The 112,566-nt window shown below is 64.0% G+C and carries 107 protein-coding genes (1 of these 107 only partly in view); 51 read left to right on the forward strand and 56 right to left on the reverse strand.

The genetic code is table 11. From position 1 onward, the window contains the following. The first annotated feature begins 165 nt into the window (after window positions 1–165). The 4 genes from LB525_RS14270 to LB525_RS14285 all read left to right on the forward strand — a co-directional run bounded on the left by LB525_RS14270 (window position 166) and on the right by LB525_RS14285 (window position 5,311). Complete coding sequence (locus LB525_RS14270; RefSeq protein ID WP_224545087.1) at window positions 166–1,386, forward strand: glycosyltransferase family 2 protein; 1,221 nt, start codon at window positions 166–168, stop codon at window positions 1,384–1,386. 49 nt (window positions 1,387–1,435) lie between these two features. Beyond that, window positions 1,436–2,515, forward strand: coding sequence for a glycosyltransferase (locus tag LB525_RS14275; RefSeq protein ID WP_140845618.1), 1,080 nt, complete (start codon window positions 1,436–1,438; stop codon window positions 2,513–2,515). Between the two features lie 142 nt (window positions 2,516–2,657). Further along, complete coding sequence (locus tag LB525_RS14280) at window positions 2,658–3,848, forward strand: glycosyltransferase (RefSeq protein ID WP_224545088.1); 1,191 nt, start codon at window positions 2,658–2,660, stop codon at window positions 3,846–3,848. Next, window positions 3,845–5,311: a lipopolysaccharide biosynthesis protein gene (locus LB525_RS14285; RefSeq protein ID WP_140845620.1), complete on the forward strand. Its 1,467-nt coding sequence runs from the start codon at window positions 3,845–3,847 to the stop codon at window positions 5,309–5,311. Before LB525_RS14280 ends, LB525_RS14285 begins: the two co-directional genes overlap by 4 nt. Here LB525_RS14285 and LB525_RS14290 read toward each other — a convergent pair. Next, window positions 5,213–6,583: a polysaccharide pyruvyl transferase family protein gene (locus LB525_RS14290; protein WP_224545089.1), complete on the reverse strand. Its 1,371-nt coding sequence runs from the start codon at window positions 6,581–6,583 to the stop codon at window positions 5,213–5,215. The two genes, LB525_RS14285 and LB525_RS14290, sit on opposite strands and share 99 nt — an antisense overlap. Before the next feature lie 278 nt (window positions 6,584–6,861). On the opposite strand from LB525_RS14290, the gene LB525_RS14295 reads away from it, so the two are divergent. From LB525_RS14295 to LB525_RS14320, 6 genes are all read left to right on the forward strand, one after another. Beyond that, window positions 6,862–8,034, forward strand: coding sequence for a glycosyl transferase family 1 (locus LB525_RS14295; protein ID WP_224545090.1), 1,173 nt, complete (start codon window positions 6,862–6,864; stop codon window positions 8,032–8,034). Window positions 8,035–8,060: 26 nt separating this feature from the next. After that, on the forward strand, window positions 8,061–9,050 hold the full coding sequence (locus LB525_RS14300; protein ID WP_224545237.1) for a glycosyltransferase family 2 protein: 990 nt from the start codon (window positions 8,061–8,063) through the stop codon (window positions 9,048–9,050). Further along, entirely contained in the window at window positions 9,050–9,988 is a 939-nt protein-coding gene (locus LB525_RS14305; RefSeq protein ID WP_224545091.1) for a glycosyltransferase, read from the forward strand. The genes LB525_RS14300 and LB525_RS14305 overlap by 1 nt, the downstream gene beginning before the upstream one ends. Next, window positions 9,978–10,964: a glycosyltransferase family 2 protein gene (locus tag LB525_RS14310; RefSeq protein WP_224545092.1), complete on the forward strand. Its 987-nt coding sequence runs from the start codon at window positions 9,978–9,980 to the stop codon at window positions 10,962–10,964. Before LB525_RS14305 ends, LB525_RS14310 begins: the two co-directional genes overlap by 11 nt. 28 nt (window positions 10,965–10,992) lie before the next feature. Continuing rightward, on the forward strand, window positions 10,993–11,889 hold the full coding sequence (galU, locus tag LB525_RS14315; RefSeq protein ID WP_095766145.1) for a UTP--glucose-1-phosphate uridylyltransferase GalU: 897 nt from the start codon (window positions 10,993–10,995) through the stop codon (window positions 11,887–11,889). Window positions 11,890–12,056: 167 nt separating this feature from the next. Further along, window positions 12,057–14,438, forward strand: a complete 2,382-nt coding sequence (locus LB525_RS14320) for a polysaccharide biosynthesis tyrosine autokinase (RefSeq protein ID WP_224545093.1) — start codon at window positions 12,057–12,059, stop codon at window positions 14,436–14,438. A 62-nt stretch (window positions 14,439–14,500) separates the two neighbouring features. On the opposite strand, the gene LB525_RS14325 is transcribed toward LB525_RS14320, so the two are convergent. The 3 genes from LB525_RS14325 to LB525_RS14335 form a co-directional block, all read right to left on the reverse strand. Continuing rightward, window positions 14,501–15,214: a metallophosphoesterase gene (locus tag LB525_RS14325; RefSeq protein ID WP_224545094.1), complete on the reverse strand. Its 714-nt coding sequence runs from the start codon at window positions 15,212–15,214 to the stop codon at window positions 14,501–14,503. A gap of 150 nt (window positions 15,215–15,364) precedes the next feature. After that, complete coding sequence (locus LB525_RS14330) at window positions 15,365–15,658, reverse strand: hypothetical protein (RefSeq protein WP_224545095.1); 294 nt, start codon at window positions 15,656–15,658, stop codon at window positions 15,365–15,367. A gap of 122 nt (window positions 15,659–15,780) precedes the next feature. Continuing rightward, window positions 15,781–17,688, reverse strand: coding sequence for a propionyl-CoA synthetase (locus tag LB525_RS14335; RefSeq protein ID WP_224545096.1), 1,908 nt, complete (start codon window positions 17,686–17,688; stop codon window positions 15,781–15,783). Window positions 17,689–18,146: 458 nt separating this feature from the next. On the opposite strand from LB525_RS14335, the gene LB525_RS14340 reads away from it, so the two are divergent. Genes LB525_RS14340 through LB525_RS14350 form a run of 3 tightly spaced genes read left to right on the forward strand, consistent with a single transcriptional unit; the run spans window position 18,147 to window position 19,842 of the window. After that, window positions 18,147–18,434, forward strand: a complete 288-nt coding sequence (locus LB525_RS14340) for a PqqD family protein (protein ID WP_095766141.1) — start codon at window positions 18,147–18,149, stop codon at window positions 18,432–18,434. Then, window positions 18,434–18,865: a lasso peptide biosynthesis B2 protein gene (locus tag LB525_RS14345; protein WP_224527064.1), complete on the forward strand. Its 432-nt coding sequence runs from the start codon at window positions 18,434–18,436 to the stop codon at window positions 18,863–18,865. Before LB525_RS14340 ends, LB525_RS14345 begins: the two co-directional genes overlap by 1 nt. Continuing rightward, window positions 18,862–19,842: a serine kinase gene (locus LB525_RS14350; protein WP_224545097.1), complete on the forward strand. Its 981-nt coding sequence runs from the start codon at window positions 18,862–18,864 to the stop codon at window positions 19,840–19,842. The genes LB525_RS14345 and LB525_RS14350 overlap by 4 nt, the downstream gene beginning before the upstream one ends. A 7-nt stretch (window positions 19,843–19,849) precedes the next feature. Here LB525_RS14350 and LB525_RS14355 read toward each other — a convergent pair whose 3' ends face one another. From LB525_RS14355 to LB525_RS14430, 16 genes are all read right to left on the reverse strand, one after another. Continuing rightward, complete coding sequence (locus tag LB525_RS14355; protein ID WP_224545098.1) at window positions 19,850–20,833, reverse strand: formyltransferase family protein; 984 nt, start codon at window positions 20,831–20,833, stop codon at window positions 19,850–19,852. A gap of 7 nt (window positions 20,834–20,840) precedes the next feature. Continuing rightward, a complete protein-coding gene (locus LB525_RS14360; RefSeq protein ID WP_224545099.1) occupies window positions 20,841–21,866 on the reverse strand; it encodes a nucleotidyltransferase family protein in 1,026 nt (341 codons plus the stop codon). Window positions 21,867–22,132: 266 nt separating this feature from the next. Further along, the gene (gene dhaK / locus LB525_RS14365; protein ID WP_224545100.1) at window positions 22,133–23,119 is read right to left on the reverse strand and encodes a dihydroxyacetone kinase subunit DhaK; all 987 of its coding nucleotides are present in this window, start codon (window positions 23,117–23,119) and stop codon (window positions 22,133–22,135) included. Window positions 23,120–23,197: 78 nt separating this feature from the next. Continuing rightward, on the reverse strand, window positions 23,198–23,629 hold the full coding sequence (locus LB525_RS14370; RefSeq protein WP_224545101.1) for a hypothetical protein: 432 nt from the start codon (window positions 23,627–23,629) through the stop codon (window positions 23,198–23,200). A 7-nt stretch (window positions 23,630–23,636) separates the two neighbouring features. Continuing rightward, complete coding sequence (gene ptsP / locus LB525_RS14375) at window positions 23,637–25,211, reverse strand: phosphoenolpyruvate--protein phosphotransferase (RefSeq protein ID WP_224545102.1); 1,575 nt, start codon at window positions 25,209–25,211, stop codon at window positions 23,637–23,639. 41 nt (window positions 25,212–25,252) lie between these two features. Further along, window positions 25,253–25,555 (reverse strand): HPr family phosphocarrier protein, encoded by a 303-nt coding sequence (locus LB525_RS14380; RefSeq protein WP_095766133.1) that lies wholly within the window; start codon window positions 25,553–25,555, stop codon window positions 25,253–25,255. 19 nt (window positions 25,556–25,574) lie between these two features. Further along, window positions 25,575–25,964: a dihydroxyacetone kinase phosphoryl donor subunit DhaM gene (gene dhaM / locus LB525_RS14385; protein WP_040988688.1), complete on the reverse strand. Its 390-nt coding sequence runs from the start codon at window positions 25,962–25,964 to the stop codon at window positions 25,575–25,577. Next, on the reverse strand, window positions 25,964–26,563 hold the full coding sequence (gene dhaL / locus LB525_RS14390; protein WP_224545103.1) for a dihydroxyacetone kinase subunit DhaL: 600 nt from the start codon (window positions 26,561–26,563) through the stop codon (window positions 25,964–25,966). The genes dhaM and dhaL overlap by 1 nt, the downstream gene beginning before the upstream one ends. A gap of 10 nt (window positions 26,564–26,573) precedes the next feature. Next, entirely contained in the window at window positions 26,574–28,214 is a 1,641-nt protein-coding gene (locus LB525_RS14395; protein ID WP_224545104.1) for a dihydroxyacetone kinase subunit DhaK, read from the reverse strand. Window positions 28,215–28,276: 62 nt separating this feature from the next. After that, on the reverse strand, window positions 28,277–29,290 hold the full coding sequence (locus LB525_RS14400) for an ABC transporter ATP-binding protein (protein WP_224545105.1): 1,014 nt from the start codon (window positions 29,288–29,290) through the stop codon (window positions 28,277–28,279). Beyond that, the gene (locus LB525_RS14405) at window positions 29,283–30,389 is read right to left on the reverse strand and encodes an ABC transporter ATP-binding protein (RefSeq protein ID WP_224545106.1); all 1,107 of its coding nucleotides are present in this window, start codon (window positions 30,387–30,389) and stop codon (window positions 29,283–29,285) included. Before LB525_RS14405 ends, LB525_RS14400 begins: the two co-directional genes overlap by 8 nt. Before the next feature lie 2 nt (window positions 30,390–30,391). Beyond that, window positions 30,392–30,595, reverse strand: a complete 204-nt coding sequence (locus LB525_RS14410) for a hypothetical protein (protein ID WP_224545107.1) — start codon at window positions 30,593–30,595, stop codon at window positions 30,392–30,394. Window positions 30,596–30,809: 214 nt separating this feature from the next. Then, window positions 30,810–31,760: a carbohydrate ABC transporter permease gene (locus LB525_RS14415; protein WP_224545108.1), complete on the reverse strand. Its 951-nt coding sequence runs from the start codon at window positions 31,758–31,760 to the stop codon at window positions 30,810–30,812. Further along, window positions 31,757–32,704 (reverse strand): carbohydrate ABC transporter permease, encoded by a 948-nt coding sequence (locus tag LB525_RS14420; RefSeq protein WP_140846721.1) that lies wholly within the window; start codon window positions 32,702–32,704, stop codon window positions 31,757–31,759. The genes LB525_RS14415 and LB525_RS14420 overlap by 4 nt, the downstream gene beginning before the upstream one ends. Window positions 32,705–32,810: 106 nt before the next feature. Beyond that, window positions 32,811–34,142 (reverse strand): ABC transporter substrate-binding protein, encoded by a 1,332-nt coding sequence (locus LB525_RS14425; protein WP_095766128.1) that lies wholly within the window; start codon window positions 34,140–34,142, stop codon window positions 32,811–32,813. A gap of 269 nt (window positions 34,143–34,411) precedes the next feature. After that, a complete protein-coding gene (locus tag LB525_RS14430; RefSeq protein ID WP_224545109.1) occupies window positions 34,412–35,077 on the reverse strand; it encodes a PIG-L deacetylase family protein in 666 nt (221 codons plus the stop codon). 23 nt (window positions 35,078–35,100) lie between these two features. On the opposite strand from LB525_RS14430, the gene LB525_RS14435 reads away from it, so the two are divergent. The 5 genes from LB525_RS14435 (at window position 35,101) to nhaA (ending at window position 42,311) form a co-directional block, all read left to right on the forward strand. Then, the gene (locus LB525_RS14435) at window positions 35,101–35,991 is read left to right on the forward strand and encodes a DMT family transporter (RefSeq protein WP_095766126.1); all 891 of its coding nucleotides are present in this window, start codon (window positions 35,101–35,103) and stop codon (window positions 35,989–35,991) included. 55 nt (window positions 35,992–36,046) lie between these two features. Then, window positions 36,047–38,509: an ATP-dependent helicase HrpB gene (hrpB, locus tag LB525_RS14440; RefSeq protein ID WP_224545110.1), complete on the forward strand. Its 2,463-nt coding sequence runs from the start codon at window positions 36,047–36,049 to the stop codon at window positions 38,507–38,509. A 101-nt stretch (window positions 38,510–38,610) separates the two neighbouring features. Continuing rightward, a complete protein-coding gene (locus LB525_RS14445) occupies window positions 38,611–39,936 on the forward strand; it encodes an ActS/PrrB/RegB family redox-sensitive histidine kinase (RefSeq protein WP_176476965.1) in 1,326 nt (441 codons plus the stop codon). A gap of 293 nt (window positions 39,937–40,229) precedes the next feature. After that, window positions 40,230–40,793 (forward strand): ActR/PrrA/RegA family redox response regulator transcription factor, encoded by a 564-nt coding sequence (locus LB525_RS14450; protein ID WP_040993706.1) that lies wholly within the window; start codon window positions 40,230–40,232, stop codon window positions 40,791–40,793. A gap of 327 nt (window positions 40,794–41,120) precedes the next feature. Further along, complete coding sequence (gene nhaA / locus LB525_RS14455; protein ID WP_224545111.1) at window positions 41,121–42,311, forward strand: Na+/H+ antiporter NhaA; 1,191 nt, start codon at window positions 41,121–41,123, stop codon at window positions 42,309–42,311. Here the strand turns inward: nhaA and LB525_RS14460 are convergent. The 8 genes from LB525_RS14460 to LB525_RS14495 form a co-directional block, all read right to left on the reverse strand. Next, entirely contained in the window at window positions 42,308–43,351 is a 1,044-nt protein-coding gene (locus LB525_RS14460; protein WP_224545112.1) for an RNA polymerase subunit sigma-70, read from the reverse strand. The two genes, nhaA and LB525_RS14460, sit on opposite strands and share 4 nt — an antisense overlap. 43 nt (window positions 43,352–43,394) lie before the next feature. After that, the gene (locus LB525_RS14465) at window positions 43,395–44,141 is read right to left on the reverse strand and encodes an SDR family NAD(P)-dependent oxidoreductase (protein ID WP_224545113.1); all 747 of its coding nucleotides are present in this window, start codon (window positions 44,139–44,141) and stop codon (window positions 43,395–43,397) included. A gap of 180 nt (window positions 44,142–44,321) precedes the next feature. Then, window positions 44,322–44,822, reverse strand: coding sequence for an MmcB family DNA repair protein (locus LB525_RS14470; protein ID WP_224545114.1), 501 nt, complete (start codon window positions 44,820–44,822; stop codon window positions 44,322–44,324). A gap of 117 nt (window positions 44,823–44,939) precedes the next feature. Continuing rightward, a complete protein-coding gene (locus LB525_RS14475) occupies window positions 44,940–45,293 on the reverse strand; it encodes a hypothetical protein (protein ID WP_140846467.1) in 354 nt (117 codons plus the stop codon). Then, entirely contained in the window at window positions 45,290–45,460 is a 171-nt protein-coding gene (locus LB525_RS14480) for a hypothetical protein (protein WP_181174950.1), read from the reverse strand. The genes LB525_RS14475 and LB525_RS14480 overlap by 4 nt, the downstream gene beginning before the upstream one ends. Continuing rightward, window positions 45,457–45,978: a type II toxin-antitoxin system VapC family toxin gene (locus LB525_RS14485; protein WP_140846469.1), complete on the reverse strand. Its 522-nt coding sequence runs from the start codon at window positions 45,976–45,978 to the stop codon at window positions 45,457–45,459. Before LB525_RS14485 ends, LB525_RS14480 begins: the two co-directional genes overlap by 4 nt. After that, window positions 45,965–46,771 (reverse strand): hypothetical protein, encoded by an 807-nt coding sequence (locus tag LB525_RS14490; protein WP_140846474.1) that lies wholly within the window; start codon window positions 46,769–46,771, stop codon window positions 45,965–45,967. Before LB525_RS14490 ends, LB525_RS14485 begins: the two co-directional genes overlap by 14 nt. Before the next feature lie 32 nt (window positions 46,772–46,803). Then, on the reverse strand, window positions 46,804–47,724 hold the full coding sequence (locus tag LB525_RS14495) for an IS1595 family transposase (RefSeq protein ID WP_224545115.1): 921 nt from the start codon (window positions 47,722–47,724) through the stop codon (window positions 46,804–46,806). Between the two features lie 152 nt (window positions 47,725–47,876). On the opposite strand from LB525_RS14495, the gene LB525_RS14500 reads away from it, so the two are divergent. Continuing rightward, on the forward strand, window positions 47,877–48,356 hold the full coding sequence (locus LB525_RS14500) for a hypothetical protein (protein WP_140846485.1): 480 nt from the start codon (window positions 47,877–47,879) through the stop codon (window positions 48,354–48,356). Window positions 48,357–48,472: 116 nt separating this feature from the next. After that, window positions 48,473–48,700: a hypothetical protein gene (locus LB525_RS14505; protein ID WP_140846491.1), complete on the forward strand. Its 228-nt coding sequence runs from the start codon at window positions 48,473–48,475 to the stop codon at window positions 48,698–48,700. A 45-nt stretch (window positions 48,701–48,745) separates the two neighbouring features. Here the strand turns inward: LB525_RS14505 and LB525_RS14510 are convergent, their stop codons facing one another. Beyond that, window positions 48,746–48,997, reverse strand: a complete 252-nt coding sequence (locus tag LB525_RS14510) for a hypothetical protein (RefSeq protein ID WP_140846498.1) — start codon at window positions 48,995–48,997, stop codon at window positions 48,746–48,748. Between the two features lie 125 nt (window positions 48,998–49,122). Here LB525_RS14510 and LB525_RS14515 point away from each other — a divergent pair, with 125 nt between their 5' ends. Then, the gene (locus tag LB525_RS14515) at window positions 49,123–49,593 is read left to right on the forward strand and encodes a nucleoside deaminase (RefSeq protein ID WP_224545116.1); all 471 of its coding nucleotides are present in this window, start codon (window positions 49,123–49,125) and stop codon (window positions 49,591–49,593) included. Window positions 49,594–49,606: 13 nt separating this feature from the next. Here the strand turns inward: LB525_RS14515 and cueR are convergent, their stop codons facing one another. After that, a complete protein-coding gene (cueR, locus tag LB525_RS14520; RefSeq protein ID WP_140846512.1) occupies window positions 49,607–49,996 on the reverse strand; it encodes a Cu(I)-responsive transcriptional regulator in 390 nt (129 codons plus the stop codon). A 227-nt stretch (window positions 49,997–50,223) separates the two neighbouring features. Here cueR and LB525_RS14525 point away from each other — a divergent pair, with 227 nt between their 5' ends. Continuing rightward, the gene (locus LB525_RS14525) at window positions 50,224–50,841 is read left to right on the forward strand and encodes a L,D-transpeptidase (protein ID WP_140802045.1); all 618 of its coding nucleotides are present in this window, start codon (window positions 50,224–50,226) and stop codon (window positions 50,839–50,841) included. 158 nt (window positions 50,842–50,999) lie between these two features. On the opposite strand, the gene LB525_RS14530 is transcribed toward LB525_RS14525, so the two are convergent. From LB525_RS14530 to trpS, 3 genes are all read right to left on the reverse strand, one after another. Further along, a complete protein-coding gene (locus LB525_RS14530; RefSeq protein WP_095766114.1) occupies window positions 51,000–51,569 on the reverse strand; it encodes a NifU family protein in 570 nt (189 codons plus the stop codon). A 201-nt stretch (window positions 51,570–51,770) separates the two neighbouring features. Further along, complete coding sequence (locus tag LB525_RS14535) at window positions 51,771–52,262, reverse strand: universal stress protein (RefSeq protein WP_095766113.1); 492 nt, start codon at window positions 52,260–52,262, stop codon at window positions 51,771–51,773. A 99-nt stretch (window positions 52,263–52,361) separates the two neighbouring features. Then, the gene (gene trpS / locus LB525_RS14540) at window positions 52,362–53,429 is read right to left on the reverse strand and encodes a tryptophan--tRNA ligase (protein WP_224545117.1); all 1,068 of its coding nucleotides are present in this window, start codon (window positions 53,427–53,429) and stop codon (window positions 52,362–52,364) included. Window positions 53,430–53,663: 234 nt separating this feature from the next. Here trpS and LB525_RS14545 point away from each other — a divergent pair, with 234 nt between their 5' ends. Both LB525_RS14545 and LB525_RS14550 read left to right on the forward strand, forming a co-directional pair. Next, window positions 53,664–53,909 (forward strand): type II toxin-antitoxin system VapB family antitoxin, encoded by a 246-nt coding sequence (locus LB525_RS14545; RefSeq protein ID WP_224545118.1) that lies wholly within the window; start codon window positions 53,664–53,666, stop codon window positions 53,907–53,909. After that, entirely contained in the window at window positions 53,909–54,313 is a 405-nt protein-coding gene (locus LB525_RS14550) for a type II toxin-antitoxin system VapC family toxin (RefSeq protein WP_095766110.1), read from the forward strand. Before LB525_RS14545 ends, LB525_RS14550 begins: the two co-directional genes overlap by 1 nt. Here LB525_RS14550 and murJ read toward each other — a convergent pair. Both murJ and LB525_RS14560 read right to left on the reverse strand, forming a co-directional pair. Beyond that, window positions 54,288–55,895 (reverse strand): murein biosynthesis integral membrane protein MurJ, encoded by a 1,608-nt coding sequence (gene murJ / locus LB525_RS14555; RefSeq protein ID WP_224545119.1) that lies wholly within the window; start codon window positions 55,893–55,895, stop codon window positions 54,288–54,290. The genes LB525_RS14550 and murJ overlap by 26 nt on opposite strands. Window positions 55,896–55,934: 39 nt before the next feature. Beyond that, window positions 55,935–58,736, reverse strand: coding sequence for a [protein-PII] uridylyltransferase (locus tag LB525_RS14560; protein ID WP_224527011.1), 2,802 nt, complete (start codon window positions 58,734–58,736; stop codon window positions 55,935–55,937). Between the two features lie 185 nt (window positions 58,737–58,921). Between LB525_RS14560 and LB525_RS14565 the strand changes: the two genes are divergently transcribed. From LB525_RS14565 to LB525_RS14575, 3 genes are all read left to right on the forward strand, one after another. After that, on the forward strand, window positions 58,922–61,426 hold the full coding sequence (locus tag LB525_RS14565) for a heavy metal translocating P-type ATPase (protein WP_224545120.1): 2,505 nt from the start codon (window positions 58,922–58,924) through the stop codon (window positions 61,424–61,426). Window positions 61,427–61,467: 41 nt separating this feature from the next. Continuing rightward, the gene (locus LB525_RS14570) at window positions 61,468–61,857 is read left to right on the forward strand and encodes a DUF305 domain-containing protein (protein ID WP_224545121.1); all 390 of its coding nucleotides are present in this window, start codon (window positions 61,468–61,470) and stop codon (window positions 61,855–61,857) included. Window positions 61,858–61,946: 89 nt separating this feature from the next. Continuing rightward, on the forward strand, window positions 61,947–62,792 hold the full coding sequence (locus LB525_RS14575) for an aldo/keto reductase (RefSeq protein WP_224545122.1): 846 nt from the start codon (window positions 61,947–61,949) through the stop codon (window positions 62,790–62,792). A 225-nt stretch (window positions 62,793–63,017) separates the two neighbouring features. Here LB525_RS14575 and LB525_RS14580 read toward each other — a convergent pair whose 3' ends face one another. Continuing rightward, entirely contained in the window at window positions 63,018–63,944 is a 927-nt protein-coding gene (locus tag LB525_RS14580) for an IS110 family transposase (RefSeq protein ID WP_224545238.1), read from the reverse strand. Between the two features lie 384 nt (window positions 63,945–64,328). Between LB525_RS14580 and LB525_RS14585 the strand changes: the two genes are divergently transcribed. Beyond that, a complete protein-coding gene (locus LB525_RS14585; protein WP_224545123.1) occupies window positions 64,329–65,138 on the forward strand; it encodes an MBL fold metallo-hydrolase in 810 nt (269 codons plus the stop codon). Window positions 65,139–65,146: 8 nt separating this feature from the next. Here LB525_RS14585 and LB525_RS14590 read toward each other — a convergent pair whose 3' ends face one another. The 3 genes from LB525_RS14590 to mutS form a co-directional block, all read right to left on the reverse strand. Then, complete coding sequence (locus tag LB525_RS14590) at window positions 65,147–65,716, reverse strand: TetR/AcrR family transcriptional regulator (RefSeq protein WP_224545124.1); 570 nt, start codon at window positions 65,714–65,716, stop codon at window positions 65,147–65,149. A 64-nt stretch (window positions 65,717–65,780) separates the two neighbouring features. Then, window positions 65,781–66,245, reverse strand: a complete 465-nt coding sequence (locus LB525_RS14595; protein WP_224545125.1) for a DUF1348 family protein — start codon at window positions 66,243–66,245, stop codon at window positions 65,781–65,783. Window positions 66,246–66,322: 77 nt separating this feature from the next. Then, on the reverse strand, window positions 66,323–69,055 hold the full coding sequence (gene mutS / locus LB525_RS14600) for a DNA mismatch repair protein MutS (protein WP_224545126.1): 2,733 nt from the start codon (window positions 69,053–69,055) through the stop codon (window positions 66,323–66,325). 166 nt (window positions 69,056–69,221) lie between these two features. On the opposite strand from mutS, the gene LB525_RS14605 reads away from it, so the two are divergent. Beyond that, on the forward strand, window positions 69,222–70,409 hold the full coding sequence (locus LB525_RS14605; RefSeq protein ID WP_224545127.1) for a glycosyltransferase: 1,188 nt from the start codon (window positions 69,222–69,224) through the stop codon (window positions 70,407–70,409). Between the two features lie 135 nt (window positions 70,410–70,544). Next, window positions 70,545–72,824 (forward strand): NADP-dependent malic enzyme, encoded by a 2,280-nt coding sequence (locus LB525_RS14610; protein ID WP_224545128.1) that lies wholly within the window; start codon window positions 70,545–70,547, stop codon window positions 72,822–72,824. Between the two features lie 92 nt (window positions 72,825–72,916). Here the strand turns inward: LB525_RS14610 and LB525_RS14615 are convergent, their stop codons facing one another. The 3 genes from LB525_RS14615 to LB525_RS14625 all read right to left on the reverse strand — a co-directional run bounded on the left by LB525_RS14615 (window position 72,917) and on the right by LB525_RS14625 (window position 76,430). Then, complete coding sequence (locus LB525_RS14615; RefSeq protein ID WP_224545129.1) at window positions 72,917–74,089, reverse strand: porin; 1,173 nt, start codon at window positions 74,087–74,089, stop codon at window positions 72,917–72,919. A 378-nt stretch (window positions 74,090–74,467) separates the two neighbouring features. Further along, window positions 74,468–75,175: an antitoxin Xre/MbcA/ParS toxin-binding domain-containing protein gene (locus tag LB525_RS14620; protein WP_224545130.1), complete on the reverse strand. Its 708-nt coding sequence runs from the start codon at window positions 75,173–75,175 to the stop codon at window positions 74,468–74,470. A 262-nt stretch (window positions 75,176–75,437) separates the two neighbouring features. After that, on the reverse strand, window positions 75,438–76,430 hold the full coding sequence (locus LB525_RS14625) for an adenosine kinase (protein WP_224545131.1): 993 nt from the start codon (window positions 76,428–76,430) through the stop codon (window positions 75,438–75,440). Window positions 76,431–76,747: 317 nt separating this feature from the next. Between LB525_RS14625 and LB525_RS14630 the strand changes: the two genes are divergently transcribed. Further along, a complete protein-coding gene (locus LB525_RS14630) occupies window positions 76,748–77,632 on the forward strand; it encodes a DMT family transporter (RefSeq protein WP_224545132.1) in 885 nt (294 codons plus the stop codon). 64 nt (window positions 77,633–77,696) lie between these two features. Continuing rightward, window positions 77,697–78,392, forward strand: a complete 696-nt coding sequence (locus LB525_RS14635) for a sulfate transporter family protein (RefSeq protein ID WP_224545133.1) — start codon at window positions 77,697–77,699, stop codon at window positions 78,390–78,392. Here the strand turns inward: LB525_RS14635 and LB525_RS14640 are convergent. The 5 genes from LB525_RS14640 to LB525_RS14660 form a co-directional block, all read right to left on the reverse strand. Further along, on the reverse strand, window positions 78,389–79,195 hold the full coding sequence (locus LB525_RS14640) for an isocitrate lyase/phosphoenolpyruvate mutase family protein (RefSeq protein WP_224545134.1): 807 nt from the start codon (window positions 79,193–79,195) through the stop codon (window positions 78,389–78,391). The genes LB525_RS14635 and LB525_RS14640 overlap by 4 nt on opposite strands. A gap of 79 nt (window positions 79,196–79,274) precedes the next feature. Then, entirely contained in the window at window positions 79,275–80,063 is a 789-nt protein-coding gene (locus tag LB525_RS14645; protein WP_224545135.1) for a hypothetical protein, read from the reverse strand. A 130-nt stretch (window positions 80,064–80,193) separates the two neighbouring features. After that, window positions 80,194–80,853 (reverse strand): HAD family hydrolase, encoded by a 660-nt coding sequence (locus tag LB525_RS14650; protein ID WP_224545136.1) that lies wholly within the window; start codon window positions 80,851–80,853, stop codon window positions 80,194–80,196. Beyond that, a complete protein-coding gene (gene dut, locus LB525_RS14655; protein WP_224545137.1) occupies window positions 80,854–81,339 on the reverse strand; it encodes a dUTP diphosphatase in 486 nt (161 codons plus the stop codon). It abuts the gene before it with no gap. 330 nt (window positions 81,340–81,669) lie between these two features. Further along, window positions 81,670–82,140 carry an Lrp/AsnC family transcriptional regulator gene (locus LB525_RS14660; RefSeq protein WP_095766090.1) on the reverse strand — a complete coding sequence of 157 codons (471 nt, stop codon included), beginning with the start codon at window positions 82,138–82,140 and terminating at the stop codon, window positions 81,670–81,672. A gap of 115 nt (window positions 82,141–82,255) precedes the next feature. On the opposite strand from LB525_RS14660, the gene LB525_RS14665 reads away from it, so the two are divergent. The 4 genes from LB525_RS14665 to LB525_RS14680 all read left to right on the forward strand — a co-directional run bounded on the left by LB525_RS14665 (window position 82,256) and on the right by LB525_RS14680 (window position 85,776). Further along, complete coding sequence (locus LB525_RS14665; RefSeq protein ID WP_040994452.1) at window positions 82,256–82,510, forward strand: DUF6356 family protein; 255 nt, start codon at window positions 82,256–82,258, stop codon at window positions 82,508–82,510. Between the two features lie 16 nt (window positions 82,511–82,526). After that, window positions 82,527–83,327, forward strand: a complete 801-nt coding sequence (locus tag LB525_RS14670; RefSeq protein ID WP_224545138.1) for a class II glutamine amidotransferase — start codon at window positions 82,527–82,529, stop codon at window positions 83,325–83,327. Between the two features lie 148 nt (window positions 83,328–83,475). Next, window positions 83,476–84,276, forward strand: coding sequence for a class II glutamine amidotransferase (locus tag LB525_RS14675; RefSeq protein ID WP_224545139.1), 801 nt, complete (start codon window positions 83,476–83,478; stop codon window positions 84,274–84,276). Between the two features lie 126 nt (window positions 84,277–84,402). Continuing rightward, window positions 84,403–85,776, forward strand: a complete 1,374-nt coding sequence (locus LB525_RS14680; RefSeq protein ID WP_224545140.1) for an amidase — start codon at window positions 84,403–84,405, stop codon at window positions 85,774–85,776. Here LB525_RS14680 and LB525_RS14685 read toward each other — a convergent pair. Both LB525_RS14685 and LB525_RS14690 read right to left on the reverse strand, forming a co-directional pair. Beyond that, entirely contained in the window at window positions 85,770–86,843 is a 1,074-nt protein-coding gene (locus LB525_RS14685) for an NAD(P)/FAD-dependent oxidoreductase (RefSeq protein ID WP_224545141.1), read from the reverse strand. The two genes, LB525_RS14680 and LB525_RS14685, sit on opposite strands and share 7 nt — an antisense overlap. A 62-nt stretch (window positions 86,844–86,905) precedes the next feature. Further along, the gene (locus tag LB525_RS14690; RefSeq protein WP_224526954.1) at window positions 86,906–88,720 is read right to left on the reverse strand and encodes a winged helix-turn-helix domain-containing protein; all 1,815 of its coding nucleotides are present in this window, start codon (window positions 88,718–88,720) and stop codon (window positions 86,906–86,908) included. Between the two features lie 203 nt (window positions 88,721–88,923). On the opposite strand from LB525_RS14690, the gene LB525_RS14695 reads away from it, so the two are divergent. The 4 genes from LB525_RS14695 (at window position 88,924) to LB525_RS14710 (ending at window position 91,775) form a co-directional block, all read left to right on the forward strand. Then, entirely contained in the window at window positions 88,924–89,205 is a 282-nt protein-coding gene (locus tag LB525_RS14695; protein ID WP_140843940.1) for a DUF4242 domain-containing protein, read from the forward strand. Window positions 89,206–89,220: 15 nt separating this feature from the next. Then, the gene (locus LB525_RS14700; RefSeq protein ID WP_140843938.1) at window positions 89,221–89,736 is read left to right on the forward strand and encodes a hypothetical protein; all 516 of its coding nucleotides are present in this window, start codon (window positions 89,221–89,223) and stop codon (window positions 89,734–89,736) included. A 71-nt stretch (window positions 89,737–89,807) separates the two neighbouring features. Then, window positions 89,808–90,059 (forward strand): DUF1127 domain-containing protein, encoded by a 252-nt coding sequence (locus tag LB525_RS14705; protein ID WP_224526952.1) that lies wholly within the window; start codon window positions 89,808–89,810, stop codon window positions 90,057–90,059. Between the two features lie 123 nt (window positions 90,060–90,182). Further along, the gene (locus LB525_RS14710; protein WP_224545142.1) at window positions 90,183–91,775 is read left to right on the forward strand and encodes a peptide chain release factor 3; all 1,593 of its coding nucleotides are present in this window, start codon (window positions 90,183–90,185) and stop codon (window positions 91,773–91,775) included. Between the two features lie 167 nt (window positions 91,776–91,942). Here LB525_RS14710 and LB525_RS14715 read toward each other — a convergent pair whose 3' ends face one another. After that, the gene (locus LB525_RS14715; protein ID WP_224545143.1) at window positions 91,943–92,410 is read right to left on the reverse strand and encodes a VOC family protein; all 468 of its coding nucleotides are present in this window, start codon (window positions 92,408–92,410) and stop codon (window positions 91,943–91,945) included. A 271-nt stretch (window positions 92,411–92,681) separates the two neighbouring features. On the opposite strand from LB525_RS14715, the gene ilvD reads away from it, so the two are divergent. Continuing rightward, on the forward strand, window positions 92,682–94,526 hold the full coding sequence (gene ilvD, locus LB525_RS14720) for a dihydroxy-acid dehydratase (RefSeq protein ID WP_224526950.1): 1,845 nt from the start codon (window positions 92,682–92,684) through the stop codon (window positions 94,524–94,526). Window positions 94,527–94,718: 192 nt separating this feature from the next. On the opposite strand, the gene LB525_RS14725 is transcribed toward ilvD, so the two are convergent. Beyond that, a complete protein-coding gene (locus LB525_RS14725) occupies window positions 94,719–96,473 on the reverse strand; it encodes an ABC transporter ATP-binding protein (protein WP_224545144.1) in 1,755 nt (584 codons plus the stop codon). Between the two features lie 176 nt (window positions 96,474–96,649). On the opposite strand from LB525_RS14725, the gene LB525_RS14730 reads away from it, so the two are divergent. Both LB525_RS14730 and LB525_RS14735 read left to right on the forward strand, forming a co-directional pair. Further along, window positions 96,650–97,930 carry an amidohydrolase family protein gene (locus LB525_RS14730; protein WP_224526946.1) on the forward strand — a complete coding sequence of 427 codons (1,281 nt, stop codon included), beginning with the start codon at window positions 96,650–96,652 and terminating at the stop codon, window positions 97,928–97,930. An 81-nt stretch (window positions 97,931–98,011) separates the two neighbouring features. Next, entirely contained in the window at window positions 98,012–98,932 is a 921-nt protein-coding gene (locus LB525_RS14735; protein WP_224526943.1) for a DMT family transporter, read from the forward strand. Between the two features lie 84 nt (window positions 98,933–99,016). On the opposite strand, the gene LB525_RS14740 is transcribed toward LB525_RS14735, so the two are convergent. After that, window positions 99,017–99,919, reverse strand: a complete 903-nt coding sequence (locus LB525_RS14740; RefSeq protein WP_224526940.1) for a phosphotransferase family protein — start codon at window positions 99,917–99,919, stop codon at window positions 99,017–99,019. 96 nt (window positions 99,920–100,015) lie between these two features. On the opposite strand from LB525_RS14740, the gene LB525_RS14745 reads away from it, so the two are divergent. Then, window positions 100,016–100,648, forward strand: coding sequence for a class I SAM-dependent DNA methyltransferase (locus tag LB525_RS14745; RefSeq protein ID WP_224526937.1), 633 nt, complete (start codon window positions 100,016–100,018; stop codon window positions 100,646–100,648). A 12-nt stretch (window positions 100,649–100,660) separates the two neighbouring features. Here LB525_RS14745 and LB525_RS14750 read toward each other — a convergent pair whose 3' ends face one another. Continuing rightward, window positions 100,661–103,114: an FAD-dependent oxidoreductase gene (locus tag LB525_RS14750; RefSeq protein ID WP_224545145.1), complete on the reverse strand. Its 2,454-nt coding sequence runs from the start codon at window positions 103,112–103,114 to the stop codon at window positions 100,661–100,663. Beyond that, entirely contained in the window at window positions 103,111–103,995 is an 885-nt protein-coding gene (locus LB525_RS14755; RefSeq protein ID WP_224545146.1) for a phosphotransferase, read from the reverse strand. Before LB525_RS14755 ends, LB525_RS14750 begins: the two co-directional genes overlap by 4 nt. 387 nt (window positions 103,996–104,382) lie before the next feature. Here LB525_RS14755 and LB525_RS14760 point away from each other — a divergent pair, with 387 nt between their 5' ends. Beyond that, window positions 104,383–105,147, forward strand: a complete 765-nt coding sequence (locus LB525_RS14760) for a DeoR/GlpR family DNA-binding transcription regulator (RefSeq protein ID WP_224526931.1) — start codon at window positions 104,383–104,385, stop codon at window positions 105,145–105,147. Window positions 105,148–105,167: 20 nt separating this feature from the next. On the opposite strand, the gene LB525_RS14765 is transcribed toward LB525_RS14760, so the two are convergent. Continuing rightward, the gene (locus LB525_RS14765) at window positions 105,168–106,064 is read right to left on the reverse strand and encodes an NAD(P)/FAD-dependent oxidoreductase (RefSeq protein WP_224545147.1); all 897 of its coding nucleotides are present in this window, start codon (window positions 106,062–106,064) and stop codon (window positions 105,168–105,170) included. Next, a complete protein-coding gene (locus tag LB525_RS14770; protein WP_224526927.1) occupies window positions 106,054–106,503 on the reverse strand; it encodes an RrF2 family transcriptional regulator in 450 nt (149 codons plus the stop codon). Before LB525_RS14770 ends, LB525_RS14765 begins: the two co-directional genes overlap by 11 nt. A 90-nt stretch (window positions 106,504–106,593) precedes the next feature. On the opposite strand from LB525_RS14770, the gene LB525_RS14775 reads away from it, so the two are divergent. The 6 genes from LB525_RS14775 to LB525_RS14800 all read left to right on the forward strand — a co-directional run. Continuing rightward, window positions 106,594–107,505, forward strand: a complete 912-nt coding sequence (locus LB525_RS14775; protein ID WP_224545148.1) for a LysR substrate-binding domain-containing protein — start codon at window positions 106,594–106,596, stop codon at window positions 107,503–107,505. A gap of 272 nt (window positions 107,506–107,777) precedes the next feature. Next, complete coding sequence (locus LB525_RS14780; protein ID WP_224545149.1) at window positions 107,778–108,932, forward strand: ABC transporter substrate-binding protein; 1,155 nt, start codon at window positions 107,778–107,780, stop codon at window positions 108,930–108,932. Between the two features lie 178 nt (window positions 108,933–109,110). After that, on the forward strand, window positions 109,111–110,109 hold the full coding sequence (locus tag LB525_RS14785) for an ABC transporter ATP-binding protein (protein ID WP_224545150.1): 999 nt from the start codon (window positions 109,111–109,113) through the stop codon (window positions 110,107–110,109). Between the two features lie 223 nt (window positions 110,110–110,332). Continuing rightward, window positions 110,333–111,298 carry an ABC transporter permease gene (locus tag LB525_RS14790; protein ID WP_411967983.1) on the forward strand — a complete coding sequence of 322 codons (966 nt, stop codon included), beginning with the start codon at window positions 110,333–110,335 and terminating at the stop codon, window positions 111,296–111,298. Beyond that, window positions 111,288–112,103 (forward strand): ABC transporter permease, encoded by an 816-nt coding sequence (locus LB525_RS14795; RefSeq protein ID WP_224545151.1) that lies wholly within the window; start codon window positions 111,288–111,290, stop codon window positions 112,101–112,103. Before LB525_RS14790 ends, LB525_RS14795 begins: the two co-directional genes overlap by 11 nt. A gap of 111 nt (window positions 112,104–112,214) precedes the next feature. Beyond that, window positions 112,215–112,566 carry the beginning of a gamma-aminobutyraldehyde dehydrogenase gene (locus tag LB525_RS14800; RefSeq protein ID WP_224545152.1) on the forward strand. It continues 1,076 nt past the right edge of the window, so 352 of the gene's 1,428 nt are visible here — the first part of the coding sequence; it begins with the start codon at window positions 112,215–112,217; its stop codon lies beyond the right edge, outside the window.

Raw genomic sequence — 112,566 nt, forward strand, 5'->3', positions numbered from 1 at the left:
GCCGCAATCTCTACGATCCCAAGGTGATCGCGCGCTACGGCATCGAATACTTCTCGATCGGCAGGATGGCGGCATGACAGCTGATTGCCTCAAGGACAATGGCCGTCGCCATGGCTGTGGATTCATGCCGGCGAACGGAGCATCGGCAATAGTATGAGGTCATCAATGGCTGCGCAGCGCAAACCGACGGTCACCGTCATCGTCCCCACCTTCAACCGGCAAAAATTCCTGCCCGAATCCATCGGCAGCCTGCTGCGGCAGACCGTGGTGCCGGATCAGATCCTGATCGTGGACGACGGCTCGACGGACGATACCGGCGCGGTGGCGGCCTCTTTCCCGGCGCCGGTGGAATACCACCGCAAAGAGAATGGCGGGAAATCGACGGCGCTGAATTTTGCCCTGAAGCGCTGCACAGGAGATTTCGTCTGGATATTCGATGACGACGATGTCGCGCACCCGACGGCGCTTGAGCGGTTTCTCGCCGCCTTCGAGCGCGAGCCGGCCGCCGATTTCGCATTCGGCGAATATGCGCGTTTCCAGCGTTCGGCCCAGATCGAGGAGCAGGATTACGAGATCGTCGCCTTCGGCCATGTCAGCCAGGACAATTTCTTCCCGTCGCATCTCGAATATTGTCACGTCCACCAGCCGGGTCTCCTGGTGCGCCGCAAATGCTACGACGAGGTGGGTGGCTTCAACGAGACCCTGGTCCGGTCGCAGGACTACGAGATGATGTTGAGGCTTGCGCGCCGGTTTAAGGGCGTCAGGGTCGACGGCTTGATGTTCTTCCAGCGCCAGCACGACATGGTCCGCGGCAGCACCAAGGTGGTCATTTCCTACACCGACCGGATCAAGGCCTGGGGCGCGTACGACCGGGCGATCATGGAAGAGGTCTACAAGTCGGTCGATCTGCATGAGTATCTCGATCGCTCGGAGCAAGCCTTGCCGAGGACGGCCGATCTCGAGATGCAGGCGCTGCTGCAGCGATCGAGCATCATGGCCAGGAAGGGTTTGTGGCATCACGCGGCCGAGGACATCCGCCGCTACGCCCTGCTTGCCGAACGAGCCGGAAAGACGTCGCTCAGCGACAAGGAACGCGCCATCGTGCGGCGTACGTTCGAAGCCTACGATACAGGTTTGGCATCCGCCCCGGCCGACGAATTCGTCTCGGCGGTGAAGGCCTGGAGGTCGGGACCGCTGAAGGCCGACATCGTCAGGGAATACATGCATTCCTTCCCGCATTATCTGGCGCGGGACCTGAAGGCGGGAAAGGTGATCCCGGCTTCGAAATTGTTGCGGGAGTATTCGGCGCTGTCGCTTTCCGCTTCGCTCGGCCGGCTGTGTCGGGCGATGACGTCGAAGCTTTCCTTGGCGCGCGGCGCAAGCTGATGAGCCGTGGCTTTCGGATACTCGCCCGGGCCGAATTAGGAGCAGAACGATGAAAGTGCTTTTTGCAAGCGGCAACGGGTACATTCCCGAGTTCACCGGCGGCGTGCAATCCAACACGCATCACCTGGTCGAACAGCTGATCGAGCACGGCCATCAGGCGTCGGTCCTCGCCTCGCTGTTCGGCGACGGCATGTTCGGCCTCAAGGCGCGTGCCAAGATGAAGCTGCTGCGGCAGCCCGCGGTTGTCGACAATTTCCCCGGCTACCCGGTGATGCGCGCCTGGTTCCCCTGGGAGGCGGCCGGCTTCGCCGTCGAGAAGACCACACCGGACGTCGCGGTCGTGCAGTGCCACAAATCCGTCCTGCTCGGAAAGGCGCTTCTTGCCGAAGGCGTGCCGCTGGTCGTCTATCTGCATAATGTCGAATTTCACGAGCTCGCCGGCGATCCGCGCGAACTCAATTCGGCTTTGTACATCGCCAATTCGGAATTCACGGCGCGCACCTACAAGGAAAAATTCGGCATCGAGTCCACCGTTCTTCCGCCGACCATCAACGACGCGCTCTACTGCACGCATACGACCGGCGAATTCGTCACCATGATCAATCCCTATGAGGAGAAGGGGTTCGATCTGGCGGTGAGGATTGCGGCCGCCTGCCCGGAGATTCCCTTCCTGTTCGTGGAGAGCTGGAAACTGGAGGACGAGCATCGTGCCCGCATCGAAAAGACCATCGCGCCGCTCTCGAACGTCACGCTGGAAAACCGCACCGACGACATGAAGACGGTCTATGGCCGCACCAGGATCCTGCTTGCCCCGAGCAAATGGGAGGAAGCCTGGGGCCGCGTCGCGTCCGAGGCGCATTGCAGCGGCATCCCTGTCGTGGGCTCGAGGCGCGGCGGCCTGCCCGAAGCCATCGGTCCCGGCGGCGTGGTGCTCGACTACGACGCCCCGCTTACCGACTGGGCGTCGGCGGTGACGCGCCTGTGGAATGATCGCCAGGAATACGAGCGGCTTTCGGCCTCGGCTCTGGCCTTCTCCAAGCGCCCGGAGCTCGATCCCGCGCGGCAATTGGTGGTGTTTCTCGATCTGCTCGAAAGAGCGGCTCGGCAGGGCGTCCGCCACGCTGCGTAGCTTGCAAGCAAGGAGGGGGAACCGTTTGCTGCACTGCACCAAAAATGTTGCGATGCGGCAGAACCTGCAATAGGTTGCGCCGACAGGAGTCAAAGTTCATGCCGCATGCGTCAGGCCCTGCCGGCGACGTTTCCAGCCTGATTTGGGCGAGAACATCCTGCCGATGAGGATTTGCTTCGTAGTCGATAAATTTCCCACTTTGTCTGAGACATTCGTGCTCGATCAGATTGCCGGATGCCTTGAAAGGGGAATGAAAGTCAGCGTCGTCTGCAACGAGATGGCTTTTGGCAAGGATAGCAATGTGGACGATGCACGTTGGCAGACATTGCCCGGCCCTGTCGTTTCCTGGTGGGGTGGCCTGAATCGCTACCGCTCACTGCTCCGGAAATGGTCCGGCAGATTTTGGGACAAGCTTTCGACCTTTATCGACCTGGCCAACGCACAAAAGCTGCGAAACGTCGATGTGATCGTGGCGCATTTTGGCCATAACGGCCTGCGCGTCGCCCGCGTCTTGAAGCGGCGCAGGATTTCCGCGCCTTTGGTGACCATATTCCATGGCACCGATGTCGGCAGGCCGTTGCATGACGGCACCCTGGACCAGTACAGGCCCGTTTTCGAACAAGGGGCTCTCCAGCTCCCTGTGAACGCATTCTTCCGTCAGGCCCTGATCGATGCCGGTGCCGCGCCGGCACAAGTCGCGGTTCACCACATGGGCATTCGCCCAAGCGAGATCGAATATCGCTGGCGTTCCTGGCAGGGACGTACGCTGTCTTTCATCTCGGTCTGCCGGCTGACCGAGAAAAAGGGGACCGAATATGCGCTTCGCGCCCTCGCTAGCCTGCCGCACCGCGATTGGACCTATTCGGTGATCGGCGGCGGGGAATTGCTGGAGGAATTGAAGCTTACAGCCGTCGACCTCGGCATTGCCGACAGGGTGACCTTCCTCGGACCGCGTCCGCACGGCGAGGTGAAGCAGCGCCTGCGCGACGCCCATGTCTTCCTGCTGCCAAGCGTCGCCGGGCGAGACGGCGATCTGGAAGGAATACCGGTTGCGCTCATGGAGGCGATGGCCGGCGGCTTGATCGCTGTCAGCACCTACCATTCGGGGATTCCGGAGCTGATCGAGGATCGCAAGACAGGCTTCCTCGTGCCCGAACGGGACGTCGCCGCGCTTGCCGGCAAACTCACCTGGATCGCCGAGAACCCGGGCCTGTGCGAGCCGATAGCGCTTGCCGCTCGAAGGAAGGTCGAGGCGGATTTCAATGCCGATAGCTTGAATGAACGCTTTGCGCAGATCGTCGCGGGGCTAGGGGAGACCGGATCCGTCACATGAATGCCAATCCGCCGCCCCCGCAATTTGGTCGCGTTGCCCTGCGCGGCGGGCTGGTCACGGCCGGCGCGCAAGGCTTCAAGATAGCGATCCAGTTCCTTTCGGTCGTCATCCTTGCCCGGCTGCTCGTCCCCGAGGATTTCGGTCTGGTGGCTTCCGTGGGGCCGATCGTGGCCTTCGTCGGCCTGCTTCAGGATCTGGGCCTCCAGCAGGCGGTCATCCAGCGCAAGGAGATCGATCAACGGCAACTCAACCAAGTCTTCTGGCTGAGCGCGGTTGTCGGCCTGTGCGCCGGGGCGGTCGTGGCTTGCCTGGCCCCCGCCATTGCCGCTTTCTACGGCGATCAGCGAATGTGGGGGATAACACTTGCTTCCGCCGTGCCGCTGCTTTTTGGCAGTCTTGCCGCGGTGCCGCTTGCCCTGATGAACCGCCATCTGCAATTCGGCCAGCTTGCGTTCAACGACGCAATCACCGCGGCCGTAGGGCTGCTCGCCACCGCAACCGCGGCGTATTTAGGGCTTGGCTATTGGTCTCTGGTTTTGGGTCCAGCTGTGTCAGCTGTCGTAGCGCTGGTTGCCGGCTGGTTGGTGACGCGCTGGACGCCGTCTTGGCCGAATCTGAAGGTCGACGCCGACATATTCAGGTTCGGGGCGAACCTTACGGGCTTCAACCTTGTCAATTTTCTGTCTCGCAACCTCGACAACATCCTCATCGGAAAATATTCCGGCGCGGTCGAGCTGGGCTACTATGATCGCGCCTACAAGCTTCTGCTGTTTCCGCTGCAGAACATCAACCAGCCGCTGACGCGTATCATGGTGCCGCTGCTCAGCCGCATCCATGAGGACAAGCAACGATTTCGAGACATCTATGTCCGGACAAACTGGCTGCTGGCCGTCATCACCATGCCCGGCATTGCGACTTTGACACTGACTTCGGAGCAGGTGGTCAGGCTTCTCTTCGGCGAGCGTTGGATGGCCGTGGCGCCGATTTTCGCCTGGCTGGGCATCGCCGGCCTGATGCAGTCCGTATCGAGCACCACGGGGTGGATATTCATCTGCCAGGGCAAGACGAAGACGATGTTTCATTGGGGCATCTATTCGTCTTTGACGACCGTCGCCTCCTTCATCGTCGGCCTGCATTGGGGTGCCATCGGCGTCGCGGCGGCCTATGCCATCAGCGGCTACGTGCTGCGTATCCCGGTGCTTGCCGCCCTCATCCATCGTGTCGGCCCGGTGACCGCCGGCGATTTTCTGGGTATACAGGGGCTCTTCATCGTCTCGTCCCTGCTCGCCTGGCTCTCATATCTGTCGCTGCCGGCGTTGCTGACCAATCAGTCGGACCTGCTCACGATCCTTGTGGCGGTCGTCCTAAACTACGGGTTCGCCTTGGCCCTCATGCTTGCTGTTCCGCAGTCGCGCAAGGCGTTGTTCGCCACTCTTGCCAACGTCGCCAGCAACATTGGGTGAGCGGTTGCCTATCAAGGAGGACAACGGCCTGGTTGCCGACATTGCCGACGCATGCTCTTCCAGCACGGCCTCGAGGCTCGCCCGGCGATAGTGGTCAAGACTGGCGTTGAATCTGCCGAGTTTTTCGGCTGCTTCCGACGGCGTTACGGTATCAATGTCGAGCAGAAGGTCGTCGACACCGATGCGCTTGGCGACTTCCTTGGTTTTGAATTCATAGGCGATCGGCAGCACCGGTGTGCCGACGCAAAGCGACATGATCATCATATGCATGCGCGTGGCGACGACGAAGTCGCAATCCTTCACCAGCGCCATCAATTGGTCGGGCGTATGAAATGCGGCGTCGACATTGACGTGTTCGGCGATTTCCGGATCGAGTTCGGCCACGATCGCCCGCGCAGTCCTGGCGTCGTCATGGGCATATTCCGGCACACCCTGGCAGGTTGAGATGAAGGTCACCTGCTTGCCGTGGTCCCTGACAAGAATTGTGGCGATCTCCCGGATCGAATCGAGATAGCGGCGCATGCCATCCTCACCGTCGCTGACGAAGCTCCAGTGGCGGACGGAAATAGCGACACGGCCCGTCGGCGCCGGTGCGCTGCCGAGATGTTTCTTGATCCTGTCGGTATCAGCCAGGGCAAAGACGGCATCGGCGACCACATGGCATTTGCCGGGGTCTTTCACCAGATCCAGTATGTGATTTCTGGATCGCTCGTCACGCAGCAGGATGAGCGGAGCCCGATCGAAGATCGGACCTAGCTCCTGGCGATTGTAGCTTTTCTTGAACGGGCCGAGCGATTGCGTGAAGAAGATCGGGTCCTTGCCCAAGATCGCATCGATGCGGAATTGATTGAGCCGCTTTTCAAGATCGTAGTTCTCGACGAGATAGGTTCCGCCTGTCGTGACCACCAGGTCGGCGCTCGCATAGGCCTCAAGGCCGTGGCGGTCGCTTCTGCTGAAGAACACGCTGCTGGCGCCGTTTTGGGCAAAGCGGCGCAAGGCGCGCAAGACTCCCCGATTGTAGATCGACTTGAGCCGGCCCTTTATCCCGCCGCCATGCTGATCCCTGAACAGGGATTCCGACAGCAGCTTGTGGAATTCGAGATCCGGGTAATCTTTCTTCGGGTAAAGCCTGGCCGCGACGTCGGGCTGACTGTCGAAAACCAGGAACTGCACATCGCCGCCGACGATCGATCTGAGAATATGGCGGATAGCCAAAAGGATCGCGGCATCGCCAGTGTTCAGACACACTGTGTTTTCGATCACGACTTTCATGGGGAACCTCGTTTCGCGTCCGTGGCCAGGCCACAGCGGTTAAACGGCATGTTTGCCGGAGTGCTGCCACGCGATCCGCGTCGCGATCTGGCGTGCTGCTCCGCGCTGATAGCCAACGCGAAATCCGGATCGACGCCAAGCAGGCTGAGAGTAGCTTATGATTTTTGCAGTGCAACAAAAAATGTGCGGGCGCTTGCTACGCCGCACCAAAATTGTTGCGATGCAGCAAAAGCTGTACTAGCATCCCCGATGGGTGGGCCCAACAGCGGTCGAGTTACATGCTGCATGTCTTGTACCTTGTGCATGACGTATCCGACCCGGCGGTGCGCCGGAGAATACAGATGCTCAAGGCAGGCGGCGCCAGGGTTACACTGGCGGGCTTCCGCCGCACCACCAGCCCGGTCGCCGAGATCGAAGGCATCGAGCCTGTCGACCTTGGCGCGACGCGCGACGGCCGATTCGCGCAGCGCATCGGCGCTGTCGCCAAGGCAGCCATATCGATCGGCGCGAAGCTGGGCGCCGTGCCCAAGCCTGATCTCATCATCGCGCGCAACCTCGAAATGCTGGCGCTGGCCCGCCGCGCCAACGGCGCGCTCGGGGCGAGCGTGCCGATCGTCTATGAATGCCTCGATATCCACCGCCTGGTGCTGCGCGACGACTTCGTCGGCAGGACGCTGCGTGGCGCCGAACGCCATCTCGCGCGCGACGTGAAGCTTCTGGTGACGAGCTCGCCGGCCTTCATCGCCAATTACTTCGAGCCTTTCGGGCAGATCGTCGCACCTGTCGAGCTGATAGAGAACAAATATTTCGAGGCAGCATCCGTCGTCGCCGCGCATTCTGTCGAGGACGACAGCCCGTTGCCGCCGCCCTGGCGTATCGGCTGGTTCGGCGCGCTGCGCTGCCGCCGCTCGCTGGAGCTGCTGGCCGATTTCACCCGCCGGCAGGCGGGCCGTTTCGAAGTCGTGCTCAGGGGCCGTCCGGCGCTGTCCGAATTTCCGGACTTTCACGGTTTCGTCGAGGCCGAGCCGTGGCTTTCCTTCCGCGGCCCCTACCGCAATCCGGAGGACATGGCAGCCATCTACGGTGAGGTGCATTTCTCCTGGGCGATCGATTTTTTCGAGGCCGGCCAGAATTCCGAATGGCTGCTTCCCAACCGCCTCTATGAAGGCTGCCGCTTCGGCGCCGTGCCGATCTCCATGGCGGACACCGAAACCGGCAGGTTCCTGAAGCAGCGGGATATCGGCGTGCTCCTGCCGGAAGCGACGCCCGAAAGCCTCGAGGCGATGCTGAGCCGGATGGATCAAGATGAATATCGCGGCCTGAGGTCGCGCGTGTCGGCGCGCAATCCGAAGACCTGGAGCTACGACCGCAGCGACTGCGCGGCCTTCGTCGACAAGCTGCGCGGCCTCGCCGCCATGCCTTCGGCTTTTGCGACACAGGCGGCCGCGTGATGGCGCAACAGGGCGAACAAAAACCGATGGCGCAGTCCGCCTCATCGATCCTGATCGTCATTCCCTGCCTCAACGAGGCCGCCCATATCGGCGGCCTGCTCGACCAATTGCGGCCCGCGGCGGCCCGGCTCGGCGGCCGCATCGTCGTCGCCGACGGCGGCAGCACCGACGGCACGCAAGCCATCGTCGAAAAAATCGTGGCGAAGGATCCCCGGGTTATCCTGCTCGCCAATCCGAAGCGCCTCCAGAGCGCCGCCATCAATCTCGCGGTGGCCGCCCTTGGCGAAGGCGTCGACTACCTCATCCGCATCGACGCGCATGGCGGCTATCCGGACGACTACTGCGACCGGCTGGTGGAGGAAGCCCTCGCCACCGGCGCTGATTCGGTCGTCGTTTCGATGCTGACCGCCGGCACCGGGGCCGTGCAGAAGGCGGTCGCGGCGGCGCAGAATTCCAAGCTCGGCACCGGCGGCTCGAAGCACCGGCACATGTCCGAAGGCGAATGGGTCGACCACGGCCACCACGCGCTGATGCGCATCGCCGCCTTCAGGCATGTCGGCGGTTACGACGAGAGCTTCAGCCACAATGAGGACGCCGAGCTCGACTACCGGCTCCGCCAGGCGGGCTACCGCATCTGGATGAGCGGCAGGACACAGATGGTCTACTATCCGCGCTCGACGTTGAAGAGTCTCTATTTCCAGTATCTCGGCTATGGTCGCGGTCGCGCCAGGAACGTGCTGAAGCACCGCATGGTGCCGAAGGTTCGGCAGATGATTCCGCTGCTGGTTGCGCCCGTGGTGCTGCTCGCCCTGTTTTCCTTCGTCCACTGGCTGGCGGCGCTGCCGTTCCTCTTATGGGCGGCGGTGTGCCTCGGTTACGGCCTGGTGACGGCGATACGCCAGCGCAACGCAGGCATAGCGCTCGCCGGCGTCTCGGCGATGGTCATGCATTTCGGCTGGTCGGCCGGTTTCTGGCAGCAGCTTCTGGCGTCTCGATTGCAGCGCAAGGTGGCGTGATGACCGGGCGCTCGATCGACATCTGCATCTGCACTTTCCGTCGGCCGGAGCTGGCCGACACGCTGCGCTCCGTCGCCGCGCTGGAGAAGCCGGCGGGAGCCGAGATTGGCATCGTCGTTGCCGACAATGACGATGAGCCCGGCGCGCAGAAGCTGGTGAAAGCATTGGCCGAGGAATTGAAGCTGCCGGTCCGCTATCGTCACGCGCCGGCGCGCAACATCTCGATTGCCCGCAACGCCTGTCTCGACGCCAGCGTGTCGGACTTCGTTGCCTTCATCGATGACGACGAGACGGCGTCGCCCCGCTGGCTGGTCGAATTGATGGCGGCGGCCGATGCCACGGGCGCTGCGGCGGTCCTCGGTCCGGTGCGGGCGCATTACCGCCCCGACGCGCCGGACTGGATGCAGAAGGGCGACTTCCATTCCACCTTGCCGGTCTGGGTGCGCGGCGAGATCCGTACCGGCTACACCTGCAACGTCTTGCTCAAAATGGCCGACGCGAGCCTTCGCGGCCGGCGCTTCAGCCTGGCGCGCGGCCAGACCGGCGGCGAGGACACCGAGTTCTTCGATGCTATGGTCAAGGCCGGCGGCCGCATCGCCTTTGCTCCGCAAGCCTTCGTCGACGAGGTCGTGCCGCGTGCCAGGGCCGCGTTCGACTGGCTGCGCCGCCGCCGCTTCCGCTTCGGCCAGACGCATGGCCACCTGATAGGACACGGCGCCGGCGGGTTGCGTCGCGCCGGTCAGGTCGGGCTCGCTTCGGCCAAGGCTGCCTACTGCTTCGGTATGGCTATTTTGACCGCCATCAGCCCGGTGCAGCGGAACCGCAGCGTGCTGCGCGGCATTATGCACGTTGGTGTCGTCAGCGGTTTGGTCGGCGTCCGTGAAATCCGCCAATACGGCCTCACGTCGCCAGAACAAGGGAACAAGCGTGCAGCCTGACGTCAGCTTCGTCATCGCCGCCTACAACGCCGAGGCGACTCTCGACCGCGCCATCGCCGGCGCGATCGCGCAACTCGGCGTGACCGTCGAGGTCATCGTCGTCGACGACCAGTCGAGCGACGGCACGCTGGATGTGGCGCGTGCTTATCCGCAAGATGTCGTCAAGGTGGTGGCGCTGCCCGCCAATCGCGGTCCGGGCGGCGCCCGCAATGCCGGCCTCGACCTGGCGCGCGGCCGCTGGGTGGCGGTGCTCGATTCCGACGACGCGGTCCTTCCCGGCCGCCTGGCCACGATGATCTCCCGCGCCGAAGCGGCGGGCGCCCAGATTGCGGTCGACAATGTGCAGATCGTGCGCGAGGACGGCACGCCCGATGACACCATGTTCCCGGCCGGCTATCTCGAAGGCTTGCGCGAAATCTCGTTGGCCGACTACATCGCCGGCAATCTGGTCTTCGAATCGCGCTTCAATTTCGGCTATCTCAAGCCGATCTTCCAGCGCCGGTTCCTCGACGACAACAAGCTGCGCTACGACGAGAAGCTGCGCATCGGCGAGGACTACATTCTGCTCGCAAGCGCGCTGGCCAGCGGCGGCCGTTGCGTGGTCGAGCCGACCGTCGGTTATGCCTACCACATCCGCACCGGCTCGATCTCGCGCGTGCTCGAACTGCATCACGTCGAGGCGATGACGCGCGCCGATGCCAGGTTCGCGGCGGCATATCCCATGGACAGCGACGCAAAGGCGGCTTTCGCCAAGCGTGGCCGCAGCCTGCGCAAGGCGGCGTCGTTCCTGTCCCTGGTTCAGCACATCAAGGCACGCGCCCCGCTCAAGGCGATCGGCGCGGCGCTCAGGGATCCGGCCGCCATCGGGCATATGTCGATGCCGATCGGGGTTCGGCTCAGAAGGCTTGCGGCGCAAGTTCGCCGTGGGGGTGGGGAGATGAAGCATGCGGGCGATTTGATAGCCGGCGACAGGTAGAAATCTTTTCTCTCAGAAGGAAGAGCAGATGCAGAAAGTCAGGAAGGCAGTCATCCCGGTGGCGGGGCTCGGAACGCGGTTCCTGCCGGCGACCAAGTCGATGCCGAAGGAGATGCTGCCCGTCGTCGACAAGCCTGTCGTGCAATATGCCGTCGACGAGGCGTTCGAGGCCGGCATCGAGCACATCGTCTTCGTCACCGGCCGCAACAAGGCGGTCATCGAGGACTATTTCGACCTGCATCCTGAACTGATCGGCACGCTGGAGCAGACCGGCAAGAAAGCGCAGCTCGAAGCGCTGGAAAGCCTGCTGCCGGAGGCCGGCGCCACCTCCTTCATCCGTCAGCAGTCGCCGCAGGGCCTCGGCCACGCCGTATGGTGCGCGCGCGAGGTGATCGGCAATGAGCCTTTCGCGCTGCTGCTTCCCGACATGGTGTCCTTCGGCGCGCGCGGCTGCCTCGCCGAGACGGTCGATCTCTATCAGCGGACCGGCGGCAATGTGATCGCCGTCGAGCGCTGCGACCCGGCCGAAACCAGCAAATACGGCATTGTCGGCCGCGGCGCCGACGTGGCATCCGGCTTCGAAGTGACGGCGATGGTCGAAAAACCCGCGCCGGCCAATGCGCCGTCGAATTTCTACATCAATGGTCGCTACGTTCTGCAGCCGGAGATCTTTGCCCTGCTCGGCAATCAGCAGCGCGGCGCCGGCAATGAAATCCAGCTCACCGACGCCATGGTGCGGCTGGCCCAAAGCCAGTCTTTCTACGCCCGGCCTTTCGACGGCCGCATGTTCGACTGCGGCTCCAAGGAGGGCTTCATCGAGGCCACCATCGCCTTCGCCCTGGCACGCGACGACATGAAGGGCCCTGTCTTCGAGATGCTGCAGCAATTTGTCCGGTCGCATGAGCGCCGGGAAGTGGCCGCATAATGCCCATCTTTCGGGTGCATATGCGGTTTCGCGATGGCGCGACAGCCACACCAGCGCCCGGGCCTTCCGGCCCGGCGCATCCTGGCAGCAACGTTGCGCGGTCTTTTCTGGTCACGACGCCGATCTACCAAGGCCGATAGCGCCTGCAACCTGGAATTGGACCGAAAATGAACTATGCCACCTTCCCCCTCGACAAGAGGATGCCGTTGCCCAGCACCGATCCGGAAAAGGGTGAAGACTTCATCGATATCGAGCGTCTGCTTGGCATGGCCGCCCGACAGGCCAAGGTGGTGGCGGTCTGCGCCATTATCGGTCTGTGCCTGGGCGTCATCTATCTGCAGACTACGCCCAAGCAGTATACGGCGGTCGCCAGCGTTTTGATTGATGAAGGGCTGAACAAGGTCGTCGACGACATCTCGGCTGCGAGCGCCACGGTACAAACGGACGCGACGATTCTCAGCCAGATAGAGGTTCTCAACTCCGCACGGCTGGCGTCTGTGGTGGTCGACAAGCTGAAGCTCGATCAAAACCCGGACTTCATGAGCCCGCCGCAGTCGGCTTTGGCCAAGGGTGTGGGGTTCCTGCGCAGTGTTGTCGGCTATTTCCGCGGCAGCTCGGCAAACGAGCTTCCCGGTATCGAGAATGTCGACGCCGCGACGCGCGAAGCCATGATCAAGACCGCGACCCACGATTACGCGGTTCTCATGCTGCAGACCGGGTTGATGGCGGATCGCGTCGGCCGTGCCAACGTCATCAGCATCGGTTATCAGTCGACAGATCCGGCACTCGCCACGGCCATCACCAAGGCCTACGCCGACGCCTATCTGGCCGACCAGCTCAACGCCAGCTTCGACGCCACCGAGCGCGCGGCCTTGTGGCTGCAGGGCCGGCTCACGGAGTTGCGTGAGAGCTCTCAGCGGGCAGCCCTGGCCGTCGAGAAGTTCAGGGCCGAACATGGATTGTCTGCCAACAGTGACGGCCAGCTCCTGAGCGACAAGCAACTCGCCGATCTCAACGCACAGCTCATCGTCGCCCAGGCCGATACCGCCAGAGCCAGCGCCCGCTATCAGCAATACAAGGCGATCGTCGAGAGCGGTTCCGAAAGCGCCTTCAACGATTCGGCCATCGGCGCCGACCAGCCGAGCAGCTCGGTCATCATCGCGCTCAAGACCCGCTATCTGGCCATTGCCAAGCGTCTGCAGGACATCGAGACGAATTTCGGCAAGGATCACCCGCAAGCGGTCGCGCTGGCCAAGGAAAAGGCCGATGTCTCGGCGCAGATCTTCGACCAGTTGAAACAGCTCACCGAAAGCTACCGCAACGATTTCGAGGTGGCGCAGGCGCGCGAAACTGCTTTGCGCGACAAGATTTCCACCGCTGCCGGCAAGAGCTCGATCGACAACCAGTCACAGGTGAAGCTCAAGGAGCTCGATCAGCAGGCACAGGCGCTCACCACGCTCTATCAGACCTTCCTCAGCCGCTATGAGGAAGCTTCGCAGCAGCAATCCTTCCCGGTCGGCAAGGTCCGCATCATTTCCGACGCGACGATGCCGCTCGCGGCCTCCAGCCCGCGCACCTTGCGCGTGCTGGCGCTCTCGCTGGTGCTCGGCCTGATGCTTGGCGCCGGCTTCGGCGGCCTCAACGAGTTCAACGAGCGTTTCTTCAGGACGGGCGAGGACGTTCGCGACCGCGTCGGCCTGAAATTCCTCGGTTATCTGCCGACGATCGGCGGCGGCAAAGCCAAGGATACCAAAGCCGACGACCTGCCGGCCGACGGCAAGGTGGCCAGCCTCTCCGCGGCTGAGAGGCGGGCGCGCATGCGCGTCAGCATCGACGCCCCGGCCTCGATGTTCGCCGAGACGCTGCGTAACGCCAAGATCGCCTTCGACGTGGTGATGGAAGACCGCAGCAGCCGGGTCATCGGCGTCATTTCGGTGCTGCCTGGGGAAGGCAAGTCAACGGTGGCCGCGAACCTCGCCGGCCTGCTCGCGGCCAACGGTGCCAAGACCTTGCTCATCGACGGCGACCTGCGCAATCCGGGCCTGAGCCGCAGCCTCGGCATGGAGGCCGAGCAGGGCCTGATGGAAGCGGTGGTCAACGGCCAGAGCTGGCAGTCCGTCGGCAAGGTCGATCGCCAGACCAAGCTGGCGATCATTCCCGCCGTGCTGCGCGGCCAATTCTCGCACACCAGCGAGCTTCTGGGCTCGGCCGGCATGCGGCGCTTCATCGAAAACGCCAAGGAGACGTTCGAATACATCATCGTCGATCTGCCGCCGCTCGGACCCGTCGTCGACGCCAAGGCCTTCGCACCGCTGGTTGACGGCTTTGTGCTGGTCACCGAATGGGGCCGCACGCCCCGCAACATGGTGCGCTCGATGCTGGAATCCGAGCCTTATATCGCCAATAAGGTGATCGGCGCAGTGCTCAACAAGGTCGATCTGAAGAAGCTGGCGAAATACGGCTCGCTCGGCGGCTCGGAAAGGTTCTTCGACCGCTATTCGAGCTACTATCTGGAAAAATCGGAGCAGCGTCCCAAGCAGGCCGCCTGAGGCGTGGTTCCGTTCGGAAAGACAGAGATCGGGGGCGGTTCAGCCTAGGAGCGTGAACCGTCCTAATCCCTCGAAGACAGCAGCCGGCCGTATTTGCCGACGATCCTGAGCGCCGTCAGTCGTCCCGTTTGAAAGGCGCCGGTGTCGATGTCGAGCCGGCGTCCGTCGAGTGACGGAACATCCACGATCGTGTGTCCGTGCACCACCCAGCGGTCGAGACGGTGCGCCGCCTGGAAGAACTCCTCGCGGATGTTGAGCAGATCGCCCTCGTCCTGCGCCTCGAGCGCGACGCCGGGACGGATGCCGGCATGCACGAAGACGAAATGCTCGGAGCAGACCATCGCCGGCAGCGTGCGCAGGAAGTCGACATGGCTGGCTGGAATGGCCTCGCGTATGCGCGCATCCGCCTGCTCGCTCGAACCGTAGAGGCTCATCAGCCGGTCAGGGTCAACGCCGTAGGAGAACAGGGTTTCGCGGCCGCCATAGCCGAGCCAGGTTTCGCGCGAGAGATGACCGTCCAGATAGAGGAGCAGCGCGACTTCATGATTTCCCACGAGGCAGATGCGCTGGAAGCCCTTCGGCGGCGGCGCCATCAGATGGTCGATCACGCGCCGCGAATGCGGCCCGCGGTCGATATAGTCGCCCAGCATGATGATGATCTTGCGACCGCTGAAGCGCTGCGCATCGATCTGGATCTTTTGCTCCAGCGCGCGCAGTTCGTCGTGGCAGCCATGCACGTCGCCGATTGCGTAGACGACCATGTCGCGCATGTCCATGACGAGGCGCTCGCGTGGCGCGGGTCGAGGGCGTCTCGATCGTTGGAAAAGATTCACGGATTGAGGCTCGGCTACTTGCACTGATCTGCGCCTCGATATCATGCCGAATGCAAACAATTCCACACCGGCGCGCGATCGGCAGTCGCGTCGTCAGGCGGCCTTCAACCGATAGCGGAACAGCGAGTGGTCCAAGAGCAGCCGGATGCGCGGCTCGGCCTCGGTCGCGATCAGCCAGCTTACCGCGATCATGGCCGCGCCGACGACATCATGGATGAGATAGAGGTCATCAGCCCGATCCGCCGCCAGCCGGGCCAGGAAAGGTCGAGGCGCAGCGACAATGCCATCAGCGCGACAGCCGCCAGATAGTGACAGAAACATCACCATGACGGCAGCCGGGAATCGCAGTATGTCGACACCGCCGAATGTCGTCTTGTGCTGGGCCATGCCGTGCCTCCGGTATGGCCCCCCTACGCAAACTTTAAAGTTTATTGCTGCGCTGCACAATAAGCGATTGCAGTGCGGTACAAATTGGTAAATTGATCCTTAACGCGATCGTCTGCCGGCGACTACACCCCGATGCCGCGTCCTTTCAGCGCCGCCGTGATCTCGTCCAGGATCGCCGGATCGTCGATCGTCGCCGGCATGGTCCATTCCTCCTTGTCGGCGATTTTCTGCATCGTGCCGCGCAGGATCTTGCCGGAGCGGGTCTTGGGCAGCCGCTTGATCGTCACCACGGTCTTGAAGGCCGCAACCGGGCCGATCCGCTCGCGCACCAGCCCGACAACCTCACTTTCGATCGTGCCGCTATCGCGCGACACGCCGGCATTGAGCACGACGAAGCCGAGCGGCACCTGGCCCTTCATGGCATCGGCAATGCCGATGACCGCGCATTCGGCGACATCGGGATGGGCCGCCAGCACCTCTTCCATGGCGCCGGTCGAGAGCCGGTGGCCGGCGACGTTGATGATGTCGTCGGTGCGGGCCATCACATAGAGGTAGCCGTCCTCATCCATCATGCCGGCATCGGCCGTCTTGTAGTAGCCGGGGAACTCTTCGAGGTAAGCCTGGCGGAAACGGGCGTCGGCGTTCCACAGCGTCGGCAGGCAGCCGGCGGGCAGCGGCAGCTTGACCACGACATTGCCGAGCGTGCCGCGCGCCACCTCGTGGCCGGCATCGTCGAGGATGCGAATGTCGTAGCCCGGCATCGGCACGCCGGGCGAGCCGTATTTCACCGGCAAAAGCCCGAGCCCCGCCGGATTGATCGTCATCGGCGAACCGGTCTCGGTCTGCCACCAATGGTCGATGACGGGACGGTCGAGCTTCTGCTCCGCCCATTTGATCGTTTCCGGGTCGGCGCGCTCGCCGGCAAGGAACAGCGTGCGGAACTTCGACAGGTCGTATTTCGGCACGAACTCGCCCTTGGGATCCTGCCCCTTGATGGCGCGGAACGCGGTCGGCGCGGTGAACAGCGCCACCACGCCATGCTCAGAGATCACCCGCCAGTAGGTGCCGGCGTCCGGCGTGCCGATCGGCTTGCCTTCGAACAGCACGCTGGTGCAGCCATGCAGAAGCGGTCCGTAGACGATATAGGAATGGCCGACCACCCAGCCGACATCGGAAGCCGCCCAGAACACCTCGCCCGGCTTGACGCCGAACTCGTTGTCCATGGTCCATTTCAGCGCGACCATGTGGCCGCCATTGTCGCGCACGATGCCCTTCGGCTGGCCGGTCGTGCCGGAGGTGTAGATGATGTAGAGCGGGTCGGTGGCCAATACCGGCACACAGTCGACATTGGCGCCGGCCGCCCGTTCGCGCGCCACCGCGTCCGCATAATCGAAGTCGTAATTGTCCTTCATCTCGCAGCGCAGCTGCTCGCGCTGCAGGATGAGGCAGGCGTCGGGCTTGTGCTTCGACATCTCAATCGCCTTGTCGAGCAGCGGCTTGTAGGCGACGACGCGGCCTGGCTCCAGGCCGCAGGAGGCGGTGATGATCAGCTTCGGCTTGGCGTCGTCGATGCGGGTGGCGAGCTCGTGCGAGGCGAAGCCGCCGAACACCACCGAGTGCACGGCGCCGATGCGGGAGCAGGCGAGCATGGCGACGGCCGCCTCCGCCACCATCGGCATATAGATGATGACGCGGTCGCCCTTGCCGATGCCGCGATGCCTCAGCACCGACGCCAACGCGACCACCTCGCGCTTTAGCTCCGCATAGGTGAATTTCCGCACCGTGCCGGTGATCGCGCTGTCATGGATCAGCGCCAACTGGTCGGCGCGGCCACCGGCGACATGGCGGTCGATGGCGTTGAAGCAGGTGTTGCAGGTGGCGCCGGTGAACCAGCGTCCATAAACGCCGGCTTCCGGATCAAAGACCTTTTCGGCCGGCCTATACCAGTCGATCCCCTTCGCCGCCTCGGCCCAGAACCCTATGGGGTCGCGTTTCCAGCTCTCATAGACTTCGCGGTAGCGTGAGGCCATCCGCCTTCCTCCCAAGAAACGTTCTGCCGCCCTGCCATAGACTAAGCCGCGCGTGGCGGCCATGTCTTCCTGCATTTTGGTCGACATCGCCGGCAAACGTCTCTGTTCGGCGCCTTCGGTGGAGGCGTCGCCGTCACGGTCCGAGATATCAGCCGGCTTAAAGCGGCAGCGCCGCCAGCATCAGCCCGACGCCGCCGGCGATCAGGATGGCCGCCGCAAGCGCCTTCCGATGGCGCTCGAACGCCGTCGGAGCCCGTTCCCAATTGTAACGCATACAGATCACTCCCCAAAGCCCGGCGGACTCATAGCTTACTCAGGGGAAGCAAGGCAAGACTTCGCTAATATTGCCTGGTAGCGGGCAGACACCTGCAGGGTCGATCGTCCCCCTTCGCCATGCATGGCGATGGACAGCCTTGCGGCGCCGCGCTAATTGCTCTTTCAGCGAAGGGAGCGGGCGGATGGCTGAAATCGGCTCTGAAACGGTGCTGCGCATGGCGGACGATGCGTCCGTGCAGCATGTCGGCGATGGCGCGGTCGTGCTTTTGGCGCGCAGCGGCCAGCTTTACACCTGCAACGACACGACCGAGGCTTTTCTCGACAAGGTGAACGGCGCGCGCAAGCTCGACCAGATCGTCGATCTGCTGTCGGAGGAATTCGAGGTCGACAAGGCAACGCTCGATCAGGATATGGCCGAATTGGCCGCCGAGCTGGTGGCTGAAGGCATTCTCGCCGACCCGGACGCGTGATGGCCGACGGACCGGTCCTGCGCGCCCTGTTCCGCGTCCATTTGTGGCTCAGCGCCCGGCTGATGCCGGTGCTGGTTGGCCGGCGCGATTTCGAAAGCGTGTTGAAACTGGCGCCGCTGCAGTCGCCCGCACCCTATCGCGACTTGCCCTGGACCTACATCGTCCATCGCGTCAAGCGGACGGTGCGACGCCCCTGGCTGATGCGCGACCGCAGATGCCTTCGCGAAGGTCTGCTCGGCTTCCGCTTTCTGCGCATGGCTGGTCTTAATCCAGAGCTGCATTTCGGCGTCGACGCCAGGTCGATGCACGAGCCTCGCCTGTCGGCGCATTGCTGGGTCTGCCTCGACGGCAAGCCAGTGGTGAGCGACAGCCAGCCCGGCATGGTGGAGATCTACCGCCACCCGGCCAGCATGAAGGCGCCAGCCGCTTGAGCGAGCAGACCTTCCGCTATGATCTCAACGGCCAGGTCATAGGCATCACCGCCGCGCGTGCCGACCTGTGGCCGAGCTTCGACCTGATGCTCGGCGCCCTGCGTGTGAACGAGCCTGTCCAGCTCGGTTTTCGCGTCGACATCGTCGAAACGCTTGAGTTGCACGAGAACCCCGAAGGAAAGCTGGCTTTCGACGGCGACGTGCCGCTGGACGGCCATTGCCGCATGATCGACGCCGGAAGCGTCTTCCATCTCGTCTTTCCGGGCCAGCAGACGCTATCGATCCACGACGGCGAGGGCCGAGCCAAAATCCGTCTTCATCCCGACAGCAAGATCAAGTGGACTTTGCTGATGATGGTGCTGGATGCAGCACTCGATGCGGACGGCCAGCATATGCTGCACACTGCGGGTCTCACCTTGCCTGGAAAGGACGGCCTGGTCCTCATCCACGCGCCGAGCGGCACGGGCAAGTCCACCACATCGCTCGCGCTTGCCTCGCGGGGCTTCGGCCTCTGCTCGGACGACGTGATGATCCTCAACGCAAGCTCGCAGGGCATCACGGCCTGGGGCATGCCGCGCAAGGTGAAGGTCCACCGCAACACGGCGGCGATGCTGCCCTTCGTCGCACCCTGCCTGGGCGAGAAGTGGGACGCCGAGGGCGAGCAATCCGTTTCGCTGGACCGCCTCGGCGACATCATCCGTGTCGAGGATGTGCGCGCCAGGCCCGTCACAGCGCTCCTGCACCTTGCACGCTCGGCAGACGCCGAGACCCGGCTGCTGCCGATGGCCAGGACAGACGCCATGGTGGCTTTGGCAACCGACAATGTAAGGACCGGCATGACCGGCCTGCTGTCGCTGCAGAAAAGGCGCATGGCGACGATCGCGATGCTGGTGAAGGCGGTGCCGACCTTCACGCTGGAAGTCGGGGCAAGTCCGGCCGAGGCGGCAGCGCTGATCCGCGCTGCGCTGCCAAGTTGACGCGTGCTCAGTCCTTCGCGCCGAAACGCCGGATGTCGAAGGATGGCTGCTCTCGACCGCGGTGGCGGGGTTTTGACTGCCAACGCAAGAACAGCCGGGACAGTTTGTTGTAGACCAGATGCACGACGCGCGCGTCGGCGCAGTCGAATTCCACAAGTCCCCGTCGGCATTTCGCGGCTTCGCCGCTGGGTGGTCCCAGGCGGCGGATCGGCTGAGCGAGCCGGACCGGTCTGCCATTGATCAGGACACTGACCGGAACACTCGACCCGACGATCCGGCATAGCCGCGCGACATGCTCGCTTGAAAATTGTTTGCCGACGATAAACGGGCCGCGCTCGATGCGCGCCCAGACATAGGCCCCATCCGGCTGGGGCATTCCGGCAAGCCTGCCCCTGCAAAACTCAGGCGCAACATCCGTCGCGAGCACAGCCATTGCGTTGGCCAGGGCTTGGTTCACCGTTGCGGCCGAACGCCAATCCTCTGCTGCAAAGCTAACCTGCGCCAGGATATCGCCCGCATCGAAGCCGGATGTCATCTTGTGCAAGGTCACGCCGCCATGGGCTTCATGCATCTGGTCGATAATTAGCCGGTGCATTGGATGCGGGCCGCGATAGTGCGGCAGAAGCGCGGGATGCAGGTTGAGGCCGCCCTTCGGAAACAGCTCCAGCACGGTTTGCGGGATCAGTTTGCTGTATCCGAAACAGATCAAAAGATCGGCGCGGGCCGCGCTGAGCCGCGGCCCAAGCGCATCCCAGTCATGGGGCGGGCTGAATTCGATCAATGGGGGCATGGCGTGGCCGAGATGAGACCTCAACGCAAACCGTCGCCGCAGGCGGCGGCGCAGGGCACTGAAGCTGAAGCGCTTGCCGGCAAGTCGGCCCGGCACGACCACGGCAGCAACGCGATGGCCGTTATCTGCCCAGCGCGCAAGCATGGGCGCAGTGACGGACGAAATCTCGGTGATGAATACGGCCGAGAGCGGGTTCTCCATGCCGAGCTCAGACTGGATACGGTCGCGGCCGCGCCAGCCTCTGCACCCAGCGGAAGGCATCGCGGCTGAGGCGCGAGCGCAGCTTTTCGCGCGAATTGACCCGAAGCAGCATGTTGCCGGTGATCAGCCATTTGGCCAATCGTATCGAGAGGTCCGGCTTGATGCGGTCGGCAAGCTCGATCGCGCGCGGCGCGTCGAACAGGCGTCCGGTGACGTTGAGGACTGTGGCCAGCTCGAGCTCGATGCCGGTCATGCGGGCGGCATCGAGCAGCCGCGCTTCCTCTTGAGACGATTTCAGCGCCCGCACCGCCTGCAGCACGTCGACGCAGAGCTGCAGGCGGTGGAACTTGTGGCCGCCGGCGGCATGCACGATGGCGATGGTGAGCAGCGCGGCCGGCGTGTCGGTTTCGCCGCCGTCGATCGCCTGCAACTCGCGGAAGCCAAACGACAGGCGTCTGCGCATGCCGGTGTCGTGCACCAGATTGCCATGCAATTCGATCAGCAGGCTGGAGTTCTCTTTCTCCAGCCATTTGAATTCCTGCAGCTCGTGCGATTTGGCCTCGTCGCTGCCGAGCTCGAAGCCGCATTCGCCGATGGTCTTGTTGGCCGCCTCGATGCTGGCGGGGTCGACGAGAATGTCAATGTCGGTGAAGGGACGATCTGCAACCTGACTATAGAGCTTGCGCGCGAACACCGGCCCCTTGACGATCCGGGCCGGCACGCCCTTTGCCGCCAGCGCTTTCATGATGCGTTCGCCATGGTACTGCAGCAGCATCGATTGGCCGGTCGCCATCGTCGCCTCGTCGCGCAACTCCGACAGTCTCCGCTGCAGGGTTGCGTCCTGCGGCAGTCGGGCGTCACCGATCTCCCTGAGTTTGCGCAGCATGATCGGCAGCACGCCGTGGAACTCAGCGTTGGCGAGCAGCGCCAGCAGGGTTGCTGCCGCAAGGCCATCGCCAATGGCGGCCGATGCCTCTGGGTCGGCGAAGGTCAGCAGCAGTTTTTCATCGGCAGGCGCAAGAGAAGGCAGCATTAACCCGGACGGCGTTCGAATGATAGCAACAAGCCCATGCTTACAGAAAAGCACACTGGAAACCAGTGCGCGGCGGCAAAGCCGGCTTGTGAGTTTGACTTTCCGCGCGGATCGTCCATTCTGTGGATTGATCCGGAGGGTGTTGGAAATGACGAAGAAGAAATATGAGGCGCCTTTGCTGCGCAAGGCTGGAAAACTCTCCAGCGTGGTGGCCGTGGCGTCAAAGACGCTTTGAGGCGTCGGGCTTCGGTTTTGGCTGAAGCCGGCTACATCCCCCAGCGCAGCGCTGCTGTGTGTACCGGCGCGTCCCAAAGTGCTGACGTTTCGTCGTCCAGCATGGTCAGCGTGATCGAGCATCCCGCCATGTCGAGCGACGTCACATAGGACCCGACCAGCGAGCGGACCACCGTCACGCCCTGCCTTTCGAACATTCTGCGGGCACTGTTGTACATCAGATAAAGTTCCATCGACGGCGTGCCGCCGAAGCCGTTGACGAACAGCAGTGCCGGCCCTTTGGCGCGATCGCCGAAGTCGCCGGCAATCGCTGCGCAAACCTCCTCGGCGATGGCGTCGGCACTCTTCAGCGTGTCGCGCCGCCGGCCGGGCTCGCCATGAATGCCGACACCGAATTCCATCTCGCCGTCGCCTATCGCGAAGGTCGGCTTGCCGGCGGCGGGCACCGTGCCGCTGGTCAGCGCCACGCCCATCGAGCGCGTCGCGGCGTTGACGCGGTCGCCCAGCGCCTTGAGGTCGGGCAGCGGCATGCCTTGCTCGGCGGCGGCGCCGACGATCTTTTCCACCACCAGCGTGCCGGCGACGCCGCGCCGTCCGGTCGTGTAGGACGAGTTCTCGACCGCGACGTCGTCATTGGTCACCACCTGCAGCACGCGGTCCGCCATCTCGGCCGCCATGTCGAAATTCATCACATCGCCTTCGTAGTTCTTGACGATGAACAGGCAGCCGGCGCCGGTGTCGACGTCCTGGACGGCCGCGAGCATCTGGTCGGGCGTGGGCGAGGTGAAGACCTGGCCGGGGCAGGCGGCGTCCAGCATGCCGTGGCCGACAAAGCCGCCATGCAGCGGCTCGTGGCCGGATCCGCCACCCGAGATCAGCGCCACCTTGCCTGGCTTCAACGCCCTGCGGCGGATGAATTTGTGGTCGTCGCCAAGCACGAGTATGTCGGCATGAGCGGCCGCGAAACCGTCGAGGCTTTCGGTCAGGACCGTGTCCACCGAGTTGATGAATTTCTTCATGGCAGTCCTCCCGACGTCTTAGTTTACGCAATTCCGAACGGAAAAACCGCTGGACACTTTTCCTGGAATTGCTCTTGCTCAGCCGCTGCCCTTGCCGGCGATGCTGGTTATTTTCTGGATAAATTCGTTGATCGCCCGGTCGAGCGCGGCGTTCTGCCTGTCGTCGCCGAAATCCGGCACGATGAGCGAGACATGGCGTGTCTTGCGCGGCCCGGAGGCCGCGGGCGCCTTGCCGGGATGCGCCTGGTGATAGGCGGCCATGAACTGGTCGCGCTCGGCCTGGCTGAAATGGCAGACCGAAAAGATCGACGGCAGATGCTTTGACGGGATCGGGATCGAATACGCCGGACTGGAAATCTGGGTGACGAAGCTGCGGTGCTTGCCGAGCGCGTCGGCAAGACGCTGGCGCATGCCCGACGGACGCTGGTCGATCACCTGCGACAGGATCGTCTTGTAGGCGCGGATCGCCTCCTCCGAGCCTGTTTCCAATATCTTCTCGGTCCTGGCCATGCCGCGTCTACACTAGAACGTCCGCGATGGCCGCCTTGGCCATGGCGAGTTGCGCCGGCGCGACCGACAGGTCGCGCAGGCCCGCCGCGAGCAGGGCCGGGATGGCTGCCGGATCGCCGCCGGCATCGCCGCATAGGCTGACCGGAATATCTCTCTCCCGTCCGAAGGCCGTGATCGCAGCGATCAGCCGCAGCACCGCCGGGTTGCGGACGGCGTTGAGATGCGCGACCGCCGCATTGTCCCGCGCCGCCGCCATCACATATTGCGTCAGGTCGTTGGAGCCGATCGAGAAGAAGGCGACATCGGCGAAATCCTCCGGCGTCAGCGCGACGGACGGCACCTCGACCATGATGCCGAGTGGCGGAAGCCGGTGCGCGACGCCCTGCGCGGCAAGCGCGGCTTGTTCTTCCGCGAACAGCGCGGCGGCGTGGCTGTACTCCTCGGGCGTGGCGATCATCGGAAACATCACCTTCAGATTGCCGTGGATGGCGGCGCGCAGCAATGCCCGTATCTGCACGCGAAAAATGTCGCGCCGCTTGAGCGAAAGCCTTATGCCGCGCAGGCCGAGAAACGGGTTGGTTTCCTCGACGGTGAAACCCGGCACCGGCTTGTCGCCGCCGGCATCGACGGTGCGGATGGTCACCGGCTTGTCGCCTGCCCATTCCAGCACCTTGCGATACGCACGATATTGCGTCTCCTCATCCGGCAACGTCTTGCCGAACAGGAACTCCGTGCGCATCAGGCCGACGCCGTCGCAGCTTTCGATTTCGATGCCGTCGACATCGGAAGGGTAGGCGATGTTGACCTGGACGCGCACGGAGGTGCCGGCCTTGGTCACCGCCGGCTCCGTCAGGAACGTCCGCGCAGCGCCCTGGCGGTCGGCGAAGGTGGAGGCGGACCGCCGGAAGGTTTCGATCTCGGCCGGCGAAGGCGAAAAGATGATTCCGCCGCGTTCGGCATCGAGCAGCGCGACACCGGTGGGCGTTTCAGCCTCGTCGCCGAGACCGACGACCATCGGCACGCCGCGCGAGCGCGCCAGCATAGCGACATGGCTGGCGGTGCTGCCGCGCTTGAGCGCGATGCCGCCACCTATGCTCCAATCGGTTTCGAGGAAGCGCGTCGGCGCGATGTCGTCGCCATAAAGGATCGCGCCCGGGGGCGTCGCGGCCTCGCTGTCCTCGCTCAACGCCCGCAGCACCTGGTCGCGGATGTCGCGCAAATCCGCGGCGCGGGCGCGGAAATAGTCCTGGTCCGACGCTTCGTAGCCGGCGATCTCGCTGTCCAGCGCCGCGCGCCAGGCGGCGTCCGCCGGCTGTCCGGAGCCGATCGCCGCCAAGGCCGGTCCGCTCAGCGCGTCGTCCTCCAGCATGGCGATGTGGAATTCGAGAATGCCGGCGGCGTCGCCATTGGCAGTTTCGATCAACGCCGCCAGCCGGCCGACGGCCTTGCCGATTGCGCTCACCAATGCGGCTTGTTCTTCCTCGGCACTCGCCTTGGCCTTGTAGCTGGCCGGAGGCTGGTCGAGGTCGAACAGCGGGCCTTCGGCGTAGCCGGGTGAGGCGGGGATACCCTCAACCCGCATGGCTCGCATTCCTTGCGGGCCTGGCGACATTCAGATCGGTCTCAAGCGGACCGGGCATGATCCGCGTCCTCGTCGAAGTCACGCTGCACCAGGTCGACCAGTGCTTTCACCGCCTGGGTCGCGCCATCGCCCTTGGCGCGGATATGCAGCATGGTCCCTTTCGGCGCCTTGGCCGCCATCACCTTGACGATGCTCTTGGCGTCGAACCAAGGACCGTTTGCCGCCACCGCCACTTCCACCTCGGCCGCGAACGACTTGGCAAGCTTGGTGAACTTCACCGAAGGGCGCGCGTGCAGTCCCACCGCGTGGGTTATCAGGACCGTTGCTTCGGCGGATGCGGACATTCAGTCGGTTCCCGTTCGTTCACGACGGCGACAATTCATGCGCCGTCGCCACCACTTCCTTGAGCGAGGCGCCGCCGGAGGATTCGGTTGCCGCCATCACCGCGCCCTCGACGATCGGCGCGTTGCAGACGACTATTCTGTGGGAGCGCGGCTCGCCGATCATTTCGACCGCCATCTCCGAGTTGGTCTCGGCGCCGCCGAGATCGACCAGGATGGCGACGCCCGCGTCCGACCAGGCCTTGTCGATCGCGCCCATGATCGCCTCGACGCTGGTGCCGAGGCCGCCATGGCCGTTTCCGCCGCACCATGCAAGCGGCACTTCGTCGCCCACCATCTGGCGCACCATATCGGCCGTGCCCTCGGCGACCAGGGGCGAATGCGACACGATGACGATACCGACATTGCTCATCAAATGCCCTCGACAGTTTCGGCGACTGCGCGCACCAGAAGCGCGGTCGAGCGCGCTCCCGCGTCCATATGCCCGATCGAGCGTTCTCCCAGGAAGGAGGCGCGCCCGCGCAAGGCCTTCATCGGCACCGTGGCTTCAGCCGCCTGATCGGCGGCGTCGGCGATTTCGCTTGCCGTCTTGCCTTGAGTCAGTGCCTCATACACCGGCTGCAGCACATCGAGCATGGTTTTTTGGCCAACTTGAGATTTACCCCGCGCGGCAACCGCCTCGATCGCCTTGCCGAGTGCCGCGGCCAAGCCGCTTCGATCGGGTGCTGCCGGCAATTCCTTGCCGAGCGCCATGAACAGCGTGCCGAACAAGGGCCCGGAGGCGCCGCCCACAGTCATCACCAGCTTGGTGCCGACCGCCTTCAGTGCCTCGGGCAATGGCTTAGCCGCGAAGCCGTCCGCTTCGGCGCGCACGGCCTCGAAACCGCGCTTCATGTTCAGCCCATGATCGCCGTCGCCGATCGCCTGGTCGAGCGCGGTCAATTCCTCGGCATGTGCCGCGATCGTATCGGCGGCCGCCGCGATCAATCGGGAGAAATCGGCTGGCGCCATTTCCTGTCCTTCATGCCGGGGCGAACAGCGCCGCCACGGCGGCGAAAACCTCGGCGACCGCGAAGGCGCCGGGATCCGCCGTGTCAAGTTGCCTGCCGATATAGGCGGAACGCCCGGCCTTCGCCTTCTGCATCGCCGCGGTTGCCTCGGCGCCTTGCCGCGCTGCTTCTGCCGCTGCTTCCAGCCCGCTTGCGTCCAGGGCTTTCAGCGCCGGCTCCAGCGCATCGACCATGGTGCGATCGCCGACCTTGGCGCCACCATAGAAGATCATCCGGTCGAGCCCGGCGAGCAAGGCCTTGGGTAAAGTTGCGCCGAAACGCAAAGTCTGTGCGGCGGCGGTGAAGAAGATCGACAACAGCACGCCGCTGGAGCCGCCCATCGACGCACCCAGCGCATCGCCGATTGCGGCAAATGTCGCGGCCTTGTCGGCGAGCGGCAGCGTGTCGATGCGCTCGAGAATGCTGCGCGCGCCGGTCGCCACGGTTGAGCCGGTGTCGCCGTCGCCTGCCTTCGCGTCGAGCCCGTTGAGCGGCTCTTCGAGCGCGATCAGCTTTTGGCAGGCAGCTCTGATCAGCCGCTCGGCGGCCACATCGCGGCTGGCGGGCTTTGTGGCTGTGCCGATGGCAGGCTTGGCCATCGCGATAACGACCGGCTGACGAACCGGCTTCGCGGGCAGCCAGGCATGCGGGCCGACCGGCGCCAGCAGCGCCGCCTCGCGTCCCGCGTCGAGCTTGAGCAACGACAGCGAGAAGCCGTTCATGTTGAGCGCCGTCATCAGATGCCCGGGGCCGATCGTCAGCGCCACGGCCTCCGCCAGCGGCGAGGACAAGACGGCGTTGGCGATCAAAGACATTTCGAGCGGCGGCACCGAGCCGAGATTGTTGATCAGCAAGGCATAACGGCTGCCTGCATCGAGCCGCGCGGCGAGGCGTTCGGCCATGATGGCGACGAGCGAGCTGGCGCTCTGCAGCGCGATGCGCTCGACGCCCGGCTCGCCATGAATGCCGAGGCCGAGCTCGCCGTCTTCGGCGCCGAAGCGCTCCTCGTGCGCCTGTCCGGGGATCGAGCAGGAGGAAAGCGAGATGCCGAGCGAAACGATATCCTTAGCCGCCGCGCGCGCCGCTGCGGCAACCGATGCCAAGTCATGGCCGGCTTCCGACAGGTGACCGGCGATCTTGTGCACGAACAGCGTGCCGGCAACGCCGCGCGGCTGCGCGATGTCCGGAAGCGCGATGTCGTCGGCGACGATCACCATCTCGACCGCAAGGCCCTCGGCGCGCGCCTTTTCCGCGGCCAGTCCGAAATTAAGCCGGTCGCCGGTGTAGTTCTTGACAATCAGCAGGCAGCCGGCCGGTCCCGTCGTCGCGCGGATCGCCGCCAGCACCGCCTCGACGCTGGGCGAAGCGAAGATCTCGCCGGAGACGGCCGCCGTCAGCATCCCGGCCCCGACGAAGCCGGCATGCGAGGGTTCATGCCCCGCGCCGCCGCCCGAAACGATCGCCACCTTCGTCTTGTCCCACTCGGCACGCAGCACGACCTTGATCTCGGGATAGCCGTCAAGGCGAGCCAGCGCGCCCGATCCCGCCGTGGCGAGGAAGCCGTCCAGCGCCTCGGTGACGATCGTGTCCTTGCGGTTGAAAAAGTGCTTCATGAATTTCGTCCAGTCCGTATCTGCGGTCGTCAATCGGTTTGCAAATTTGTCGTGCGAGCCGGCTACATCAATCTTTGCCCGTCCGAGCCGAAATAGAGCGGCGCCAGGTAGCGGATCGTCACCTTATCCCCTTTGGCTAAAGGCGTGTCCGGATCGGTGAGCGTTACCAGCTTCTTCGGCCCAACCGTCACATGCAGGTGGTTCTGGTCGCCCAAATGCTCGACCCAGTCGACGACCCCGTCGGGATGGCCGTTCATCGCCTTCTCGATCGCGAGATGCTCGGTTCGGGCGCCGATCGTCGTCGTTCCGGTCGGGGCGCCGCCGTCAGGCAGCAGTCCGGCCGGCAGAAGGTTGATAGCCGGCTGGCCGAGGCGCGCCGCGACATGAAGATTTGCCGGCTCAGAATAGATCGCGCGCGGCGTGCCGATCTGCACCAGCATGCCGTCGGCGAGGATGCCGATGCGGTCGGCCATGGTCATCGCCTCGATCTGGTCGTGTGTGACATAGAGCATGGTGGCGCCGAGCTCGGACTGGATGCGCTTCAGCTCGAGCCGGAGATCGGCGCGCAGCTTGGCGTCGAGCGAGGACAGCGGCTCGTCCATCAGGTAGATCGCAGGCTTGCGCACCAGGGCGCGGCCGATGGCGACGCGCTGCATCTCGCCGCCGGACAGTTTCGTCGAGCGGTTGTCGAGCTTGTGGTCGATGCGCACCATGCGTGCGACCTCCTCGACACGGCGGCGCACCGCCTCTTCCGGAAACCGCCGCGCCGGCGAGCGCAGCGGGAAGGCGAGATTGTCGAACACCGAAAGATGCGGATAAAGCGAATATTGCTGGAAGACGAAGGCGGTGTCGCGTTCGGCCGGCGACAGCGCCGTCGCGTCATGGCCGCCGATGTGGATCGTGCCGCTGTCCGGCCGTTCCAGTCCGGCGATCAGCCTCAGCGTCGTCGTCTTGCCGGCGCCGGTCGGCCCGAGCAGCACGACGAATTCGCCGTCCTTGATCGCGAGGTCGAGATCTTCGATCGCGACGGTGTCGCCAAAGCTCTTGGTCACGCCCTGGATGTGAACGTCAGCCATGGCGCGCCTCCGCTGCCTGATCATGCATGGCGGTCCTGACCGCGCGGCCGGAGCCCTTCTCGAATAGCGACAGCCTCGCACCGTTCAGCGCCAGCCCGACCTGTTCGCCGGGGCTGAGATGGATGCCGGCCGGCACGCGCGCCTTGATGATGCCGTCGGCCGTCTCGACGGCGACGATCTGCGTGGTGCCGAGATATTCGGTGCCGTAGATCGCGCCGCGCAGCTTCGAGTCATCGTCGAAGCGGATGTGCTCGGGCCGGATGCCGAGCGCCATGTCGGCGGGTGCCACATCCTCGCGTACCTCCGGCACCGCGACCTTGGCGCCCTGCACGACGATCTCCTTCGCGCCCCTGGCGAGCCCGCCGCCGAATTTCAGGAAATTCATCGGCGGCGAGCCGATGAAATCGGCGACGAACATGGTCGCCGGCCGGTCGTAGATTTCGCGCGGCGTGCCGAACTGCTCGATGACGCCGTGATTCATCACCGCTATCTTGTCGGCCATCGACATCGCTTCCATCTGGTCATGCGTGACATAGACCGTCGTGGCATGGATGCGGTTGTGCAGCTCGCGCAGCTCATGCACCATCAGATCGCGAAACTCGGTATCGAGCGTGCCGAGCGGCTCGTCCATGAGAAAACATTTCGGCCGCCGCACGATGGCGCGGCCGAGCGCGACGCGCTGCCGGTCGCCGCCGGCAAGGCCGGAGACGGACTTCTCGAGCAGATGGTCGATGCGCAGCAGCTTTGCTGTCTCCTCGACGCGGCTTCGAATTTCGGCCGAGGGCATGCCCTGCGCCAGCAGCGGGAAGCCTATATTTTTGCGCACATTCATGTGCGGGTAGAGCGCGAAGAGCTGGAAGACGAAGGCGATGTCGCGCTCGCGCGCCCGGCGCATGGTGACGTCCTCGCCGCCGAGCAGGATCTTGCCGCCGGTCGGCAGTTCAAGCCCGGCGATCATCCGCAGCGTCGTCGTCTTGCCGCAGCCGGACGGGCCGAGCATGACGAAGAACTCGCCGTCCTCGACGACGAAATTGGAATCCTGCACGGCGACGAATGCGCCGAAGGCCTTCCTCAGATTCTGAACACGGATCTCGGCCATCGTTATTCCGGGAATTTCGAGACGATGATGAACATCACCGTGCCGGCAAGCATGGTGACGAAGGAATAGGTATAGAGAGACAGCGCGAAGGGCTGGAACAGCATCAGGAAGCCGATCGCGATGATCGCGGTCGCGATGTTTTCCATCAGGCCGCGCCTTGCCCAGACGGGCCAAGAGGAGCGTTTGGAGGCAACAGAGCGGTTCATGCGTTCCTCCCTTTCTTCTCGTTCAACGGGAGAGATGGTTGCCAAGTGGTTCCCCCACTCCGTCGCTGCTTCGCAGCGCCACCTCTCCCCCCTCCGGAGGGAGAGGAAGGGAGCCTAGCTGAATGAAGTTCGCGCCCTTCCTCTACCCCGTCGATCGGGGGAGAGGTGTCGAGCGAAGCTCGACGGAGTGGGGGTCGACTTATTCCCACACTAGTCATTTGCGCACCGCGCCGAAGGTGATGCCGCGCAGCAACTGCTTGCGCAGCAGGATGGTGAAGACGAGGATCGGTACCAGGAAGATGGTCGTGCCCGCCGCCACTGCCGGCCAGTCCTGGCCGCCTTCGCCGATGATGGTCGGGATGAAGGGCGGCGCGGTCTGCGCGGTGCCGGAAGTGAGCAGCGCTGCGAACGCATATTCGTTCCAGGCAAAGATCAGGCAGAAGATGGCGGTCGCGGCGATGCCGGTCGTCGCCTGCGGCAGCACAGTGCGCCAGAAGGCCTGCAGCCGCGTATAGCCGTCGATCATCGCGGCCTCTTCATATTCGCGCGGGATCTCGTCGATGAAGCCCTTGAGCAGCCACACAGCCAGCGAGACATTGACCGCGGTGTAGAGCAGGATCATGCCGAGCGCGGTGTCGGAGAGGCCGAGCTCGCGATACATAAGGTAGATCGGGATCGCCACCGCGATCGGCGGCATGAAACGCGTCGACAGGATGAAGAACAAAAGGTCGTCGGCCAGAGGCACCTTGAAGCGCGAGAAGCCATAGGCCGAGAGCGTGCCGAGGAACACCGCGCAGAAGGTCGAGCCGAAGGCGATGATCAGCGAATTGACGAAGCGCGGCAGGAAGTTCGACGGCCCGGCGATCACCATGTTGCGCTTGCGCACGGTCTCGTCGCAGAAGCCGGTCGCCGGTCCGAGCGAGTTGATGTAGTCCGGCGTCTGCCTTGTGCGTGTGGTGAAGAGGTTGCAATAGCCCTCGATGCTCGGCTGGAAGACGATCTTCGGCGGATAGGCGATCGAATCCGGCGGCGTCTTGAAGCTGGTGGCGAAGATCCACAGCAGCGGCACGATCGAGATCAGCGCATAGGCTATGATGATCGTGCCGGCGACCAGCTTCGCGTTCGACGAGGGTGCTACGACGGAATGGGCGGTGGTCAGGCTCATCTCTGCTTCACCTTGTTGAGCGCCTTGACGTAGATGTTGGCCAGCCCGAACACGGCGACGAACAGGATGATGGCGAAGGCCGAGGAATAGCCGGTGCGCCAGCTCTCGAAGGCCTGCCGCTTCAGCGTGATCGAGGCGACTTCCGTGGTCGAGCCAGGTCCGCCACCGGTCAGCAGGTTGACCATGTCGAACATCTTGAAATTCTCGATGCCGCGAAACAGCACCGCCAGCATGATGAAGGGCAGCGCCATCGGCAGCGTGATCGACCAGAACTGCCGCCAGTTGGAGGCGCGGTCGACCTCGGCCGCCTCATAGATGTATTCGGGGATGGAGCGCAGGCCGGCGAGGCAGATCAGCATCACGTAAGGCGTCCACATCCAGGTGTCGACGATGATGATCGCCCACGGCGCCAGCTCGACATTGGACAGCATCTGCACATTCGTCGGCGGAATGCCGGTGACGAATGAGACGACGTAGGAAAACAGCCCGATCTGCGGCTCGTAGAGGAAGCGCCAGAAATTGCCGACCACCGCCGGCGACAACATCATCGGCACCAGGATGATGGTGGTCCAGAAGGCGTGGCCGCGGAATTTTCGGTCGATCAGCCAGGCCAGCGTGAAGCCGATCACCGTCTGTAGAAGGATCGTCCAGAACACGAAATGCGCCGTCGTCTGCATTGCGATCCAGATGTCCTGGTCGCCGAGGATGCGTCGGTAATTGGCGAGCCCCAGATTCTTCACCACCTCGTTCGGCCGGTTGGCGCGGAAATTGGTGAAGGAGAGATAGATCGCCCAGAACAGCGGGAAGATGTTGATGGCCAACAGCAAAAGGATCGTCGGCGAGATGAACAGCCAGGCGAGGCCCTTGTCGCTGATGCCCCGGATCTTCTTGGCCAACGGTTCCGGTGTTGCCCGGGCGACGTTGTCCGCAGTCCGATCGAGCATGGTAAGTCCTGCTTCGGTCACGGGTAAGTCTCGACTGTGGAATTTATCTGAACTGCGTCCCGTGCCAAGGGCGGCACGGGACGCGTGGATCAAGCTCGGGAGGAGCTTACATCTTGCCGTCGTCCTGGAAGACCTGCGTCCAGTCCTTGACCAGCCCATTGAGCGCGTCCTTGGGCGAGCCCTGGCCGGCCACGACATAGTCATGGAAGCGCTTCTGCGAGGCCTGCAGCAGCGGCGCGTAGCTGGGTTCCGCCCAGAAGTCCTTCACGATTGCCATCGAGTCGAGGAAGGCCTGCGCATAGGGCTGGCTGGACGGGAACTTCGGGTCCTTGACCACGGAGTTCAGGCAGGAATAGCCGCCGAGCGACCACCACTTGGCCTGCACATCCTTATTGGCGAACCATTTGATGTATTTCAGCGCCGATTCCTGCTTGTCGGAATAGGAGACCACCGAAATGCCCTGGCCGCCGAGCTGCGCGAACTGGTCGCCGTCGGGACCCTTCGGATTGACGAAGTAACCGATCTTGTCGCCGCCGACATTCTCGTCCTTCTGCAGACCGGGCCAGGTGAAGGCGAAGTTCATGTGCATCGCCACCTGGCCGGATTTGAAGGCGTCGACACCTTCGCCCATGTAGCTGTTTGAGGCGCCGGGCGGTGTGCAGCAGTCGTAGAGCGCCTTGTAGAATTCCAGCCCCTTCACCGACTTCTCGGAGTTGACGAAGCCTTCCATCTCGTAGGGCTTCTTCGGGTTCTCATATTGGAAGCCGTAGCTGTAGAGCACGTCCATGGCACCCATGGTGATGCCTTCCGAGCCGCGCTCGGTGTAGATGGAGGCGCCATAGACGGTCTTGCCGTCGATCTGCCGCTTCTGGAAGAATTCGGCGATCTGCTTCAGCTGGTCGAAGGTGGTCGGCGGGGCGAGATCCCAGCCATACTTCTCCTTGAATTCCTTCTGCAACTCGGGCCGCGAGAACCAGTCCTTGCGATAGGTCCAGCCGACGACGTCGCCCATGGCCGGCAGCGCCCAGTAGTTCGGCGTGTTCTTCGGCCATTCGGAATAGCCGACCACGGTCGCCGGCACGAAGTCGTCCATGCTGATCTTCTCCTTGTCGAAGAAGTCATTCAGCTTGACGTAGTGGCCGTTCTCGGCGGCGCCGCCGATCCACTGGCTGTCACCGATGATCAGGTCGCAGAGCTTGCCGTGCGAGTTGAGCTCGTTGAGGAAGCGGTCGGCGTAATTGGTCCATGGCACGAATTCGAATTTCATGCCGATGCCGGTTTCCTTGGTGAAGTCCTTGGACAGTTCCACGAGCGCGTTGGCCGGATCCCATGCCGCCCAGCACAGCGTCAGGTCTTCCGCATGCGCGACGTTCGAGACGGCTGTCGACGCAAAGATCGCCGAGGCCAGTCCCAACGCCAGTTTCAAGGTCGATTTCATGCCTTACCTCCCATTTGCGAAACGCGTCCGGATGACGGTTTCAAGAGCCCTCAACCCTCGCTCCTCCGAGGGCCCAAACACGGCGGGCGAATGCGTCGCCCGATGTTTAGTAATTTGTTTAGTGATGCGCTTTTTACTAAACAACGCAAGCGAATTCGTTGCTGCGCCGCAGCATGGCGAAATGCCTCATTGAAATCATTGGGAAATGATCGCCGGACCTGGGTGCTGCTGACGTCAGCTGGCCGCGTTGGCGGGGCCCGGACCTGTCGTCACACCGGCCGGATCGGCGGCGCCGGCGGCAGGAGCGCGCGTATGTCGGCGAAGGGGAAGGTCGGCTCGAAGCGGAAAGCCTCGGCCAGCGCGCCGGGTGCGCCGTTGCACTGTCCGGCGCGAAACTCGTTCTGGAGGCGCGCCCTGTGCACATAGTGCTCCGGACCTTGCGACTGGTGCGCGAGGATCGCTTTCGCCTTGATGTCCCAATGATGCGAGATCTCGACATAATGCGTCGGCGAAAAGCCGGTGCCGCCGAGCGTATCGGCATGCAGCACCGGCACCGCGAAGGATGCGGCGAGCCGTACGCCGTCGGACAAGGCGCGGTGGTCGCCATGATAATCGGAGGGCGCATGGGTGATGGCGAGGTCGGGCTTCACCTCGCCGATCAGCGCTTTCAGCGCGGCAATCAACGCGGCATCGGCGACGAGCTCCCCGTCGGGAAAGTCGAGGAAGCGCGGCTTGACACCGAGCAGGCCTGCCGCCGTGGTCGCTTCCTTGCGCCGCAAGCGGGCAAGCGCCTTGGGGTCGCCCATGCCGCCCCTGGCGCCGTCCGTGGCTATGGCGAAAGTCAGTTCTGCGTCTTGCGCGGCATAGGCGGCCAGCGTACCGAACATGAATATCTCGATATCGTCGGGATGTGCCCCCAGCGCCAGTATCTTCACGTCTTTCTCCCGGAATTGGAATCGTGCCGAACGGAATCCTGCTCGCCCTTCTCGCTTACGCAAACTATTCGTTCAGCGACGCCGTCATCAAGGGTCTGGGCGGGCAGTTCACCGTCTTCGAGATCGGCTTTTTCATGACCTTGTTTGCCGGCTGTTTCCTCTTCTTCACCCGGCCGAAGGAGGAGCGCTGGCGCGATTTCTGGCGCACCGGGCGGCCCTGGGCCGTGCAGGCGCGCGCTTGGGCCGGCATCGCCTCGGGCGTGCTCAGCGTCTATGCCTTCACCACCATTCCGCTGGCGGAGGTTTACGCGCTGCTCTTCCTGGCCCCGTTGCTCGTCACCGTGCTTTCGACCGTCATCCTGAAGGAGGAGGTCGGCCCCTGGCGGTGGCTTGCCGTGGTCGCTGGCTTCGCCGGTGTCATGCTGGTGGTGAGGCCGGGCTTCCGCGAATTGCATCTTGGCCATCTCGCCGCCTTCGCCAATGCCTTCGTCGCGGCAACCATCGTCATCCTGATGCGCTCGCTTGCCCAGCAGGAAAAGCGCACGACCATGCTGGGCTCGCTGATCGGCTATGGGCTGCTCTTCAACGGGGTCGGTGCAGTCGCGACGTCATTTACGCTCCCCAATCTGTGGCAATTGGGCTGGCTGGTGCTGGGCGGCCTGTTCACCGCCGGCGGCCAATTGCTGCATCTCCTGGCGGCCAAATACGCCCCGGCCAATCGCATTGCCCCGACGCATTATTCGCAGATCGTCTGGGCGGTCATTCTCGGGGCGATGTTCTTCCGGGAATATCCCGATGCGATGACGCTGGTCGGCCTTGCAGTCGTCGGCGCCTCAGGCCTCCTCACCATGGTGCGCGAGGAAGTGCGGCTTGGCACCGTGCGCTGGAACCCGTTTACGCGTGCCCGGCTTTGACCTGCATGGCTCCGACACATTGCACGGTGACCGCGACCGCTGATATGCGGGCAAAATGACGACGAACCCCTTGCCGGAGCTTCCGGTCACAGCCGTGCTGCCGGCGCTCGGCGAAGCGCTCTCGCGGCGTAGCAGCGCCGTGCTGGTGGCGCCGCCGGGCGCCGGCAAAACGACGCTGGTACCGCTGGCGCTGCTCGACGCGCCTTGGCTCGGTGAGGGCCGGATCGTGCTGCTCGAGCCGCGGCGGCTCGCCGCCCGCGCCGCTGCCCGCCGCATGGCCGAATTGCTGGGCGAGGAGCCCGGCGGCACGGTGGGCTACGCCATGCGCATGGAGAACCGCACCTCGGCGCGGACAAGGATCCTGGTCGTCACCGAAGGCGTGCTCTCGCGCATGATCCTCGATGATCCGGAGCTGCCCGGCGTCTCGGCGGTGATCTTCGACGAATTCCACGAGCGTTCGCTCGACGGTGATTTCGGTCTGGCGCTGGCGCTCGATGTGCAGGGCGCGCTGCGGCCGGACCTGCGTCTGCTGGTCATGTCGGCGACGCTCGACGGCGCGCGCGTGGCGAAGCTTTTGTCGGAGGCGCCGGTGATCGAAAGCGAGGGCCGCGCCTATCCGGTCGAGATCCGCTACGACGAGCGGCCGGCAGGCACGGCGATTGAGGACGCCATGGCCAGGGCCGTGCGCGCGGCTTTGGCCGGCGAGCCGGGCAGCGTGCTTGCCTTCCTGCCCGGACAGCGCGAGATCGAGCGCACCGCCGAGCGGCTCGCGGGCAACGTCGCCGCCGACACCGACATCGTTCCGCTCTATGGCCAGCTCGACAACAGAGCGCAGGACGCGGCGATCAGGCCGGCGCCGGCCGGCCGCCGCAAGGTGGTGCTGGCGACCTCGATCGCCGAGACCTCGATCACCATCGACGGCGTGCGCGTCGTCATCGATTCCGGCCTGTCGCGGCTGCCGCGCTATGAGCCGGCAAGCGGTCTGACCCGCCTGGAAACCGTGCGCGTCAGCAAGGCCTCGGCCGACCAGCGCGCCGGCCGCGCCGGCCGCACTCAAGCCGGCGTGGCGGTGCGCCTGTGGCGGGCCGAGCAGACCGCGTCGCTTCCCGCCTTCACGCCGCCCGAAATCCTCGAGGCCGACCTGTCCGGATTGCTGCTGGACTGCGCCGCCTTCGGTGTCGCCGATCCGTCGAGCCTGTCCTTCCTCGATCCGCCGCCGGCCCCGGCGCTCAGCGAGGCGGGAGTGCTGCTCAAGGCGCTGCATGCCATCGACGATGCCGGCAGGTTGACCGAGGCGGGCGCCGCCATGCGCAAGCTGGCGCTGCCGGTGCGGCTGGCGCATATGGTGGCCGAAGCGGCGAAGAGCGGCCATGCGCGGGAAGCGGCCGTGCTGGCCGTGCTTTTGACCGAGCGCGGGCTGGGCGGCGACAGCGCCGACCTGGAGCGGCGTCTGATCCGGTTGCGCGGCGAGAAATCCCCTCGCGCCAACGCCGCCAGGCAGCTCGCCGAGCGTTTGGCCAGGCAGGCCGGCGGCGGGCAGGGCGGCGAGACGGCCAACGCCGGCTCGCTCCTCATTCATGCCTGGCCGGATCGCGTGGCAAGGGCGCGCGGTGAGCGCGGCCGCTTCGTGCTCGCCAATGGCTCCGGCGCCATGGTCGATGCCGCCGATCCGCTTGCCAATGAAACCTGGCTCGTCGTCGCCGACGTGCAGGGCAAGGCGCAGAACGCCCGCATCACCGCCGCCGCCCCGGTCGATGAAGCCGATATCCGCGCCGCCCTTGCCGACCGCATCGAGACGAAGCGCGAGGCGAGCTTCGACCGCGAGCGCCGCGCCGTGCGCATGCGCGAGACCGCCAGGATCGGCGCCATCACGCTTTCCGAGCGCATGTTGCCCGCGCCGTCCGGCGCCGACGCCGATCAGGCCATCCTCGATGCCTTGCGCCAGCACGGCCTGTCGCTGCTCGATTGGGGGAAGGAGGCGGAGGCGCTCCGCCAACGGCTCGGCTGGCTGCATCGCGGCCTTGGCGCGCCTTGGCCCGACATTTCGGACGAAGCGCTTATCGAAAGCCTCGACGACTGGCTCCTGCCGTTTCTCTCCGGCGATGCCTCTTTCGCAGCCATCAAGCCGGCGACTTTGTCGTCGGCGCTGATGGCGCTGGTCCCGCACGACCTGCAGCGCAAGGTCGACGCGCTGGCGCCGACCCATTTCGACGCACCGTCCGGCAGTCACGTGCCGATCCGCTATGACGGCGAGTGGCCGGTGCTTTCGATCCGCGTGCAGGAACTGTTCGGCCTCGACCGTCATCCGGCGATCGCAAACGGAACCGTTCCGCTGACGCTCGAATTGCTGTCGCCGGCACACCGCCCGATCCAGACGACGCGCGATCTTCCCGGCTTCTGGCGTGGCTCCTGGGCGGATGTGCGCGCCGACATGCGCGGTCGCTATCCAAAGCATATCTGGCCGGAAAACCCGCTGCTGGCCGCCGCCACCAGCCGCGCCAAGCCGCGTGGGACGTAATGCATGTCGCCCAAAAGTGCGCAGCGGTTTTGGGACAACGACATGCATCAGGCAAAGACGATGCTCTATCGTTTCCGCTCCTGCGGCTGTAATCCTTGGCAATGACCAACATCCTGCGCGCGCCCGATTCCCAGCAAAGCCAGCGGCTGCGGCTCAACACGCTGATCCGTCTGCGCTGGCTGGCGATTGTCGGGCAGAGCCTGACCGTGCTGGTCGTCGCCTATGGCCTGAAATTCCCGCTTCCGGTGTCGATGTGCTTTGCGCTGATCGCCTGCTCGGCCTGGATGAATCTGTGGCTCACCTTCCGCTATCCGGCGGCGCATCGGCTCACCCCGCTTTCGGCCTTCGTGATCCTCACCTTCGACGGCGTCCAGCTCACCGGCCTGCTCTACATGACGGGCGGCCTGACCAATCCGTTTTGCGTGCTGCTGTCGGTGCCGGTCGTCATCTCCGCCGCTTCGCTGCCGCTGCGGTTCACGGCCATCCTTGGCGCGTTGGTCATACTGGCGGCCACGCTTCTGGTGTTCTTCCATTTGCCGCTGCCCTGGTATGAGGGCTCGCCGCTGCCGATGCCCTTCATCTATGTCGCCGGCATGTGGATGGCTGTGTTTGCCTCGATCGCCTTCACCGCCATCTATGCCTTCCGCGTCGCTGCGGAAGCGCGCCTGCTCGCCAATGCGCTGGCCGCCACCGAACTGGTGCTGCAGCGCGAGCAGCACCTTTCGGCGCTGGACGGGCTGGCGGCGGCGGCCGCGCACGAGCTGGGCACGCCCTTGGCCACCATCACCGTCGTCGCCAAGGAGATGGAAAAGGCGCTCGGCAAGGATCCGAAATATGGCGAGGACGTGAAGCTCTTGCGCTCACAAAGCGAGCGTTGCCGCGAGATACTGAAGCGGCTGACCAGCCTTTCCTCGGAAGGCGAAGCGCATCTGTCGCGCATGCCGCTCACCTCGCTGGTCGAGGAGGTGACGGCGCCGCATCGCGATTTCGGCATCTCGATCCGGCTGCGGCCCGGCGAGCGCATCGGTCCCGAGCCGGTCGGCCAGCGCAATCCCGGCGTCATCTACGGGCTCGGCAATCTGGTCGAGAATGCCGTCGATTTCGCCCGCAACGCCGTCACCGTCAGCTGGAGCTGGGACGATGAGAAGGTCATCTTCTCCATCACCGACGACGGGCCGGGATTCCCCGCCGAGATCATCGACCGCATCGGCGAGCCCTATATGTCGACGCGCCAGGGCACTGAGGCCGGCGGCGGCCTGGGGCTCGGGCTGTTCATCGCCAAGACCTTGCTGGAGCGTTCCGGCGCCACCATCGATTTCCGCAATTCGAGCGGGCTCGGCGAAGGCGCAGTGGTGCAGATCTCCTGGCCGCGCGGCCTCTTCCTCAACCAGGAACAGGCCTCGGCCACCATGTTCGACAATGCCTAGCGCAATTCCAGAAAAAGTGCGCAGCGGTTGGGCTCGGCAACTTCGCCGCAGCTTTCCGTCCGGAATTGCGAAACGGTGAGAAAGCCTTGCAATTACCGCATGGCAGCTCTGTTGCCGGCTCTAAAAATTGGACATTGCCTTTGCAGGACTGTATCTGCGTAAAAGTGAGGCATGTCGCCTAAAACTGTGCAGCGGCTTGGGGAAGACGATATGCCCGGAAACAGGGATCGGACGGGCCTTCGCCAGGGTAGGTTTCGGCGCGGCGCGCCTCAGGTCAGTGGGATGCCGATAAGATGAGCGGAGACGAAACGACTGGCGCTATGGTCGAGGGCGAGGACACCTCGCTGCTCATCGTCGAGGACGACAAGCCGTTCCTCACCCGGCTTGCCCGCGCCATGGAGACACGGGGGTTCGTGGTCGAGACGGCGGAGAGCGTGGAAGAGGCGGTCGCCAAGGCGCGCGCCCATCCGCCGGCCTATGCGGTTGTCGACATGCGGCTCGGCGACGGCAACGGCCTCGATGTCGTCGCTGCCATCCGCGAGAAGCGCGACGACGCCCGCGCCATCATCCTGACCGGCTACGGCAACATCGCCACCGCGGTGACCGCCGTGAAGCTCGGCGCCGTCGACTATCTTTCCAAGCCCGCAGATGCCGACGACGTCTTCGCCGCGCTCACCCGCACCTCCGGCGAACGTGCGGCGCCCCCGGAAAACCCGATGTCGGCCGACCGCGTGCGCTGGGAGCACATCCAGCGCGTCTACGAAATGTGCGACCGCAACGTCTCCGAGACGGCGCGCCGCCTCAACATGCACCGCCGGACCCTGCAGCGGATACTGGCGAAGCGCGCGCCGCGTTAAACGAGTGTCGTCATCCTAGGGCGAAGCAGGAGCGAAGCTCCGTCGCGAAGACTTTAGGATCCATTCCGTGATCCCGGCCGCAGAACGCAGCGGAGCGGAATTCTGCACCGTTGGCACCGCTCCGATGTAACGGAATGGATCCTCGGGTCTGCGCCGCGTCGCTTCGCTCCTTGCTTCGCCCGTGTATGACGAAGCGACGGGCGTTTCGGCCAACTGCCGAAGCAGGCGATCTGTCAATGTGAACTCGAACGCTTGCTTCGCCAGCCGGGCTGCGCATCATACGTTATAGGTTCCGGCCGTCAGGTCGGGGCGACGGACGGAGGGACCATGCAAGATAAGCGGCCGAAATCGATTCTGCGTGAATTCCTTGACGGCGAGGCCGCCGGCGGCATCATGCTGATGATGGCCGCAGCCCTTGCGCTGATCGTCGCCAACTCGCCTTTGGCCGAAACTTATTCCGCCGTCCTGCACGCCTATCTCGGGCCGCTCAGCGTATCGCATTGGATCAATGACGGGCTGATGGCGGTGTTCTTCCTGCTGGTTGGGCTCGAGATCAAGCGTGAGATGCTGGACGGACAGCTCTCGACCTGGCCGCGCCGCGTGCTGCCGGGCATCGCCGCCGCCGGCGGCATGGCGGTGCCGGCGCTGGTCTATGTCTTGATCAACCGCGACAATGCGGCAGCGCTCTCCGGTTGGGCGATCCCCACCGCCACCGACATCGCCTTCGCGCTCGGCGTGCTTTCGCTGCTCGGCAGCCGCGTGCCCGCGTCGCTGAAGGTCTTCCTCACCGCTCTGGCCATCATCGACGATCTCGGCGCCGTCATCATCATCGCGCTGTTTTACACCAGCGGCCTGTCGCTCGCTTATCTGGCCGCCGCCTTCGTCGTCATCGCACTGCTCGTCGTGCTCAACCGCATGCATGCCATGAAGCTCTGGCCGTATCTCTTGCTTGGCGCATTGCTGTGGGTGCTGGTGCTCAAGTCGGGCGTGCATGCGACGCTCGCCGGCGTGGCGCTGGCGCTCACCATCCCGCTGGAGCGGTCTCCCGGCATCAGCCGCGATCTCGAGCATTCGCCGCTGCATAGGCTGGAACACGGCTTGCACAGGCTGGTGCCCTTCCTCGTCATCCCGATCTTCGGCTTCGCCAATGCCGGCGTCTCGCTCGGCAGCCTGAGCCTTGCAGCACTGGTTGAGCCGCTGACGCTTGGCGTCGCCGCCGGCTTGGTGCTCGGCAAGCTGGTCGGCGTCTTCGGCTCCTCGGCGCTCGCGATCCGGTTTGGCCTCGCCGACCTGCCGGCCAATGCCGGCTGGCTGCACATGCTGGGCATTTCGCTGCTTTGCGGCATCGGCTTCACCATGAGCCTGTTCATCGGCCTGCTTGCCTTCGCCGGCGACCCGGCGCTGCAGGACGCGGTGAAGGTCGGCATCCTCGCCGGCTCGCTGATTGCCGCCCTCTTGGGCGCCGCCATCCTGCTCATGGCGCCGGCGGGCGGCGGAGTGGAAGAAGATCTGAACTAACCGCGAGGTTCCGGCGGCAGACCGAAGGCTGGAAACAAAGCGGGGCCGAGCGGCGGGACATAAATCGTCAGCGAGGCGATCTTGTCGCCGGCGGCTTCGAGGACATGCAGGGAATGCGGCTGCCACATGGAATTCTGGCGGCCGAGCGCGTAGACGCCCACTGCCGGCTGGGTGTTGGCGCCGATAGCCACCGCGCGATAGCCGGCAAAATTGCCCCAGACGCTGCCCAGGAAAGCGCCGATCGCCTGATGTCCATGGTACCATTCCCGCCAGGGAGGCATGTGGTAGATGGCGTCCTCGCGCAGCAGCTCGACGAGTCCGTCGAGATTGTCGGCCTGCCAAGCCTGCATGTAGCGTTCGAGCAGCACGCCTTCGTTCGCGTTGGGCCGCGACCGCTGCGGCGGGCGCCCCTGCGGGTAGCGTTCGCCCAGCGTCGCGCGGGCCCGCTGCAAGGCGCTGTTGATCGAGTCGGTCGACCCGCCCAACAATTGCGCGGTCTCGATGGCGGACCATCCGAGCACATCGCAAAGCAGCAAGGCCGCGCGCTGCCTCGGCGGCAACAGCTGGATTGCCGCCACGAAAGCGAGCCGCACCGCCTCGCGGGCCTCATAGCGCGCTTCCGGGCCGGGCCTGTCATCGGCGATGTCGGGCAGCTCGGCGTCCGGATACGGCTCCAGCCAGGCGAGTTCGGCGGTCGGGCCGCCGGTCGCACCTCCTTCGGCGGGCGGCCGTCCGGGCTGCTCGAGAATGCGCCGCACCGACGAGCGTGCCTTGATGGCGTTGAGGCAGCTGTTCGTGGCGATCGCGTAGAGCCAGCCGCGCGCTGAGCCGCGTCCGTCGAATTGCGCCCGCGCGCGCCACGCCTTTAGGAACGTCTCCTGGACGAGATCGTCCGCCTCGTTGAGCGAGCCCATCATCCGATAGCAATGGAGCTTCAGCGCGCGGCGATGGGCGACGGTCAGGCGCTCAAAGGCCAGCCGGTCGAGGGCCGGCTGGCCTGGCCGGCCCAAAGGCTCGATAGGGCCGGAAGCGTCAGTCATGGGAAGCCCCGGGGAGCTGAATTCGGCCGCCATCCTGCGCGCCTCATGCCGCCGCCGCAAGGCCGCTGCCGCTTACGGTGAAGGAGCTGCCCTGCAACTTGCCCGTCGCGAGCTGGATCACCGCCTGTCCGACATCGGCCGGCGTCTGCATGTCGCTCATGCTGGCCAGGAAGTCGGCCGGGCGGATGCCCATATAGGCCGCGATGCTTTCAATGCCGCGATCGCCGACCCCGGTGCCCGGCATGATGCGGGCCGGCGAAAGCGCCATGAAACGCAGACCGAGGCCGAGCCGGTCCGATTCCTTTTGGCAATGGCCGGCCAGAAATATCTGCATGCGCTTGGCGCCGGCATAGCCGCCGGAATTCGGCGGACCGCCGCTGAAGGCGGCGCCGCTGGCGATCAGCAGCACACGGGTTCCAGGCTTGAGCCGGCCCTTGAGGGCTTCCCGACAGAACAGGAATGATGCCTTGACGTCCATCTCCCAGTTCGCCGAGAAGGCCTCCCAGCTTTGCTCCTGGATCGGCGCCGAAGGGGCGAGCGCGCCCGCGCAGACCACCAGCACGTCGGGTGCCAGCGCATCAAAGACCGCCTGCGGCGCGTCTTCCGCCGTCGCGTCCGCGCTAAGGGTTTTCAAGCCTGGGCGTTCCCAGGCGAGCTGCTTCAGGTCGGCGCCGCCGCGGGCGACGGCAAGCACGGTCGCTCCCGCGCCAAGCGCTGCTTCCACGATCGAGCGGCCGACCCCCCGGCTGCCTCCGATGACGACGACATTCTGATTTTGCAACGGTTTCATTTGATCACCTTTTATCCAGGCCGCCGGCCATCCGGACGCGCCTGTAGGTGAAGACAAACGGAATCAGCGGAAATCATCGGTGCGGGACGAAAATTCTCGCTGGCCGGGCGCAGGGCTGGCCTGAGCCAGGCCTGCGGTCGGACGCCAGTGCAACCAGCATCCGCACCCTGCGACGACGGTCTACTCGCTCTCGCCATCCAGCGCCGGCACGGCGACGCCGGCAAGCTCGGCCGCCAAGAGCCGCGCGGCGCCCGCGCGGGCAATCCGCAGCATCAGCGCCTTGCGTGTCGCTGCCGCCATGCGGTGCTCGGGCGCATCGCGCAGGATCTCCGCGCCATAGCCGTCGGAGAGGATGAAGCCGCATTCCTCGGGAAAGATGTCAGCCGGAACGCCGGGATGGGTGGCGAAGAAGAAGCGGTCGGAATGCAGCCGGTAGTCCGGCCATTTGCGGTCGACCCTGAAATCCTCGATCGAGGATTTGATCTCGATGATCCAGATGTCGCCCTGCCTGGTCAGCGCCACGAGATCGGCGCGCCGCCCGGTGGCCAGGGAAAGCTCCGGCAGCACATGCGCGCCCATTTCGGTGAGCAGCCGCTGCACGCCGCGCCGCACCAGCATAGCGCGCTCCGACTGGCGGCCGTCGATCAACGGGTTAAGGGGAATCGGGGAAACGAGTGGCATGGGAGGCACCATGCCAGATTTTGTTCACGGTTTGAACCCCCTGTCAGGCGGCGATTACGCACTTTACGAACACGCCTTAGAACGTGGGGATGGCGAACCGATTGGGATACGAAGAAGTCAGTCGTCTTTTTGGACGCCAGTTTCGTCAACTGTCCAGTCAGTCCCGTAGTTCTCGTTGAGGATGTAGACGCATTCAGAAGCGTCCATCTGCAACTGCTCAATTGACACCCTGTGAGGAAGAGGAGCCCTATTCGTACGAACGTCCTGATATAGTTCGACGATGCCCGGGCACTTTGCCAGTTCAGCGTCTGTCGGATGATTGCCGGCGCGGTCCGCGTCGGAAAGTCCTTGTGGGTACAAAGCGTCCTTTGCGAAGACGGGAACCGCCATGACGATCATCAGACCCGCTGTCATCCCGGTCCGTATCCAGCCATAAGGCCACAGCGAGACGGATTTGCCGTAGCCCGTCACTTGGTCAGCTTCTTTTTGACGTTGCCTTTCGGCTTTTGCTTATGGTCTGGCGGCATATGCGCCAGCTTGCCCATTAGGGCATCGGCGGCGGATTTCTTCTCGTCCGCTTCAATCTCTCGCGCCTTCTCAATGAAGGCACGCGACTGTGAAGGGTTGTCAGCCTTCATTTGCTTCCGGGCTTTTGCAGATCGAATTGCGGGCTTTTTGCTTCTGGTTTGCATATCTTGAGCTTATGTCCTCCAACATTGCCCGACAACGGCAAGAGCCCTAGGCTTTTCGCGCTGCCGCCGTTGTCGAACGTATGGAACTCATCGGCGCGGTAGTGGATGGCCGTCGCCAGATGAATCGCATCGGGGGTAGAAAGCGTCTTCCCGCCATGCGCTGCGGCATTTGCCGAATAATGGTCCCGCAGATCATGTGAAAGCCCGGCGACTTTGATGTCCATTCCCAACTGTGTCATTCGCTTCATCAAATCGGTGAAGCTGTTGCCAACGCCGACTGGTATCTTGGATTGCAGCACCTCAACCCGAGTAAGCACGGAAGTGACCAGCTTCACCTCGCGCCGTTTGTGCCGAGCAATCACCTCGCGCACGCCATCCATTTCGCCCGACTTCCGGATCTCGTCATTGAGCCATGCGAGGAAAAGGCAGGTATCCCAGTAATAGATAGGGCTAGCGCCAGCCATCGCGAAGCTCCCGGACAAAGGCTTCAGAACTCAAGCCGCCGGTCGCGTCCGGGGCACGACCTCTCAAATCCTCCCAATCGGGAAGATCGGATTCGGACGGATATGCTTCTATGCTCGTCACTTCAATCTGGTGTGGGAAGTCCGTTCGCGCACGATAGCGAAGCGTGCCGAAGATCTCCACTTTGCGGCCAACTGCAGAAACGGCATCGTCATAAAGGCGAGATGGGAAATGGCAGGCAACTTTCTTGGGTCCAACATCAGGATAAATCTGGAACGTATTCACTCCGAGGTGGAGGTTTATCTGTTCCAGGTTTCCTTGGATGAACCCCTCGCATTCCTCATCGACCGCAAGGGCAGCATCAACACGGCTGACAATCTGCGGCGTTAAGTCGATGCGGCTATCGTTAAACAGCAATGTCGCACTTTTGACGGTTGTTCCAACCGGACGCGCTAGATTTCGGATGTCGCCGAGCAATTCAGCATCAAGGTCAAGCAGGTCGTCTCCACTCGCCAGCGCCGCAGAAATGCGGTTCAGACTTTCGATCACGATTAAGCCGGTAGGTGGCTTACCCGGCAGCGGATGTGGGTCGATAGTGACGCGAACCGGGCTGTTGTAGGACATCTCGGCAATGCGAAAATAGCTAGCTGTCTTGCCGGCGTTTGCATCGCGGTCAAGTCGATTAAGCGTAGCGCTGAGATTCTGGAGTTCGGACAAAAACGCAGCGAGCCGCACCTGTCCGTCGTCCTCGGGCAAGCCCTCAATGACAAGCGTGATGTGGTCTTCAGTAGCCATCAGTCGCACCACCACATGAACGGTCTTGGAGCTTACCCGGCGAACGAGTCCCGGTACTTCAAACGCTTTCCAACGATGCCAGCCATAGCCCTCACCGTCCTATTGTTGTCATCGACGCCAAGCGCGATGCGGTTACTGTAGCGGAAATCCAACTCGGCTAGATAGCGGTGAAGATGCTGCTCACCGCAATGTTGGTAAACACCCTTCATGCCGCGCTTGAAGATGCTGTAGTAGCCTTCGACCGTATTCGTATGCACATCGCCGCGCACGTACTCATCCGTAGAGTGCGTGACGAATCCATGCGAGGCGAAATCCTGGCCGGCGCGGCGATAGATACCGCTCTCGTCGGTCATGAGCCGGCTTTCGCGAGCGATGTTGGCGCGGACGATCGGCATGACGTTGCCCATGCGGGCGGTATCAACATGGAAGGAAGGGGCGCGACCGCCACGCTCGACCAGCGTAACGACAGAGTTCTTGTATGCGCCGCCGCCACGCTTCACGGGAGCGCCTTTCAGGCGACCGATGTACGTCTCGTCAACTTCGACCTGCTTGCCCTCGCCACCCATCGGGGAAAGGACGCCATCGCGCATAGCCTCACGCAAGCGATGGAACATGAACCAAGCCGTCTTGTACTGGACCTGCAAAGTACGGTGCAGTTGGTGAGCGCTGATGCCCTTCTTGCTGGACGCGAGTAGGTGTGCAGCCTGCCACCATTTATGAAGCGGCACATGGCTGCTTTCGAACACCGTTCCGACCTTCACGGTGAACTGCTTCTTGCATTCCAAACAGCGGCGAAGGCCTGTGCGAGCGGTTGCGCCAGTCACGCGGGTAATGCGCGTCTGTTCGCAGTTGCCACACTTCGGGCAAACCGGACCTTCCGGCCACACAATCGCTTCCAGCCGCTCAAAAGCAGCTTCTTTGTTGTGAAAATGTGGCTCGGAAAGGACGCTCATAACCCGGATTCCTACTGTGGATTCAAGGTATCAGCGGTTCTCGTGTTTGTAAAGTACATAATCGCCTGTCAAGCCGACCATTATGACCACGGAATATGTTCCTAGACAGGCCGGCCCTACCCTGGATAGGCGTCACATGGTAAAGACCGCTGATGCGTGTCGCGAAGTTTAATTTCATATTGATGGCAATCGCTGCTTGTCTCGCTATCGCTGCAGCGGATCCTTCCGAAATGACGCCCGCACAGTTGGTAGGGAACTACATCAACCTCTCGGTCGAAAATCCCGAGCAGGCCAAGGCGCTCCTAGTGCCGGATGCGACCGCTATCATATTCGACTACGGTTTGCCTTTGGCGGAGAATTTCCCAGAGTTCGTTAAACTTCTTCCAGGATCGGGCTGTTCAAAGCCACTCATTCGGACTGAGGGAAAAGCCGCACACGGCACCAACGGTCACACAGATGCTGTCATTGTCAGAGTTGAATGGCAGTGCACCAAGCCAACGGAGTTCGTGCTAGCCTCAAACGTGTTGCGCTTCGTCGTTGCCCAGCAAAAAATAGTAGCGGTAGTATTTGAAGACCCGCCCGGCTATCCGCCCAGGTTGAACAGTGGGAACGTCAATCCAAACGGTCCCTAGCTGCAAGCCTTAGGCGTGAGCCGAGTCTCTGTTTGTAAAGTACGCATCGTCTGAGGGCAGGGGGGGTATCTGGTTGACAGGCCGCTGCTCAAATCAGGCGAGCACATGAAAGGCGCATGATGAAACCCAGCAAGTTTATGATGAGAGTCGTTATGGTCGCTATGGAGCTTGCTCTAGTCTGGTTGGTTGCCCAATCCCTTTGGACGGGCCGGATTCCTTTTAAGGATGACGCTGTAGAGCGCGGCCATGACCCATTTACCTACTGGGTCGAGTTGGCCGTGATCGTGTTCGGGATGGTAACCGTGCCGCTCTGGATGATCTACCGGGAACGGCAAGGGCGCTAAGGGATGTTACTTCGACCCCAAACCGCCACCGGCTGAATGGCACCTTTACTCCGAGTCCCCCGCTCGAAACTCATCCGCCAGAAGCCTGGCCAAGTGGTCGCGGCTCAGGCTCAATGTCTCTTTCAGGAACCACAGGAAATTGCTCGGACCGTCGGTCGGCAGGCCGTTTTCTTCGGCCTGGGTGATGACCGCGCGCTGGCGCTCGATCCGCTGTTCGATCTCGCGGATATGCTGCTCGACCCGTTCGATGTCCTCGTGGATGGCCATCCCGGCAATCTCATTGTAGGTGATCGTCAAAATAGCATCAAACCAGGAACGGGTGGAGCGCAAAGCCAAGTAGATGCTTGAGCCGTGGTTCAGAGAAGATTAGCCTTGCTGGTCATGCCTCATGGCAGCAATCTCGCCATGAAAGGAATTTTCCCATGACCCGCGACCAGATGCTCGCCCACCTCCGGTCCGCCGATGCCGTCGCGCGCGAGGCGGCGGCGCATGGGCATCATCCGTTCGGCTGCGTGCTGGTCGGGCCGGACGATCGCATTTTGATGCGGCAGGGCAATCTCGACACGGTGCGCCATGCCGAGACCGAGTTGGCCCGCCGCGCCGCAGCGGCCTATGAGCCGGAGTTGCTGTGGCAATGCACGCTGGTCTCGACCTTCGAACCATGTGCGATGTGCGCCGGCACGATGTACTGGGCGAATATCGGGCGCCTGGTCTATGGGGTCGAGGAAACCAGCCTCCTGGCGCTCACCGGGGATCATGCGGAAAATCCGACGATGAACCTCGCCTCGCGCGCCGTCTTCGCCTCCGGCCAGAAGAAGATCGAGGTGTTCGGCCCCTTTCCCGAAATCGCGGACGAGATGCTCGCCCCGCACCGCGATTTCTGGAAGCGCTGACAGGCCTCGGACCTTAGGCCGCGCCCGCCATGTCGTCGAGGATTGGGCAGTCCGGCCGGTCGTCGCCATGGCAGGCGTGGATCAGTGTCTGCAGCGTCAAGCGCATCGACTGCAATTCGCGTACCTTCTCCTCGATCGCCCTGACATGGGCGGCGGCGATCTCGCGCACGTCATGGCTGGCGCGGCCGCGGTCCTGATAGAGCGCCATCAGCTGCCTGCAATCGTCGATTGAGAAGCCGAGATTGCGCGCACGGCGCAGGAAGGCGAGCCGGTGGATATCGTCGCGGGAGTAATCGCGATAGCCGTTCCCGGCTCGCGCCGGGCGGATCAGTCCGATTTCCTCATAGTAGCGAATGGTCTTGGCCGGCAGGCCGGAACGCTCCGCGGCATCACCGACATTCATGGCGCTCTCCTCGCATCGCAGGCGGCTTCCCAAGTCGCCCCATTGATTTTGCTTCATAATCCTGTAAGGCCTGTTGCGAAAATGCCGCAGTCGGGCACTTACCGGCGCGTAAGGCCTTGCATATAGGCAGTGCGCGCTTGGCAAGCAAAAGAAATGCCAGCATGAATGGTGGCAACAAAGCGGCCGACTCGTGCCGCTGGTATCGAGGCGGGGCGTCGGACCTTTTCATGCGCTTGAAGTCATTTGCAATCCTCGCCGCTCTTGCGCTGTCGACCGCGATCAGCGGGTGCAGCACCATCGGTGGGCAAATGTTCACCAACAACTATGGCGCGATGACCGATGCCGGCTATCAGCTGCCGCGCATCCCGATCGAGAAGGTCCCCGCCAGGTACCACCGCCAGGAAGTGCGGTACGACTCGTCGGAGAAGCCGGGCACCATCATCGTCGATACGCAGAACAAGTTCCTCTATTTCATCGAGGGCGACGGCATGGCGATGCGCTACGGCATCGGCGTCGGCCGCGAGGGTTTTGAATGGCACGGCACAGCCCATATCGCGCTGAAGCGCGAATGGCCGACCTGGACGCCGCCCTCGCAGATGATCAAGCGCCAGCCCGAGCTCGCCAAGTTCGCCGGCGGCATGGAACCGGGCCTGAAGAACCCGCTCGGCGCGCGCGCCATGTATCTCTTCAACAAGGGCGGCGACATGGGCTACCGCCTGCATGGCAGCCCGGAATGGTTCTCGATCGGCAAGGCGATGTCGTCGGGCTGCATCCGGCTGATGAACCAGGACATTATCGATCTTTACGACCGCACGTCGGTCGGCGCCAAGGTCATCGTGATGTGATCACGAAGGCCGAGGCCAAAAGCTTTCGCAAGCGGACCGTCTAGGCAACAACAAGACGTCCAAAAACAGAAAACCGGGCTGTTGGGGCCCGGTTTTTTGTTTTTGCGATCTTGGATCGGAATTCGCTTCGCCGCACGACGCGGCCGGCCAGTGGGTTCTCAGGCGACCTGCTCGACCTGCTGTACTTCCGGAACAAAATGGCGAAGCAGGTTCTGGATGCCGTGCTTCAGCGTTGCCGTCGATGACGGGCAGCCGGCGCAGGCGCCCTTCATGTGCAGGAACACGGTGCCGTTCTCAAAGCCGCGGAAGGTGATGTCGCCGCCGTCCTGGGCAACGGCGGGGCGCACGCGCGTGTCGAGCAGTTCCTTGATGGTCAGCACCAGCTCTTCGTCGGCCTTGTCGTAGAACTCGCCGGTCTCGCCGGCTTCGCTCGCCGGAGCGGTCGCGGCCATGACCGGCGCACCGGACATGAAATGCTCCATGATGGCACCGAGGATCGCCGGCTTCAGGTGCTGCCAGTCCGGACCATCCTTGGTCACGGTGATGAAATCATAGCCGAAGAAGACGCCGGTGACGCCCGGGATCTCGAACAGGCGGCCGGCCAGCGGCGAGGCCTCCGCCGCGGCTTCGGCATTGCGGAAATCGGCTGTGCCTTCGCGCAGCACTTCCTTGCCCGGCAGGAATTTCAGCGTCGCCGGGTTCGGCGTCGATTCGGTCTGGATGAACATGGGTATCTCCAGGCCCTTCCCGGGCCGATAGTTTGGAATAATTCTAAATAGGCTCTATCGGCTGGACATTCAAGCGAAACGCGTCGCTGGAACGGCTGGCTGGCGGAATGTTTTTCGGCTTCTATCACGAATATCGAGGTGGATCGAGATTCGGGTCAGGCGGCCATTTGCAGGCCGGCCTCACCTGAATATCGAAGCACCTCAAGCTAGGCTGTCGATCTCTTCGTCGGACAGGTTCTGCGGCACCACCGTGACCGGAATGGGAAAAGCCGCGCCGCGCCCGGCGACCGCGCTGACCAGCGGCCCTGGGCCTTCCTTGCCGGCGCCGGCGGCCAGCACAAGGATGGCGATGTCCTGGTCTTCCTCGATCAGTTTGTGGATTTCTTCCGTCGGCTTGCCTTCGCGCACCACCAGCTCCGGCTCGATCCCCGCATGCTGGCGCACCTTGTTGGCGTAGCCGTCGAGCGCCGCGCGGGCTGTCGCCGTGGCTTCCTCGCGCATGATCTTTTCCACACCCAGCCAGTGCTGGAAGTCGTCCGGCTCGATGACGTAGAGCAGCACCAGCACGCCGCTGGTGCTTTGCGCCCGCTTCGAGGCATAGGCGACGGCGCGCTCGCATTCGGGCGTGTCGTCGATGATCGCCAGGAACTTGCGGCGATGGCCGGCTTCGCGGCTGAGGCGTTTGGAGACCATGTCTATCTGCTCGGTATGGTTTCGGTCGCAATCTGCCACTGCCGCGAACCGGCGGCAAGCCGCCGGCCGGCGCGGCAATGGTCCGAGGAGGTCGTTGGATCAGTCCTGCAGAAGGCCGATAATGTCGCGCACCGTCTTCATCGTGCCCTCGGCGATTGCGCGGGCCCGGTCGCCGCCATCCTTGAGCACGGCGTCGACATAGGCGCGGTCGCCCTCGATGCGGCGCATCTCGGAAGCGATCGGCGCCAGCTTCTCCACGGCAAGATCGGCAAGCGCCGGCTTGAACACGGAAAACTGTTGCCCGCCATACTCCTTCAGCACCTCTTCCTTCGAGATTTCCGCGAGGCCGGCATAGATGCCGACGAGATTCTCCGCTTCGGGCCGGCTTTCCAGCCCGTCGACCTCGCTCGGCAAGGCCTCCGGATCGGTCTTGGCCTTGCGGATCTTCTTCGAGATGGTGTCGGCATCATCGGTAAGGTTGATGCGTGACAGGTCCGACGGGTCCGACTTCGACATTTTCTTCGAGCCGTCGCGCAGGCTCATGATGCGCGCCGCCGGGCCGCCGATCACCGGTTCAGTAATCGGGAAATAGCCGTTCACCGTCTCTTCGCCGACCTGCATTTCGACGCCGACGCCAAGTGCTGCGATCTTCTCGGAGAAGTCGTTGTTGAATTTCTGGGCGATGTCGCGGGTCAGCTCCAGATGCTGCTTCTGGTCCTCGCCCACCGGCACATGCGTTGCGCGGTAAAGCAGGATGTCGGCGGCCATCAGGCTCGGATAGGCAAGCAGGCCGAGCGAGGCGTTCTCGCGGTCCTTGCCGGCTTTGTCCTTGAACTGCGTCATCCGGTACATCCACCCGATGCGTGCCACACAGTTGAGGATCCAGGCGAGCTCGGCGTGCTGCATGACCCGCGACTGGTTGAAGACGATGTGCTTCTTGGGGTCGATGCCGGAGGCCAGGAACGCTGCGGTGATCGAGCGCGTCTGGTCGCCCAGGTCCTGATACACGAGCTGCGCCGTCAGCGAGTGCAGGTCTACGACGCAATAGATGCAGTCGGACTGTTCCTGGAGGGCGACGAATTTCTTGATGGCGCCGAGATAGTTGCCGAGATGCAGGTTGCCGGTCGGCTGGACGCCCGAAAAGACGAGTGGCTTGAAGGCGGACATGAATTCCTCATGGCTTGTGGAGGGCCGTCTAAGCATGATTCCAAAAAGTTGCAGACTTTTTGGAGCCAATCATGCGGCTGGAAACCGCGCGCGGCGAAAGTCTTGCGACGGCGCGCTTATGGACGAAGCACGTTGCGGGATCAAGAGGCGCGGACGAGCTGGCATGGGGCATCGGTACGTTGACATTTGCCGTGCATAGGCTACATATTCCTAACTACATAAAGGAATGTAGCCATGGCCATCAACATCAACAATAAGGAAGCCGACAGGTTGACGCGCGCTTTCGCCAAAGCTGAAGGGGTCGGCATCACCGAGGCAATCGTGATCGCCATGCGCGAAGCCTTGGAGCGGCGCCGCAATCGCGAGACGCCGCTGGAAACGGCGGCACGACTGCGAGCCGAGTTTGGAATCAAGCTTAGCGAACAAGCGCGCAAACCGCTGCCGCAGTCCGTTTATGATGAACTTTCCGGCGACGACTGATGTTTGTCGACGCCGCAGCCATCGTCGCGATCCTAAGCAACGAGACGGAAGCCGAGCGATGCGCGCAGGCCGTCATGAAGGCATCGGCACCGTTCACGTCGGCGATAGCCGTTTGGGAGGCAGCGATGGCGCTCGCGCGACCAGAAAAGCTGGCGATTCCGGTCGCCAGAAGCGCGGAGATTGTAGACCGCTTTCTGGAAGAGCGGGCGATTGCCTTGCACGAGCTTCCGCCTGCATCCGAGGCAACATCCCTATCCGTCGAGGCCGCTGCGCGGTTTCGCAACAATGCTATCCGCCTAAATATGGCGGACTGCTTCCACTACGCTTGCGCCCGATACTACGCCGTTCCGATACTTTCTACGGCCAACGAATTCCGACTCACGGATCTGGAGACTGTTCCCTGACGGGCGGTAGCGCCTTGGGTGAACGACGCTTGACGTTCCTCCGAAGCATCCCGAAATCGGCGCCGCCGGTGCCGAAGGCGGCGATGAAATAGAGCGCGGCGCCCCCGGCGACCAGCCCAAGCACCGTCGTCGCCTTCACCACGAGCGGCGAGCCAGGCCCAATCTGCGCGGCAAAGTGGCGCTCCGCGAAGTAAAGCGCCACGGCCATGATTACGGCGGAAAGCACCAGCCGGGGAATGCGTCGCAAGAGCGGCACGTCGCGGCCCCAATGCCCGCGCCTGATCAGCATGGCGAGCAGCATCAGCGCGTTGACCCAGCCGGCGACTGCCGAGGCGACCGCGATGCCCGGCGCGCCCATCGACGGGAACAGGCTCAGCGCCGTCGCGACATTCACGCCGACCGAGATGGCGGCAAAAATCATCGGCGTGCGCGTGTCCTCGCGGGCGAAATAGCCGGGCGTGAACGCCTTGATCAAAACGAAGGCGGGCAGGCCGAGGCCGAAGATCGCCAGAATCGAGGCGACGATCGGCGTCGAGTGGTTGGCGGCGAAGGCGCCGCGCTCATAGACCAGCCGCACGATCGGCTCAGACATCACCCAGAGCGCCGCGGCGGCGGGCAGCGTCATGAACAAGGTGAACTCGACCGAGCGGTTCTGCAGGTTGGCTGCCTCGACCAAATTGCCCGATTTCAGCGCCCGCGACAGTTCCGGCAACAGCACAATGGCGACGGCCACACCGACGACGCCGAGCGGCAGCTGGTAGATGCGGTCGGCATAGGCGAGCGACGACACGGCGCTGTTCTGCGCCGAGGCGATCGCCGTGCCGATCAGCTGGTTGATCTGCGTGATGCCGCCGGTGATCGCCGCCGGCAGTGCCAGGATCAGCAGCCGCTTGACGTTGGGCGTCATCTTCGGCCGGCGGAAGCCGATCGAGATGCCGGCATTGCGCACCGCGATCCAGACGATGGCGAGTTGCACGATGCCTGCCGCCAGCACGCCCCAGGACAGGCCGAAGCCGACATCATGCGCGTCCAGCCCGTGATACCAGGCATAGGCGAGCACGCCGATCAGGATGATGTTGAGGAAGGCCGGCGCGATCGCCGCCGCGAAATAGCGGCGCAGCGAGTTCAGCATCCCGGCCATCATGGCGCCGAGCGACATGCATATGAGATACGGGAACATGATTGTCGCAAGCCGGACAGTCGTCTCGAACTTGCCTGGAATGTCGGCAAAGCCCGGCGCCACCAGGTAGCGCACGATCAGCGGCATCGCCAGTTCCATCGCGATGGTCAGCGCCAGAAGCGCGGAGAACAGCACGCCGAACACTTCCTCCGAGAAGCGCTTGGCGCCGTCGGTGCCATGCTGCTCGATCTCCTTGGCGAACAGCGGCACGAAAGCGGCGTTGAAGGCGCCCTCGGCGAACAGCCGGCGGAAGGTGTTGGGAAACTGGAAGGCGGCGTTGAAGGCGTCGGCGACCGGTCCGGTGCCGAGCGCTGCCGCCATCAGCATCTCGCGGCCGAAGCCCAGTCCACGGCTCATCAGCGTGCCGGAGGCGACGGTGGCGAATTTCTTGACTAGGCTCATGCTGGGAACGACTGCCAGAAAAATTGCGTCAAATGGATGTCACTCGGCCGCCGCCTTGGCCTTGCCGTTGCGTTCGGACGAATTGCCTTCAAGCGTATCGATCAGCCGCTTGTGGATGGTGGCGGTGCGCGTCGGGCTGTCGATCTTCTGTCCGGTCAGGTCGGTAACGTAGAACGTGTCGATGACCTTCTCGCCGAACGTCGTGATATGCGCCGAGGCGATGTCGAGCGAAAGGTCGGAGAGCGTCCCGGTGATCTCGGACAGCAGGCCCGGCCGGTCCAGTCCCTCGACCTCGATCACCGAAAAACGGTTCGACAGCGTGTTGCGGATCTCGGCGCGCGGCGGAATCCGGAACGCCTTGGCGCCGCGCTTCGGTTTGGTGCGCTTCTCGATCATCTCGGGCAGCCAGCTCTTGCCCGAAAGCACGTCCTCGATCAGCCGGCCGACGCGCTCGGCGCGGCGGCGCTCGTCCTCGTCGCGGTCGAACTCCCTGGAGATCAGTATGGAATCCAGCGCGCGGCCGTCCGAGGTGGTGAAGATCTGCGCGTCGACGATGTTGCCGCCGGCCGCGGCACATGCCCCGGCAATGATCGAAAGCAGGCGCGGATGGTCCGGCGCCAGCACGGTGATCTCCGTCACCGCCTCGAACTCATGCGTCTTGACCATGGTGGCAAGCTTCTTGCCGGCCGCATCCGCCTCGCGGATGAATTCGGCATGGCGAAGCTGGTCGGCAAGGTCAACCGCCAGAAGGTAATTCTCGTAGTGCTGCGCGACATAGCGCTTGCGCTCCTTCGCCGGCCAGGCAGACAGTGCCTCGGCCAGCCGCTCGCGCGCCGCGGCCGTGCGCTCGGCGCGCGAGACTTCCGAAAAGCCGCCCGTCAGGAGCAGTTCGGTCTCATAATAGAGCGTGCGCAGCAACTGCCCCTTCCAGCCGTTCCACACGCCCGGCCCGACGCCCCTGATATCGCAGACGGTGAGGATCAAAAGCAGCTTCAGCCGCTCGGCCGATTGCACGATCGAAGCAAAATCCTCGATCGTCTTGCGGTCGTTGAGGTCGCGCGTCTGCGCTGTCATCGACATCACAAGATGGTTCTCGACAAGCCAGGCGACGGTCTCGGTGTCGGCGGCCGACAGCCCCATATGCGGGCAGATGCGCCGCGCGATCCTGGCGCCGGCTTCCGAATGGTCTTCGGGCCGGCCCTTGGCGATGTCGTGCAGCAGCACCGCGACATAGAGCGCCTCACGGCTCTTTCTCAGGCCAGGCATCAGCGTGTGCGACAGCGGATGCACCTTCGCGCCGTCGCCGCGCTCGATCTCGGCCAGCACGCCGATGCAGCGGATCAGATGCTCGTCCACCGTATAGTGGTGGTACATCGAGAACTGCATCATGGCGACGATCTTGCCGAAGTCCGGGATCAGCCTGCCGAGCAGCCCCGCCTCGTTCATGCGCCTGAGATTGAGCTCGGCATTGCGGTCCGATGTCAGGATGTCGAGGAACAGCCGGTTGGCCTCCTCGTCGCGCCGGAGCGACTTGTTGACGAGCCCGAGCGAGCGGGTGAGCAGCTTCAGCGCATCGGGGTGGAATTCCAATCCGTGCTTGTCGGCGAACCAGAACAGCCTCAGCAGGTTGACCGGGTCGCGCTCGAACACGCTGTCGTCGGCGATGTTGATGCGGTGGTTGTCGACAATGAAGTCGGAGGTGCCGGCAAGCTTGCGCTTGCGCCGCTGGAAGGTGAGGAAGATGCGGTTGAAGCCCGGCACATGCTTGGCCTGCTCTTCCTCGAGCGCCGCACAGAAGATGCGGGTGAGGTCGCCGACGTCCTTGGCGACGAGGAAATAGTGCTTCATGAAGCGCTCGACCGCCGACAGGCCGGGATGCGTCGTATAGCCCAGCCGCTCGGCGATCTCGCGCTGGATGTCGAAATGCAGCCGCTCTTCCGCCTTGCCGGTGAGGAAATGCATGTGGCAGCGCACCGCCCAGAGAAAATCCTCGGCCTTCTGGAATTCGCGATATTCGGCCTCGGTGAAGACGCCCTTCTCGACCAGTTCCTCGCCGGTGCGCACGCGGTAGAAATATTTGCCGATCCAAAACAGCGTCTGCAGGTCGCGCAGGCCGCCCTTGCCGTCCTTGACATTGGGCTCGACCAGATAGCGGCTTTCGCCGGCCTTGGCGTGGCGCTCGTCGCGCTCGGCGAGCTTGGCCTGCACATATTCCGGCCCGGTCGTGCGCACCACTTCATGGTCGAAGCGGGTGAGCAGTTCTTCATAGAGCTTCTGTTCGCCCCACAGGAAGCGCGCCTCGAGGATCGACGTGCGGATGGTGATGTCGCCGCGCGACAGCCTGAGGCACTCGTCGATGTTGCGGGTGGCGTGGCCGACCTTCAGCCCCATGTCCCACAGCATATAGAGCATGTATTCGACGATCTGCTCGCCCCATGGGGTCTGCTTGTAGGGCAGCAGGAAAAGCAGGTCGATGTCGGAACCCGGCGCCAGCGTGCCGCGGCCGTAGCCGCCGACGGCAACGACCGCCATGCGCTCGGCCGCGGACCGGTTCTTGACCCGATAGACATGGGTGGCGGCGAAATCATAGAGCGCCCGGATCAGTTCATCCATCAGATGCGACAGCCGCTCGGCGCAGGCATTGCCGCCGCCGTCCTGCTTGAGCATGGTCTCGGCGATCTTTCGCCCTTCGGCCATCCTGGCCTTGAGCAGTTGGAGGACGGCCGTGCGGGCAGCCGGTCCTGAGCCGTCGCCGGCGCTCGCCGCCGTCAACGCGGTCAAGTCGCGGCGCAACGCATCGCCATCGATGATTTCGTCGAGTTTCAGGGAGATCTTTGCCATTCGGCGGCGTCTATAGCCTGTTTTCGCGGCGCTGTGTATGGGGCAGGCGGCCGCGATTGCCATCGCGCAGAAGCGTAATCCGCAATCGCCCGGCCGATTTTCGCAAAAGTCGAAACTGGCTCTTGACCTTCCAGTTACTGGAAGGACTACCTCCGCCTCAATTCGAGAATTCCGAGGTATTGCTGATGACCCATTCCGACCACCACCACCATCATGCGCATGGCGGCGGCTGCTGCTCTACGAAGAATGTCGCGCCCGACACCGAAGCGGTGCTTCGCGACCCTGTCTGCGGCATGACGGTCGATCCGGCGGCCGGCAAGCCGACGGCCGAGCATGGCGGCCGCACCTTTCATTTCTGCAGCGAGCGCTGCCGCACGAAATTCCAGGCCGAGCCCGAGGGCTATTTGACGGCCACCGATCCCGTCTGCGGCATGAGCGTCGACCGCGCGAGCGCGAAGCACTTCGTTCGCCATGAAGGGCAGGGCTTCTATTTCTGCTCCGCCGGTTGCAAGGGCAAATTCGAGGCGGAGCCGGCAAAATACCTCGCTGGCCGGCCCGAGCCGCAGCCGATGCCCAAGGGCACGCAATACACCTGCCCGATGCATCCCGAGATCATCCGCGACAAGCCCGGCTCCTGTCCGATCTGCGGCATGGCGCTGGAACCGATGGGCGTGCCGACAGGCGAGGAAGGCCCGAATCCCGAGCTCGTCGATTTCACCCGCCGCTTCTGGGTCAGCGCGGTGCTCTCCGTGCCGCTCCTGATCATTGCCATGGCGCCGATGCTGGGCTTCAGCTTCGAAACCCTCATCGACGGCCGCACGAAGACCTGGGTGGAACTGGCGCTGGCGAGCCCGGTGGTGCTGTGGGCGGCGTTTCCGTTCTTCCATCGCGGCTGGGAATCGATCCTCAACCGTAGCCCGAATATGTGGACTCTGATCTCGCTGGGTGTCGGGGCCGCCTACCTCTACAGCGTGATCGCCGCCCTGTTCCCGGACGTCTTCCCGCATCAGTTCCGCGGTCATGACGGCGCCGTCCCGGTCTATTTCGAGGCCGCCGCCGTCATCGTCGCGCTGGTCTTTCTCGGCCAGGTGCTGGAACTCAAGGCCCGCGAGCGCACCGGCTCGGCCATCCGCGCCCTGCTCGACCTTGCCCCGAAGACAGCGCGGCTGATCGGCGCCGACGGCTCCGAGAAGGACGTACCGCTCGACAGCGTCAAGTCGGGCGACCGCTTGCGCATCCGTCCCGGCGATGCCGTGCCGGTCGACGGCATCGTGCTCGAGGGTCGGTCGGCGATCGATGAATCGATGATCACCGGCGAACCGCTGCCGGTCGAGAAGACGGAAGGCGACATGCTCACCGGCGGCACGCTGAACAAGAACGGCTCGCTGGTCATGCGCGCCGAGAAGGTCGGCGCCGAGACCACGCTGTCGCGCATTGTCGAGCTGGTCGCCAAGGCGCAGCGCTCGCGGGCGCCGATCCAGGGTCTCGCCGACCGCGTGTCCTTCTATTTCGTCCCGGCCGTCGTGCTGGTGGCGGTCCTGGCGTTCATCGCCTGGGCGCTCGTCGGCCCCGAACCGAGCCTGATCTTCGCCATCGTCTCGGCGGTGTCGGTGCTGATCATCGCCTGTCCCTGCGCGCTCGGTCTTGCGACGCCGATGTCGATCATGACCGCGACCGGGCGCGGCGCGCATGCCGGCGTGCTGATCAAGGAAGCGGCGGCATTGGAACGTTTCGCCTCGGTCGACACGCTGATCGTCGATAAGACCGGTACGCTGACCGAGGGCAAGCCGCGGCTTACCGATGTCGTTCCGGCCGCGGGCATCGGCGAGAACGAGCTGCTCGGCCTCGCGGCCGCGCTGGAAAAGGGCTCCGAGCATCCGCTGGCCGAGGCGATCGTCGAGGGCGCTGCCGCGCGCGGCCTGAAGCTGGCCGACGCGGTCGATTTCGAAGCCATTACCGGCAAGGGCGTTTCGGGCACGGTTTCGGGCAGGAAGGTCGCGCTCGGCAATGCGGCGATGATGGCGGACCTCGGCGTCGCAACGTCGGCTGCCAATACCGAGGCGCTGCAGGCCGAAGGCAAGACGGCCATGTTCGTGGCTGTCGAGGGCAGTTTCGCCGGCATCGTCGCTGTCGCCGATCCGGTAAAGACTACGACGGCCGAGGCGATCAAGGCGCTGCACGACAAGGGGCTGCGCATCATCATGGCGACAGGCGACAACGAGCGCACGGCACGAGCGATTGCCGGCAGGCTCGGCATCGACGAGGTCCGCGCCGGGTTGCTGCCGGATGAGAAGGGCGCGCTGGTCGAGGAACTGCGTGCCAAGGGCGCCGGCGTCGCCATGGCCGGCGACGGTGTCAACGACGCGCCGGCGCTGGCCGGCGCCGATGTCGGCATCGCCATGGGCACCGGCGCCGATGTCGCGGTCGAAAGCGCCGGCATCACGCTGGTCAAGGGCGACCTCAACGGCATCCTCAGGGCACGCACTCTCGCCCAGGCGACGATCCGCAACATCCGCCAGAACCTGTTCTTTGCCTTCCTCTACAACGTGCTCGGCGTGCCGGTCGCGGCCGGCGTGCTTTATCCGCTTACCGGCACGCTGCTGTCGCCGATGCTGGCGGCGGCGGCGATGAGCCTGTCATCGGTCTCCGTGATCGGCAACGCGCTGCGGCTGAGAACGTTGAAACTCTGAGCAAGACCCCCAGATACGCAATCCAACAGAAGGAGACTTGAATGACCCTGGCCAAGAAAATCGTGCTGCTTTTGATGGCGGCCGGAATGCTGCTCGCCGTGTTCCTCGAAAGCGTGCCGGCCTCTTCGGAGGAGATGAAGCACGACATGTCCAAGATGGCGATGGGCGCCCAGAGCCCGGCCACCGTCGGCTACGAGAAGGCGATGAAGAAGATGCATAAGGACATGACGATCAAATACACCGGCAATGCCGATGTCGATTTCGTCCGCAGCATGATCCCGCATCATCAGGGCGCCATCGACATGGCCAAGGTGGTGATCGCCAACGGCAAGGACCCGGAGATACGCAAGCTCGCTGAAGGCGTCGTCACGGCACAGGAAGCCGAGATCAAGCAGATGCAGGACTGGCTCGCCAAGCATCCGGCGAAATAGTCACTGCGGGAAATCCGGGCGGCCAGCCGGCGTCGGTCTGGATTTCCAACTGTGGCTGTGCTGCGATCCAGCCTTACGCGGAGAACGCCATGCCCTCGTTGATCAGAACCTTGAAGCTGCCGTCGGGCGAAACCGTCCCGGTGCTGGGCCAAGGCACCTGGAAGATGGGTGAGGATCGACGGCGCCACGCCGATGAGGTCGCGGCGCTGAAGCTTGGGCTGGACCTCGGCATGACGCTGATCGACACGGCCGAAATGTATGCCGATGGCGGCGCCGAGGAGGTGGTGGCGCAAGCCACCGCCGGGCGCCGCGACGAGACCTTCCTGGTCTCCAAAGTGCTGCCCTCCAACGCCTCGCGCGCCGGCGTGAAACGGGCCTGCGAGAGCAGCCTGAAGCGCCTCGCCACCGACCGCATCGATCTCTATCTGCTGCATTGGCCGGGCAGTGTGCCGCTTTCCGAAACCGTGCAGGCGTTCGAGGCGCTGAAAACGGAGGGCAAGATCCGCCACTGGGGCGTCAGCAATTTCGACACGGACGAGATGGAGAATCTAGTCAGTCTGCCGTCCGGCGGCAATGTCCAGACTAACCAGGTGCTTTACAACCTGTCGCGGCGCGGGCTCGAATTCGACCTTGCGCCGTGGAGCCGGCAGCGCCGCATACCGCTGATGGCCTATTCGCCGGTGGAGCAGGGCGCGCTGGCCCGCAATGCGCGGCTAGAGGCGGTCGCCGCCCGCCACAACGCAACGGCCGCGCAGATCGCGCTTGCCTGGATAATGATGCAGGACGGCGTCATCGCGATCCCGAAGGCCGGCCGCCAGGAGCATGTGCGCCAGAACGCCGCCGCGCTCGACATCGCTCTGACGGCGGAAGACCTTGCCGAGCTCGATCGCGCCTTCCCGCCGCCGACGCGCAAGCGCGGCCTGGAGATGATTTAGTGGCACTGCCACAGGGATGTTGATCGGCCGGCTCTGTTGTATGGCAGGCGGCATGCGCTGAAGATTGGCCGAAACGCCCATCGCGATCGTCATTCCAGGGCGGAGCAGCCGCGAAGCGGCGTCGCGGAGACCCTGGAATCCATTCCGTGACCTGGGCCGTGGGATGCGGCGAAGCAGAATTCTGCACCCTTGCTACGCCTCGAGGTCACGGAATGGCAACTGTGTTCACGCGAATGCGGTTTTGTCGCGAATGATAGCGTTGAGGACGACCAGGAGCTTCCTTGCGACGGCGATGATAGCGAGCTTCTTGGAGCCCGACCGGGCAGCAAGTGCGGTGTAGAAGGTCTTGAAGCGCTCACAGGTTCGAATGGCAGTGAGGGCTGCCATGTAGAGGGCGCGGCGCACACGTGATCGCCCGCCCTGGATCTGGCTCCTGCGGTTGAGCTTGCCGCTCTTGTTGTCGAACGGGGCAAGGCCGACGAGCGCGGCGATTGCCTTGGGTGAGCGCTTGCCGAGCTCGGGCAGGAGCGCCAGCAGCGAAAATGCGCCGACCTTGGAGACACCGGGCACAGAGACCATCAGCGCCTGGTCGCGAGCGGCGTCCTGGTTTTGACGAATGACGTCGGCGATCTGACTTTCGAGCGCCTTGATGCGCGTGTCGAGGTAGGCGATCGTTTCTTCCAGATCGGCAATGACGATCTCATTGAAGGCCTCGGCGAGGTGCTTCTTCGCCGTTGCCCGCATCTCGACCAGTTGATCGCGGTAGCGGGCAAGCGATTGAAGCTGCTCGACTTCTTCGCGCGGCGCCGGCTCGGCTTCAGGCTGATAGCGGCGGCCGTAGTCGCTCAGCATCCTGGCATCGAGAGGATCGGTCTTGGCGCGCCGTCTGGTCGACTTGGCATAGTGGTGGGTGTGCGCCGGGTTATGCCGCGAGAACGGCACGCCGGCCTTGGCCAGCGCGTGGCGCAGCAGCCGGTCATGGACGCCTGTCGCCTCCATGACAACGAAGTCGCGGCTGGGATCAAGGTCCGCCACACAGGCCGCGATCGCGTCGGCCTGGTTGTCGATGCGCCGAAGACGGCCGCTTGTCTCATCGAAAAAGTCGAGCCACTGTTTTGAGATGTCGCAGCCGACATAGTTCTGCATTATCATGTCCACGCCTCTTCCTGTGGTGCGGGGTCTGCTTGGAACAGCCCCGTGCAACTGTTCAGGTTGATGGTTCACCGGTGGGAAGGGACCGAGCCATGCCACGGCCTGTCCGAAAGGACGACCAGGATTCATTCGGTCTCCTTCCCACTTCAACCATACACCAGAACCAACACACAGGATTCTATGGTCTGCGCCGCGTCGCTTCGCTCCTTGCTCCGCCATAGAATGACGAGGTTGCGGCGGCTTCAACCAATCCCCGGCATTTGCGATGATTTCACGGAATTGAACGGAAAATCTAGCACCAAGACAAACGGCAACCTTTCAAAATCCCTGTCGAGGGAATAACCGAAAACCTCGCGTCGGGATGCGGTTGAAAGAGAGCAGGCATTGGAACGAATTTCAGCCGGACCTCATTACGCGACCTATAAAATCGGCGACTTGACCGTCACCTCGCTGCGCGACGGTTACGTCGACATGCCCGTCCGGAGACTGCGCCAGCCGGGAGACAAGCCTTTCGGCGACGATCTGCCGCCGCAGGTGCCGCTCTTCGATGGCGCGCTCCGATTGTCGGTCAATGCCTTTGCCATCGATGACCGCGAAGACATCACGCTGATCGATACCGGATCCTCGAACGCCTGGCACCCGACGATGGGCTTTCTGCCGCAGGCGCTGAGCGAGGCGAACATCGCCGTCGATCGGATACGCACGGTCGCCTTTACCCACACCCATCTCGACCATATCCAAGGGATCATCCTTCCGGATGGCGGGGACGGTTTCCCGCAGCTCTCCCGCTTGCTTGTCCCTCGAGCCGAGCTCGACATGTTTCGGTCGGTAGCGAGGTTGAGCCGCTTCCGTGATCGAGCGCAGCCCTTGGACCCGGGCCAGCACCTGAATGCGAATATCGAGGCAATCGCCGCCTCGGGTCATGAAATCGGCCATACCTGCTTTCGCGTCACGAGCGGCGGCGAAACATTGTTGGTCTGGGGCGACCTCGTGCATGCTCCGTCGCTTCAGTTCGATCGGCCGGAGGTCGCGTGGGAGTTCGACGCGGATCAGGAACAGGCGCGGACAACCCGGCTGCAGATATTGGCCCTTGCCGCCGACAACGGCTGGTGCGTTGCAGGAGCGCATCTCGATTCACCGGGCGTCGGCCGGGTTTTCCGAACCGAGACGGGTTTCCGCTTCGAGCCTTTGTAGGAACCGAGTTAGGTCTTGGCCGTCAGCCCGAGCCGCGTGCGCAGCCGGCGCAGCGTACGGGAGAATACCCCGGCATCGTCAGCGGCACGGGCAAGGGTGAGCGCGCCCTGGATGGCGGCGACGGTTTCCTCCGCCAGTTCGACGGCTTCGGTTTTCCCATGCCCAACTCGCGCCAGCGCATCGGCGAGGTGCGCGACCCAGCGGCCGAAATAGTTCCTGATTTGGCTGGCGAAGAGATCGCGGGATGCCTCCAGCGCGAAGGCGCCGATGAGACAGACCCGGCGCCCCGAGCGGAAGTAGCTGTCCGTCGCTGCGAGCATCTGCTCGATCCCGGCCGACGGATCGGCGCCGTCGCATAGCGGCGCAAATACATTGTCCTCGAACCAGCCGTCGATATGGGCAATGACGGCTCTCGCCATCTCTTCCTTGCCGCCGGGAAAGAAGTGATAGAGGCTTCCCTTGCCGAGCCCCGCCGCCTCGCCGATCAGGGCCAGGCTGGCGCCCTCATAGCCGTGCTCGCGGAAAACCTCGGCCACGATCGCCAGCAACTGGTCGTGGTCCGGAGCGATGCGCCGCATGCTTAGTGTTCTTGTTCGAGCATGATCTTTTCCAAAACCGCTACACACTTTTTGGGGTCATGCTCTAAAGCCCGAGTTCCGAAAGGCCGGGATGGTCGTCCGGCCGGCGGCCGAGCGGCCAGTGGTATTTCCGCTCGCGCTCCGCGATCGGCAGGTCGTTGATGCTCGCCACGCGCCGGCGCATCAGCCCGGCCTCGTCGAATTCCCAGTTCTCGTTGCCGTAGGAGCGGAACCAGTGGCCGCTGCCGTCGCGCCATTCATAGGCGAAGCGCACCGCGATGCGGTTTTCATTCCAGGTCCAGACCTCCTTGATCAGGCGATAATCCAGCTCGCGCGCCCATTTGCGCTTGAGGAAATCGACGATCTCGCCGCGACCCGAGATGAACTCGGCCCGGTTGCGCCATCTGCTGTCCTCGGTATAGGCGAGCGAGACCCGTTCCGGGTCGCGGCTGTTCCATGCATCCTCGGCGAGGCGCGCCTTTTGCGCCGCTGTCTCGGCCGTGAAGGGCGGCAATGGCGGACGGCTCATGAAATCTCCTGTCGGTTCCAATCGTCGATAACCGACATTGTACCGACCGGTACAATCAGTCAAGGCCACGCCTGGTTCTACTGCTTCGTTGCCAGCCCCTTCAGCCGGTAGAGCGCCTCCAGCGCCTCGCGCGGCGTCATCTCGTCCGGATTGATCGCGCCGAGCGCTTCGCCCAGCGCATCGCTTTTGGCGGGTTTCGGCGCTTCGCGTTTCACCGCCACCGAAAACAGCGGCAGATCGTCGACCAGCCGATTGGTCTTGCCCGAGACTTCGCCCTCTTCGAGCTGGTGCAGCACTTCCTTGGCGCGGGCGACGACGGCTTCCGGCAGGCCGGCGAGCCGCGCCACCTGCACGCCGTAGGAGCGGTCGGCCGCGCCCTTGCCGACCTCGTGCAGAAAGACGACGTCGCCTTCCCATTCCTTCACCCGCATGGTGACGTTGTGAAGCCGGGGGAGCTTGCCCGCCAGCGCCGTCATCTCATGGAAATGCGTGGCAAAAATCGCCCGGCAGCGGTTCTTCTCATGCAGATATTCGACCGCCGCCCAGGCGATCGACAGGCCGTCGAAAGTTGCCGTGCCGCGGCCGATCTCGTCGAGGATGACCAGCGCCCGCTCGCCGGCCTGGTTGAGGATCGCCGCCGTCTCGACCATCTCGACCATGAAGGTCGAGCGGCCGCGCGCCAGGTCGTCCGAGGCGCCGACGCGCGAGAACAGCCGGTCGACCACGCCGATATGGGCGCTTTGCGCCGGCACGAAGGAACCGGTCTGGGCAAGGATGGCTATCAGCGCGTTCTGCCTGAGGAACGTCGATTTGCCGCCCATATTCGGGCCTGTGAGCAGCCAGATCGCGCCGGCCTTGGCGCCGCCCTGAGGCGACAGATCGCAATCATTGGCGACGAACGGGCCATCGCCGGAACGCCTGAGCGCCTGCTCGACCACAGGGTGGCGCCCGCCGGCAATTTCGAAGGCGAGGCTCGAATCCACCAGCGGCCGGCACCAGCCCTCGCTTTCGGAAAGCAATGCCAGCGCCGACGAAACATCCAGAGCCGCAAGCGCGTCGGCGCCGGCGCGGATCCGTTCGGCCTCGCCCACCACTTCCGCGGTCAGCCGGTCGAAAGCGGCGAGCTCGATGCTTAGCGCCCGGTCGGCGGCGTTGGCGATCTTCGATTCCAGCTCCGCCAGCTCGGTCGTGGTGAAGCGCATGGCGTTGGCCATGGTCTGGCGATGAATGAAGCGCGCCTTGGCGGCATCGCTGCCGGTCATGATCGAATGGTGATTGGCCGTCACCTCGATGTAATAGCCGAGCACATTGTTGTGCCGGATCTTCAGCGAGCGGATGCCGGTCTCTTCGATCAGCGAGCGCTCCAGCCCGGCGATCACCTTTCGCGATTCGTCGCGCAGCGCCCGCATCTCGTCGAGCTCGGCATTGTAGCTCGACCGCACGAAGCTGCCGTCGCGCTTGATCAGCGGCAGCTCGTCGTCGAGCGCTTCGCTGAGGTGGCGGGCAAGCGCCTCGGGCAAGGCCTTGATCGCGGCCAATGCCGCAGCGAGCTCGGCGGGCAGATCGGCCGCCGCGAACAATTCGGCGATCGCGCCGGCCGCCTCGAAGCCGGCGCGCAGCGCGCCCAGGTCGCGCGGTCCGCCGCGGTTGAGCGCCAGCCTGGACAGCGCGCGCGGCATGTCGGCGACGCTTTTGAGGCTCGCCCGCAGGCCCTGGCAGAGCCGCATCTCGGAACGGAAGAACGACACCGAATCCAGCCTGGCCGCGATTGCTGTTGGATCGGTCAATGGCGCCATCAGCCGGTCGGCGAGCAGTCGCGCGCCGCCCCCCGTCACAGTGCGGTCGATCGCCTTGAACAGCGAGCCGTCGCGGCTGCCGGACAGCGTGCGCAGCAGTTCCAGGTTGGCGCGCGTCGCCGGATCGATGAACAGCGTCGAGCCCTGCTCCTCGCGCTCGGGCCGCGACAGCGGCGGACGTTCGGCTTTTTGCGTTTTTTCGACATAGGCGATGGCGCCCGAGATCGCCGATAACTCGGCGCGCGAGAATGTGCCGAAACTGTCCGGCGTCGCGACCTCGAAGAAGCGCGCGATGCGTCCGGTGGCTGAGGCCGAATCGAACAGCGACGGCGGCTGTGGATTGGCGACGCGGCCCAGCACGTCGAACACGGGCCTGAGCTCCGGATCATGGAAAACCGGCTCGGCGACGATCAGCTCGCGCGGGTCGACGCGGAAGATGTCGGCAAGCAGCCGCTCGACGCTCGTCTCGGCAACGCGGAAAGCGCCTGTCGAAATGTCGATCCAGGCCAGCGCGAAGCCGGCTTGGCTGGTCGCGCCCCCCTTCACGCGGCCAAGCGCCATCAGGAAGCTCGATTCCGAGGGCGCGAGCAGCTTGTCCTCGGTGATGGTGCCTGGCGTGACCAGCCGCACCACGTCGCGGCGCACCACCGATTTGGAGCCGCGTTTCTTGGCTTCGGCCGGATCCTCGATCTGCTCGCACACGGCAACGCGAAAGCCTTGCGCGATCAGCTTCTGCAGATAGTCGTCCGCCGCATGCACCGGCACGCCGCACATCGGTATGTCATTGCCCTGGTGCTTGCCCCGCTTGGTCAAGACGATGCCAAGCGCCTGACTCGCCTTCTCCGCGTCGTCGAAGAACAGCTCGTAGAAATCGCCCATGCGGTAGAACAGCAGCGAATCCGGGTTCGCCGCCTTGATCTCGATGAATTGCTCCATCATCGGCGTGACGCCGGCCGTGACAAACTGTGCCGGTGCCGCCGTGGCGTTGTGTTCTTCCGGGGTACGCATATCCATCCCGGCACGCTAGCAGATGTGAGCGGGCGGTTTAATGCCGGCGGTTGCAAAAACGGGGGACGAGTGGGCCGTTGCTGCCATCGGCAGGACGGACGCGTAGGGCGTGTTGCCTCATGCCGGCGGCCGACATATGGATCGTTCGGGATCAGGAGAAGATAGTGGGGCAATGAAGAAGGACGGACACGAGACGTTCGAGGAGATGGTCGGCCCGGTCGGCTCGCCGCTCAGGCGTGTGCGGCTTCTTGCCACCAACCGTGCCAACCGCACCAGAACCAAAATCAAGGCGTGGGTGCGGACACGGTTTCCCTTCATCCTGCCGACACGCGGGCCGCTCTCCGGCCTCGACGGCGGCATCGACATACCCGTCCATATCTTCAGTCGCGATCCGTTGATCCTCTACATACCTGTCGGCGGCCGGCGCCCGCTTTACGCACTCGCTGCCCTCTGCCGGCGCATGGTGTCAGCGCGCGCTACCTTCCTTCTGATGCCGAACTGGACGCTGGAGAGGCCCACCGTCGTCGAGCAGATACGCAAGGATCTCGCGTGGTTCGCCGCGGTCTGCCCCCACCATGACCTGATCTTCCTCTGCAACACAGAGGAAGAGCGCCGTCTGATTGCAGGCGTTGGCGGCACAGCGATCTTCTCCAATCACAATCTGATGATTTCGGAAGACGTCTTCCGGCCGCTGCCGGACGTGCCGGTCGAGTACGATGCCGTCTACAATGGCCGCATCTCGCACACCAAGCGGCACCACCTCGCCTTCGAGATCGAAAGACTGGTCCATGTGACGTCCTCGATCGGCGAATTGCCGCCGGCCGGCGACCGCGCCTTCATCCGCCGGCTGCAGGCGCAATCGCCGCTTCACAGCATCGCCAATCCCCTCCTTGACGGCCTGCCCGGGCGGATGCCGCCTTACGAGGTCAACCGCGTCTACAACCGGGCCGCGGTCGGGCTCTGCCTGTCGGCGGTGGAAGGGGCGATGTATTCCAGCATGGAGTATCTGCTGGCCGGCCTGCCGATCGTCTCGACGCCGAGCATCGGCGGCCGCGATGTCTATTTCGATCCGGACTATTGCCTTATCGCCGAGCCGGAGCCGGCCGCAATCCGCCGCGCGGTCGAGCGACTTCGCGACCGCGCCATCCCGCGCGAGGAGATTCGTGGCCGCACGCTGGAAAGGGTGCGGGCGCAACGGCTGGAACTGATGGCCTATCTCTCGGCGCTTAAGCAGCGCATGGGAAGCAACGATCCGCCTTTCTCCGAATGGCCGTTCGCCGGCACCTCGGGGCTGACGCGGTGGGCCCCGGTACGCGAGCACCTGCGCGAGATTGCCGCGATCTCATCGGGCAAGATTTGACAGCTTGTCTCTGCCAACGGAGGAACAAAATCGCTGGATCGCTTGGCGGTTTACAGCGGCGGCGTGTACCCTTAAGCGGGTAATTCAAAACAATGCGCCTCAAGAGCGCGAAATGGTGGGAGAAGCGTCAGCAACATGGCCAGGAAAACGGAAAGCAGCGGCCCCTCCGTCAGCCCCGAGGAGGCGCTGGAGTTCCACGCCATGGGACGGCCCGGCAAGCTGGAGATCGTCGCCACCAAGCCGATGGCGACGCAACGCGATCTGAGCCTCGCCTATTCCCCGGGCGTCGCCGTTCCCGTGCGCGCCATCGCCGAGGATCCGAGCCGCGCCTTCGACTATACGGCGCGCGGCAACATGGTCGCCGTCATCTCCAACGGCACCGCCATCCTCGGTCTCGGCAATCTCGGCGCGCTGGCCTCGAAGCCGGTGATGGAAGGCAAGGCGGTGCTGTTCAAGCGCTTCGCCGATGTCGATTCGATCGACCTCGAAGTGGCGACCGAGGACGCCGACGAGTTCATCAATTGCGTGCGCTTCCTCGGGCCTTCCTTCGGCGGCATCAATCTCGAGGACATCAAGGCGCCCGAGTGCTTCATCATCGAGCAGCGGCTGCGCGAGCTGATGGACATTCCCGTCTTCCATGACGATCAGCATGGCACGGCAATTATCTCGGCCGCCGGGCTGATCAACGCGCTGGAGATCACCGGCCGCGACATGAAGACCACAAAAATGGTCTGCAACGGCGCGGGCGCCGCCGGCATCGCCTGCATCGAATTGATGAAGGCGATGGGTTTTTCGCCGGAAAACATCATCCTGTGCGACACCAAGGGCGTGGTCTTCCAGGGCCGCACCGAAGGCATGAACCAGTGGAAGTCGGCGCATGCGGTCAAGACCGAGGCGCGCAGCCTGGCCGAAGCGCTGGACGGCGCCGACGTCTTCCTTGGCCTGTCCGCCAAGGGCGCGCTCACCACCGCCATGGTGCAGTCGATGGCCAAGAACCCGATCATCTTCGCCATGGCCAATCCCGATCCGGAGATCACGCCGGAGGAGGTGGCCGAGATCCGCACCGACGCCATCATGGCCACCGGCCGCTCCGACTACCCCAACCAGGTCAACAATGTTCTGGGCTTCCCCTATATCTTCCGCGGCGCGCTGGATGTGCGCGCCACCACCATCAACGACGAGATGAAGATCGCGGCCGCCAGGGGGCTTGCCGAGCTGGCGCGCCAGGACGTGCCGGACGACGTCGCCGCCGCCTATCAGGGCAACCGGCCGAAATTCGGCCCCAACTACATCATTCCGGTGCCATTCGATCCGCGCCTGATCTCGGCGATCCCGCTGGCGGTGGCCAAGGCGGCGATGGAATCCGGCGTCGCCCGCAAGCCGATCCTCGATCTCGACCGCTATGCGCAGGAACTGTCCGCCCGCCGCGACCCGATCGCCTCGACCTTGCAGCGCATCTACGACCGTGTGCGCCGCCAGCCCAAGCGCATCGTCTTTGCCGAGGGCGAGGAGGAGCAGGTGATGCGCGCCGCCGTCTCCTATGTGAACCAGAGGCTCGGCACGGCGATCCTGCTCGGCCGCGACGACGTCATCAAGGACAATGCCCGCAATGCCGGCATCGACCTCAACAAGCCGGGCATCGAGATCATCAATGCCAGGCTGTCGCGGCGCAACGGCATCTACACCGACTATCTTTACGAGCGCATGCAGCGGAAGGGTTTCCTGTTCCGCGACTGCCAGCGGCTGATCAACAACGACCGCAACCATTTCGCCGCCTGCATGGTGGCGCTGGGCGACGCCGATGGCATCGTCACGGGTGTGACCCGCAACTATTCCACCGCGCTCGATGACGTGCGCCGCATCATCGACGCCAAGCCGGGGCACCGCGTCATCGGCGTCTCGATCGTGCTGGCGCGCGGCCGCACCGTGCTCGTCGCCGACACCGCCGTGCACGACATGCCGAACGCCGAGCAGATCGCCGACATCGCCGAGGAGGCGGCTGGTTTTGCCCGCCGCATGGGCTACGAGCCGAGGCTTGCCATGCTCGCCTATTCCACCTTTGGCCATCCGCAGGGCGAACGTTCCGAGCGCGTGCAGGAAGCGGTGCGCATCCTCGACAAGCGCCGCGTCGATTTCGAGTATGACGGCGAGATGGCCGCCGACGTGGCGCTGAACCCGCGCGCCATGGCGCAATATCCGTTCATCCGCTTGACCGGCCCGGCCAACGTGCTCGTGATGCCCGCCTTCCACTCGGCCTCGATCTCGACCAAGATGCTGCAGGAGCTCGGCGGCTCGACCGTCATCGGCCCGCTGCTGGTCGGCCTCAACAAGCCGGTCCAGATCGTCTCGCTCAATGCCAAGGACTCAGACATCGTCAACATGGCGGCGATCGCCGCCTATACGGCTGGGAATTGACGAGGTAGCGGCGCTGCCGCTTCGTTTGCCTGAGCCAAAGCAAAAGGCCCGCGGCGGTGCCGCGGGCCTTCCTTTGTGATCTTTGCGTTCGATCAGAAGTTACGCTGGAAACGAACGATGCCGCCGACGCTGTTCTTCTTGTCGGCCCTGGTCCAGTTGAAATCGTCGGCGTCGCCGAACTTGCCGTCGTGGACATAGTCGACTTCGGTCGTGATCGTGAAGCCGGGAACGATCGTATAGGCTACGTTTGCCGCAACGACGGCGTTCTTGGCGTCGTCAGCCGAAACCTGGAGGTTGAAGGCGGTCTTTTCGTTGAATTTGTAGGTGCCGCCACCCCAGACAGCCCAGTTGCCGCCCCACGGCTTGTAGAAGCCGCGGCCACGCGCCGGGATAGCCCAACTGGCGTCGTTGAAATTGTCGTCGGTGCCGTAGCCGCCCATGATGAACAGCGACAGTTCCTTGGTGACGTTCACGTCGAGGCGAACCTTGCCGGCAACTTCCTCATAGGAGCTGTCATAAGCGACGACCCCGGTGATCGCGCCCCAGTCGCCCTTGTACTTCAAGCCGCCGACGACGTTGGGAACGTAGCTGTCAATGGTGCCATGAATGGCGGTGGCGCCAGTGGTGTCAGAGCCTTCTTCGAGCGAAATCACGCCCGAGAAACCGCTGCCGGCGTCGAAATAGTAGCTGACGACGTTGGTGTCCTTAATGCCATAGGGAATGATCGTGTCTTGGATGACATTGCCGGCATAGCCGATGAACTGGTCGTACGGCGTTTCGTCCTTACCGACGCGGAGGCCGCCGAGCTGGATCCAGGCGAAGTTCAGTGTAACCGACTTGTTGGCAGCCGGATTGTCGATGGCAAAGCCAGCACCATTCACGCCGGCGCCATTGCCGAAGTTGAAGCGGGTCTCGGTGTAGGTCTTCAACGTGCCGAGTTCGGTCTCCTGGCCGGTCCAGGTCTTCAGGTTGAAACGGGCGTTTTTCCTCCAGGTTTTGTTTTCGCCGCCGTCTTGCCGATCGATGTCCTTGGCACCGTCGAAAGTGCCGACGTCGCCGAAGCCGGCGTCATAGCGGATGTAGCCGCCGACGCGCAGGCAGGTCTCGGTGCCGGGGATGTAGAAATAGCCGGCGCCATAGACGTCGCAGATCTTCACGTATTCGGCCGGTTCCGGCTCGGCTACGGTGACCGCGTCGGCGGCGCGGGCGCCCGAAACTGCGATCAGAGCCGCAGCGGAGCCGAGTAGAAGGCTCTTGATGTTCATTTTCTTGAATCTCCAGTCAAAGGTTCAAGACAGGCCTGACGTGCCGTTCGGCTTTGCCACCCCCGTCCCCATCGTTGAAAAAGCGCGCGCACCGGCGCCGCTTCTTCGCCTCGGACATGGCCTAATCGTTGGCCTCACACAACAGGGATTGTGCCGGAAAGGCTGCTTTTTGAGCTCTTGTGGAAGTCTTGTTGCGCAAATATCACGTCACATAAATGTAAAGATGGGACATTCTGAACAATAAGTACAATCGGAACGTAGGATAACCTGAAAAATGTGCCAAATGTGCCGATTGTTACAGCTTTATGACGGACGATTTGCCGGATAAATTTCTAAGAAGCCGAGAAACATAGAAAAAAAGACTTCGCGCAACAGGAGTCAGGATAACGCGCGGGCGGCGCGGATGACGTCCTCGACCATGTCTTCCCGTAACATCTCGATGGGGATGCGGCCGTCGAGCTGGGGCGAGGGTCGGGTCAGCCAAAACCAGGCAAGCCTCGGATTGGCGATCGCCGAAAGCACGCCGCTGATCCCCGGAACCGGCCTGCCGTCGACGAACTGGGCCAATGGGAAGACATGCTTGCGGCCGCCCTTGCGCAGCGCAACGACCTCGCCGCGCCTTTGCCAGCGATGCAGCGTCGACCGCGGGATACGGAGCTTGTCCTCGAGATAGGTGGAGCCGGCGACTTCGCCGGCCCAATCCTCGATCAGCATCGACTGGAGATCCGCGGCGCGCTCGGCGATATGCGGTGCAATCGGCCTTCCTGCTTCCGGTTTCGGCGGGGTCTCGAAGCTGCGGTCGGGGAAGGTCGAATCCCTGTTCGCTATCTTTTTCGCAATTTCGCGCAGAAAATCGGAGGCAAGGCCGGTCCAATCGCCCTTGAAGGAATCGATTGCAAGGCGCTGCTCAGATGGCAGGAAGGGAAGGGCAGCGGCCACATGGCCGGCAATCTTGCCGGCTGAAGTCAGCGCCTCGGTGTCAAGCAGGACGCCCTGCTGCATCAAGGCCTGCTGCACCGCCTCGGCGACCAGGCCTGCCAACGCCTCTTGTGAAATCCCGTCGGACGAGTTCTGGAATCTGGTCATGAATCTGTCTTGCGGCCCGCGCTCCTCCCAGGCGCCGGCCGATGCTGAAATTCTTATTGCGGAAAGCAAAAACTGCGGCGGCAACGAACGCCGCGGCCCGGCAGGTTGCTGGCACGCATCTTCACACCCCTGGTTTGGCGTGCCGCAATGTCAGTCGCAGTACGCCTCAGTTTGCGTGTAGGAGCGCTCTATGACAGGGGCGCGACAGAGAAGCCGGTTTTGACCCTGTTGGCGGTAACGCAACGGTACTTATTGGGCAGCTCTAAAGCAGCCCCACTTGCTCGGCTTCGCGACGCAGATTCTGGCGCGGGCGCGGGCCGATCTGCTGGATCACCAGCCCGGCCGACAGCGAGCCGAGATCGCCGCAGTCCTTGAGGCTGCGGCCGGTCGTGTAGCCGTAGAGAAAGCCGGCAGCGTAGAGATCGCCGGCGCCGGTCGTGTCGACCAGCTCCTTGATCTTCGTCGCCTGGATGACGACGGTCTCGTCGCCGCGCACGATGACCGAACCTTTTTCAGAACGAGTGACGGCGGCTATTCTGCAATCCTTGCGGATGGCGGCGAGCGCCTCCTCGAAGGAGGCGGTCTGGTAGAGCGACTTGATCTCGTGGCTGTTGGCAAAGACGATGTCGACGGTGCCCGAACGCATCAGCTCGAGAAACTCGTCGCGGTAGCGGTCGACGCAGAAGGAATCCGACAGCGTCATCGACACTTCGCGGCCCGCCGCATGCGCCAGCTTCGCCGTCTGCCGGATGGCTTCCTTGGCGCGCGGCGGATCCCACAGATAGCCTTCGAAATAAGTCACCTTGGCGCCGGCGGCCTTGTCGGCCTCGACATCCTCGGGGCCAAGCTCGACGCAGGCGCCGAGATAGGTGTTCATCGAACGCTCGCCGTCGGGCGTGACGAAGATCATCGAGCGCGCCGTCGGCGGTTCGCCCTTGAGCGGTGCGGTATCGAAGGCCACGCCCTGGGCGTGGATGTCATGGGTGTAGATCTCGCCCAGCGCGTCGTTCGACACCTTGCCGAAGAAAGCGGCCCGTCCGCCGAGGCTGGCGACGCCGGCCGCGGTGTTGCCGGCGCTGCCGCCGGAAGCCTCGATCGCCGGACCCATGCGGCTGTAGAGCAGTTCGGCGCGCCTGGCGTCGATGAGGTTCATCGCGCCCTTGATGATGCCGTTGGTCTCGAGAAAAGCTTCGTCGCACTGCGCGATGATGTCGACAATGGCATTGCCGATGCAAAGCACGTCATATTCCGGCATCAAAATCTCCGCCAAGGGCTGCCCGGCTATCTGGCATGCCGGCCGGGCGCGGGTCTAGCGACTTGGCATTGCTTTGCCTACCCCGAAAATCGCCATTGTTTGCGAAGCGCCGGCTGCGGCAGCGTTCGTGTCGAACTGGCCCATATCGACCGCGGCCTTCGCCGCTATGGTTTCGCGGCGATCGAAACATTTCCGCGCCGCCATGGGCTAGAAGCAATTCCAGGAAAAGTGAGTGGCGGTATTCCGTCAGCAATTGCGTAACAACAAAGCGGATCGTTCCCGCAGCAGAAGGCGCAGAAATGTCCCAGAAGAGCGAAATGTCCACCGAACTGGCGCTGCTCGGCGTCCTGGCGGTGCTGTGGGGCGCTTCCTACACATTCATCAAGATCGGCGTCGAGACGATCCCGCCTGTGACCTTCATCGCCGCCCGGACCTTGATCGCCGGAGGCATTCTCTTCATCATCATCCGCTGGCGCGGCCTTGCCATGCCGGCCGATGCGGCAGTATGGCGCCGGTTCACCTTCCAGGCCTGTCTCAACAGCGTCGTGCCGTTCACGCTGATCGCCGCCGCCGAGCGCTCGGTCGATGCCGGCCTCGCCACCATCCTCAATTCGACGTCGCCGATCTTCACCTTCCTGCTGACGGCATTGATCACGCGCCATGAGCCCGTAACGGCGCGCAAGCTGCTCGGCGTCGGCGCCGGCATCGTCGGCATCTGTCTCATCATCGGCACGCAGGCGCTTGGCGGGCTTGGCCATCAATTGTGGGCGCAGCTTGCGATCGTCATCGCGACGGTCTCCTATGCCGGCGCGGCGATCTTCGGCCGCGGCTTCAAGGGCCTCGATCCGATGATACCCGCCGCGGGTTCGATGCTTTGCGGCGCCGCCATCCTTGTGCCGCTGAGCCTGGTTGTCGACCGGCCATGGACGCTTGCGCCGTCGGGCGCATCGATCCTGGCCCTGCTCGGCCTGTCGGTCTTCTCGACGGCGCTGGCCTTCGTCATCTATTTCCGCCTCATCCACACGCTGGGCTCGGTCGGCACCACCTCGCAGGCCTATCTGCGCGTGCCGATCGGCGTCGGCATCGGCGCCGTCTTCCTCGGCGAAAGCCTCGGGCCGGCGGCCTGGCTCGGCATGGCCTTCGTCGTCGCCGGCGTCGCGGCGATGACCATTCCGGCCAGACAGGCCAGGCTTGCGCAATAATTGCGCCTGGCATCCAGCCTGCTTATCTGCGAAGCGTCTTTTTCAATGAGGGATTGAAGACGCTGTGATCCTCGACGCCGCCCGCGCTGCCGCCAGCCGGTTGTTCTCTCCCGAATTCCGCTCCGTCTTTCTAAAGACGCTGGGGCTGACGCTGCTCGCTCTGCTGGCGCTCTGGGTCGGTTTGGAGAGCCTGCTCGAATGGCTGGCCTGGCCATGGCTGCAAACGCTGCTTCCAGGCCTGCCGTCCTGGGCCGGGTGGCTGGGCGGCATCATTGCCGGCATCGTTCTGGCTGTGGGCTTGGCCTTGCTCATCGCGCCGGTGACCGCAATCGTCGCCGGCCTGTTCCTCGACGATGTCGCCGAAGTGGTCGAACGTACCGACTACCCCAACGATCCGCCCGGCCGCGCCGTGCCTGCGCTGCATTCGCTTGCGCTGGCCGTCAAATTCTTCGGCGTGGTCGTCCTTGGCAACATCGTCGCGCTGCTGCTGTTGCTGGTGCCGGGCATCAACATTGCCGCGTTCTTCATCGTCAACGGCTATCTGCTGGGCCGCGAATTCTTCGAATTCGCCGCCATGCGGTTTCGTCCCGAGCCAGAGGCCAAGGCGTTGCGCCGCAAACATGCCGGCACGGTGTTCCTGGCCGGACTGGTCATCGCCATGTTTCTTGCCGTGCCGCTGCTCAACCTTCTGACGCCGCTTTTCGCGGCTGCCATGATGGTGCACCTGCACAAGGCGGTTTCGGCGCGGGAACTGCTTTAATCGGTGCCGCCGCGGAACAGCGCCTGCAGCTTGCCGAACGGCATCGCCGCCCGGGCGAAGCCGAAGGTGCCGTCCTGCTGGATTTCGCGCGCCGCGGTCTCCAGCATGCCATAGGCGAAATTGGTCAGCCACGGTCCGAGCGAGATACGCTTGGCTCCGGCCGTGGCAAGGTCGGCAATGGTGAAGCCGGGTCGGGCCATCACATTGACCGGCCGGGTTACCGACGAGCAGATCGTGCGCACCATTTCGACGTCGCCGATGCCCGGCGCGTAGAGCACGTCCGCGCCGGCTTTCTCGAAAGCCTGAAGCCGCTTGATGGTGTCGTCGAGGTCTGTCTTGCCCCACAGGAAATTCTCGGCCCGCGCGGTGAAGACGAAATCGTGCTTGAGCGCCCGGGCCGCCTCGACGGCGGCAGCGACGCGCTCCGTCGCTAGCGAGAAATCGTAGATCGGATTGCCAGGGTCGCCAGTGTGGTCCTCGATCGAGCAGCCGGCGAGACCGGCGGCTTCGGCCGCGAAGATGGTTTCGGCCGCCTGTTCTGGGCTGTCCCCCTTGCCGCGCTCCAGATCGGCCGAAACCGGCAGCTCCGTCGCGGCCGTCACCTCGCGGCAATGATGGATCATGGCTTCGAAGGTCACGGCGCCGTCCGGCAGGCCGCGCGAGAAGGCGAAGCCGGCGCTGGTCGTCGCCAGCGCCTTGAAGCCGAACGAAGAAAGAAGCTTTGTCGTGCCTATGTCCCAGGGATTGGGCATGACGAAGGTGGAGGCGTGCAGATCGCGAAAAATCTTGCCCTTGTCGTCCATGGCAGGTCCTCAATCATGAGTTGGGTCGTGCGGGGAATTTATAGCGGCCGCTTGAACCGGGCAAACGAATGCTTCCGGCTCAGAAACGTTTGGCGTTTTCTGCTGACAATTTCTCGAAAGCGTCGGAATTCCTTACGTAACGCGATCTGGCTTTATTCCAGCGATAGGTGACGGAAATGTCGTGCGAGACCGCCTTGGGCGCCGGCTCCTCGCAACTCTCGCCGCTCGGCTTGGTGGCATCGGTCACCGTCACTTTGATCGCGGCGTAGGGTTTGTCGCCGCCGAGCGTCCGGAAGGACAGGTCCTGCGTGCGCTTGTAGGCGCAGACATTCTCGTCGAACGTGTTGATCTGGTCGATAGGCTCGAAGCGGTCGTCGCGGACCAGGATCAGGATCGTGCCGACATAGCCCTGGTTCGAATTGAAATGTGTGCTCATGGTGATGAGCGCGTCGTCGCCCGCACCGATCGGGAGTTTTCCTGGATCGCGAAAATAGGTGCTCCGGTCGGTTCCGACATTGACGGCGTCGAGCAGCCTCGGCTTGCCGGTGAGATCGTAGAGCGCCAGCGCGGCAAATCCTTCGGCGCTATCCTGCGCCTGGCCGAGGTCGAGAAGCATCGCCAGCCGGTCCTTGCCGCCGGCCTTGATGGCCAGCACCGCCGCATTCGGCAGGTTGACGGCCTCGGGCGGCGATCCGCCGTCGTCGCCGCCGAGGATGTCGCGCATCTCGATCGGTGCGCCGCCTGTGTAGAAACCGTCGCCGCCGGACTTGAGATCGGGCACGATCATTTTGGCGAGGTCGAAATAGGTGACGTCCTGGTGCCCGGGAACGGCGCTGTTCAGTTCCGGAAAGCTGACGGCCTGCGCCATCGCGGCCGCGCACACGCATGGCAGCAGCAGGCATGCAAATATGAAACGGCATAAGGTGGAAATCACCGGCCGCGCCCCCTCGGATGCGCTCACGCTAGCACGGCGCGTTGCGATGCGCAGCCGGGTGCGATCAGCGGATCGGCACGAGCCCGGCAAGGTCGCGCATATCGTCGAACAATATGCCGCCGGCCGCCGCCAGGCCATCGCGATCGGAGAGCGGATCGGCGTAATAGGAGAACACCCGCATGCCGGCGGCAATGCCGGCCTGGGTACCGGCGACGCTGTCCTCGATGACGATGCAGTCGGCCGGCGCGAAGCCCATCGTCCTTGCCGCATGCAGAAAGAGATCCGGGAACGGCTTGCCTCGGCTGACCATGGTGGACGAGAACATCGCATGCTCGAACAGCGGCAACAGCCCGGTCTGGCCCAGCGTGATGTGCATCTTCGCGACGCGCGCCGAGGAGGCGACGCAATAGGCGATGCCCGCGGCCCGCACCTTATCGATGAAGTCGCGCACATAAGGGATCGCTTCGACCCCGTCTGAAAAAAGGTCCGGCAGGCCGGCATTCCAGCGCTCGACGAAGTCGGCGCCGAGCCGCACCTCGGTCGTCTCTTCGATCTCCTTCTGCACCGAGGCCATGCTGCGGCCGGAGAAGTTCTTGCGGCAATATTCGAAGGTGGTCGTAAACCCGGCGACGGTCAGCCATTCGGCGAGGCGCCTGTTGGCAAGGTTCTCGGTGTCGACCAGGACACCGTCGCAGTCGAAAATAACGAGCTTGGGGATTGCCATTCAAGCGGTGCCGGTCGACCCGAAGCCGCCTGCGCCGCGCGCCGTGCCGCCGGCCAATGCTCTTTCCTCGACCGCAACCTGGGTCACGGCCGCGAAAACGATCTGGGCAATGCGCATGCCGCGCGTCACCGAGAAATCCTCGTCGCCGAGATTGACCAGCAGCACCTTCACCTCGCCGCGATAGTCGCTGTCGACGGTGCCGGGCGTATTGAGGACGGTGAGCCCATGCTTGAAGGCAAGGCCCGAGCGCGGCCGCACCTGGCCTTCCATGCCTTCCGGGATTTCCAGGACGAGCCCGGTCGGCACCAGCGCGCGTTTTCCTGGCAGGATGAGCAGCGGCCGGTCCTCCGGCACCGCGGCGCGCAAATCTATGCCGGCGGCGCCCGAGCTCTCATAGGCAGGTAGAGGCAGGCCTTCGCCATGCGGAAGCCTGACGAAACCGACGGTGGGGCCGATGACGGAGGAAGAATGGACAGCCGTGCGCATGAAATCGATCCTATCGGCGCGTGCGGCGATTCGGTCAACTCGCCCGCCATACTATCAACGGCTTTCTTTCTGGCGTGACTATGGCCTCGCGGTCTACTTTGGCGATTGGCGAAAACACTCGTCACTTCGTCATCCACGGGCGGAGCAAGGAGCGAAGCGACGCGGCGCAGACCCGAGGATCCATTCCGTGACCTCAAAGCGTCGCAACGGTGCAGAATTCTGCTCCGCCGCAGTCTCTGATCGAGGTAACGGAATGGATCCTCGGGTCTCCGCGTCCGCTTCGCTCCCGCTCCGCCCGTGGATGACGAAGTCGCGGAGGCCTCGGCCTATCTAGCGCAGTTCCACCGGCACCACGGTCGTCTCCTTGATCTCCTCCATGACGAAGGAGGCCGAGACGTCCGACAGCGCCACTTTGGCGATCAGCCGCTGGTAGAGGCGGTCATAGGCCTTCACGTCGGCGACGCGGGCCCTCAGCACATAGTCGAGGTCGCCCGACATGCGGTAGACGCCGGTGATCTCGGCAAAGCCGGTAACCGCCGCGCGGAATTTCTGCAACCAGTCCGGGTCATGGTTGGAGGTGCGGACCAGGATGAAGACGGACAGCCCAAGCCCAAGCTTGTCGGCATCGACCAGCGCGACGCGGCCGGTGATGACGCCATCTTCCTCCAGCCGCTTGACACGCCGCCAACAGGCATTGCGCGAAAGCGCCACCCGCTCCGACAGCTGGTCGACCGACAGCGTGCCGTCGCGTTGCAGCTCAGCCAGCAATCTTCGATCAATCTCATCGATTTCCGTCGCCATGTTGGGATGAATGTCCCACAAAACATCGAAAAGCAAGGACCATTTGGGACCAATGAACCAAAGCCGTATGGCACGATACTCATTATCGGGACTCATCCCGGCAGGAGGGATCACCATGACGACACGGTTTACGGCACTGTTCACGGCTCACCCGGAGAAGGTCGGCGAGACCTATTTCGGCCATATGGCTTTCGCCGCCTGGTTCTGCTCGCGCCTGTCGATGGCGGCGGGCGCCGCGCTCGTTCACGCTTTCTTGCCATTTCTGTTCGAGACTACGGCCAGCCGAATCGTTCGCGAGCTCTATGAGCGCACGCACAACAGGGGCTCGCATGCGGTGAAGGAGCCGAAGGCTCTCCTGGACCGCGCCTGATAGATGGTGGAAAGCGATGTGCCGGTGGGCGGCCTATCTTGGTGAAGCGGTCTTCCTCGAAGACATCATCACCGCGCCCTGCCATTCGCTGATCGCCCAGAGCCACTGCGCCCAGGAAGCCAAGTCGCCGACCAATGGCGACGGCTTTGGTCTGGCCTGGTATGGCGACCGGCCCGAGCCCGGACTCTACCGCGACATCCTGCCGGCATGGTCCGATCCCAACCTCAAGAGCCTCTGCCGGCAGATCAAGTCGGGCCTGTTCCTCGCCCATGTGCGCGCTTCGACCGGCGGCGCCACCAGCCGCATGAACTGCCATCCCTTCGTCTCGGGCCGCTGGTCGTTCATGCATAACGGCCAGATCGGCGGTTTCGAAAGGATCCGCCGCGCGCTGGAGAACTCGCTCTCCGACGAAGTCTTCGACCAGCGCGATGGCACCACCGATTCCGAGCTCTTTTTCCTCTTGATGATCGACCAGGGACTGGCGAGCGACCCGCAGGGCGCGGTCTCGCGGGCAACCGGTCGCGTCATCGAAGCCTCGCGCCGGGCCGGCATCGAGCCCTCCTTGAAACTTACGGCGGCCTTTTCGGATGGCGAGGCGCTGTACGCCGTCCGCTATGCCACCGACGGCCATGCGCCGACGCTTTATACCGGCGCCTTCGCGAAGCGCGAGGGCCATTGCATCGTCTCGGAACCCTTCGACCGCGACGGCGGCGAGTGGCGGGCTATACCTCCGGCGAGCTTCGTCACCATGACGAGGGACGGCACCGGCATCCGGCCGTTCGCGCCGGCGGCGGCCCCGCTGGCGCTGGTCGGCTGAAGCAAGATCCAGGCTGCCGGATGCAGGCAGAGATCAGCAAAACGTAAGCGCGGCGTAAGGACACCCAGGCTTCCTCCTGTCATCCGTGGCGCTCGACGGATCGCGAATCCATTCGCGCGCCCAGAACGCATCGACAGAGGATCAAACAATGTGCAGGTGGGCAGCCTATCTCGGCGATGCGATCTTCCTCGAGGACGTCATCGCCGCACCCTCCCATTCCCTGATCGTTCAGAGCCATGGCGCGAAGGAGGCGAAATCGCCGACCAATGCCGACGGCTTCGGCGTAGCCTGGTACGGTGACCGGCCGGAACCCGGCCTTTACCGCGATGTCCTGCCGGCCTGGTCCGATACCAATCTCAGGAGCCTTGGACACCAGATAAAATCCGGCCTGTTCCTGGCCCATGTGCGCGCCTCGACAGGCGGCGTCACCAGCCGCGCGAACTGCCATCCCTTCGTTTCGGGCCGCTGGTCGTTCATGCATAACGGCCAGATCGGCGGCTTCGAGAAGATCCGTCGCGCGCTCGAGAATTCCCTCTCCGATACGTTGTTCGACCAGATCGAAGGCAGCACGGATTCCGAACTGTTCTTTCAGCTTATGATCGGCGAAGGCCTGGCGCAGGACCCGCAAGGTGCGGTGTCGCGCGCCACCAGTCGCGTCCTTGAGGCTGCGCGCGGTGCCGGCATCGAACCGTCGCTGAAGTTGACGGCTGCGTTCAGCGACGGTCGGGCGCTTCACGCCGTTCGCTACGCCACCGACGAGCATGCTCCGACGCTTTATACCGGCGCCTTCGCCAAGGGAGTAGGTCGCTGCATCGTTTCCGAGCCGTTCGATCGCGACGGCCGGACCTGGCACGAGATTCCACAGTCGAGTTTCGTCACCATGACCCGCGACAGCACCAGCATCAAGCCTTTCGCGCCGGCGGCCGTCCAGTTGGCTCTCGCAGGGTGAGGGAAATCGGTACTTGGCGCAATTTCGATCAAGCGCTCGCGAGCTTCGGATGCTGAATTCGGCTTGAAGCCGCGCCCTCATCCGCCATGTTCAAGGCGAAGCGCGGCAAGCAGCCGGAGTGTGCATATGGATATCGGGTTTTCGTCGACTGCCGAGCTCGCGGCAGCCATTGCCCAGCGAAAAATTTCGGCGATCGAGGCGCTCGATGCGCAGCTTGCCCAGATCGACCGGCACAACGGGGCGGTCAACGCTGTCGTCATCTTCGATCGCGAACAGGCGCGGGCACGTGCCCTGCTGGCCGATGCGGCAACGGCGCGCGGCGACACGCTCGGTCCGCTGCATGGGGTGCCGTTCACGCTGAAGGATGCGCACGAGACGGCGGGCATCAGGACCACCGCCGGCTTCCCGCCTTTTGCTGACTACATGGCTAGGCAGGACAGCCCTGTGGTTGAAAGGCTGAAAGCAGCCGGCGCCATACTGGTCGGCAAGACCAACGTCGCCACTATGCTGGGCGACTGGCAGTCCGACAACCCGCTGTTCGGGCGCACTCGCAATCCCTGGGATCCGTCGCGCACGGCCGGCGGCTCAAGCGGTGGCGCGGCCGCGGCAGTAGCGACAGGCATGACTCCGTTCGAAGTCGGCACCGACATGCAGGATTCCATACGCTTGCCCGCTGCTTTCTGCGGCGTCTATGGCTTGAAGCCGACTGAACATCGCGTGTCGCTGGCCGGCGCCTTTCCCGATCCGGGCGGCATGCCGCGCAGCGTGCGGCTGATGTCATGTGTTGGCCCGCTTGCTCGCAACATCGAGGATCTGGCGCTGATCTATCGGATCATTGCGGGACCGGACCGCGCGGACACCGACCTGGCGCCCGTGCCGGTTGAGCCGATGCCGAAACTCGAACTCAAGTCGTTGCGCATCGCCGTGGCCGAATCTTTCCCGGGCTTCCCGGTTGCCACCGAAATCCGTGTCGCCGTCGAAAGCCTGGCCGCGAAGCTGGCCTCGGCGGGCGCGGTTGTGGAGAACGCGAAATTGCCGAAGCTCGACCTGCACGACGATTTGTCCGAAGGCGGTGCATTGATCGGCATGATGTTGGAAGCCGCGCAGCCGGAACCGCCGGAGCAGCCGACGCCGGTGTCGCGCTGGTTCGCCGCGCTTGCCCGCCGCGACCGGTCGATCTTTGCCTGGGAGCGGTTCTTTGACAGCTGCGATGCCTTGCTCTGCCCGGTCGCCATGACCACGGCCTTCCCGCACTGCAAGCCGGGCAGCCCTCTCAAGGTCAACGGCAAAGAGGAGAGCTACTGGATGCTGCCGGCCTATGGCGCGGTGTTCAACTATTCCAGCCATCCGGCGCTCGCGTTCCCTTGTGGGCAGGACCGCGACGCCTTGCCGATCGGCCTTCAATTGGTCGGCAGGAAATGGTCGGAAGCGCGGCTGCTCGGCATTGCAGCCGCGATTGCGTCGCTCACCGGCGGGTTTCACCGGCCTCCTGGCTACTGAGCGAAACGCGACAGCGCGTAGGGTTCAAGCAACGCATCGCGCTCGTCGTCGAGGATTTCGCCGGCCGCAAACAGGCCTATCGCCGGCGCCAGGGTGATGCCGGAATGGGTGACGGCGACGTAGAGGCCGCCGACGCCTTCCGCGCGGCTGACGATCGGGAAACCGTCGACCGGCGTCGGACGGTAGCCGATCGTGTGGAAGTCGAATTCCAGCCCGCTGGCGTCGCGCAGCATCGCTTTCGTCGCGGCGAACAGCACCTGCGCGGCGGCCTCCGGATTCTCGCCCGGATCGCCGCCGCCGAAATCCGAGCCGGCGATGATACGGCCGTCGGCGGTTTGGCGCATATGCAGTCTGTCGGCCAGCACCAGCCCGTTGAGCAGCTTTGGGTGCGGTCGCGAATGCACGATCAGGCCGGGCGGGGTCTCGATCGGCAGCTTGATGCCTGCAGTCGTGGCGATCGCCGGAGCGCCGGCGCCCGCTGCGATCACCACCTCGTCGGCGCCGATGATCTCGCCCGAAGCGACGACGCCCGTGACCTTGCCGTTGACCAGCGCCAGCCTGTCGACGGTTCCCGTGACGACCCGCGCGCCGCGCCGTTCGGCGTCGGCCAGCAGCGCCTTCGTGGTCGCCACAGGCTCGGCCACGCCTTCCTGCGCGACATAAAGCGCAAACTCGGGAAGCTCTGCCAAATTGGGCTCGATGCGCGCCGCCTGTTCGCGCCCGACCCGTTCGATGCCATAGCCCCAGGACGAATGCTCGGCCGCATAGGCCTCGAGCCTGTCCGCGGGCAGGTCGAAGCACAGGCCGCCGCACCACGCGACCGGCAGGCCGGGCAGGTCGTTCGCCAGCCGTTTCCATTCGGCCATGGCGCGGATGCGCAGCCGGAAATAGGTTTCCGGATTGCCCCAGCTTGCATTGATCCAGGCAAAGGAATTCGGCGTGGCGACACCGCCGGCGCCGCTTTCCGAAACCACCGTCACCCGCGCGCCGGCTTTCATAAGATGCCAAGCGATCGAGGCGCCGATGATGCCGGCGCCGATGACGATGACTTGCTTTGCGCTGCTCATGCCGGACCTTTGAGAGAGATTTCCCTCTCATGCCACCGCGCCGAGCAGACCTCAAGTGAGAGCTAGACGCTGCCCGCCGCTACCGCCTGCGCCCCGGCAATCAGGCCCTTCAGCTCGTCGCAGCGCCGCATGAGCCGTGAAGAGTCGACTTTCTTCGCAATCGCGAGCGCGGTGCCGAGCTCCAGCTCAGCGCCGGAACGATCGCCCATCCTGATGAGCAGCGCCGCGAGCGACAGCCGGGCGTCAGCGACATTGATCGGCGAGCCGATCTCGTTCCAGTGCGAGCATGCGATCTGCAGCTCCCGGGCAGCCTCGGCGGGGCGCTCTTCCTGCATGAAAAGCTCCGCTTTGGCTTCCGCGGTCAGCGCCTGGATGGAGGCCATCGGCCAGCGCTGCGGCTGGGTCTCCAATTCGGCGATCACCTCCTTCGCCCGCTCGCGCCGATTGGTCCGCGCCGCCACCTTGGCGAGCGTGGCGAGGACCATGCCTCGCCGCTGCAAGGTCGGCCAGCCATTGCCCACCAGGGAACGTTCGAGAGCGCTGAAAGCGGCCTCCGCCTGCCCTTGCTCCAGTTGCAGCAGCGCAAGTCCGGGCTGCGGATCCCAGCCTGCTGCGTGCGATGCGCGGTAGGCCGTTTCGGCTTCCGTGAATTCTCCGGCCGCCAGGTGAATGTCGCCCAGCACGCGCAAGGCGTCGCCGGTCGCCCAGGGCGCGTCGAGTGCGAGCTGGTCGAGTGCCGCGCGCACAAGCGCTTCCGCCTCCTTCAGCGTGCCATGAACGCCGAGCACTTCGGCGCGATGCAGCCGGCACGAGCCCGAAAGGTCTTCCAGCCCGTGTCCCCTGCACCAATCTTCGTAGCCGAGCGTCCATTGGTTGGCGCGCGACCAGTCGCCGAAATTCCGGCAAGCCCACAGAATGTTGCAGTAGAGGATCCCGCCGACGATCGGGTCGACATCGCTGGACAGGCCGAGCGCGGCGGCAAGGTCCTGATCCTCCTGCCCGGCTTTGGTTTCACCGAGACACAGCTTGAAGAAGCCGCGATAGATAAGGCCGAGCGACTCCACCACCGGATCGTCGAGGTGCCTGCCGACCGCGAAGGCTTGCTCAGCCAGCGCAAGCGCCTGTTCCGGCTCGGCTTCCGCGCCCATGATGCGCGCCCCCATCCAGCACCAGAGACCGTGCTCCCTGCTGTCGGAAGCGGTATCGATCAACTGCGCGGCGCGCTTGTGCCAGCCCTTGGCGACGGCAAGCTCGCCTCTCTCGAGATGGATCCTGGCGAGGGTGATTGCGGGGGAAGCCGCGCGCAGTCGCTCGCCGGCCACGCCGTAAGCCGTCACCGCGCGCGCCAGAAGCGGAATGGCTTCGGCCGGCCGGCCCATGCATTCCAGCGCCAGCGCCCATTCCTCGAGATCGGCCGTCAGCAGCTCGTCGGCGGCATCCGCCTGCGTGAAAGAGGCCGCGGCGTCATGCCATTTCCTCGCTGCAACGGCAGCCCGCGCCGACAGAATTGGCAGGCCGGGGATCGAGGGCCTGCCGCCCCCATCAGCCGGCGCCGGCCTGGTTTGCAAGGCGGCCGGCTGATCGAGGCAAATCCGGTAGCCGAAGCGGGGCAGGTTGCGCAGCGCCGTCTCCATGCCGCCCTGGCGAAGGATGCCGCGGGCAAGGCTCGCGACGCGCTGCAGCGAAGCCTCGGTCACCGTCACGTCGGGCCACAGCCTCTCAAGCAATTCGTCCTTGCTCAAGGCGCGCTCCTTATGGCGCAGCAGGACGGCGAAGAAATCGAAGACCAGGGGCTGCACCTCGATCTCGCTTCCGGCGAGGCGAAGGGCGCGGGACTCCTCATTGAGTTCGAAGTCGCCGAAGCAATAAATTCCCATCGGCAGCAATCCCTGTAACGGCAATAGGCAAAGGATCAGAATAAGATAAGGGCGGCGTAAGGACTGTTGGCCGCCTCTTTCGTAATTCTCCGTCTGCCTGGCGGGCCAAGCTGCAGTTTAGCTCAGCGGCCCCCGGGATGTCACGGGCACCGACCTGGTCGGGCGCCCGGTGGCATTTGAACCCAGATCAAGGAGATTATGATATGCACAAATACATCATCGAACGCGAGATTCCCAAGGTCGGCACCTTCGAGCGCGAGCAGCTTCGCGATGCGTCCAAGGCCTCAAATGCCGTTCTGGCCGAGCTTGGCCCCGACATCCAGTGGGTCGAATCCTTCGTGGCGGACGACAAGACCTTTTGCGTCTATCTCGCCAAGGACGAGGCGATCATCCAGCGTCATGCCAAGATGAGCGGCTTCCCGGCAACGAAGATCACGCAGGTCAAGCGCCTGTTCGATCCGACGACGGCTTACGCCGCAGCCTGACGGGGAGGATCGATCGTGAAGCGCTTTGCCGAAATTGTCCTTGCCGTCGGCGCCTCCGCGCTGTTTTGCGGCACCGCGGTCGCCCACGACATGCCCGATCCGGTGCTCAACCGGTCTCGGGAGATGGCGGCCAAGTATTTCGACATCGAGGTCGCCAAGGCGGACGGCTATCGGCAACTGTTCGAATGCACGACGCATGACCAGCACGGAACGATGGGCGTCCACTTCATCCATCCCGAGCGGGCCGGCGACGGCAGGCTCGTGCTCGGCGAGCCAGATGTGCTGACCTACGAGCCGGAGGCCGATGGCTCGATGCAGCTCGTCGGCATGGAATACATCGTCTTCGAAAAGGACTGGAAGGGCAAAGGTGTACCCGAATTCCTCGGCCGCACCCTGCAGCGCAAGACGACGGTGGGAGTCCATCCGGTGGACCCGTATTACGAGCTCCATGTCTGGCACTGGCGGCACAACCCGGCCGGCATGTTCGCCGACTGGAACCCTTATGTGAGCTGCGAGCACGACCGGTCCTGACACGCGCAGCGTCTTCGGGAGGGCCTGCACGGCCCTCCCGATCCTTTCGTTCAAACAAAAGGAAGATGATCATGCCATCCCTTCGCATGGGAATGAAGCCCGTCGCCCGCTCATCCGTTAACGGGCGTTTCTTCGCGACAGCCGTCGAAATATGCCGTTCCGGCCTGCGCGTCCTCGCGCGGATGGTCCGCATTCGCAGGGATCGCGCCTGGCTGGACGAGCTGCCGGACTACCTGTTGCGCGACATCGGTATCAAACGCTTGGAAATATCGTCGGTCACCAGGTACGGCGGCAAGATCGATCGCGACGGAATGTGGAATTGAGGACCAAGGTCTTTTGCCGACGGCACGTCTCTCTGCTGCGCCGGTCGAACCGGTCTCTCCAAAACCGTCGACACGCCGGACAAGCGCTGCTAGAAGCCCGCGCCACAGACAGGATTCCAGAAATTGGCAGAAGACATCGAACAGGCGGTATCGCGCCGCCGCACCTTCGCGATCATCGCGCACCCTGACGCCGGCAAGACCACGCTCACCGAAAAGCTGCTGCTGTTCGGCGGCGCCATCCAGCTCGCCGGCGAGGTTAAGGCCAAGAAGGACCGCATCCAGACCCGGTCCGACTGGATGAAGATCGAGCGCGAGCGCGGCATCTCGGTCGTTACCTCGGTGATGACCTTCGAATATGACGACAACGTCTTCAACCTGCTCGACACGCCCGGCCACGAGGATTTCGCCGACGACACGTATCGCACGCTGTCGGCGGTGGATTCGGCGGTCATGGTCATCGACGCCGCCAAGGGCATCGAGCCGCGCACGCTGAAATTGTTCGAGGTCTGTCGGCTGCGCGACATTCCGATCATAACCTTCGTCAACAAGATGGACCGCGAGAGCCGCGATCCGTTCGAAATCCTCGACGAGATCGAGCAGAAGCTGGCGCTGGACACCGCGCCCGTCACCTGGCCGATCGGCCGTGGCAGGACCTTTTCCGGCACCTACCACCTGGCGCTGAACGCGGTGCGCAAGGGCGACGCGGAAAAGGAGCGCACGCCGGTCAACGGGCCCGATTCCAACCGCGTCGCCGGCCTTTTGCCCGAAAACGAGCGCGAAGCCTTCATCGAGGAACTGGAACTCGCGCGGGAGGCTTGTCGCCCGCTCGACGTGGAAGCCTTTCGCGAAGGCCACCTGACGCCGGTCTATTTCGGCTCGGCGTTGCGCAATTACGGCGTGCGCGACCTGATCGAGGCGCTCGGCGCCTACGGCCCGCCGCCGCGCGCCCAGGAAGCCGACGAGCGAACGGTCGAGGCGACGGAGGAGAAGATGACCTCCTTCGTCTTCAAGATCCAGGCCAACATGGATCCGAACCACCGCGACCGCATCGCCTTCGTCCGCGTCTGCTCGGGCAAGCTTGAGCGCGGCATGAAGGCCAAGCTGGTGCGCACCGGTAAGCCGATGAGCCTGTCGGCGCCGCAGTTCTTCTTCGCCCGCACCCGCGTCACCGCCGACGAGGCCTTCGCTGGCGACGTCGTCGGCATCCCCAACCACGGCACGCTGCGCATCGGCGACACGCTGACCGAAGGCGAGGAGATCCTGTTCCGCGGCGTGCCGAACTTCGCGCCCGAAATCCTGCGCCGCGTGCGCCTCGGCGACGCCATGAAGGCCAAGAAGCTGAAGGAAGCGCTGCACCAGATGGCCGAGGAAGGCGTCGTGCAGCTGTTCTCACCCGAGGACGGCTCGCCGGCCATCGTCGGCGTCGTCGGCGCGCTGCAGCTCGACGTTCTGAAGGAACGGCTGAACATCGAATACACGCTGCCGGTTGATTTCGAGATGTCGCGTTTCTCGATCTGCCGCTGGATCTCGGCCGACGACAAGGCGGAAGTCCAGCGTTTTATCGAGGCGCATCGCGGCGACATCGCCCGCGACCTCGACAACGACCCGGTCTTCCTCGCCCAGCACGCCTTCTCGCTCAACTACGAAGCCGAGCGCTGGAAAGCGATCCGCTTCACCGCGGTCAAGGATTACCAGGTGCGCGGCAAAGCGGCGTGAGTGTTTCTCCCTTCCCCCCCTTGTGGGGGAAGGTGGCCTCGCGAAGCGAGGTCGGATGAGGGGTGTTCCAGGGAACACCGACGCCTCACTCCGCTGGAACACCCCTCATCCGTCTCGGCGCGACGCGCCGATCCACCTTCTCCCACAAGGGGAGAAGGAAAAAGTGCTCACCCCTTCGCCGCCGCTTCCAGTTTGTCGATTTCGATCTTGCCCATCTGCATCATCGCGGACATCACGCGGCCGGCTTTCTCGCGGTCCGGATCCTGAAGCAGCCGCGGCAGTTGCTCCGGCACGACCTGCCAGGAAACCCCGAACTTGTCCTTCAGCCAGCTGCAGCGTCCCGGTTCGCCGCCTTCGGTGAGCCTGGTCCAGAAATGATCCACCTCTTCCTGCGTCTTGCAGTCGATCGACAGCGAGATCGCTTCGGTGAACTTGTATTGCGGCCCGCCGTTGAGGGCTTGGAATTGCACGCCGTCGAGCTCGAACGAGGCGACCAGCACCTGGCCTTCCTGGGGATGGCCTTTGGGCCAGCGCGTCACGCTCAGCACCTTCGAATTCTTGAAGATGGAGATGTAGTGATTCATGGCCTCCTCGGCCTGGTCGTCGAACCACAGGAAGGTGGTGATCTTCTGCATGCCTTGCTCCTCGGGCTTCATGTTGGCTTCGTTGTCAAACGGTTCGGTGGCGATTTCGTGCCATTTCGATGCCGTCTGCCTCAAGGACGCTTCAGCGAAGCGTCATCCGACAGCGGCAACAAAAATTTTCTGAAAAGCGCAAATTTGCCGAAGCATGCTGTCGCAGCGCAAAATGGTGGTCATGCCGAGACATGGCCGCTATAACCGCTGCCGACTAAATTCGAGCGCCGCCCGCCGCGCATCGGTGTGGCCAGCCAGCAAGGACAATCGAATGCCCGCCTATCGTTCCCGCACCACCACCCATGGCCGCAACATGGCCGGCGCTCGCGGCCTCTGGCGCGCCACCGGCATGAAGGATTCGGATTTCGGCAAGCCGATCATCGCGGTGGTCAATTCCTTCACCCAGTTCGTGCCGGGCCATGTCCATCTGAAGGATCTCGGCCAGCTCGTCGCGCGCGAGATCGAGAAGGCTGGCGGCGTCGCCAAGGAGTTCAATACCATCGCGGTCGACGACGGCATCGCGATGGGTCACGACGGCATGCTCTATTCGCTGCCGTCGCGCGAGCTGATCGCCGATTCCGTCGAATACATGGTCAACGCGCATTGCGCCGACGCCATGGTCTGCATCTCCAACTGCGACAAGATCACCCCCGGCATGCTGATGGCCTCGCTGCGCCTCAATATCCCGACCGTCTTCGTTTCCGGCGGTCCGATGGAGGCCGGCAAGGTGGTGCTGGCCGGCAAGGCGCAGGCGCTCGATCTGGTCGACGCCATGGTCGCGGCCGCCGACGACAAGATCTCCGATGAGGACGTCAAGGTCATCGAGCGCTCGGCCTGCCCGACCTGCGGCTCCTGCTCCGGCATGTTCACCGCCAATTCGATGAACTGCCTGACCGAGGCGCTGGGTCTGTCGCTGCCGGGCAACGGCTCGACCTTGGCCACCCATGCCGACCGCAAGCGCCTGTTCGTCGAGGCCGGCCATCTCATCGTCGATCTCGCCCAGCGCTATTACGAGCAGGACGACGAGACGGCACTGCCGCGCAGCATCGCCTCCAAGGGCGCCTTCGAGAACGCCATGGCGCTCGATATCGCCATGGGCGGTTCGACCAACACGGTGCTGCATATTCTTGCCGCCGCGCATGAAGGAGAGGTCGACTTCACCATGGAGGACATCGACCGGCTGTCGCGCAAGGTGCCGGTGCTCTGCAAGGTGGCGCCGGCCAAGTCCGACGTGCACATGGAGGACGTCCACCGCGCCGGCGGCATCATGGCCATCCTCGGCCAGCTCGACGAGGCCGGTCTGATCAATCGCGACCTGCCGACGGTGCATACGGCGACCCTCGGCGAGGCCCTCGACCACTGGGATATTTCGCGCACCTCTGCCGAAAACGTCCGCGACTTCTTCCTCGCCGCTCCCGGCGGCGTGCCGACCCAGGTCGCCTTCAGCCAGGACCGCCGCTGGGACGAACTCGATCTCGACCGTGAGAAGGGCGTCATCCGCTCGGCCAGGACGCCGTTCTCGAAGGATGGCGGTCTTGCCGTCTTGAAGGGCAATCTGGCGCTCGACGGCTGCATCGTGAAGACTGCCGGCGTGGATGAATCCATCCTGAAATTCACCGGCCCGGCCCGCGTCTTCGAAAGCCAGGACGCCTCGGTCAAGGCGATCCTCGGTAACGAGATCAAGGCCGGCGACATCGTCGTCATCCGCTACGAGGGACCGCGCGGCGGCCCCGGCATGCAGGAGATGCTCTACCCGACCAGCTACCTGAAGTCGAAGGGCCTCGGCAAAGCCTGCGCGCTGATCACCGACGGCCGCTTCTCCGGCGGCACGTCGGGCCTTTCCATTGGCCACGTCTCGCCGGAAGCCGCCGAAGGCGGCGCCATCGGCTTGGTCCAGGAAGGCGACACGATCGAGATCGACATACCCAACCGCACTATTCGCCTCGCCATCAGCGATGCCGAGCTCGAAGCGCGCCGGGCTGCGATGAACGCCAAGGGCGCAGACGCCTGGAAGCCGGCCGAGAAGCGCAAGCGCAAGGTGACGACGGCATTGCGTGCCTATGCGGCTTTCGCCACCAGCGCCGACAAGGGCGCGGTGCGCAAAGTGCCGGAGTAAGGAGCGCTTCCCCTTCTCCCCTTGGGGAGATGGTGGATCGGCGCGCAGCGCCGAGACGGATGAGGGGTGCTCCAGCGGAGCGAGACGCTCGCAAATTCCGACTGGATGAACGGCGCCACCAAGCTGGAACACCCCTCATCCGTCGCCTTCGGCGACACCTTCTCCCGCAGGGGGAGAAGGAGAGGCGCTGCGTCACGGCATCAGCTGATATTCATAAAGCTTCTGGTAGAGCCCGCCCTGCTTGAGCAGCGTCTTGTGCGGGCCGCTTTCCACTACTTTGCCCTTTTCCAGCACCACGATCGTGTCGGCTTGGTGCACGGTCGACAGCCGGTGCGCGATCACGATCGTCGTGCGCCCGACGGTAAGCTGCTGCAGCGCGTCGCGGAACAGCGCTTCCGATTCGGCATCGAGCGCGCTGGTCGCCTCGTCGAGCAGCAGGATCTCGGCGTTGCGCAGCATGGCGCGCGCGATCGAAATGCGCTGGCGCTGGCCTCCGGACAACAGCGAGCCGTTCTCGCCGACCTCCGTGTCGTAACCCTTGGTCATGGCGCTGATGAAGTCATGCGCGTTGGCGGCCTTGGCGGCGGCGATCACCTCTTCGTCGGTCGCGTCCTCGCGGCCGAGGCGGATGTTGTGCATGACGGTGCCGGCAAACAGGAACGTGTCCTGGCTGACATAGGCGATCTTGCGCCTGAGCGAATCGAGCGTCGCGAACGAGATGTCCTGGCCGTCGAACATCACCTTGCCGGTCTGCGGATCATACATGCGCATGATCAGGTTCAGGATCGTCGACTTGCCGCTGCCCGACGGTCCGACCAGCGCCGTCATCTTGCCGGCGTCAAGCGTCAGGTTGAATCCTTCGAACACCGGAGGGCTTTCCGGATAGGCGAAGCTGACATTGTCGAAGCGGATTTCGCCCGGACCGGGTTGGAGCGGCGTGGCGCCGGGTTTCTCGGCCAGCGTCAGCGGCCGGTCGGCGAGCTGGAACATCATGCGCACGCCGACAATGCCCGTCTCCAGCGAGATGCGGACGCGGGCCAGGCGCTTTGCCGGCTCATAGGCCAGCAGCAGCGCGGCGATGAAGGCCATGATGTTGCCCGGCATCTGGCCGCCCTGCAGCACCAGCAGGCCGCTGACCAGCACGGCGCCGGCAATCGCCAGCCCGGCCAGCGTTTCCATCACCGGGCTGGTGGCGGCTTCCAGCGTGGCGATGTTGTTGGCACGGGTTTCGACGTCCGACACCGCCTTGTGCATGCGCTTGCGCATAGCGGCTTCGAGATTGAAGGATTTGACGACCCGCACGCCGATCGCCGTTTCCTGCATCACATGCACGATCTGGCCGAGCGAGATGAATTCCATCGCCGCGATCTTGCGGACGCGTCTCAGGATGCGGTTGACGCCGTAGATCGCCACCGGTCCGACGACGAAGCAGATCAGCGACAGCGCCGGCTGTTGCCAGACCATGACCATCACCAGCACAACCAACGTCACCAGGTCGCGCACATAGGACGTGACGACGAGGTCGAGCACGCTGCGCGCCGCCTGCGCGTTGTTGGTCATGCGGGTGATCAGGTCGGAAGACGAGGTCGAATGGTAGAATTCGATGCCTTGCGCCAGGATACGGTCGTAGATCTTGCGCTGCCGGTCGGCAATGATGGCATTGCCGACGCGGCTCATGAAATAGGTCTGGACGAAAGTCGCGATGCCCTTGAGAACAAAGATCGCCGCCACACCCCCGGCAATCAGGTTGACGCGGTCTATCCGCTTATAGACCACGAACTCGTTGGTGATTTCGCGCAGGATCCAGGCGCTTGCCCCCGTCATGAGGGCGACCACCAGCATCGACAATATGGCCGCGCCATAGCCGAACTTATGGTCGTGGAAGGATTCTCTTACCAGCCTCGCGATGAGGCGTTGGTTTTCCGTCGAGCGGAAGAAGCGAAACAACGGCCGATCCTATGGCTGGCTGTGAGAAATTCGGATTCGCCACAAGGGCGCGTGGCGGCTTATAGAGCGAGTTGAGGCCGGATGGAACCTTTCGCCGTCGAGGGAAAGAAAAGGCTGCGGCAGGCTGTCTTTTCGGTCACGATAGCAGCCGATTCTGGTATTGGGGACGACGGCAGATGGATTTCGACTTGATCGTGCGCGGCGGCACGCTGCCGGATGGCAGGATTGCCGACATAGGGATTGCGGGCGAGACCATCGTCGCGATCGAACCAAAGCTCCAGGGTTCGGCGCCGGCCGAAATCGACGCGAGCGGCAATCTCGTCTCGCCGCCTTTCGTTGATCCGCATTTCCATATGGACGCCACGCTCTCCTACGGCATTCCGCGCATCAATGCGTCGGGCACGCTGCTCGAGGGCATCGCGCTCTGGGGCGAGCTGAAGCCGCTTTTGACGCATGAGGCCGTGCGCGAGCGCGCGCTCGCCTATTGCGACTGGGCCGTGTCGATGGGCCTGCTCGCCATCCGCAGCCATGTCGATGTCTGCGACGACCGGCTGCTCGCGGTGGAAGCCCTGCTCGATGTGAAGAAAACCGTCGCGCCCTATATCGACCTACAACTGGTCGCGTTTCCGCAGGACGGCCTCTACCGCTCGCCGAATGCTCGTGAAAACACCATCCGCGCGCTCGACATGGGCGTCGACATCGTCGGCGGCATCCCGCATTTCGAGCGCACCATGGCCGAGGGCGCCCGCTCGGTGACCGAGCTTTGCGAGATCGCGGCCAAACGCGGCCTGATGGTCGACATGCATTGCGACGAGACTGACGATCCGCTGTCGCGCCATATCGAGCAGCTGGCCTATGAAACGCAGCGCCTTGGGTTGCAGGGCAGGGTGGCCGGCTCGCACCTCACATCGATGCATTCGATGGACAATTATTACGTCTCGAAGCTTTTGCCGCTCATCGCCGAGGCCGGTGTATCGGCAATCCCAAATCCGCTGATCAACATCATGCTGCAGGGGCGCCACGACACCTTCCCGAAGCGGCGCGGCCTGACCCGTGTCAAGGAGATGCAGGCGCTCGGCATCCGCGTCGGCTGGGGCCAGGATTGCGTGCTCGATCCCTGGTATTCGCTGGGCACCGCCGACATGCTCGACGTCGCCTTCATGGGCCTGCATGTCGCGCAGATGTCGAGCCCGGCCGACATGGCGCGCTGCTTCGACATGGTGACCAACGTCAACGCCGCCATCATGGGGCTCGATCATCTGGGCCTTGCCGTCGGCAAGCGGGCGAGCCTCGTTGTGCTCGATGCCGGCAATGCGATCGAGGCCGTTCGCCTGCGCCCCGAACGCCTCTGCGTCATCGCCAGGGGCAAAGTGGTGGCTGAGCGGACGAAGCAGGAAACGCGGCTTTCGATCGCGGGACGGCCGGCGCAGGTGAACAGGCGGCATAAGGCCGGCTAGAACCAGCCGATTTCCGCCGCTGGTCTTACCGATCGCCCCATTTTCCCTCGTCAAGCCGGCCGCTTGCGGCTAGGGAGCGGCATGGCCTTGCTCGCCCGAAATTTCACGATCAGGAACATGTTGCTCGCCGGCATCCTCTTGATGCTGGCCGGCGACTTCATGTTCGCGCTGAACGACGCGATGGGCAAATGGCTGGTCGCCTCCTTTTCAGTCGGGCAGGTGGTGCTGATCCGCTCGATCGGCGCCTTCATCGTGCTGGGCCCGATGATCGCCAACCAGGGCACGGCCAGGCTGTTTCACATGGACCGGCCGGTTTTGCAGTTCCTGCGTGTCGTGGCCACCACCGCCGATACCGGGCTTTTCTACGCCGCGGTCGTCTACCTGCCGCTCGCCGACGTAATGAGCTTCTACATGGCCGGGCCGATCTATGTCGCGGCGCTGTCGCACTTGCTGCTCGGCGAAAAGGTCGGCTGGCGGCGCTGGCTGGCGATCCTGGTCGGCTTCTGCGGCGTGCTGATCATTCTCAAGCCGTCCTCGGCGGCCTTCTCGCTGTCATCGGCCTTCGCGCTGGTGGGCAGTATCGCCTTCGGCTTTGCCATCATCCTCGGCCGCCTCCTGCGCGGCACCAGCGACACGACTTTGGTGACCTGGCAGACGATCGGCACGCTGATTGTCGGCGGCCTGCTCACCATCGGTGCTTGGCGCACGCCGTCGGCGCTCGATTTCGGCGCCATGCTACTACTCGGTGTCGTCTCCTGCGCCGCGCATCTGATGATCACGAGGGCGCTGAAGCTGGCGCCGGCCTCGACGCTGGCGCCGCTGCACTACAGCCTGCTTCTGTGGGCGGTGGTCTTCGGACTGGCCTTCTTCGGCGACATGCCCGGCCCGCGCATTCTCGTCGGTGCCGCCATCGTCGTGCTTGCCGGCATGTTCATCTTCCATCGCCAGAAGGTGGTGGAGACCGAGGTGCCGCCGGAGAACGTGCTGAAGGGCGTGAATTAATGCATGTCGCGCAAAAGTGTGCAGCGGTTTTGCGATAACGACATGTATGAAAACAAAAGCTTGAAGGCTTGGCTTTTCCGGTGCCTAACCCGCGCGCACGGCAGCGAGGTGCCGCGAAAATTCCGCGGTCTCCATCAGCGCCTTGCAGCGGGCAAAGCGACCGTCGGCATAGGCGCGGAAATCGTCGGCCGGATTGTCGTTGGCGAGCTGGATCAATCCCCAGAGCGTCCATAAAAGGTCGCACATCGCCTTGTAGATGACGATACGTCCGCGCGCCGCCGGCCTCGCCTCGCCGCCGAAATAGGCGCGCATCAGTTCCTCATCCTGGTCCGCATCGAACCGGCCCTCGACCGAAAGGTCGCCGAGGTCCCACAGCGGATCGTTCATGCCGGAATATTCCCAGTCGACGATCCACATCCGCTCGCCCGTATCGAGGAAATTTTCGCACAGCGGATCGCAGTGGCAGGCGGCGAGCGGGATGGCGTGCGCGGCAAGCGCGGCGCGCACCGCGCCTGCCTCGCGCACCACGTCGTGATAGCCGGCGGGCAGCGCCACGTCCTTCGTCGATAAGACCTTGAGATAGTCGTCGATCATCGCGAACAATTCGAAGCGGAAGGGGAACACCGCGCCCGAAGCATGCAGCTTGCGGAAGGCGTAGCCCGCTCGCGCGGGGCTGCCCGACCGCGCCTTGAATTTCTCCGGCGACATCGTCTCGGCACCGGCGATGAAGCGCGTCGCCATCAGGCCGGACGCCGGATCGGCATAAAGCACCTCGGGGCTGACTCCGGCCCTGGCCGCTTCGCGTGCCGCCACTGCCTCGTTGGTGCGGTTGATATATTCTTCCGTGCCCTTGCCGGGAATGCGCAGACACGCTTCGCCGGCCCGGTAGACCTTGTTGGTCAGGCCGGCCAAACGCTCCAGCGGCCCGTCATAGCCTGCCAGCGCCGGAATGGTGGCCAACGCGGCGCGCGCCTCGTCCATCGTCATCCCCTTTACCATCACACGATGTTTTACAGCGGAACGGTTCCACAGTTTTTGCCGCTTGGCTACCATTGCGGATACGAATCGGCGGCGGGAGCAGAAATGGCGGACGGCAAGCACAGCGGCTCGCTAAGCGCGGCCTACGCCGCGAAGCGGCCTGAGGAAGTGGCGGCGATCTATGACAGCTGGTCCGAGACCTATGATGCCGACATGTCGGCCGCCGGCTATCGCCACCCGACGATCTGTCTGGCGCTGCTTGCCAGGCACCTGCCGCGCGGCGCCGAACCCTTGCTCGATGCGGGCGCCGGCACCGGCCTGATCGGCGAATGGCTGGCCATCACCGGCTATCCGAAGGTCGAGGCGCTCGACATCTCGCAAGGCATGCTGGACAAGGCCGACGCCAAGGGCGTCTACAGTGCACTGCATCGCCTGGCGATGGGCGATACTTTGCCCTTCGCCGACGGCGCCTATGCCGGCATTGTTTCGGCGGGCGTCTTCACCTCGGGCCATGTCGGGGCTGAGGGACTGGACGAGTTGATCCGCATCTGCCGCCCAGGCGGGATCATCGTGCTGACCGTCAAGAACACGCTGTGGCAATCAGGCTTCGCCGAGCGCATTGCCGGACTTGAGGTTCAGGGCAGGTTGAAGCGCCTCGAGGAAACGGCGCCCTACGCCTCGATGCCGGGCGAGTCCGATACCGTGCCGAGCAGGGGACTTGTGCTGCGTGTCAGCTGACCGTTTCGTCGATCAAGCCTTTATCCTTGCCCCGGCCGGGTCATACATCGGCTCGAGATGGATCTTTGCCGGCGTGCGCTCCATCGCCACGACAAGCTCATAGTCGCCCGAGGCCAGAAAATCGTCGCTGACGCCGTCGGCATTGCGCACATAGCCGTAGCCGATATTCTTGCCCACCGTGTAGCCGTAGCCGCCGCTGGTCAGGTAACCGACCGGGTCGCCATTGCGCAGGATCGTCTCGCGTCCGACCAGCACGATCTCCGGGTCGTCAACCGTGAAGCCGGCAAAGCGTTTCATCGGCGGCTTGCCGGCTGCCTTCTCCAGCGCCCGGCGTCCGATGAAGTCGGTATTCTTGCGAAGCTTCACGGCCCAGCCGAGCCCCGCCTCCTGCGGCATATCGTTCGGCGTGATGTCGGAACCCCAGGCGCGATAGCCCTTCTCCAGTCGCAGCGATTCCAGCGCCCGGTAGCCGACCGGGCGAATGCCATGCGCCTTGCCCGCCGCCATCAGCGCATCGAAAACCTCGCCGGTGGCGGCGATCGGCACATGCAGCTCCCAGCCCAGTTCCCCGACATAGGTGACGCGCAGCGCCTTCACGCTGTGGCCGGCTATTGCGATCTCGCGCGCATGGCCGAAGGGGAAGGCGGCGTTTGAGACATCGGCGTCCGTCACCGCCGACAGCACGTCGCGGGCGCGCGGCCCCATCAGCGACAGCGTGCCGAAATCCTCCGTGACGTCGGTCAGCCTGGCATCCAGCCCGTGGCCTATATGGTCGCCGATCCAGGAGAGGTCATGCGTGCGGAAGCCCGTGCCGGTGACGATGTAGAACCGGTTCTCGCCGAGCCGCGACACGGTGAGGTCGGCCTCGATGCCGCCGCGCGTATTGAGAAGCTGCGTGTAGGTCAGCCGTCCGACCGGCTTGTCGACGTCGTTGGCGCAGATCCAGTCGAGCGCCTTCAGCGCGTCAGTGCCGGTCAGCTCGTATTTGGCGAAGGAGGACTGGTCGAAGATGCCGACCTTCTCGCGCACATGACGGTGCTCGTCGCCGACCGGGCCGAACCAGTTCTGGCGGCCCATCGAATAGACGTCCTCGGCGGCCGCGCCATCCGGCGCAAACCAGTTCGGCCGCTCCCAGCCAAGCTTGGAGCCGAACACGGCGCGATGCATCTTCAGCCGCTCATAGAGCGGCGAGACGATGCGCGGCCGCCCGGAGAGATACTCCTCGTGCGGGAAGCCGATCGTGTAATGCTTGCCATAGGCCTCCAGCGTGCGGTCGCGGACCCAGTCGCGGTCGCGGTGCAGGCCGGAGAAGCGGCGGATGTCGACCACCCAGAGGTCGAGCGGCGCCTCGCCGTCGACCACCCATTGCGCCAGCACCCATCCTGCGCCGCCGCCGGAAGCGATGCCGAAGGCGTTGAAGCCGGCGCCGACGAACATGTTGGCGCATTCCGGTGCTGCGCCGAGGACGAAGTTGCCGTCCGGCGTGAAACTCTCCGATCCGTTGATCATCTGCTTGACGCCGGCGGTTTGCAGCGCCGGAACACGCGCGATCGCCTGGGTCATGTGCTGCTCGAAATGATCGTAGTCGTCATCGAACAGGCGGAATTCCCAGTCGTTCGGGACATCGCCGCCGGGAAGTCCGGTTGCCCAGGCCTGCGGGTTGGGCTCGTAGCCCCCCATCACCAGCCCGCCGACCTCTTCCTTGAAATAGGTGCGGCGGTCGGGGTCGCGGATTGTCGGCGCGTCGGTCGCAAGGCCCGCGATCTTCTCGGTGATGATGTACTGGTGCTTGACCGGCTGCAGCGGCACGTTGATGCCGGCCATCGCGCCGACCTGCCTTGCCCATTGTCCAGCGCAGTTCACCACCTTGTCGCAGGCAATGTCGCCTTGTGAAGTCTTCACCGCCGTGATGCGGCCGTCCTTCATCGTAAAGCCGGTGACGCGCACGCCCTCGAACAGTTTCGCGCCATGCATGCGGGCGCCCTTGGCGAGCGACTGGGCGATGTCGGAGGGGCTCGCCTGTCCGTCGGTCGGCAGCCAGGAAGCGCCGACAAGGTCGCTTGTCTCCATCAGCGGCCACATGCGCTTCACCTCCGCCGGCGACAGCAGCTGCATATCCATGCCGAAGCTTTTGGCCGTCGTCGCCAGCCGCTTGAACTCGGTCCAGCGGTCGGCATTCGTCGCCAGCCGCAGACAGCCGGTCATCTTCCAGCCGGTCGCCAGGCCCGTCTCGGCCTCCAGCCCCTTGTAAAGCTCGACCGAATATTTGAGCACGCGCGTGATCGAGGCGGAGGAGCGCAGCTGCCCGACCAGGCCGGCGGCGTGCCAGGTCGAGCCAGAGGTCAGCTTGCCCTGCTCGAGCAGCACCACATCCGTCCTATGGTCGCGCGCCAGGTGGTAGGCAGTGGAACAGCCGATGATGCCACCGCCGATGACGACGATTTCGGCATGGCTGGGCAAGGTCATGATCTGGTTCCGTATTTCGTCCGGTAGTTGTCCAGCGCCGCGTCGAGCCGGACGAGGTTTTCCTCGCTATAGGCGACATAGTCGATGCCGGGCGCGTCGAGATAAAGCTCGGACACCATGCTCCACATCGCTTCGCGCAGCAGCGAGGCGCATTGCATGGCGGCATGCGATCGGCGGATTTCGCCGTCCGGCTCCTTCATGAAATAGGCGGTCATGAAGGCGAAGGATTCGTCATCGCTCAGGCCGGCGTTCGAGGCGGCGCCGGCGAGGTCGAACATTGCCGTGTTGAAGCCGGCATACTCGAAATCGATCAGCCACAGCCGCTTGCCGTCGTCGAGGATGTTCGCCGGCAAAAGGTCGTTATGGCCGAAGACGATGGGCAGCAGCTTTTGCGCCCGCTCGAGCTCGTCCGCCAGGGCCAGATAACGTGGCAGCTCAGCCTTCTTGCGGCTGCCGCCCTCGTCCAGCGTGCGCGCATAGTCGCGGATGACGTGAAACACCCAGAACATGAAACCGGCGCCGGAGACATGCTTCGGCATCTCGCGGTGAAAGCCGCGCAGCAGCGCGGCCACGCGGCCGAGATTGGCCCGCACATCCTCTCCCAGGAGGGTCTTGGCGCCGAGAAATTCCGTCACCAGGATGCCGGGCTCGGCATAATGCACGGCCGGCGCGAAGCCCGCCGCATGCGCCGCCCGTGCCGTCATCACCTCGCGCTCGCGAAAGACATGGTGGAAAGGGAAGTCCTGGCCGAAGCGCACGACATGCCGCCCTGCCGCGTCGGTGACGACAAAATTGGCGTTGCTGAGGCCGCCCGGCAGCGGCTCGATCTCAATGCCGCCGTTCCAGCACGGCAAGGCGCGGATGCGGTCTTCGGCACTCACGGCTTCGCTCCGGCCCCAACCGGTCCCGCGGAAAACAAGGCTGGGAGAACATGAAAAAGCCTCGTCGGTGCGAGACGCCAGGATCGGTATCCCGCACCGCACCGACGAGCCCCTTGGCCAGGTATGATATCCCGGCATCCGCCCCCGCGGATTCGATAAAAGCTCGCGCCTGGCTGGTTCCAGGCGATCTGGTCACTAGGTTGCGGCTCTGCCATCACCCTCCCGCGGCAGTTCCGAGCCTGTCACAAGGTCAATGTCACGCCAGCGTGGCAGCGCTGTCAATCCAAAAGCTGTGACCTTTTTTGGGTGTTTTGCCCGAAAATATAAGCGACTCCTTTCAAAGCGTCGGCAAAGCATTAAATTCGGTCAGAATTCCCGGACACACCGATGATCCATTCGAAACGGCACGGCGAAATCCTGCGGCTCCTCAGCGAGGAGGGCACGATCACCATAGCCAGCCTCGCCGAGCGGCTCGGCGTCTCGCTGGAAACCGTGCGGCGCGATGTCAAGCCGCTCGCCGATGACGGGTCGGTGCTGAAGATGCACGGCGCCGTCGGCCTTGCCTCGATTGTGGGCGAGGCGCCGTTCGAGCGGCGCATGCGCGAAAATGCCGGAGCCAAGCGCCTGATCGCCAGGATGGTCGCGGCTACGATCCGCGATGGCGAGGCGATCATGCTCGATACCGGCACGACCACATCCTTCCTCGCGCGCGAGCTGCTCGGCCATCGCCGGCTGACGGTGGTCACCAATTCCTCCGACATTGCCCGCACGCTGGCGACGGTGAACGGCAACAAGGTCTACATGGCGGGCGGCGAGCTGCGCAGCGATTCGGGCGCGGCTTTCGGCATTTCGGCGATCGAGTTCGTCAGCCGCTTTTCGGTCGATCATGCCGTGATCTCGATCGGAGCCGTCGATGCGGCCGCCGGCCTGACCGACTATGATCTGGACGAGGCGGAGTTCGCCCGCATGGTGCTGTCGCGCGGCCATCGCTCGCTGGTCGTCACCGACCATTCCAAGTTCGGCCGCCAGGGACTGGTCCGGGTCTGCGGCTTCGATGGCTTTTCCGAGCTTGCCACCGACCAGCCGCCGCCACGCGATATAGCCGCCGCGCTGAGTCAGGCCGGCGCCCGGGTCAGTATCGCCGCGGCCTGACGTCGCCCAAGGGATAAGAGCTAGCCGAACACCAGCGACTGGTGCGCCGCAACCCCGGCCATCGCGCCGCCCGACACCGCGAAGGCGATGTTGTGCATCAGGCGCGCGGCGTCTCCTGCCGCGAAGACGCCAGGCACCGATGTCTGCTGCTTGTCGTCCACGACGACCGCCTTGCCGAGCGGGCCTTCGTTGAAGGCGCAGCCAAGCTGTTCGGCAAGCGGACTTGCCATCACGTTGCGCGGCGCGGTGAACAGCGCCCGCACGCTCGCGCTGCGATTGCCGTCGAGCTTGACGACCAGACCGCCGGACCCGTCGTTCTGCACTTCGCTCACCTTGCCCGGCTCGAACCGGATGTTGCGCTTCTCCAATATCCGCGCCTGGTCAGCGTCCGGTTCGAACAAACCGCCGGCGAACAGCGTGACGTCGCCCCAGTCGGAGATCAGCTCGGCCTGGTGCAGCGACATCGGTCCGGTCGCCAGCACGCCGAGCGGCCCGCCGGCCACCTCGTAGCCGTGGCAATAAGGGCAATGCAGCACCGTCTTGCCCCAATGCGCGGCAAGTCCTGGAACGTCCGGCAGGATGTCCCGGACGCCGGTGGCCAGCACCAGCCGCGTCGCACCGAAACGCTCGCCATCGTCCATCCGAACCTCGAATCCAGTGCCGGCAATGGCGGCCCGCTCGGCGCGGCCCTCGATCATCCTGACGGCAGGATAGGCAAGCAGCTGTGCCCTGGCCTCGCCGAGAATGTCTGCCGGCGCCCGTCCGTCCTGGCCGAAGAAGCCGTGCGAATGTTCGGCAAATCGATTCCGCGGCTCGCCGGCATCGATCACCAGCACCTTGCGCCGCCCGCGCGCCGCATACATGGCGGCGGACAGGCCGGCAAAGCTGCCGCCGACGACGATCACATCATACTGCATGGCTGGATACTCCAATGAGGTCATAACGGCGGCGGAAATCGGCCGTCAGGTCGGCCAGCGTGATATGGCTGAGCCGCTCAGTGAGCAGCCTTTCCGCCTCCAGGCGAAAATCGTCGAGCACGGCGATCACCGCCTGCTCGACTAGGCATCCGGGACTTTCCGGTTCGGTGCTGAACGGCAACAGCGTCTCGCCGAGCGCGCCGCTGATCTCGGCCAGCGAGATCTTGTCCGGCGCGCGGCCGAGCTGCCAGCCGCCGCCATGGCCGCGCGACGAGCTGACGATGCCGGCCTCCCGCAGCCCGGCAATGGTGCGGCGCACCACCACCGGGTTGGTGTGGATGAAGCCGGCAAGCCGTTCGGAGGTCAGTGCCCGCTCGGGGGCGTCGGCCATATGAACGAGGATATGCAGGGTCGAGGACAGTCGGCTGTTGCGTTTCATGTAACTTAGTTAGTTACGAATCGGAAGGTGGTCAAGTTTCGGAGCTTGCCCCACTTCCCAACGCCACGTTGGCCGGTGTTTAGTCCGGCCATGGCTTTCACCATCCGCCAATTGCAGTACTTCGTCGCCGTCGCCGAGCAGGGCACTGTCTCGGGCGCCGCGCAGAACCTGTCGATTTCCCAGTCCTCGGTCACCGAGGCGATCAAGGAACTGGAGAGCGATCTCGGCGTCGAACTCTTCGAGCGCCACCCACGTGGCCTCAACATCACCCACAAGGGCCATCAGTTCCTGCGCCACGCGACCAAGATCCTGGCCGACGTTTCCGACGCGCGCCGCTCTTTCTCCAGCGAGCAGGCCGCCGCTGGCGGGCGGCTGCAACTCGGCGTCACCTCGCTGGTCGCCGGCTATGTCCTATCCGACCTGCTCGCCCGCTACCGGCGCGCCTATCCCGGCGTCGAGGTCTCGGCAATCGAGGACAATGGCGATTATCTCGAGCACCTTTTGGTCGGCGGCAAGCTCGACATCGCCGTCATGGTGACGTCCAACCTGCGCGACCGCACAGCGCTGCAGTCGGAAATCCTGGAAGTCTCGGCCTACAGGCTGTGGATTCCGCTCAGCCACAGGCTCGCCAGCGCCGACATCATCGGGGTCAATGACATCGTCTCCGAGCCGCTGATCATGCTCACGGTCGACGAGATCGAGGAGAACACCGGCAAGCTGCTGTCGGCGATCGGCGCCAGGCCGCATGTCGCCTTCCGCACCCGCTCGGTCGAGGCGGTGCGCAGCCTGGTCGCCACCGGCGCCGGCGTGGCGCTGCTGCCCGACCTCGTCTACAGGCCCTGGTCGCTGGAAGGCGACCGCATCGAATCGCGCGACGTTTCCGGCTCGCTGCCGGTGGTCCAGGTCGGCACGGTCTGGCGTCGCGGCTCCGCCCTGCCGCAGGCGGCTCGCGATTTCATCGGCCTCGCGCAGTCGCAGCGCATGGCGCGCCAGCGGCCCTGAAAAGAGCAGTTCCAGGAAAAACGCGAAACGCTTGGATTCGGCGACTTCGCTGTAGCCTCCCGTCCGGAATGGTATCGGTAAAACCGATATTGGCTTTCTGATAAATGAATTTGCGAAACCGGATTTTTCACCGCACTTTCGCTCAGGGAACAAAGCCGCGCCTCGAGAGCGCTGCCGTCGGAGCATGAAGCTCCGACCCTTGTCGTTTGCGCATATCCTTTCCGAAAACCGAGCCGGTCTTCGGGGTCATGCGCCAAAATGGGAGATCGACGATGAATGCATTCCTGAAGTCGTGCACGGCGCTGACTGTCGCGCTGACTTTTTCCGGTCAGGCCATGGCCCAGGTCAAGGAACTCGGCAAGGGCGAGGGCGAGGTCAACATCGTTGCCTGGCCCGGCTATATCGAGCGCGGCGAGACCGACAAGAATTACGACTGGGTGACGGCTTTCGAGAAGGAAAGCGGATGCAAGGTCAACGTCAAGACCGCCAACACCTCGGACGAGATGGTCTCCCTGATGAACGAGGGCGGCTTCGACCTGGTCACCGCTTCGGGCGATGCATCGCTGCGCCTCGTTGCCGGCAAGCGCGTGCAGCCGATCAACACCGATCTCATCCCGAGCTGGAAGACCGTCGACGACCGCCTGAAGGACGCGCCCTGGTTCACCGTCGACAAGGTGCATTACGGCGTTCCCTACCAGTGGGGTCCGAACATCCTGATGTACAACACCGAAGTCTTCAAGGAAGCGCCCAAGAGCTGGAACGTCGTCTTCGAGGAAATGAAGCTGCCCGACGGCAAGTCGAACAAGGGCCGCGTCCAGGCTTATGACGGCCCGATCCACATCGCCGACGCCGCCAACTATTTGATGTTCCACAAGCCGGAGCTCGGCATCAAGGATCCCTACGAGCTCAACGAAGACCAGTACAAGGCGGCGCTCGAGCTCTTGCGCACGCAGCGCACGCTGGTCGGCCGCTACTGGCACGATGCCGCGATCCAGGTCGACGACTTCCAGAACGAGGGCGTGGTCGCTTCCGGCTCATGGCCTTATCAAGTGAACACGCTGGTCGCCGCTAAGAAACCGGTCGCCTCGACCGTGCCGGAAGAGGGCGTCACCGGCTGGGCCGACACCACCATGATGGAAGCCGACGCCGCCCATCCGAACTGCGCCTATATGTGGCTCGAGCATTCGCTATCGCCGAAGGTCCAGGGCGACGTTTCGGCCTGGTTCGGCTCGCTGCCCGTCGTACCCGCCGCCTGCAAGGGCAATGAGCTTTTGACCGACGAGGGTTGCAAGACCAACGGCTACGACAATTTCGACAAGATCAAGTTCTGGAAGACGCCGGTGTCGAAATGCGCCAGCCAGAACGACCAGTGCGTGCCCTATTACCGCTGGGTGTCTGACTATATCGGCGTCATCGGCGGCCGGTGAGTTCCCTTACCCTCCTCCTTGTGGGGAGGGTCGACGCGTAGCGTCGGGGTGGGGGTCAGCATGGACGTTGGCGCCAACCACCCCCACCCGCGGCTTCGCCGCGACCTCCCCATCGAGGGGAGGCAGGGCGCCGTACGAACTCGCCTTCGTTTAACCGGCAACTGAACTGACTGGGCCCATGACCTCTGCCGTTTCCTTCAAACAAGTCTCGCGCCATTTCGGCAGCGTGCGCGCCGTCGACGCCGTCGATCTCGACATCGTGCCCGGCGAGTTCTTCGCCATGTTGGGGCCGTCCGGTTCCGGCAAGACGACGTGCCTCAGGCTGATCGCCGGCTTCGAGCAGCCGACGACAGGCTCGATCTCCATCTTCGGCGAGCGCGCCGAAGGCGTTCCGCCCTATCGCCGCAACGTCAACACCGTCTTCCAGGACTATGCGCTGTTTCCGCATTTGAACGTGCTCGACAACGTCGCCTACGGCCTGATGGTCAAGGGTGTCGGAAAGGCCGAGCGGCTCAAGGCAGCTGAGGAAGCGCTTTCGCTGGTGCGCCTGCCGGGCTACGGCGCGCGCCGTCCCGGCCAGCTCTCCGGCGGCCAGCGCCAGCGCGTGGCGCTCGCCCGAGCGCTGGTCAACCAGCCCAAGGTGCTTTTGCTCGACGAGCCGCTCGGCGCGCTCGACCTCAAGCTGCGCGAGAACATGCAAGAGGAGTTGAAGTCGCTGCAGAAAGTGCTCGGCATCACCTTTGTCTTCGTCACCCACGACCAGGGCGAGGCGCTGTCCATGGCCGATCGTATCGCCGTCTTCAACGACGGCAAGATCATGCAGGTCGGCACGCCGGAGGATATCTACCAGCGGCCGAACACGCGCTTCGTCGCCGATTTCGTCGGCTCGTCGAATGTGCTGCCGCCGGATTTCGTCCAGCGCTATTCCGGCCAGCACCGCTGGGGCAGCCTGCGCCCGGAGTCGATCCGCATTTCAAGCGCGGCAAGCGGCGACGGTGTCGCCGCCCGCCTGGTCGGGACCAATTATCTCGGCGCCACGACGAGGCTGGCGCTCGATGCCGACGGGTTGAGGCTGCATGCGGTGGTGCCGGCGGGAATGGCGCTGCCGGCCGAGGGCGAGGCGGTGATGCTGACCTTCAACCGCGACAGCCTGCATCTGATGGACGAGCCGGCATGAGGAAGGTTTGCGCGAGGCGCCCCCCTCTGGCCTGCCGGCCATCTCCCCCTCTAGGGGGGAGATCAGCAGTTTCTCGGCCTCGCCAATCCTGTCACGTTGGCAATTGGCGAAAGCGGCCGCGACATCCAATCTCCCCCCTTGCGGGGGAGATGTCCGGCAGGACAAAGAGGGGGGCGAAGGATCGCGGCCTCTCCCCTGATTCCGTTCAACACGCGGCGGCGCCATGACCATCGCCGCTGTTCAATCCAACCCCACACCCGCCATCCTGCCAGGCAGCGGCGGCATGCGCGGCGCGTTCTCCGACCTCTTCTGGCGCCGCCCAAAACTCCTGCTGCTGCTCATGTTGCTGCCGCCGCTTCTCTGGCTGGGCATCGTCTATATCGGCTCGCTCTTTGCGCTGCTCCTGCAGAGCTTCTTCTCGATCGACGAGTTTTCCGGCCTCATCAACCGCGAGTTCACGCTGAAGACCTATGGCGACCTGTTCCAAGCCGCCAATCTCGACATCATCCTGCGCACGGTGACGATGGCGGCGCTGGTCACGCTTGCTTCGGCGATCATTGCTTTCCCGATCGCCTATTATGCTGCGCGCTATGCGCGCGGCCGCTGGAAGGCGCTGTTCTATCTCGGCGTCATGCTGCCGCTGTGGTCGAGCTACCTGGTCAAGATCTACGCCTGGAAGCTGATCCTGGCCAAGGAAGGCATCCTCACCTGGCTGCTCGCCAAGCTGAACCTTCTGTGGCTGCTCGAGGCCTGGCTGTCGCTCCCCGTTGTCGGCGGCAATTCGCTGTCGGTCTCCTTCACCGGCACCTTCATCGTCTTCGTCTATGTCTGGCTGCCCTTCATGATCCTGCCCGTTCAGGCCGCGCTCGAGCGCGTGCCCGGCAATCTGGTCGAGGCTTCGTCCGATCTCGGCGCCTCGCCGGGACAGACCTTCCGCAACGTGCTGTTCCCGCTGGCGCTGCCAGGCATCGTCGCCGGGTCGATCTTCACCTTCTCGCTGACGCTCGGCGACTACATCATCCCGCAGATCATCGGCACCTCGCGGCTGTTCATCGGCCAGGCCGTCTATTCGCAGCAGGGCACCGCCGGCAACATCCCTTTGGCCGCCGCTTTCACCGTGGTGCCCATCGTCATCATGGGCTTCTATCTCTGGGGCGCCAAGCGCATGGGGGCTTTCGATGCGCTCTGACCGTGGTCAATCCGCTCCGCTCGGCCTGAAGATCGCCGCCGCCTGCGGCCTGCTCTTCCTGCATTTGCCGATCCTGCTGATCTTCGTCTACGCCTTCACGACGGAAGAGAAGAGTTTCGTCTGGCCCCCGCCGGGGCTCACCACGCAATGGTTCGCCGTCACCTGGAGCCGGCCGGATGTCTGGGAGGCGCTGTCGCTGTCGGTCCGCGTCGCCGCCATCTCCACGGCGATCGCGCTGGTGCTCGGCACGCTCTGCGCCGCGGCCGTCTCGCAGACGCGCTTCTTCGGCCGCGAGGCCATCTCTTTGCTGGTCATCCTGCCGATCGCGCTGCCCGGCATCATCACCGGCATCGCGCTGCGCTCGGCCTTCGCGCTCGCCGACATCCCGTTCTCGTTCTGGACGATCGTGCTCGGCCACGCAACCTTCTGCGTGGTCGTCGTCTACAACAACGCCGTCGCCCGCTTCCGCCGCACGTCGGGCTCGATGATCGAGGCCTCGATGGACCTCGGCGCCGACGGTTTTCAGACCTTCCGGCATGTCGTGTTGCCGAACATCGCAACCGCGCTGCTTGCCGGCGGCATGCTCGCTTTCGCGCTGTCCTTCGACGAGGTCATCGTCACCACCTTCACCGCCGGCCAGCAGCAGACCGTGCCGATCTGGATGCTGGAAGAGCTGATCCGCCCGCGCCAGCGCCCGGTCACCAATGTCGTGGCCATGGTCGTCGTACTGGTGACGCTGCTGCCGATCCTCTTTGCCTATTACCTGACCCGCGACGGCGATCAGATTGCGGGCAGTGGAAAATGAAAAACAGCGAATAGGGAGTAGCGAATAGCAAATAGCGAATAGGGAAATCGATGGCCAAACCCTACTCGCTATTCGCTACTCCCTATTCGCTCCTGTTAAGGGAGAAATCCAATGAACACCCAAATGCTGATCGGCTCGAAATTCGAGAAAGGCACCGAGGCCGAGGAGCCGATCCTCAATCCGAAAACCGGGGCGACGATCCTCAACCTGCCGGAGGCGAGCCCCGCGCAGATCGAGGCTGCCGTTAGTGCCGCCGAACGAGCGTTCGTCGGTTGGTCGCGCACCACGCCGGCGCAGCGCTCCGGCTACATGCTCAAGATTGCCGACCGCATCGAGGCCGAAGCGAAGGAGTTCGCCGCGCTCGAGGCGCTGAACTGCGGCAAGCCGATCAATGCCGTGCTCAATGACGAGATTCCGGCGATCGTCGACTGCTACCGGTTCTTCGCCGGCGCGGTGCGCTCGA

The sequence above is a fragment of the Mesorhizobium sp. CA16 genome, from assembly GCF_020165175.1.
Taxonomy (GTDB): domain Bacteria; phylum Pseudomonadota; class Alphaproteobacteria; order Rhizobiales; family Rhizobiaceae; genus Mesorhizobium.

Bases quoted from the DNA above. Each gene is read 5' to 3' on its own strand.
- LB525_RS14270 (WP_224545087.1), top strand. From the start codon at position 166: ATGGCTGCGCAGCGCAAACCGACGGTCACCGTCATCGTCCCCACCTTC.
- LB525_RS14275 (WP_140845618.1), top strand. From the start codon at position 1,436: ATGAAAGTGCTTTTTGCAAGCGGCAACGGGTACATTCCCGAGTTCACC.
- LB525_RS14285 (WP_140845620.1), top strand. From the start codon at position 3,845: ATGAATGCCAATCCGCCGCCCCCGCAATTTGGTCGCGTTGCCCTGCGC.
- LB525_RS14290 (WP_224545089.1), bottom strand. From the start codon at position 6,583: ATGAAAGTCGTGATCGAAAACACAGTGTGTCTGAACACTGGCGATGCC.
- LB525_RS14295 (WP_224545090.1), top strand. From the start codon at position 6,862: ATGCTGCATGTCTTGTACCTTGTGCATGACGTATCCGACCCGGCGGTG.
- LB525_RS14300 (WP_224545237.1), top strand. From the start codon at position 8,061: ATGGCGCAGTCCGCCTCATCGATCCTGATCGTCATTCCCTGCCTCAAC.
- LB525_RS14305 (WP_224545091.1), top strand. From the start codon at position 9,050: ATGACCGGGCGCTCGATCGACATCTGCATCTGCACTTTCCGTCGGCCG.
- galU (WP_095766145.1), top strand. From the start codon at position 10,993: ATGCAGAAAGTCAGGAAGGCAGTCATCCCGGTGGCGGGGCTCGGAACG.
- LB525_RS14320 (WP_224545093.1), top strand. From the start codon at position 12,057: ATGAACTATGCCACCTTCCCCCTCGACAAGAGGATGCCGTTGCCCAGC.
- LB525_RS14325 (WP_224545094.1), bottom strand. From the start codon at position 15,214: ATGGACATGCGCGACATGGTCGTCTACGCAATCGGCGACGTGCATGGC.
- LB525_RS14330 (WP_224545095.1), bottom strand. From the start codon at position 15,658: ATGGCCCAGCACAAGACGACATTCGGCGGTGTCGACATACTGCGATTC.
- LB525_RS14335 (WP_224545096.1), bottom strand. From the start codon at position 17,688: ATGGCCTCACGCTACCGCGAAGTCTATGAGAGCTGGAAACGCGACCCC.
- LB525_RS14340 (WP_095766141.1), top strand. From the start codon at position 18,147: ATGGCTGAAATCGGCTCTGAAACGGTGCTGCGCATGGCGGACGATGCG.
- LB525_RS14345 (WP_224527064.1), top strand. From the start codon at position 18,434: ATGGCCGACGGACCGGTCCTGCGCGCCCTGTTCCGCGTCCATTTGTGG.
- LB525_RS14355 (WP_224545098.1), bottom strand. From the start codon at position 20,833: ATGGAGAACCCGCTCTCGGCCGTATTCATCACCGAGATTTCGTCCGTC.
- LB525_RS14360 (WP_224545099.1), bottom strand. From the start codon at position 21,866: ATGCTGCCTTCTCTTGCGCCTGCCGATGAAAAACTGCTGCTGACCTTC.
- dhaK (WP_224545100.1), bottom strand. From the start codon at position 23,119: ATGAAGAAATTCATCAACTCGGTGGACACGGTCCTGACCGAAAGCCTC.
- LB525_RS14370 (WP_224545101.1), bottom strand. From the start codon at position 23,629: ATGGCCAGGACCGAGAAGATATTGGAAACAGGCTCGGAGGAGGCGATC.
- ptsP (WP_224545102.1), bottom strand. From the start codon at position 25,211: ATGCGGGTTGAGGGTATCCCCGCCTCACCCGGCTACGCCGAAGGCCCG.
- LB525_RS14380 (WP_095766133.1), bottom strand. From the start codon at position 25,555: ATGTCCGCATCCGCCGAAGCAACGGTCCTGATAACCCACGCGGTGGGA.
- dhaM (WP_040988688.1), bottom strand. From the start codon at position 25,964: ATGAGCAATGTCGGTATCGTCATCGTGTCGCATTCGCCCCTGGTCGCC.
- dhaL (WP_224545103.1), bottom strand. From the start codon at position 26,563: ATGGCGCCAGCCGATTTCTCCCGATTGATCGCGGCGGCCGCCGATACG.
- LB525_RS14395 (WP_224545104.1), bottom strand. From the start codon at position 28,214: ATGAAGCACTTTTTCAACCGCAAGGACACGATCGTCACCGAGGCGCTG.
- LB525_RS14400 (WP_224545105.1), bottom strand. From the start codon at position 29,290: ATGGCTGACGTTCACATCCAGGGCGTGACCAAGAGCTTTGGCGACACC.
- LB525_RS14405 (WP_224545106.1), bottom strand. From the start codon at position 30,389: ATGGCCGAGATCCGTGTTCAGAATCTGAGGAAGGCCTTCGGCGCATTC.
- LB525_RS14410 (WP_224545107.1), bottom strand. From the start codon at position 30,595: ATGAACCGCTCTGTTGCCTCCAAACGCTCCTCTTGGCCCGTCTGGGCA.
- LB525_RS14415 (WP_224545108.1), bottom strand. From the start codon at position 31,760: ATGAGCCTGACCACCGCCCATTCCGTCGTAGCACCCTCGTCGAACGCG.
- LB525_RS14420 (WP_140846721.1), bottom strand. From the start codon at position 32,704: ATGCTCGATCGGACTGCGGACAACGTCGCCCGGGCAACACCGGAACCG.
- LB525_RS14425 (WP_095766128.1), bottom strand. From the start codon at position 34,142: ATGAAATCGACCTTGAAACTGGCGTTGGGACTGGCCTCGGCGATCTTT.
- hrpB (WP_224545110.1), top strand. From the start codon at position 36,047: ATGACGACGAACCCCTTGCCGGAGCTTCCGGTCACAGCCGTGCTGCCG.
- LB525_RS14445 (WP_176476965.1), top strand. From the start codon at position 38,611: ATGACCAACATCCTGCGCGCGCCCGATTCCCAGCAAAGCCAGCGGCTG.
- LB525_RS14450 (WP_040993706.1), top strand. From the start codon at position 40,230: ATGAGCGGAGACGAAACGACTGGCGCTATGGTCGAGGGCGAGGACACC.
- nhaA (WP_224545111.1), top strand. From the start codon at position 41,121: ATGCAAGATAAGCGGCCGAAATCGATTCTGCGTGAATTCCTTGACGGC.
- LB525_RS14460 (WP_224545112.1), bottom strand. From the start codon at position 43,351: ATGACTGACGCTTCCGGCCCTATCGAGCCTTTGGGCCGGCCAGGCCAG.
- LB525_RS14465 (WP_224545113.1), bottom strand. From the start codon at position 44,141: ATGAAACCGTTGCAAAATCAGAATGTCGTCGTCATCGGAGGCAGCCGG.
- LB525_RS14470 (WP_224545114.1), bottom strand. From the start codon at position 44,822: ATGCCACTCGTTTCCCCGATTCCCCTTAACCCGTTGATCGACGGCCGC.
- LB525_RS14480 (WP_181174950.1), bottom strand. From the start codon at position 45,460: ATGAAGGCTGACAACCCTTCACAGTCGCGTGCCTTCATTGAGAAGGCG.
- LB525_RS14485 (WP_140846469.1), bottom strand. From the start codon at position 45,978: ATGGCTGGCGCTAGCCCTATCTATTACTGGGATACCTGCCTTTTCCTC.
- LB525_RS14490 (WP_140846474.1), bottom strand. From the start codon at position 46,771: ATGGCTACTGAAGACCACATCACGCTTGTCATTGAGGGCTTGCCCGAG.
- LB525_RS14495 (WP_224545115.1), bottom strand. From the start codon at position 47,724: ATGAGCGTCCTTTCCGAGCCACATTTTCACAACAAAGAAGCTGCTTTT.
- LB525_RS14500 (WP_140846485.1), top strand. From the start codon at position 47,877: ATGCGTGTCGCGAAGTTTAATTTCATATTGATGGCAATCGCTGCTTGT.
- LB525_RS14505 (WP_140846491.1), top strand. From the start codon at position 48,473: ATGATGAAACCCAGCAAGTTTATGATGAGAGTCGTTATGGTCGCTATG.
- LB525_RS14515 (WP_224545116.1), top strand. From the start codon at position 49,123: ATGACCCGCGACCAGATGCTCGCCCACCTCCGGTCCGCCGATGCCGTC.
- cueR (WP_140846512.1), bottom strand. From the start codon at position 49,996: ATGAATGTCGGTGATGCCGCGGAGCGTTCCGGCCTGCCGGCCAAGACC.
- LB525_RS14525 (WP_140802045.1), top strand. From the start codon at position 50,224: ATGCGCTTGAAGTCATTTGCAATCCTCGCCGCTCTTGCGCTGTCGACC.
- LB525_RS14530 (WP_095766114.1), bottom strand. From the start codon at position 51,569: ATGTTCATCCAGACCGAATCGACGCCGAACCCGGCGACGCTGAAATTC.
- LB525_RS14535 (WP_095766113.1), bottom strand. From the start codon at position 52,262: ATGGTCTCCAAACGCCTCAGCCGCGAAGCCGGCCATCGCCGCAAGTTC.
- trpS (WP_224545117.1), bottom strand. From the start codon at position 53,429: ATGTCCGCCTTCAAGCCACTCGTCTTTTCGGGCGTCCAGCCGACCGGC.
- LB525_RS14545 (WP_224545118.1), top strand. From the start codon at position 53,664: ATGGCCATCAACATCAACAATAAGGAAGCCGACAGGTTGACGCGCGCT.
- LB525_RS14550 (WP_095766110.1), top strand. From the start codon at position 53,909: ATGTTTGTCGACGCCGCAGCCATCGTCGCGATCCTAAGCAACGAGACG.
- murJ (WP_224545119.1), bottom strand. From the start codon at position 55,895: ATGAGCCTAGTCAAGAAATTCGCCACCGTCGCCTCCGGCACGCTGATG.
- LB525_RS14560 (WP_224527011.1), bottom strand. From the start codon at position 58,736: ATGGCAAAGATCTCCCTGAAACTCGACGAAATCATCGATGGCGATGCG.
- LB525_RS14565 (WP_224545120.1), top strand. From the start codon at position 58,922: ATGACCCATTCCGACCACCACCACCATCATGCGCATGGCGGCGGCTGC.
- LB525_RS14570 (WP_224545121.1), top strand. From the start codon at position 61,468: ATGACCCTGGCCAAGAAAATCGTGCTGCTTTTGATGGCGGCCGGAATG.
- LB525_RS14575 (WP_224545122.1), top strand. From the start codon at position 61,947: ATGCCCTCGTTGATCAGAACCTTGAAGCTGCCGTCGGGCGAAACCGTC.
- LB525_RS14580 (WP_224545238.1), bottom strand. From the start codon at position 63,944: ATGATAATGCAGAACTATGTCGGCTGCGACATCTCAAAACAGTGGCTC.
- LB525_RS14590 (WP_224545124.1), bottom strand. From the start codon at position 65,716: ATGCGGCGCATCGCTCCGGACCACGACCAGTTGCTGGCGATCGTGGCC.
- LB525_RS14595 (WP_224545125.1), bottom strand. From the start codon at position 66,245: ATGAGCCGTCCGCCATTGCCGCCCTTCACGGCCGAGACAGCGGCGCAA.
- mutS (WP_224545126.1), bottom strand. From the start codon at position 69,055: ATGGATATGCGTACCCCGGAAGAACACAACGCCACGGCGGCACCGGCA.
- LB525_RS14605 (WP_224545127.1), top strand. From the start codon at position 69,222: ATGAAGAAGGACGGACACGAGACGTTCGAGGAGATGGTCGGCCCGGTC.
- LB525_RS14610 (WP_224545128.1), top strand. From the start codon at position 70,545: ATGGCCAGGAAAACGGAAAGCAGCGGCCCCTCCGTCAGCCCCGAGGAG.
- LB525_RS14615 (WP_224545129.1), bottom strand. From the start codon at position 74,089: ATGAACATCAAGAGCCTTCTACTCGGCTCCGCTGCGGCTCTGATCGCA.
- LB525_RS14620 (WP_224545130.1), bottom strand. From the start codon at position 75,175: ATGACCAGATTCCAGAACTCGTCCGACGGGATTTCACAAGAGGCGTTG.
- LB525_RS14625 (WP_224545131.1), bottom strand. From the start codon at position 76,430: ATGCCGGAATATGACGTGCTTTGCATCGGCAATGCCATTGTCGACATC.
- LB525_RS14630 (WP_224545132.1), top strand. From the start codon at position 76,748: ATGTCCACCGAACTGGCGCTGCTCGGCGTCCTGGCGGTGCTGTGGGGC.
- LB525_RS14640 (WP_224545134.1), bottom strand. From the start codon at position 79,195: ATGGACGACAAGGGCAAGATTTTTCGCGATCTGCACGCCTCCACCTTC.
- LB525_RS14645 (WP_224545135.1), bottom strand. From the start codon at position 80,063: ATGGCGCAGGCCGTCAGCTTTCCGGAACTGAACAGCGCCGTTCCCGGG.
- LB525_RS14650 (WP_224545136.1), bottom strand. From the start codon at position 80,853: ATGGCAATCCCCAAGCTCGTTATTTTCGACTGCGACGGTGTCCTGGTC.
- dut (WP_224545137.1), bottom strand. From the start codon at position 81,339: ATGCGCACGGCTGTCCATTCTTCCTCCGTCATCGGCCCCACCGTCGGT.
- LB525_RS14660 (WP_095766090.1), bottom strand. From the start codon at position 82,140: ATGGCGACGGAAATCGATGAGATTGATCGAAGATTGCTGGCTGAGCTG.
- LB525_RS14665 (WP_040994452.1), top strand. From the start codon at position 82,256: ATGACGACACGGTTTACGGCACTGTTCACGGCTCACCCGGAGAAGGTC.
- LB525_RS14670 (WP_224545138.1), top strand. From the start codon at position 82,527: ATGTGCCGGTGGGCGGCCTATCTTGGTGAAGCGGTCTTCCTCGAAGAC.
- LB525_RS14675 (WP_224545139.1), top strand. From the start codon at position 83,476: ATGTGCAGGTGGGCAGCCTATCTCGGCGATGCGATCTTCCTCGAGGAC.
- LB525_RS14680 (WP_224545140.1), top strand. From the start codon at position 84,403: ATGGATATCGGGTTTTCGTCGACTGCCGAGCTCGCGGCAGCCATTGCC.
- LB525_RS14685 (WP_224545141.1), bottom strand. From the start codon at position 86,843: ATGAGCAGCGCAAAGCAAGTCATCGTCATCGGCGCCGGCATCATCGGC.
- LB525_RS14690 (WP_224526954.1), bottom strand. From the start codon at position 88,720: ATGGGAATTTATTGCTTCGGCGACTTCGAACTCAATGAGGAGTCCCGC.
- LB525_RS14695 (WP_140843940.1), top strand. From the start codon at position 88,924: ATGCACAAATACATCATCGAACGCGAGATTCCCAAGGTCGGCACCTTC.
- LB525_RS14705 (WP_224526952.1), top strand. From the start codon at position 89,808: ATGCCATCCCTTCGCATGGGAATGAAGCCCGTCGCCCGCTCATCCGTT.
- LB525_RS14715 (WP_224545143.1), bottom strand. From the start codon at position 92,410: ATGCAGAAGATCACCACCTTCCTGTGGTTCGACGACCAGGCCGAGGAG.
- ilvD (WP_224526950.1), top strand. From the start codon at position 92,682: ATGCCCGCCTATCGTTCCCGCACCACCACCCATGGCCGCAACATGGCC.
- LB525_RS14730 (WP_224526946.1), top strand. From the start codon at position 96,650: ATGGATTTCGACTTGATCGTGCGCGGCGGCACGCTGCCGGATGGCAGG.
- LB525_RS14735 (WP_224526943.1), top strand. From the start codon at position 98,012: ATGGCCTTGCTCGCCCGAAATTTCACGATCAGGAACATGTTGCTCGCC.
- LB525_RS14740 (WP_224526940.1), bottom strand. From the start codon at position 99,919: ATGACGATGGACGAGGCGCGCGCCGCGTTGGCCACCATTCCGGCGCTG.
- LB525_RS14745 (WP_224526937.1), top strand. From the start codon at position 100,016: ATGGCGGACGGCAAGCACAGCGGCTCGCTAAGCGCGGCCTACGCCGCG.
- LB525_RS14750 (WP_224545145.1), bottom strand. From the start codon at position 103,114: ATGACCTTGCCCAGCCATGCCGAAATCGTCGTCATCGGCGGTGGCATC.
- LB525_RS14760 (WP_224526931.1), top strand. From the start codon at position 104,383: ATGATCCATTCGAAACGGCACGGCGAAATCCTGCGGCTCCTCAGCGAG.
- LB525_RS14765 (WP_224545147.1), bottom strand. From the start codon at position 106,064: ATGCAGTATGATGTGATCGTCGTCGGCGGCAGCTTTGCCGGCCTGTCC.
- LB525_RS14770 (WP_224526927.1), bottom strand. From the start codon at position 106,503: ATGAAACGCAACAGCCGACTGTCCTCGACCCTGCATATCCTCGTTCAT.
- LB525_RS14775 (WP_224545148.1), top strand. From the start codon at position 106,594: ATGGCTTTCACCATCCGCCAATTGCAGTACTTCGTCGCCGTCGCCGAG.
- LB525_RS14780 (WP_224545149.1), top strand. From the start codon at position 107,778: ATGAATGCATTCCTGAAGTCGTGCACGGCGCTGACTGTCGCGCTGACT.
- LB525_RS14785 (WP_224545150.1), top strand. From the start codon at position 109,111: ATGACCTCTGCCGTTTCCTTCAAACAAGTCTCGCGCCATTTCGGCAGC.
- LB525_RS14790 (WP_411967983.1), top strand. From the start codon at position 110,333: ATGACCATCGCCGCTGTTCAATCCAACCCCACACCCGCCATCCTGCCA.
- LB525_RS14795 (WP_224545151.1), top strand. From the start codon at position 111,288: ATGCGCTCTGACCGTGGTCAATCCGCTCCGCTCGGCCTGAAGATCGCC.